Source organism: Paenibacillus sp. SAFN-054, from assembly GCF_051966755.1.
Lineage (GTDB): Bacteria > Bacillota > Bacilli > Paenibacillales > Paenibacillaceae > Paenibacillus_AQ.
Map to the genome: position 1 here is coordinate 829789 of NZ_JBQCKS010000002.1, position 100519 is coordinate 930307.

100 protein-coding genes, 15 tRNA genes and 1 rRNA gene (1 of these 116 cut by a window edge) are annotated in these 100519 nt (G+C 52.9%); 24 read left to right on the forward strand and 92 right to left on the reverse strand.

Going from position 1 to position 100519, the window contains the following annotated elements:
- The 3 genes from gltB to ACTHPM_RS15305 form a co-directional block, all read right to left on the reverse strand.
- On the reverse strand, positions 1-1948 hold the beginning of the coding sequence (gene gltB, locus ACTHPM_RS15295; RefSeq protein ID WP_440395512.1) for a glutamate synthase large subunit. Its footprint begins 2651 nt before the window's first position; 1948 of the gene's 4599 nt are visible here — the first part of the coding sequence; the start codon lies at positions 1946-1948; the stop codon falls past the left edge of the window.
- 656 nt (positions 1949-2604) lie between these two features.
- Positions 2605-4959 (reverse strand): YhgE/Pip family protein, encoded by a 2355-nt coding sequence (locus tag ACTHPM_RS15300; RefSeq protein WP_440395511.1) that lies wholly within the window; start codon positions 4957-4959, stop codon positions 2605-2607.
- A gap of 157 nt (positions 4960-5116) precedes the next feature.
- Positions 5117-5710 (reverse strand): TetR/AcrR family transcriptional regulator, encoded by a 594-nt coding sequence (locus tag ACTHPM_RS15305; protein WP_440395510.1) that lies wholly within the window; start codon positions 5708-5710, stop codon positions 5117-5119.
- Between the two features lie 251 nt (positions 5711-5961).
- Between ACTHPM_RS15305 and ACTHPM_RS15310 the strand changes: the two genes are divergently transcribed.
- Complete coding sequence (locus tag ACTHPM_RS15310; protein WP_440395509.1) at positions 5962-7119, forward strand: MGDG synthase family glycosyltransferase; 1158 nt, start codon at positions 5962-5964, stop codon at positions 7117-7119.
- 34 nt (positions 7120-7153) lie between these two features.
- Here ACTHPM_RS15310 and ACTHPM_RS15315 read toward each other — a convergent pair whose 3' ends face one another.
- The 5 genes from ACTHPM_RS15315 to ACTHPM_RS15335 form a co-directional block, all read right to left on the reverse strand.
- Entirely contained in the window at positions 7154-7642 is a 489-nt protein-coding gene (locus ACTHPM_RS15315; RefSeq protein WP_440395508.1) for a ferritin-like domain-containing protein, read from the reverse strand.
- Positions 7643-7726: 84 nt separating this feature from the next.
- On the reverse strand, positions 7727-8410 hold the full coding sequence (locus tag ACTHPM_RS15320) for a metal-dependent hydrolase (protein WP_440396228.1): 684 nt from the start codon (positions 8408-8410) through the stop codon (positions 7727-7729).
- 110 nt (positions 8411-8520) lie between these two features.
- Positions 8521-9390 (reverse strand): cell wall hydrolase, encoded by an 870-nt coding sequence (locus ACTHPM_RS15325; protein WP_440395507.1) that lies wholly within the window; start codon positions 9388-9390, stop codon positions 8521-8523.
- A 260-nt stretch (positions 9391-9650) separates the two neighbouring features.
- On the reverse strand, positions 9651-10253 hold the full coding sequence (gene thpR, locus ACTHPM_RS15330; RefSeq protein ID WP_440395506.1) for an RNA 2',3'-cyclic phosphodiesterase: 603 nt from the start codon (positions 10251-10253) through the stop codon (positions 9651-9653).
- 156 nt (positions 10254-10409) lie between these two features.
- Positions 10410-12122, reverse strand: a complete 1713-nt coding sequence (locus ACTHPM_RS15335; protein ID WP_440396227.1) for an ABC transporter ATP-binding protein — start codon at positions 12120-12122, stop codon at positions 10410-10412.
- Between the two features lie 262 nt (positions 12123-12384).
- On the opposite strand from ACTHPM_RS15335, the gene ACTHPM_RS15340 reads away from it, so the two are divergent.
- Positions 12385-13356 (forward strand): D-2-hydroxyacid dehydrogenase, encoded by a 972-nt coding sequence (locus ACTHPM_RS15340; RefSeq protein ID WP_440395505.1) that lies wholly within the window; start codon positions 12385-12387, stop codon positions 13354-13356.
- Between the two features lie 64 nt (positions 13357-13420).
- On the opposite strand, the gene ACTHPM_RS15345 is transcribed toward ACTHPM_RS15340, so the two are convergent.
- The 24 genes from ACTHPM_RS15345 to ACTHPM_RS15460 form a co-directional block, all read right to left on the reverse strand.
- The gene (locus ACTHPM_RS15345; RefSeq protein ID WP_440421596.1) at positions 13421-14380 is read right to left on the reverse strand and encodes a TRM11 family SAM-dependent methyltransferase; all 960 of its coding nucleotides are present in this window, start codon (positions 14378-14380) and stop codon (positions 13421-13423) included.
- A gap of 72 nt (positions 14381-14452) precedes the next feature.
- Complete coding sequence (locus ACTHPM_RS15350) at positions 14453-15391, reverse strand: MsnO8 family LLM class oxidoreductase (RefSeq protein WP_440395503.1); 939 nt, start codon at positions 15389-15391, stop codon at positions 14453-14455.
- A 71-nt stretch (positions 15392-15462) separates the two neighbouring features.
- Positions 15463-16872: a deoxyguanosinetriphosphate triphosphohydrolase family protein gene (locus ACTHPM_RS15355; protein ID WP_440395502.1), complete on the reverse strand. Its 1410-nt coding sequence runs from the start codon at positions 16870-16872 to the stop codon at positions 15463-15465.
- A 290-nt stretch (positions 16873-17162) separates the two neighbouring features.
- Positions 17163-18356, reverse strand: a complete 1194-nt coding sequence (locus ACTHPM_RS15360; RefSeq protein WP_440395501.1) for an anti sigma factor C-terminal domain-containing protein — start codon at positions 18354-18356, stop codon at positions 17163-17165.
- The gene (locus ACTHPM_RS15365) at positions 18346-18858 is read right to left on the reverse strand and encodes a sigma-70 family RNA polymerase sigma factor (protein ID WP_440395500.1); all 513 of its coding nucleotides are present in this window, start codon (positions 18856-18858) and stop codon (positions 18346-18348) included. The genes ACTHPM_RS15360 and ACTHPM_RS15365 overlap by 11 nt, the downstream gene beginning before the upstream one ends.
- Positions 18859-19104: 246 nt before the next feature.
- Positions 19105-20766, reverse strand: a complete 1662-nt coding sequence (locus tag ACTHPM_RS15370) for a glycerol-3-phosphate dehydrogenase/oxidase (RefSeq protein WP_440395499.1) — start codon at positions 20764-20766, stop codon at positions 19105-19107.
- 83 nt (positions 20767-20849) lie between these two features.
- Entirely contained in the window at positions 20850-22340 is a 1491-nt protein-coding gene (glpK, locus tag ACTHPM_RS15375; protein ID WP_440395498.1) for a glycerol kinase GlpK, read from the reverse strand.
- A gap of 539 nt (positions 22341-22879) precedes the next feature.
- A complete protein-coding gene (locus tag ACTHPM_RS15380) occupies positions 22880-23587 on the reverse strand; it encodes a glycoside hydrolase family 73 protein (RefSeq protein ID WP_440395497.1) in 708 nt (235 codons plus the stop codon).
- Between the two features lie 5 nt (positions 23588-23592).
- Positions 23593-23862, reverse strand: a complete 270-nt coding sequence (locus tag ACTHPM_RS15385; protein ID WP_440395496.1) for a phage holin family protein — start codon at positions 23860-23862, stop codon at positions 23593-23595.
- A 22-nt stretch (positions 23863-23884) separates the two neighbouring features.
- On the reverse strand, positions 23885-24181 hold the full coding sequence (locus ACTHPM_RS15390; protein ID WP_440395495.1) for a hemolysin XhlA family protein: 297 nt from the start codon (positions 24179-24181) through the stop codon (positions 23885-23887).
- A gap of 105 nt (positions 24182-24286) precedes the next feature.
- Complete coding sequence (locus ACTHPM_RS15395; RefSeq protein ID WP_440395494.1) at positions 24287-24544, reverse strand: hypothetical protein; 258 nt, start codon at positions 24542-24544, stop codon at positions 24287-24289.
- A 79-nt stretch (positions 24545-24623) separates the two neighbouring features.
- On the reverse strand, positions 24624-25682 hold the full coding sequence (locus tag ACTHPM_RS15400; protein ID WP_440395493.1) for a phage tail protein: 1059 nt from the start codon (positions 25680-25682) through the stop codon (positions 24624-24626).
- Positions 25683-25684: 2 nt separating this feature from the next.
- Positions 25685-26251, reverse strand: coding sequence for a YmfQ family protein (locus ACTHPM_RS15405; protein WP_440395492.1), 567 nt, complete (start codon positions 26249-26251; stop codon positions 25685-25687).
- A complete protein-coding gene (locus tag ACTHPM_RS15410; RefSeq protein ID WP_440395491.1) occupies positions 26244-27398 on the reverse strand; it encodes a baseplate J/gp47 family protein in 1155 nt (384 codons plus the stop codon). The genes ACTHPM_RS15405 and ACTHPM_RS15410 overlap by 8 nt, the downstream gene beginning before the upstream one ends.
- Positions 27398-27853: a DUF2634 domain-containing protein gene (locus tag ACTHPM_RS15415; protein WP_440395490.1), complete on the reverse strand. Its 456-nt coding sequence runs from the start codon at positions 27851-27853 to the stop codon at positions 27398-27400. Before ACTHPM_RS15415 ends, ACTHPM_RS15410 begins: the two co-directional genes overlap by 1 nt.
- Positions 27846-28247 carry a hypothetical protein gene (locus tag ACTHPM_RS15420; protein ID WP_440395489.1) on the reverse strand — a complete coding sequence of 134 codons (402 nt, stop codon included), beginning with the start codon at positions 28245-28247 and terminating at the stop codon, positions 27846-27848. The genes ACTHPM_RS15415 and ACTHPM_RS15420 overlap by 8 nt, the downstream gene beginning before the upstream one ends.
- Positions 28240-29217 carry an XkdQ/YqbQ family protein gene (locus tag ACTHPM_RS15425; protein WP_440395488.1) on the reverse strand — a complete coding sequence of 326 codons (978 nt, stop codon included), beginning with the start codon at positions 29215-29217 and terminating at the stop codon, positions 28240-28242. Before ACTHPM_RS15425 ends, ACTHPM_RS15420 begins: the two co-directional genes overlap by 8 nt.
- Positions 29214-29867 (reverse strand): LysM peptidoglycan-binding domain-containing protein, encoded by a 654-nt coding sequence (locus ACTHPM_RS15430; protein ID WP_440395487.1) that lies wholly within the window; start codon positions 29865-29867, stop codon positions 29214-29216. Before ACTHPM_RS15430 ends, ACTHPM_RS15425 begins: the two co-directional genes overlap by 4 nt.
- Positions 29868-29933: 66 nt before the next feature.
- Positions 29934-31610, reverse strand: coding sequence for a hypothetical protein (locus tag ACTHPM_RS15435; RefSeq protein WP_440395486.1), 1677 nt, complete (start codon positions 31608-31610; stop codon positions 29934-29936).
- Between the two features lie 178 nt (positions 31611-31788).
- Positions 31789-32223 (reverse strand): phage tail assembly chaperone, encoded by a 435-nt coding sequence (locus ACTHPM_RS15440; RefSeq protein ID WP_440395485.1) that lies wholly within the window; start codon positions 32221-32223, stop codon positions 31789-31791.
- A gap of 41 nt (positions 32224-32264) precedes the next feature.
- A complete protein-coding gene (locus tag ACTHPM_RS15445; protein WP_440395484.1) occupies positions 32265-32672 on the reverse strand; it encodes a phage tail tube protein in 408 nt (135 codons plus the stop codon).
- 53 nt (positions 32673-32725) lie between these two features.
- A complete protein-coding gene (locus ACTHPM_RS15450; protein WP_440395483.1) occupies positions 32726-34192 on the reverse strand; it encodes a phage tail sheath family protein in 1467 nt (488 codons plus the stop codon).
- Positions 34192-34410 carry a hypothetical protein gene (locus ACTHPM_RS15455; RefSeq protein WP_440395482.1) on the reverse strand — a complete coding sequence of 73 codons (219 nt, stop codon included), beginning with the start codon at positions 34408-34410 and terminating at the stop codon, positions 34192-34194. Before ACTHPM_RS15455 ends, ACTHPM_RS15450 begins: the two co-directional genes overlap by 1 nt.
- Positions 34411-34420: 10 nt before the next feature.
- A complete protein-coding gene (locus ACTHPM_RS15460) occupies positions 34421-35257 on the reverse strand; it encodes a hypothetical protein (protein WP_440395481.1) in 837 nt (278 codons plus the stop codon).
- Between the two features lie 512 nt (positions 35258-35769).
- On the opposite strand from ACTHPM_RS15460, the gene ACTHPM_RS15465 reads away from it, so the two are divergent.
- Positions 35770-36078 carry a hypothetical protein gene (locus tag ACTHPM_RS15465; protein WP_440395480.1) on the forward strand — a complete coding sequence of 103 codons (309 nt, stop codon included), beginning with the start codon at positions 35770-35772 and terminating at the stop codon, positions 36076-36078.
- Here the strand turns inward: ACTHPM_RS15465 and ACTHPM_RS15470 are convergent.
- The 3 genes from ACTHPM_RS15470 to ACTHPM_RS15480 all read right to left on the reverse strand — a co-directional run bounded on the left by ACTHPM_RS15470 (position 36071) and on the right by ACTHPM_RS15480 (position 37289).
- Positions 36071-36244 (reverse strand): hypothetical protein, encoded by a 174-nt coding sequence (locus ACTHPM_RS15470; protein WP_440395479.1) that lies wholly within the window; start codon positions 36242-36244, stop codon positions 36071-36073. The genes ACTHPM_RS15465 and ACTHPM_RS15470 overlap by 8 nt on opposite strands.
- A gap of 3 nt (positions 36245-36247) precedes the next feature.
- Complete coding sequence (locus tag ACTHPM_RS15475; RefSeq protein WP_440395478.1) at positions 36248-36622, reverse strand: hypothetical protein; 375 nt, start codon at positions 36620-36622, stop codon at positions 36248-36250.
- Between the two features lie 196 nt (positions 36623-36818).
- The gene (locus ACTHPM_RS15480) at positions 36819-37289 is read right to left on the reverse strand and encodes an ArpU family phage packaging/lysis transcriptional regulator (RefSeq protein ID WP_440395477.1); all 471 of its coding nucleotides are present in this window, start codon (positions 37287-37289) and stop codon (positions 36819-36821) included.
- Between the two features lie 256 nt (positions 37290-37545).
- Here ACTHPM_RS15480 and ACTHPM_RS15485 point away from each other — a divergent pair, with 256 nt between their 5' ends.
- From ACTHPM_RS15485 to ACTHPM_RS15495, 3 genes are all read left to right on the forward strand, one after another.
- Positions 37546-37989, forward strand: coding sequence for a helix-turn-helix domain-containing protein (locus ACTHPM_RS15485; RefSeq protein ID WP_440395476.1), 444 nt, complete (start codon positions 37546-37548; stop codon positions 37987-37989).
- Positions 37990-38041: 52 nt separating this feature from the next.
- A complete protein-coding gene (locus ACTHPM_RS15490; protein ID WP_440395475.1) occupies positions 38042-38455 on the forward strand; it encodes an ImmA/IrrE family metallo-endopeptidase in 414 nt (137 codons plus the stop codon).
- Between the two features lie 143 nt (positions 38456-38598).
- Positions 38599-40386, forward strand: a complete 1788-nt coding sequence (locus ACTHPM_RS15495; RefSeq protein ID WP_440395474.1) for a 5'-nucleotidase C-terminal domain-containing protein — start codon at positions 38599-38601, stop codon at positions 40384-40386.
- 83 nt (positions 40387-40469) lie between these two features.
- Here the strand turns inward: ACTHPM_RS15495 and ACTHPM_RS15500 are convergent, their stop codons facing one another.
- Both ACTHPM_RS15500 and ACTHPM_RS15505 read right to left on the reverse strand, forming a co-directional pair.
- Entirely contained in the window at positions 40470-41624 is a 1155-nt protein-coding gene (locus ACTHPM_RS15500; RefSeq protein ID WP_440395473.1) for a transglutaminase domain-containing protein, read from the reverse strand.
- A 42-nt stretch (positions 41625-41666) separates the two neighbouring features.
- Complete coding sequence (locus ACTHPM_RS15505; RefSeq protein ID WP_440395472.1) at positions 41667-42122, reverse strand: hypothetical protein; 456 nt, start codon at positions 42120-42122, stop codon at positions 41667-41669.
- 229 nt (positions 42123-42351) lie between these two features.
- On the opposite strand from ACTHPM_RS15505, the gene ACTHPM_RS15510 reads away from it, so the two are divergent.
- Positions 42352-43521 (forward strand): MFS transporter, encoded by a 1170-nt coding sequence (locus ACTHPM_RS15510; protein ID WP_440395471.1) that lies wholly within the window; start codon positions 42352-42354, stop codon positions 43519-43521.
- Positions 43522-44091: 570 nt separating this feature from the next.
- Positions 44092-44442, forward strand: coding sequence for a toprim domain-containing protein (locus tag ACTHPM_RS15515; protein WP_440395470.1), 351 nt, complete (start codon positions 44092-44094; stop codon positions 44440-44442).
- A gap of 93 nt (positions 44443-44535) precedes the next feature.
- Here ACTHPM_RS15515 and ACTHPM_RS15520 read toward each other — a convergent pair whose 3' ends face one another.
- Together ACTHPM_RS15520 and cyoE are read right to left on the reverse strand one after the other, a co-directional pair.
- On the reverse strand, positions 44536-45147 hold the full coding sequence (locus ACTHPM_RS15520) for an SCO family protein (protein WP_440395469.1): 612 nt from the start codon (positions 45145-45147) through the stop codon (positions 44536-44538).
- Positions 45148-45266: 119 nt separating this feature from the next.
- Entirely contained in the window at positions 45267-46202 is a 936-nt protein-coding gene (gene cyoE / locus ACTHPM_RS15525) for a heme o synthase (RefSeq protein ID WP_440395468.1), read from the reverse strand.
- Positions 46203-46510: 308 nt separating this feature from the next.
- On the opposite strand from cyoE, the gene ACTHPM_RS15530 reads away from it, so the two are divergent.
- The gene (locus ACTHPM_RS15530) at positions 46511-47494 is read left to right on the forward strand and encodes a metal-dependent hydrolase (RefSeq protein ID WP_440395467.1); all 984 of its coding nucleotides are present in this window, start codon (positions 46511-46513) and stop codon (positions 47492-47494) included.
- 174 nt (positions 47495-47668) lie between these two features.
- Here ACTHPM_RS15530 and ACTHPM_RS15535 read toward each other — a convergent pair whose 3' ends face one another.
- Positions 47669-47881 (reverse strand): small, acid-soluble spore protein, alpha/beta type, encoded by a 213-nt coding sequence (locus ACTHPM_RS15535; RefSeq protein WP_440395466.1) that lies wholly within the window; start codon positions 47879-47881, stop codon positions 47669-47671.
- Positions 47882-48000: 119 nt separating this feature from the next.
- Between ACTHPM_RS15535 and ACTHPM_RS15540 the strand changes: the two genes are divergently transcribed.
- Positions 48001-48186, forward strand: coding sequence for a hypothetical protein (locus tag ACTHPM_RS15540; protein ID WP_440395465.1), 186 nt, complete (start codon positions 48001-48003; stop codon positions 48184-48186).
- A gap of 18 nt (positions 48187-48204) precedes the next feature.
- Here the strand turns inward: ACTHPM_RS15540 and trpS are convergent, their stop codons facing one another.
- Positions 48205-49191 carry a tryptophan--tRNA ligase gene (gene trpS, locus ACTHPM_RS15545; protein WP_440395464.1) on the reverse strand — a complete coding sequence of 329 codons (987 nt, stop codon included), beginning with the start codon at positions 49189-49191 and terminating at the stop codon, positions 48205-48207.
- Between the two features lie 508 nt (positions 49192-49699).
- On the opposite strand from trpS, the gene ACTHPM_RS15550 reads away from it, so the two are divergent.
- Positions 49700-50677: an aldose 1-epimerase gene (locus ACTHPM_RS15550; RefSeq protein ID WP_440395463.1), complete on the forward strand. Its 978-nt coding sequence runs from the start codon at positions 49700-49702 to the stop codon at positions 50675-50677.
- A 163-nt stretch (positions 50678-50840) separates the two neighbouring features.
- Positions 50841-51080: a small, acid-soluble spore protein, alpha/beta type gene (locus ACTHPM_RS15555; RefSeq protein WP_440395462.1), complete on the forward strand. Its 240-nt coding sequence runs from the start codon at positions 50841-50843 to the stop codon at positions 51078-51080.
- A gap of 257 nt (positions 51081-51337) precedes the next feature.
- Here the strand turns inward: ACTHPM_RS15555 and ACTHPM_RS15560 are convergent, their stop codons facing one another.
- Both ACTHPM_RS15560 and ACTHPM_RS15565 read right to left on the reverse strand, forming a co-directional pair.
- Positions 51338-51745, reverse strand: coding sequence for an O-methyltransferase (locus ACTHPM_RS15560; protein ID WP_440395461.1), 408 nt, complete (start codon positions 51743-51745; stop codon positions 51338-51340).
- Positions 51746-52035: 290 nt separating this feature from the next.
- Positions 52036-53835, reverse strand: coding sequence for a M3 family oligoendopeptidase (locus tag ACTHPM_RS15565; RefSeq protein ID WP_440395460.1), 1800 nt, complete (start codon positions 53833-53835; stop codon positions 52036-52038).
- Positions 53836-54056: 221 nt separating this feature from the next.
- On the opposite strand from ACTHPM_RS15565, the gene ACTHPM_RS15570 reads away from it, so the two are divergent.
- Positions 54057-54227, forward strand: a complete 171-nt coding sequence (locus ACTHPM_RS15570; RefSeq protein ID WP_440395459.1) for a YycC family protein — start codon at positions 54057-54059, stop codon at positions 54225-54227.
- On the forward strand, positions 54224-54454 hold the full coding sequence (locus tag ACTHPM_RS15575; RefSeq protein ID WP_440395458.1) for a hypothetical protein: 231 nt from the start codon (positions 54224-54226) through the stop codon (positions 54452-54454). Before ACTHPM_RS15570 ends, ACTHPM_RS15575 begins: the two co-directional genes overlap by 4 nt.
- A 57-nt stretch (positions 54455-54511) precedes the next feature.
- Here the strand turns inward: ACTHPM_RS15575 and ACTHPM_RS15580 are convergent, their stop codons facing one another.
- Positions 54512-55213 carry a DUF2225 domain-containing protein gene (locus ACTHPM_RS15580; RefSeq protein WP_440395457.1) on the reverse strand — a complete coding sequence of 234 codons (702 nt, stop codon included), beginning with the start codon at positions 55211-55213 and terminating at the stop codon, positions 54512-54514.
- Positions 55214-55701: 488 nt separating this feature from the next.
- Between ACTHPM_RS15580 and ylbJ the strand changes: the two genes are divergently transcribed.
- Both ylbJ and ACTHPM_RS15590 read left to right on the forward strand, forming a co-directional pair.
- Positions 55702-56973, forward strand: a complete 1272-nt coding sequence (ylbJ, locus tag ACTHPM_RS15585; RefSeq protein WP_440395456.1) for a sporulation integral membrane protein YlbJ — start codon at positions 55702-55704, stop codon at positions 56971-56973.
- A gap of 65 nt (positions 56974-57038) precedes the next feature.
- Positions 57039-57842 (forward strand): NAD kinase, encoded by an 804-nt coding sequence (locus ACTHPM_RS15590; RefSeq protein WP_328281414.1) that lies wholly within the window; start codon positions 57039-57041, stop codon positions 57840-57842.
- 23 nt (positions 57843-57865) lie between these two features.
- Here the strand turns inward: ACTHPM_RS15590 and ACTHPM_RS15595 are convergent, their stop codons facing one another.
- A complete protein-coding gene (locus ACTHPM_RS15595) occupies positions 57866-58492 on the reverse strand; it encodes a YutD-like domain-containing protein (RefSeq protein ID WP_440395455.1) in 627 nt (208 codons plus the stop codon).
- Positions 58493-58530: 38 nt separating this feature from the next.
- Entirely contained in the window at positions 58531-59412 is an 882-nt protein-coding gene (lipA, locus tag ACTHPM_RS15600) for a lipoyl synthase (RefSeq protein WP_440395454.1), read from the reverse strand.
- A gap of 182 nt (positions 59413-59594) precedes the next feature.
- On the opposite strand from lipA, the gene ACTHPM_RS15605 reads away from it, so the two are divergent.
- A complete protein-coding gene (locus ACTHPM_RS15605; protein ID WP_440395453.1) occupies positions 59595-60686 on the forward strand; it encodes a M23 family metallopeptidase in 1092 nt (363 codons plus the stop codon).
- A gap of 94 nt (positions 60687-60780) precedes the next feature.
- On the opposite strand, the gene yunB is transcribed toward ACTHPM_RS15605, so the two are convergent.
- A complete protein-coding gene (gene yunB, locus ACTHPM_RS15610; RefSeq protein ID WP_440395452.1) occupies positions 60781-61647 on the reverse strand; it encodes a sporulation protein YunB in 867 nt (288 codons plus the stop codon).
- Positions 61648-61896: 249 nt separating this feature from the next.
- Here yunB and ACTHPM_RS15615 point away from each other — a divergent pair, with 249 nt between their 5' ends.
- Together ACTHPM_RS15615 and clpP are read left to right on the forward strand one after the other, a co-directional pair.
- On the forward strand, positions 61897-62577 hold the full coding sequence (locus ACTHPM_RS15615; protein ID WP_440395451.1) for an RNA polymerase sigma factor: 681 nt from the start codon (positions 61897-61899) through the stop codon (positions 62575-62577).
- Between the two features lie 33 nt (positions 62578-62610).
- Entirely contained in the window at positions 62611-63198 is a 588-nt protein-coding gene (gene clpP / locus ACTHPM_RS15620; RefSeq protein WP_440395450.1) for an ATP-dependent Clp endopeptidase proteolytic subunit ClpP, read from the forward strand.
- 86 nt (positions 63199-63284) lie between these two features.
- Here clpP and ACTHPM_RS15625 read toward each other — a convergent pair whose 3' ends face one another.
- From ACTHPM_RS15625 to ric, 15 genes are all read right to left on the reverse strand, one after another.
- Entirely contained in the window at positions 63285-64010 is a 726-nt protein-coding gene (locus ACTHPM_RS15625; protein WP_440395449.1) for a YwiC-like family protein, read from the reverse strand.
- Between the two features lie 56 nt (positions 64011-64066).
- Positions 64067-65077 (reverse strand): GTP 3',8-cyclase MoaA, encoded by a 1011-nt coding sequence (gene moaA / locus ACTHPM_RS15630; protein WP_440395448.1) that lies wholly within the window; start codon positions 65075-65077, stop codon positions 64067-64069.
- Positions 65078-65189: 112 nt separating this feature from the next.
- Complete coding sequence (locus ACTHPM_RS15635; protein WP_440395447.1) at positions 65190-66683, reverse strand: nitrate/nitrite transporter; 1494 nt, start codon at positions 66681-66683, stop codon at positions 65190-65192.
- Between the two features lie 166 nt (positions 66684-66849).
- Complete coding sequence (locus tag ACTHPM_RS15640) at positions 66850-67497, reverse strand: response regulator transcription factor (RefSeq protein ID WP_440395446.1); 648 nt, start codon at positions 67495-67497, stop codon at positions 66850-66852.
- The gene (locus ACTHPM_RS15645) at positions 67494-68564 is read right to left on the reverse strand and encodes a sensor histidine kinase (RefSeq protein ID WP_440396226.1); all 1071 of its coding nucleotides are present in this window, start codon (positions 68562-68564) and stop codon (positions 67494-67496) included. The genes ACTHPM_RS15640 and ACTHPM_RS15645 overlap by 4 nt, the downstream gene beginning before the upstream one ends.
- Positions 68565-68569: 5 nt before the next feature.
- Positions 68570-69034, reverse strand: a complete 465-nt coding sequence (locus tag ACTHPM_RS15650) for a GAF domain-containing protein (protein WP_440395445.1) — start codon at positions 69032-69034, stop codon at positions 68570-68572.
- Positions 69035-69082: 48 nt separating this feature from the next.
- The gene (gene narI / locus ACTHPM_RS15655) at positions 69083-69775 is read right to left on the reverse strand and encodes a respiratory nitrate reductase subunit gamma (RefSeq protein WP_440395444.1); all 693 of its coding nucleotides are present in this window, start codon (positions 69773-69775) and stop codon (positions 69083-69085) included.
- Positions 69762-70340: a nitrate reductase molybdenum cofactor assembly chaperone gene (gene narJ, locus ACTHPM_RS15660; RefSeq protein ID WP_440395443.1), complete on the reverse strand. Its 579-nt coding sequence runs from the start codon at positions 70338-70340 to the stop codon at positions 69762-69764. The genes narI and narJ overlap by 14 nt, the downstream gene beginning before the upstream one ends.
- The gene (gene narH / locus ACTHPM_RS15665) at positions 70333-71868 is read right to left on the reverse strand and encodes a nitrate reductase subunit beta (protein ID WP_440395442.1); all 1536 of its coding nucleotides are present in this window, start codon (positions 71866-71868) and stop codon (positions 70333-70335) included. Before narH ends, narJ begins: the two co-directional genes overlap by 8 nt.
- Positions 71858-75532, reverse strand: coding sequence for a nitrate reductase subunit alpha (locus ACTHPM_RS15670; RefSeq protein ID WP_440395441.1), 3675 nt, complete (start codon positions 75530-75532; stop codon positions 71858-71860). The genes narH and ACTHPM_RS15670 overlap by 11 nt, the downstream gene beginning before the upstream one ends.
- Before the next feature lie 413 nt (positions 75533-75945).
- Positions 75946-76695 (reverse strand): ABC transporter permease, encoded by a 750-nt coding sequence (locus ACTHPM_RS15675; protein ID WP_440395440.1) that lies wholly within the window; start codon positions 76693-76695, stop codon positions 75946-75948.
- Positions 76696-77457, reverse strand: a complete 762-nt coding sequence (locus ACTHPM_RS15680; protein ID WP_440395439.1) for an ABC transporter ATP-binding protein — start codon at positions 77455-77457, stop codon at positions 76696-76698.
- A gap of 212 nt (positions 77458-77669) precedes the next feature.
- A complete protein-coding gene (locus tag ACTHPM_RS15685; RefSeq protein WP_440395438.1) occupies positions 77670-78011 on the reverse strand; it encodes a DUF1048 domain-containing protein in 342 nt (113 codons plus the stop codon).
- Positions 78012-78083: 72 nt separating this feature from the next.
- Entirely contained in the window at positions 78084-78404 is a 321-nt protein-coding gene (locus tag ACTHPM_RS15690) for a PadR family transcriptional regulator (protein WP_440395437.1), read from the reverse strand.
- Between the two features lie 395 nt (positions 78405-78799).
- Positions 78800-79498 carry an iron-sulfur cluster repair di-iron protein gene (gene ric, locus ACTHPM_RS15695; protein ID WP_440395436.1) on the reverse strand — a complete coding sequence of 233 codons (699 nt, stop codon included), beginning with the start codon at positions 79496-79498 and terminating at the stop codon, positions 78800-78802.
- A gap of 262 nt (positions 79499-79760) precedes the next feature.
- On the opposite strand from ric, the gene ACTHPM_RS15700 reads away from it, so the two are divergent.
- The 3 genes from ACTHPM_RS15700 to ACTHPM_RS15710 are packed head-to-tail and all read left to right on the forward strand — an operon-like array spanning position 79761 to position 82387.
- Entirely contained in the window at positions 79761-80435 is a 675-nt protein-coding gene (locus ACTHPM_RS15700) for a GntR family transcriptional regulator (RefSeq protein ID WP_440396225.1), read from the forward strand.
- A 19-nt stretch (positions 80436-80454) separates the two neighbouring features.
- Positions 80455-81549, forward strand: a complete 1095-nt coding sequence (gene uxuA / locus ACTHPM_RS15705) for a mannonate dehydratase (protein ID WP_440395435.1) — start codon at positions 80455-80457, stop codon at positions 81547-81549.
- On the forward strand, positions 81533-82387 hold the full coding sequence (locus ACTHPM_RS15710; RefSeq protein ID WP_440395434.1) for an SDR family oxidoreductase: 855 nt from the start codon (positions 81533-81535) through the stop codon (positions 82385-82387). The genes uxuA and ACTHPM_RS15710 overlap by 17 nt, the downstream gene beginning before the upstream one ends.
- A 50-nt stretch (positions 82388-82437) precedes the next feature.
- On the opposite strand, the gene pulA is transcribed toward ACTHPM_RS15710, so the two are convergent.
- The 3 genes from pulA to ACTHPM_RS15725 all read right to left on the reverse strand — a co-directional run bounded on the left by pulA (position 82438) and on the right by ACTHPM_RS15725 (position 86243).
- A complete protein-coding gene (gene pulA / locus ACTHPM_RS15715; protein WP_440395433.1) occupies positions 82438-84393 on the reverse strand; it encodes a type I pullulanase in 1956 nt (651 codons plus the stop codon).
- Positions 84394-84728: 335 nt separating this feature from the next.
- Positions 84729-85529 (reverse strand): TrmH family RNA methyltransferase, encoded by an 801-nt coding sequence (locus ACTHPM_RS15720; protein ID WP_440395432.1) that lies wholly within the window; start codon positions 85527-85529, stop codon positions 84729-84731.
- Between the two features lie 51 nt (positions 85530-85580).
- Positions 85581-86243, reverse strand: coding sequence for a potassium channel family protein (locus ACTHPM_RS15725; RefSeq protein ID WP_440395431.1), 663 nt, complete (start codon positions 86241-86243; stop codon positions 85581-85583).
- A 130-nt stretch (positions 86244-86373) separates the two neighbouring features.
- Between ACTHPM_RS15725 and sspI the strand changes: the two genes are divergently transcribed.
- Positions 86374-86607, forward strand: coding sequence for a small acid-soluble spore protein SspI (gene sspI / locus ACTHPM_RS15730; RefSeq protein WP_440395430.1), 234 nt, complete (start codon positions 86374-86376; stop codon positions 86605-86607).
- Between the two features lie 61 nt (positions 86608-86668).
- On the opposite strand, the gene ACTHPM_RS15735 is transcribed toward sspI, so the two are convergent.
- The 3 genes from ACTHPM_RS15735 to ACTHPM_RS15745 all read right to left on the reverse strand — a co-directional run bounded on the left by ACTHPM_RS15735 (position 86669) and on the right by ACTHPM_RS15745 (position 90859).
- Positions 86669-88252 carry a peptide chain release factor 3 gene (locus ACTHPM_RS15735; protein WP_440395429.1) on the reverse strand — a complete coding sequence of 528 codons (1584 nt, stop codon included), beginning with the start codon at positions 88250-88252 and terminating at the stop codon, positions 86669-86671.
- Positions 88253-88358: 106 nt separating this feature from the next.
- A complete protein-coding gene (gene zwf / locus ACTHPM_RS15740; RefSeq protein ID WP_440395428.1) occupies positions 88359-89909 on the reverse strand; it encodes a glucose-6-phosphate dehydrogenase in 1551 nt (516 codons plus the stop codon).
- 194 nt (positions 89910-90103) lie between these two features.
- Positions 90104-90859 (reverse strand): YwmB family TATA-box binding protein, encoded by a 756-nt coding sequence (locus ACTHPM_RS15745; RefSeq protein WP_440395427.1) that lies wholly within the window; start codon positions 90857-90859, stop codon positions 90104-90106.
- A 171-nt stretch (positions 90860-91030) separates the two neighbouring features.
- Here ACTHPM_RS15745 and ACTHPM_RS15750 point away from each other — a divergent pair, with 171 nt between their 5' ends.
- Positions 91031-91384, forward strand: a complete 354-nt coding sequence (locus tag ACTHPM_RS15750) for a hypothetical protein (protein ID WP_440395426.1) — start codon at positions 91031-91033, stop codon at positions 91382-91384.
- A 95-nt stretch (positions 91385-91479) separates the two neighbouring features.
- Here ACTHPM_RS15750 and ACTHPM_RS15755 read toward each other — a convergent pair whose 3' ends face one another.
- The 24 genes from ACTHPM_RS15755 to ACTHPM_RS15870 all read right to left on the reverse strand — a co-directional run.
- Positions 91480-92136 (reverse strand): response regulator transcription factor, encoded by a 657-nt coding sequence (locus ACTHPM_RS15755; RefSeq protein WP_440395425.1) that lies wholly within the window; start codon positions 92134-92136, stop codon positions 91480-91482.
- Positions 92108-93193, reverse strand: a complete 1086-nt coding sequence (locus ACTHPM_RS15760) for a histidine kinase (protein ID WP_440395424.1) — start codon at positions 93191-93193, stop codon at positions 92108-92110. Before ACTHPM_RS15760 ends, ACTHPM_RS15755 begins: the two co-directional genes overlap by 29 nt.
- A gap of 17 nt (positions 93194-93210) precedes the next feature.
- Positions 93211-93858: a cell wall-active antibiotics response protein LiaF gene (gene liaF / locus ACTHPM_RS15765; RefSeq protein ID WP_440395423.1), complete on the reverse strand. Its 648-nt coding sequence runs from the start codon at positions 93856-93858 to the stop codon at positions 93211-93213.
- Positions 93859-94021: 163 nt separating this feature from the next.
- Complete coding sequence (locus ACTHPM_RS15770; protein WP_440395422.1) at positions 94022-94723, reverse strand: PspA/IM30 family protein; 702 nt, start codon at positions 94721-94723, stop codon at positions 94022-94024.
- A gap of 3 nt (positions 94724-94726) precedes the next feature.
- Positions 94727-95221, reverse strand: a complete 495-nt coding sequence (locus ACTHPM_RS15775) for a PspC domain-containing protein (RefSeq protein ID WP_440395421.1) — start codon at positions 95219-95221, stop codon at positions 94727-94729.
- 4 nt (positions 95222-95225) lie between these two features.
- Positions 95226-95903, reverse strand: a complete 678-nt coding sequence (locus tag ACTHPM_RS15780) for a PspA/IM30 family protein (RefSeq protein WP_440395420.1) — start codon at positions 95901-95903, stop codon at positions 95226-95228.
- Between the two features lie 51 nt (positions 95904-95954).
- Entirely contained in the window at positions 95955-96251 is a 297-nt protein-coding gene (locus tag ACTHPM_RS15785; RefSeq protein ID WP_440395419.1) for a LiaF transmembrane domain-containing protein, read from the reverse strand.
- A gap of 254 nt (positions 96252-96505) precedes the next feature.
- A complete protein-coding gene (locus ACTHPM_RS15790; RefSeq protein ID WP_440395418.1) occupies positions 96506-97708 on the reverse strand; it encodes an SLC45 family MFS transporter in 1203 nt (400 codons plus the stop codon).
- Between the two features lie 373 nt (positions 97709-98081).
- Positions 98082-98164: transfer RNA gene (locus tag ACTHPM_RS15795), tRNA-Leu, on the reverse strand.
- Positions 98165-98178: 14 nt separating this feature from the next.
- Positions 98179-98252, reverse strand: a tRNA-Arg gene (locus ACTHPM_RS15800).
- Positions 98253-98266: 14 nt separating this feature from the next.
- Positions 98267-98340 (reverse strand) — tRNA-Cys (locus ACTHPM_RS15805).
- Positions 98341-98350: 10 nt separating this feature from the next.
- A tRNA-Gly gene (locus ACTHPM_RS15810) sits at positions 98351-98425 on the reverse strand.
- A 5-nt stretch (positions 98426-98430) separates the two neighbouring features.
- A tRNA-Gln gene (locus ACTHPM_RS15815) sits at positions 98431-98505 on the reverse strand.
- A 20-nt stretch (positions 98506-98525) separates the two neighbouring features.
- Positions 98526-98601: transfer RNA gene (locus ACTHPM_RS15820), tRNA-His, on the reverse strand.
- Positions 98602-98635: 34 nt separating this feature from the next.
- Positions 98636-98709: transfer RNA gene (locus ACTHPM_RS15825), tRNA-Trp, on the reverse strand.
- A gap of 6 nt (positions 98710-98715) precedes the next feature.
- Positions 98716-98800, reverse strand: a tRNA-Tyr gene (locus ACTHPM_RS15830).
- Positions 98801-98804: 4 nt separating this feature from the next.
- Positions 98805-98880 (reverse strand) — tRNA-Thr (locus ACTHPM_RS15835).
- Positions 98881-99046: 166 nt separating this feature from the next.
- Positions 99047-99123, reverse strand: a tRNA-Asp gene (locus ACTHPM_RS15840).
- Positions 99124-99194: 71 nt separating this feature from the next.
- A tRNA-Met gene (locus tag ACTHPM_RS15845) sits at positions 99195-99268 on the reverse strand.
- Between the two features lie 83 nt (positions 99269-99351).
- A tRNA-Val gene (locus ACTHPM_RS15850) sits at positions 99352-99427 on the reverse strand.
- A 20-nt stretch (positions 99428-99447) separates the two neighbouring features.
- Positions 99448-99522, reverse strand: a tRNA-Glu gene (locus ACTHPM_RS15855).
- Between the two features lie 9 nt (positions 99523-99531).
- Positions 99532-99623, reverse strand: a tRNA-Ser gene (locus tag ACTHPM_RS15860).
- A 4-nt stretch (positions 99624-99627) separates the two neighbouring features.
- Positions 99628-99703 (reverse strand) — tRNA-Asn (locus tag ACTHPM_RS15865).
- Between the two features lie 136 nt (positions 99704-99839).
- Positions 99840-100519: ribosomal RNA gene (locus tag ACTHPM_RS15870) — 23S ribosomal RNA — on the reverse strand; the annotation flags it as partial.

A 100519-nucleotide genomic window follows, 5' to 3' on the forward strand; every position in this document is an offset into this window, starting at 1 on the left:
AGGATACCGCAAGCAGCGCCGGGATGGCCGCATTCTCGCGGTCGACGCCGCGGTCGGACAGAATCAGGATATTATGCCCTTTGCGGATGACCCGGTCGGCCGCTTCGCATAATCCGTTCAGCGCCTCGCGCAGGCCTTCCGCTCCGTCCGCAGCCGTAAAGAAGATCGGGATCGTCATGGACTTGAAGCCCGGACGGTGCACATGACGGATCTTCGCAAAATCTTCGTTGGAAAGGATCGGCGTATCCAGACGGATCTGGCGGCAGCTTTCCGGCTCGGGATGCAGCAAATTGCGCTCCGGTCCGATCGTGGTGCCCGTCGCCGTAATGATCTCCTCGCGGATCGCGTCAATCGGCGGGTTCGTCACCTGCGCGAACATCTGCTTGAAGTAGTTGTACAGCCGCTGCGGCTTGTCGGACAAGACGGCCAGCGGAGCATCATAGCCCATCGATGCGAGGGCTTCCATGCCCGTGGAGGCCATCGGCTCCAGCACCTTGCGCAGCTCCTCGAATGTGTAGCCGAACGCAAGCTGCAGCTGTGTCACGTTGTCATGCTTCGGATTCGGAAGCTCCGGCGCATCCGGCAATTCTTCCAGGTTGATCAGATGCTCGTCAAGCCATTCGCGGTAAGGCTCTTCCGAAGCGATCTGTGCTTTGACCTCCTCATCGGAAATAATGCGCCCTTCCTTCGTATCGACCAGCAGCATCCGGCCCGGACGCAGGCGGTCCTTGTACAGCACGTCCTCCGGAGCGATGTTGAGTACGCCCGCTTCGGAAGAAAGCACAATCAGGTCATCTTTGGTTACGTAGTAACGGGAAGGTCTGAGGCCGTTGCGGTCCAGAATCGCCCCGATCTGCACGCCATCCGTAAACGCCATGGCTGCCGGGCCGTCCCAAGGCTCCATCAGGGTGCTGTGATATTCGTAAAATGCTTTTTTCGTGTCTCCCATGCCTTCGTCGTTATTCCAAGGCTCCGGCACCATCATCATGGCCACATGAGGCAGGGAGCGGCCGCTCAGGTACAGAAATTCGAACGTATTGTCGAACATCGCCGTATCCGAACCGTCCGGGTTGATGACTGGCTTCACCTTGTCCAGGTCGCTGCCGAACACGTCGCTTTTGAAAAGGGATTGGCGGGCATGCATCCAGTTCACGTTGCCGCGCAGCGTGTTGATCTCGCCGTTATGAATCATGAAGCGGTATGGATGCGCGCGTTCCCAGCTCGGGAAGGTGTTCGTGCTGAACCGGGAATGGACGAGCGCGATTGCGGTTTCGACCCTTTCGTCCTGCAGGTCCAGATAGAATTGACCCACCTGCACGGTCGTCAGCATGCCTTTATATACGATTTTCCGGCAGGATAAGCTGGAAATGTAGAAGGAATCTCCTTCCGGCGTTCCACCGTAACGAATCGCGAGCTCCGCGCGTCTGCGGATAATGTACAGCTTACGCTCAAAATCCAGATCTTCTTTCAGGTCAGCGCTGCGCCCGATGAACACCTGACGGACGTATGGCTTGGCTGCCTTCGCTGATTTGCCCAGCATTTCATCAAAGGTCGGCACATCGCGGAAACCGAGGAAGGTCTGGCCCTCCTCCTTAATAATCTGAATCAGCCGGCTCTCATGAGCCTCACGAACGGCCTCATCATGGGAAAGAAACAGCATGCCAGCTCCGTACTGGCCTGCTTCGGGAAGTTCAAAACCAAGCCTTCCAGCCTCTTCCGCAAAAAAGCGGTGAGGAATCTGCAGCATAATGCCGGCTCCGTCACCGGAATTAGGCTCACTGCCCTGGCCGCCGCGATGCTCCATATTCTCCAGCATCGTCAGCGCCTGGCTAACAATCTCATGGGAAGCCCGGCCCTTAATATGAGCAACAAACCCCATGCCGCAAGCATCTTTTTCAAATTGCGGATCATAAAGTCCCTGTTTAGGGGGAAGTACCGTATGTCTCATGGAAAGCAACCTTTCTATCTTCAGAATGAATAATGACGTAAATCCGGGTACACCAAAACAACACCACGGGCGACAACATTGGCTACAAGGACAAAACAGTGACTATTAACTGGGGAATGGGGTAAACGTACAACAGCGGACAACCTTGTTGTATTGGGGAATGGTCATGCTAATATCGATATTTATTCAGCAAGAATTGGTTTTTTTATTTTAACACTGCCCTTTGGTCTGCGCAATTTAAAGTTTTTATGATGCTGATAAAGAATGCTTTGCATCGACGCATTAAAGTCCTCGCTAATTAAATAGCAGTATCGTGAATAATTATTCAGACTTTGGGTGAGTTTCCCTCTATTACATTTGATGTGAGATGCTCCACGTACGAATCATTCCTCCAATCGCTGTTGTTACCAAATTTATTTTATAATTATTATCGGTTTAAATTCGGTAACAAAGGCGACCGCTAACGCTTTTTCGGAATCGATTCGTCCGCTCCGCTGCTTCGAAGCAAAGCATTAAGTACCTAATCATCCTACTTGTGGATTTATTGACACGTTATCAAAGTCCCAAACCTGAAATCCGTTATGCAGCCTCCAAATCATAAAAAGGGTTACCCCAAAGCCTATATGGCCCGGGGCAACCCTTTTTCTTCCTATCCGTTATACCGTAGCGGAAGGTGTTTGCTGCTCTTCAAGAATACCTTTATGCGACTTCATGGAGAAGTACGCGAACGTCAGGCCCAAGAATACGATTCCCACAGCGCCGAGCACGGCGGCTTGCTGCCACATCAGCGTGTAATCGCCTGTCGAGACGACCGCCTTGAAGCCTTTGACGCTGTAGGTCATCGGCAGAAGTGGATTCAGCGCCTTCATCCAGTCCGGAATCAGCTCCAGCGGGAAGGTGCCTGCGCTCGTTGTCAGTTGGAAGATCAGGAGCACGATGACGACAAAGCGTCCCGGCTGATCCAGCCATGTGACGAATGCCTGAATCATAAACATGAACGACAAGCTGGTAATAAAGGTAAAGAGGTAGAACAGCGGTACGCTTTGCACGTCCAGCTTCAATCCATACAGCAGGATGAGGGCCGACAGCAAAGATTGCAGCACGCTCATCAGCACGAACGTGATGGTCCGGCTGATAAACCGGTTGAAGCCGGAAGCTCCAAGAACGGATGTATCGCGCATCGGAATCACGATTGTGGAAATCAGTGCGCCTACGAACAATCCCAGCGACAGGAAGTACGGCGCGAAGCCGGTTCCGTAGTTCGGCACTTTAGAGAACTTCTTCTCTTCGATCTGCACGGGCTCCGCGAACATTTTGAAGTTCTCGTCCCCCGCCTTCACTTCGCCGGTTTTCTCAGCTGCTTCATTCAGCTTGGAAGCCAGCTCCGTGGAACCGTCCTTCAGTTGGCCAAGACCCTCGGTCAATTGACCGGCGCCGTTGTCCAGCTGCTTCGAGCCGGAGGCAAGAGTCGTTACGCCGCTGCCAAGCTGGCTCATGCCGCCCTGCAGCTTGCCGCTGCCGTCGGCGATTTGGGCTGCGCCGCTCGCAAGCTGCTTGCTGCCGTTCGCCGCTTCGGCCAGCTTCGTGCCGAACAGCTTCATGCCTTCTTCAAGCTTGGATTCTCCTGCTTCAAGCTTGGTTGCACCCTGCACCAGCTGCTGCTGGCCCTGATGCAGCTGATCCACGCCGGCTGTCAGCTGCCCAGCACCCTCGCTGAGCTGTGCGGCTCCGCCGGACAGCTGCTGCAGGCCGTCATGCAGGCTGGAAGCCCCGCCGGACAGCTGCTGCTGCGATTGATGCAGCTGCGATGCGCCCTCGCTGAGCTGCTGCTGGCCTTGATGCAGCTGTGCGCTGCCTTGGGCTACCGCCTGGCTTGCCGCAATCAGCTTTTGCACAGCTGGATTTTGCGCGAGCTCAGGACTTGCCTGGGCTAGCTGCTGCAATCCCTGTGCCACGCTCTGGGCTCCCGATGCAACCTGTGCCCCGCCGGCTTCGGCGGCTTTCATGCTTTCAGCCAGCTTGGCGCTGCCAGCCTCGGACTGCTTCAGGCCATCCTGCAGCTTTCCGCTGCCATCCAGCGTTGCGCCGAGGCCCGCCTGCAGCTTCCCGCTGCCGTCCACCGCCGTTTGCAGCCCTGCTTTCAGCTTGGCGCTGCCCGCTTCGGACGCGGTTAATCCGTCCTTCAATTGCGTGGCGCCTTGGTGCGCTGACACAACGCCATCTTCAAGCTGCTTATGGGCCGAGCTCAGCTGATCCAATCCGCCGGCCAGCGTCTGCGAGCCTTCTTTCAGGCTCAAGGCACCTTTTTGCAAGTCACCGGCGCCGCTCGAAAGCGGCTCAATGCCCTCCTGCAGCTTCACGGTGCCTGCCACCATTTTGCCCAGGTTCTCCTTCAGCTTCGCAGCTCCCTCATCCAGCTTGACTGCACCGCCTGCAATGTCGGATGCCCCGTTACCTGCTTCGCCCAGACCGCTCGATACGGTCTTGATTTGCTCAAACAGCGTTTTGGAGTAGGCTTCCGTCACCTGTTCCGAAACCTTCGCCCGGATTTCCTTTACGGCTGTTCCGCCGATCTGGGAAGCCAGGAAGTTATAGCCCTCGTTCGGCTCAAACACGATTTCGGAAGGCTGAGGATGCTCATCCAGCACCGTTGCCGCTTTGGACGAAAAATCCTCCGGAATCACGATCGTCATATAATATTCGTTATCCTTCATGCCCTGCTCGGCTTCTTCCTTGCTTACGAACGTCCATTTAAAATCGTCGCTCTTCTTCAGCTCTTCCACGAGCTCCTCGCCAACCTGCAGCGACTGGTCTCCGTATACCGCGCCGGTATCCTTGTTCACAACCGCTACCGGCAGCTGATCCATCTTGCCGTACGGATCCCAAAAGGCGGTCAGAAATAATCCGGCATACATGACCGGAATACAGAGCACGGCCACCATGGAGATAAGCAGCTTCCGGTTGCGGACCGTCGCAGCCATATCCTTAACAAATACAGATAATGACCTCATGAAATGTTTCTCTCCTTATCATCTCTATTCAATCTTTCAGTACTACTTGACCATTTTAATCATTTGGTCAATTCGAGGCCGATAAAAACTTCCTTTTCCGGCGGCCGGTAATCGGCTGCACGTACTTGGAAGCATGATCTGCCTGCTATTCTAATGTTTAGGCTGCACCTTCGGGCAGATTCGCGAGTCCATCCGCCAAGAATAACCGGATATAATGATGGATTTCCTCTTTGCCGAGTGGCTCCCGGATCTGATTGAAATCCGAAGTCAACGCAATGTACAGCTTGAACATCACGAGGGCGACCACTTGCGGATCGCATGGCTTAATCTCGCCTTGGCCCAGCGCGTAGGCGATCTCCATCTCCAAATAATCCAAAATAACACGCTCGATTTTGGAAAGTCCCTCCCGGGCTTTCAGCGTTCCCACATCCCGCACTTCCTGGGACAGCTTGATGAACAGTTCATGCTCATCCCGGAACTCCAGCAGTGCATCCAGAACCCTGTACAGGTTCTCGAAAAAATGATGCTCCCGTTTGATTTTGCTCTCTGCCAATGCCTTCATTTCCACAATGACGCTGTACAGAATTTCATCGAAAAGCACTTCCTTATTCGTGAAAAACGTATAGATCGTCCCTTTGCCCACATTCGCAATTTTTGCCACCTGATCCATCGTCGTTGCCTTATATCCAAACAGGGCAAAAGATTGCGCTGCCGCTTGAAGGATTTGCTTTCGACGATCCACCGCAGGCATATCCTTCCCCTCCTTTCCTTCCGCATCCAAATCCCTTATACATGATATGACCGATTTCCCAATCCGGTCATATGGTCAATTCATACTTTATCACGTTCCTGTTTGGCTGGCAACCCCTCCCAGACGCTTTTTTCAGAATCTTTTCTTTTCATTTCATTTTACTTCTTATTTCGGCTTGGATCCCAAACATCCGCTGATGGATTTTTACCTACTCCTCCTGTAAGATAGAGGAAGGAAAAGTGGGTGAAAACATGCAGAAAAAAAGAGTGCTGCTGCTGTCCGAGGGTTTCGGCACCGGCCATACCCAAGCAGCATACGCACTGGCGGCCGGGATGAAGAGGCTCGACCCCCATCTGCAGTGCCGCGTCATCGAGCTCGGCAAATTTTTAAATCCGACGATGGGTCCCTTAATCCTGTCGGCATACCGCAAAACGGTTAGCAGCAGCCCCAAGCTGGTCGGTATGCTCTACCGCAAGCAGTACGATAAATCGCTTAACCGACTGGCCAAGCTCGCCCTGCACCGGATTTTTTACACGCAGGCGGCCCAAGTCGTTAAACAACTGAAACCGGATCTGATCGTATGTACGCATCCTTTTCCCAACGCCGTCATCTCCCGTCTGAAAAGGCAGGGAATTCAAGTCCCCCTGGTTACGCTCGTAACCGATTATGATGTCCATGCGACATGGGTCAATAAGGAAGTTAACCAATATCTCGTTTCAACACCGCGGGTCAAAGGCTTGCTGCTCCGCCGGAACGTGCCGGCTTCATCCATTCAGGTGACGGGTATTCCCGTTCATCCGAGCTTCTGGGAACAAGCCGACAAAGAGCTGCTCAGGGCGGAGCTTGGACTGAAACGCATGCCGACCATACTGATCATGAGCGGAGGCTGGGGCGTTTCCTTCAATAAAGAGATGATCCATCTGCTGATCTCCTGGGCGGATCAGATCCAGTTGGTCTTCTGTACCGGCAGCAACGAGAAGGTCCTGCAGAAGATGAACAACAGCCCGCTGTTCGCTCACCCGCATATACATCTGCTCGGCTATACGAAGGATATTCATAAATGGATGGACGTCTCAGACCTGCTCATTACGAAGCCCGGAGGCATGACCTGCACGGAAGGGCTCGCCAAAGGCATCCCCATGCTGTTTTATGAGGTAATTCCAGGCCAGGAAGAAGAGAACGGACAATATTTCGTAGGGCTTGGGAGCGCGGAAATGATTCATTCCCCTGCGGTTCTGCACCGCTGGCATCATCGTTTGGTTCATGAATACAGGCAAGTGGAAGACAGCAGGCTTAAGTCTGCAGCCGGGCGAGGGTCAGGTAAAGGTCCCTCATACTGCGCCCGGCAGGTGCTTGAACTGCTGTACCGGAACGATCCCCGTTCTTCAGCTTGGCATAATCCCTCGTGAAATCTATGACTCTTCACGTCAAAACAGCTTCCTCCTATACAGGGGGAAGCTGTTTTTTGATTACGCCGATAAGGCCTTTGCCCTGGGTGGTATTCCCATTCTCCAGCAGATAGCTGCTGTACAGAAACTGCTGCCGGGCTGCCCAGCGGTTCTCTCCATTCAAGGCATTCTGCAGAATCTGGCGAAGCGCGGGATCCTGCGTACCTTGGAGCAGCCCTGCATAAAGGTCGGCCGCATCGAGCGAATCCATGATGGATGCTTTAAGACCCGACACATAATCCCAAGGCGGCTCCACTTTGCTGAATACCGGATAACAGGCCGTCAAATGGTGATACTGGCGCGCCCAATTCGCGAGACGCTCCTTCTGCTTCACCTCTACCATTCTGACAAAGTGCAACCGATGCTCCGGGGGCGCCAGCTGCATGAGGCGCTGGGCATAGACCATGGAACGGTACTCCGCCTGAATGATGTGCTGAAGCTCATGAACCGCGATGGGAACGATGCCGCTATTCCGGTACTCCATCTTTGGCTCACACCTTTCCGTAGGCTTATTCCATACCCAATATATGCCCGGATAAGAAGGTGGTGAATGTCCGCCGCACGAACCTTAAATTTCGAAGCTTTCGCCTGGCTTCAGCGGGTACCCCTTAATGCCTTCCTGGCTAAGCCGCTCGCAGAATAGTTTCCCATCCTGGTGGATGCCAGGGAAAGTATCGTAATGTACCGGCAGAACCTTTTCCGCCCGCAGCCATTTTGCCGCCAGCAGCGCATCCTCTGGTCCCATGGTCAATGCATCGCCGATCGGAAGCGCAGCCGCATCGATCTGGTTCATTTCGCCAATCAGGCGCATGTCGCCGAACAATCCGGTATCTCCGGCATGGAAAAACGTCTGGTCTCCCATCGTCAGCAGAATGCCGCCGGGCTCGCCTCCATAAATCCAGGTGTCTCCAACGGAAATGGAGGAGCTATGGAAAGCCAGCGTGTATTTAACCTTGAAGCCGTCAAAAGACTGGCTGCCTCCGATGTTCATCCCGTACGTTTGAACGCCTTGGCTGCGGCAGTACTCCGCCAGCTCGTATACGGCTATGATCGGGCAGTCGTTGGCCTTGGCAATTTCAATGCAGTCTCCAAAATGATCGGCGTGTCCATGCGTCAACAGCACGGCATCCACATGAATATCCCCAGGTGAAATCCCTGAAGACGGATTCCCCGTCAGGAACGGATCGATAATAACGCTTCTGTCCCCTGCGGAAACCAGCACGCAAGAATGTCCATAATACGTAATTTTCATCATGAAGTACCTCCCTACAATAAATGAACCAAACATGAAATGAACCAAACATGACTCAGATGGATTCATGATTGCCGGAACAACCTGTTTCTATCCTATCGTATTGGCATTTATTTGTAAAAAGAGTGGTTTCCAATCCGCTTCTCGAATGTACGCGTGTGATGTACCGTCAGATCATCGGCCAGCTTCAGCGATAGAAAATAATACGTATCATCCGCCACTGCCTTTTTGCCGTTCAGCGCTTCATTGGCAGCATGAATACTATCCTGGTTCGGCTTTACGCGATCAAAGCGTCCATTAGCCACCGGACTGAACTGATATTTTTGATATATGACCTTTTTAATCGTATTGGGAAAATTGGCTGACCGCAGGCGGTTCAAGACAACATTCGCTACAGCGACTTTGCCTTGGTACGGTTCACCTTCTGCTTCTGCCATGACAATGCGCTGCAGCAGGAGCACATCCTCAGCGGAAACATTGTACTGCCAGGTCGATTGCGCCTGTTCCGATGGACTTAGCAGTTTGGTCCGGCTGAAGAATAATTTTTTAGGGGGAGTCAGCTGAGGATTCAGCACTTTCTGATGAGAAGCCTCCACTTTTGCCGCCTGTGGTTGTTTGGCATGCACTGATTCAACCGCAAGCTTCGTCTTGGCCTGGGACGATTTCTCAGGAAGACTTTCAATAAAGATAGACTTAGATTTATTCTTCCACGCATTCAAATTATTTACATTTTGAAGGCGCAAGGGCAATTTGAAATGAACGGGCTGCGACGACGCTGCCAGCTGTATATTTGTCTTTTTGACAGGTACAACCTCGGTGCTGCCAAGAGCAATGGAGTCGTAATGACTCAAATTCATGCTGCTTTTATTCTGCAATTTATGGGCCTGTTCATTTTGAAGAAGCAAACAAATCGCAGAGAAACACACTAGAAGAACTCCGATTAGCAAAGCCATCCAGCGGTTTTGTCGTAGAGTGTACATATTTCTCCTCCTATATTCCGGCACATTCCCTTCTTATGTAACCGAAAATAAAGGTTTTGAAAACCTAAACCCACATTTTCAGTGACTTGCTGCATCCGCGAATACGAGAAAACGGAAAAACATGAGTACTTTTTGACAACACCAAGCTTCGTAACGGCACAATTTTACGGTTCACAGGATACGGCTAAAGGGAAAAGCTTATTGTTTTATGTGCAGGAATGTAATATATGACTAAAATAAGGCTTGAATATTTCAATCTCTTAATCTCCCATCCGGAAGGTCTCTAGTATCTCATACATTGGAGAATCGTGCAAATGCGTGGAAAAAAGTACAAATTCGCTCACAGTCCATAAGTCCTCCCTGTTTTCTTGTGCTGAGGACGCTGTTTGCGGAAGAAGCGGCGGGATTCCGTTCAGCTGAAAAGCCTCTTTTCCCGCGTATTTCCGGGCGATTGTCACATGCGGGCGATACGGCCTTGACTCTTTCACAAATCCGAATTCCTCCATGGCTGTGGTCACGTTTTCCTGCAGTCTGGAGAGCATCTGATTTTGGTCAATTACTCCAGCCCAAAGTACCCTTGGGGAAGTCTCCGAGCCAAAAGTACCTGAATTTCCAAACTTCAGAACAAATGGGGGGAATTGGCGCGCTGTTTCCTGCAGCTTCTTCGCCAAGGAGGGCACCTGAGACGGAGACACATCACCCAAAAACTGGAGGGTTATATGATAATCTTCCTTGTGAGTCCATTTTTTGAAAAAAAGCTCATGCTGCTGCTCGTCCCTCCACATCGCCAGTCTTGTCTTCAAATGCGGGGGCAGCGGGATTGCAATGAACAGGCGCAGCTGCTCCTTTATTGGCATATTCATGTCCTTTGGGCTCCTTTCCAGAACTTTTCCTTCTATATAATACCGTCAATATATACCGTCATTTTATCATATCCCAAAATGGCCTTGCTCCTCCAAAAAACAATAAAAAAAGATCCCCCGGTCATTCCGGGGTATCCTTGAGGCTTGCTTCAAATATTATCCAAACTGAGCCTTGTGCAGCCTGGCATAGACGCCTCCGCTTTGCAGGAGGTCTTCATGACGCCCATGCTCGGCAATGCCTTCCTCCGTGACGACGACGATCCGGTCCGCATTGCGGATGGTAGCGAGCCGATGCGCGATGACAAGCGTGGTCCGGTTAACCGCCAACGTTTCCAGCGCTTCCTGGATGATGGCCTCCGTTTCGGTGTCGAGAGCGGAAGTCGCCTCGTCCAAAATCAAAATCGGCGGATTTTTGAGGAACATGCGCGCAATGGCCAGGCGCTGGCGCTGCCCGCCGGACAGCTTCAGCCCCCGCTCCCCGATAACGGTGTCCAGGCCCTCCGGCAGCGAAGCGACCAGCGATTCGAGGTGAGCCTTCCGCACCGCTTCCAGCAGCTCGGCTTCGCCCGCGTTCAAATCGCCGTAGGCGATGTTCTCGCGGATCGTCCCGCTGAAGAGAAAGACGTCCTGCTGCACCATCCCGATCTGTGAGCGCAGCGAATGCTGGGTCATCTCGCGGATATCGATGCCGTCGATCGTAATGCTGCCTTCCTCCACATCGTAAAAACGCGGAATCAGGCTGCACAGGGTCGATTTGCCCGCACCGGATGGGCCTACCAAGGCCACCGTTTCGCCGGCTTGGACGCTTAGACTGATATGCTCGAGAATCCGTCTATGGTTTTCGTAGCCGAACGATACATTACGGAATTCAATATCGCCCCGCAGCTGCTGCACTTCCACCGCATCCTGCTGATCCTTGATTTCCGGCTCGGTGTCCATCAGATCGCAAAAGCGCTTGAAGCCCGCCATCCCTTTCGGGTAGCTTTCTATTAACGCGTTGATTTTGTCGATCGGCTTCAGGAAAATGTTGACGTAGAGCAGGAACGCGACGAGCTCGCCGTAACTCAGCTTGTTTTGATACGCAAACCAGGCGCCGCAGATGAGCACGATGAGCGAAATCAGCCGCGTCAGCATGTACATGCCCGATACGCTGAACGACATCGCCAGATACGAGCGCAGCTTGGCCAAGCGGAAACCGGCATTGCTGACGCGGAAGCGTTCGATTTCGTATTCCTCGTTGCCGAAGGATTTTACCACACGGATGCCGGATACACTGTCTTCTACGCCTGCATTCAGCTCCGCGATGTTGCGGAACATTTCCGAGGAAGCGTGGTTCAGCTTCTGATTGAAAAAGACGATCAGCCACACGATAAACGGCATGATGACAAAGGTGATCAAGGCCAGCTGCCAATTGACCGTCCACATGATGCAGAACGCGCCGACAAAGGTCATGACGGCAATGAACATATCCTCCGGTCCGTGGTGGGCCATTTCCCCGATATCGAACAGATCATTGGTCATGCGCGACATCAGATGCCCGGTCTTCGTGTTGTCAAAATACTTGAATGACAGCTTCTGCACATGATTAAACGCCTGCTGGCGCATATCCGACTCGATATTGATGCCGAGCTTATGCCCCCAGTAGCTGACGATGAACTGCAGGCCCATACTGATCAAATAGAGTGCGAGCAGGCCGCAGCCTGCCGCGATGATCGTTCCCCAAGCCCCTTCCGGCAGCAGCCTGTCCACCACCCACTGCACGGCCACCGGGAAACCCAGCTCCAGCAATCCCGCGATGACCGCACAGCCGAAGTCGATCATAAACAGTTTCTTGTGCGGACGGTAGTATGCCATAAACCTTCGGATCAGACCCGGCTGACCCGGGGTCTTTCCTGATGCATTGTGTATCATACGCTTTTTAGTCCTCCAACAGATGTATAGTACCCTGATTATAGCGTATACCGCCGAGCTGGAGACAAGCCTTTTCCCAAAAAGAAACCCTAATATAGGCTGGGTTCAAGTGTATGGACCAAAGTCCATGATTCAGCTTCGTTTCACTCCGGGTTTGAATCTGGTATTCTAGTTTATAAAATGAAATAACAAATACATACCGAAGCGAGGAGGCTTAAGCATGAAACAAATCGTATGTCTTCATTCCTTGACGCCGGAACAGATCGAGCAAATCAAACAGGCTGCCCCCGGATTTGAACTCATCGTAAAAAATAAAAGGGAACTGACGGCCGAGCAGGTGAAGGCCGCCGATATCCTGATCGGATGGTCGAAAACGATCGCCGATGACGTGCTGCAGGGGGACAGCCATTTGAAGTGGCTGCAAACCTGGTCGGCGGGCGTAGACACGCTGCCCCTGGATCGACTGAAGGAGCGGGGCGTCCTGCTGACCAGCGCCAGCGGGGTGCATGCGGTTCCGATATCGGAAAGCATCTTTGCCATGATGCTCTCCTTCTCGCGCCAAATGCATATAGCCGTCCGCCATCAGCTGCAAAAGAAATGGGATTCCGACCTGAAGGCACCGGGGCACAGCACGCTTGGCGAGCTGAACGGCAAGACGCTCGCGATCGTCGGCGTCGGAGAAATCGGCAGGGAGACGGCAAGACTGGCCAAAGCCTTCGGCATGCAGGTGATCGGGGTCCGCCGTTCGGAGCAACCTGAACCGCATGTGGACCGTATGTACACGATGGAGGGGCTGCATGAAGCCCTCGGCCAGGCGGATTACATCGTGAACGTGCTGCCGCTGACGGACGAAACGCGCCACATGTTTGACGCCGCCGCCTGGAACGCGGCAAGGCAAGGCGCCTTCTTCATCAACGCCGGACGCGGGCCGACCGTCGATACCGCTTCGCTGATCGATGCGCTACGCAGCGGACACATCGGCGGCGCCGGCTTGGACGTATTTGAGCAGGAGCCGCTTCCGGCGGACAACCCGCTCTGGGAGATGGAGCAGGTCATTATTACCCCGCATGTCGCCGGAACCAACGAGCGCTATGCAGAGCGTGTCGTGGATATTTTCACGGAGAACGTCAAAGCATACGCCGAAGGAAATACGATGCCGCGCAATCTGGTCGATTATGAACGCATGTATTGATTCAGGAGATATATCAATGCCAAAACCCCGGCCTCTCTCAGGAGAAACCGGGGTTTTGACTATCCTATGTCGCTTCGCACAGCCACACATGCCGAACAAAGCTCCCTTTCCTTATTGTGCACTCGTCCGAGATACGGTAACCGGCAAGCCTAATTCGCTCCCGCACCTCTTCCTCCGTTGAAACGACCACGGCCCGCGGCGCCAGCCGGTACAGGCTGGATAACATGCGCTCCTGTTCCTCCGCGGGCAGTACCGAGCAAAGATTATAGGGCATGTCCACCATGGCCGCGTCAAAATGTCCTTGCAGCTCGTTCATGTCTCCCAGCGTCACCAGCTCGGCCTTATAGCCGTAATGCAGCAGATTCGTTCTGGCCCCGCGGATCGCGAGCGGGTTGATATCCCTTCCGCGGATGTCCAATCCCATCGACAAGGCTTCGATCAGCACATTGCCCATCCCGCAGCAGGGATCCACGGCCCGTACGCCGTGAACAACCGGTGCCATCACATTGACCAGCGCTCTGGCGGCCTTGGCACTCAGCCCGGTGGAGTAGTTTTGCGGTTTATGAATATGCGCATGCCATGCCCGCTCGGGGAAGCGGCAAATGCCGAGCATCCAGGTCCCTTGGACCGCTATCAGTCCGAGCGTCATGCCTGGCTTCTTCATCTCTCTCCGGCCCGGAATCCGGCTTCCGACCACACGTTCGAACGCCCGCTGCTCCTCATAGGTATACGAATCGCCGGACTTGATGAAGACAACCTTGAACGAATGCCCGCTTACGATTGCTTCCATGGTGCCAGCCTGATCCGCCAGTTCTTCCACGGAGCGCGCCACCATCCGGATATCCATGCGCAAGGTCATGAACGGACTCCGGTCCGGTTCGATCTGCCGGGAGCTGAGCAATAACGATTCCCTTTCGTACAGCACGCTTCCGCCAAACAACGCGCGCATTTCCATCCCGCAAAGCTCCGCTTCCGTTTCATGGCTGTTATACGAGTACAAGTAAACCTGCTTATGATCTGCCACACGTTGTACCATTTCCTCTATCATTCCTGGCTTGTTCCTTCCCTGGCGCGGTATAGCTCGCTGGATCTCATCTTATGCCAGACAGCGGGCGGCAAGCAGACGGTAAGAGTCCAGTCGCTTCTTATAATCCTGAATCGGCGTGAACACGAGAAACTCCGCGCTGCCGCAGTGCGCGGCAAGCTGCATCAGCCCGCTCAGCACCTGCTCCGGCGTACCGCATAACAGCCGGTTTTGGGCTTCGGCTGATTTCTGTTCCTGCCCGCTCCGCTCCGGCCCTGGCAGCTTCGCCTCCCGCAGCAGCTGCTTCGCTTCTTGCTCCGTTTCCGCGCAAATAACGCCGATCGCTACCACCGTACGCGGCCTGGAAGACAGACGGGAAGGCTGAAAGCCTTCCCTGTATGTTGCCAACACCTCGGCTCCGTCACGCTCGCTCATGAACTGACCAAACGCATATCCCGTCCCATACTCCGCCGCGAAGCCGGCGCTTTTGTTGTTCGTGCCCAGCATCCATACATCCGGCTCGGTTTCCGGGAAGGGCCTCGCCTGCACCCGCTGATCCTCGTATTCATAGCGGTCCTCCAGCAGCTTGATCAAGGCCCGCATCTTTTTCGGCATGTCGGCGACGTTCTGCAGGAAATTACCGCTCAGCGCCATGGAGGCGTGTGCCGATCCACCCGGCGCGCGGCCGATGCCGAGATCGATGCGCCCCGGATACAAAGCAGCCAGCAGGCGGAAGGTTTCCGCCACCTTCAGCGGGCTGTAGTGAGGCAGAAGCAGGGCGCCTGTCCCAAGCCGAATCCGCTCCGTTTTGGCGCCGATATGGGCGAGCAGCACCTCCGGCGAGGCGCAGGACAGATTCTCCAGATCATGATGCTCGGCCGCCCAGTAACGCTTGTATCCCCATTGTTCGGCCGACTGCGCAAGGATCGTCGCCTCTTGAAGTGCAGCTTCATAGGAAACCCCATCTAATTTGGGCACCAGATCCAGCACGCTTAAGCTGAGTCTCGTCATGCCTTAAAACCTCCCTTTTTCGCACGAGCGGCATTTTTAGTCTGAATATGAAAGGAACAGACCATGGGATGTTAATCCAGATCGTATATGGACCCCACCTTGAGTCCGTACAATTCATTATAAATCTTTTCGGCAAAGGCGTCCGTCATTCCCGCGATGTAGTCGATCACCATGTGCTCCCAGGTCCAGATCGGATGGCCGCTGGCCTGATCCCTTTCGAATCGCTGCAGCCAGTCGGACGGAATGATGGATTTGGAAGCGACGGGGTCCAAAAAGGCGTCCCATAGATGCTTGATCATCCATTCGCTCCGTTTTTGCAGGCGCTGTACCCGCAGATCGCGGATCATGGTGACCCAGGCGAAGCTTTTCAGTACGCTGACCGTGCGCAGCATATCGAGATCCTCTTCATTGTCGCGGATGAACGTTACCTTCTTCCAGTCGCCGTCCGGGATGACCCCGAGATTGCTCACGAACAGATTAACCCAGAAAGCCTTGACCTCACGGCGCGTGCGCGAATAATCGTGCTCGCAGGTAGGCAGTTTGTCATTCCAGACCTGCAGGAAGGCCGTCATCACGTCCTCCACCTTAAGCCGGATGCGGTCCGCATCCCAGCCTTGCCAGAAAGAATCCTCCAGCGTCATGATTTTCTCGATGATCAGGCGGATGATGTAAGGATCATGCAGAAAATGCTCATGGACCTCGATTTTGCCTGCCTTGATCCCATCCTCCAAGTCATGTGCGGAGTAGGCAATGTCATCGCACAGATCCATGAGCTGGGATTCCAGTGTCCGTTTGCCGTCCGGAATGCCCCAATCCTTCCGGATCTCCGATATATAGCTCCATTCATGCTGGTAGAGCCCCTTTTTATTCACCGTTCCCGGAAAAGGATACTTGTTGATCCCGAGCAGGATCGCTTCGGACAAATTGAGCCCGTCCACGTTTTCCCGCTTTTCCAGAAACATGATCAGCCGAAAATTATGCGCGTTCCCTTCGAAATGCTCATATTTATGGCGCATGCGGGTCCGAACCTCTTGAATCTGCTCAGAGTTCATATAGAGCCCCTCTACCGCTTCCCGCGTCTTGTCCTTGATCAGTCGGTCCAATATGCCGTCAAGCACCTCTTCCCCTTTATGCCCAAAGGGCGGGTGGCCAAAATCATGGGCGATCGCCGCGCATTCCACCACCTCGGGATCGATGACAAGTCCCGGATTATCCGCCATTTCCTCCGTCACCTCGGGATGGGTCCTCACCAGGCTTTTCGCCGCTTCGCGGGCAATTTGAGCCACTTCGAGCGAATGCGTCAGACGCGTGCGGTAGTAATCTCCGGTTCCTGCGCCAAAAACCTGCGATTTGCCCTGCAGGCGGCGAAAGGTCGGCGAATGGATCAGTCTCGAGTAGTCCCGTTCATACGTCGCTCTGGACGCGTCCTGTCTGGTTTGTTCGGGGTACTGCCGGTGTTCTCTTTTTTCCTTGATATGCATATACAGCACTCCTTAACTCCAGTTTTTTATCATTATAAGACATTTTAAGCTCCGGCTGTACTTGGTAATTTGGCGATCGCGTGGCGCCTCTGCTATCCATTCTTGCCAGTCTGTGCGCGAAACTTCCGCTAATGGGGAATTGCTGTCGTTCAGCCTAGATGCACCCCTTCACGATATTTCCCAAAAACATAAAAAAACCGCTTCACAAACGTTCGGCCTGTGAAACGGTATGAATCAAATTCCTGATAAATTCATTTCCTGATGAATCGAATATCAATCGTATGTCTGAATCACTGCTCATCCTCCAAATTCCATAAGGCAACCCTTCCCACATGAATCGCCGATACGCTTGGGTCCTGCCTCAGCTTCAAGACTTCCTTCGTCGGCCCCGTTACGACCGCTCCATAAATCTTGACGCCATTTTTCTCCACATATTCCAGCGTGGCTTCCATATCAACCGAGGGAATCAGTCTCTTAGCCGCCCGTTTGTGCTGGGCCAGAATGCGGAGGGTGTCGATGAAATTTTTGTCGCGAATCTCGCCATCACCATATACATTGACCGCTGGATATGAAATAACGGAGGTCGTTTGAGTAACAAGTCCCTTTTTCTTGGAGGTCTTCTTCTCCTCGCCATCCCTTCCGCGGTGCCACACCGGGAGGGACGGGAATCCGACCGGGTTCATGATCATCCCGCCATAACGTTTGTTTGTCCCGGCCCCGTTGTCCACGGCAAACCAAACCGGATCAATTCTTTTGCCTGAGAACATGCTCAGAAATTCGTCCGTTGTGTACAGCTTCTTGTACGAGACATAGGCTTCCGCCACCGTTCCTTCCGGCAGCTTTTCCAGCTTCCTCCACTGGGAATCGCTATTCGCAGCCTGAAAGCCGGGATAAAAGAACACGCCGCTTGGTGGCGTTTCGTTCGCCGACCAGGAAATGTCCGACAGGCGCATCCATCCGAACAAAAACGACGCCGTCACCTCCCCAACCTCGACGGGCTCATCGCCGACACGCTTCACCATTTTACCGCTGGCTTTCATATTGAAATACATCCCTGTGCTGCCGCTTAGATGAACACCGGTATTCGGATAGCCGACGGCAATAGCCGACTCCACCACATCCTTGTTGACCTCCGTAAGGTCAGGACTCCCCTTGGAAAAATAAACCGCGCTGCCGATGGCGGATATAAAAGTAAACCAAATGAACAGGCTAAGCAGCGTCATCAATGTTCCGAACCGGAGTTTCCACCGGCCTCTTCGCAGCAGCCTTTTTTCGTTTCGATGCACCTGTTCCGCCGGATCGGACGGATTTCCGAACATCGGCTGTTTGGAATGTTCCTCTTCCGCCTCGTTCTCCAGCATCTCATCCAGATAGGCTTGGTAGGTCTCCATTTTCGCCAGCTCCCGCTCCACCTCCGCCCGTTCTTCCCCGGAGAGCTTGCCGTCTTTGTACGCCATCAGCTTCCGTTTGAAATCATCGCTCATCCTGGTATTCCTCCTCCCGGTTCTTCCGCAGCTGCTGCCTCGCCCGAAACAGCAAAATTTTAAAATGCGAGAGCGTGATTCCCATAATATCCGCGCTCTCCTGGTACGTAAATTGATGAAGATCATATAAAACGACGGCCTGCTTTTGCAGCTCGGGCAGCCTTCGTATCCACGCCATCAGCGTATTATGGTCTTCCTTTTGCAGGATCACCTGTTCAGGCTCTCCGCGAACATCCGCGGGCAGCCGATCGAAAACGCCGTCCGGCGACACCACGCTCCGCTTTTCCTTCCGCTTCATATCGATAAAGGCATGATAGGCCACGCGAAAGAGCCACGGCTTCACCTTCTCGTCCTTGTAATTTTCCAGGTGCACATAGGCACGGTAAAAGGTTTCCTGCACCAGATCCTCCGCGGCCGCATCATCACCGCAAAGGGTCCGCAAATATCGGTATACATCCGGCATATATTTCCGGTACACGCTTTCAAGTGTGCTGCGCTTCATCATTTAATCCCCTCATAACAACCACGTTCCAAACCATGAATAGTTACAGGATTTTGGAAAAATATTAAAAACCCTTGGCAAGAAAGCAAAAAAAACGGCCACCACCTCATTACATGAGGTCATGACCGCTGCTTTGTACAGGTAACACTAAAAAACAAAAATGCAAAACACTAAGCCCGCCATGAGCCGTGTTTTGCATTTTATGATCAACTTCGTCTCATTTTGCTAAATTTCGCGATCTGCCTTTTACTCGCGCACCGGAACGACGGCATCTGCCAGCGCCTTCTCCATTTCCGCCATGCTGCGCGTTTGCGCCTGCGGCCCCCAGCCGAGACGGCTGGAGATCATGTCAATGACAGGCTGCTTTACTTGGCGTGCCAGCTCGATGTTAAACAGGGTGACCCCGGTCCGGCGAGTCAGGAAATCCACAGGCGTTGCCACCATTTCTTCGTCCAGTGCATAGGCGAGCTGCCCGTACAACCCGAGCGGCAGCTTGAAGCGCTTGGCCTCATCCTTCCCCTCCGCCACCCGCTGATACACCTTCGGGGCATTGGTGCCGTACATTTTCGCCAGCCGGACAGCCTCCTCTTGGGAAAGACCCGCTTGTACACCTGCCTGAGCGGTTCGCTGCACAAAAGCCTCAAAAGATTTGGAGCCACCCACATCTCCACCGGAAATCGGCAGATGCTTGGTTTGGCATGGCTTGAAGGAACGCTGCCGCGCCTGGTTCAGCTTTTGGGCAAGCACGTCGACAATCGTCTCCGCCATCTTGCGGTATCCCGTCAGCTTGCCGCCGGCAATAGTCAGAAGACCGCTGTCCGACTCCCAGATCTCATCCTTGCGGGAAATCTCCGAAGGGTCCTTCCCTTCCTCATAGATGAGCGGACGGACGCCGGCCCAGCTCGATTCGATGTCCTTGTCCGTGATCTTCACGTCCGGGAACATGAAATTGATCGCCTTGATGATGTAGTCCCGGTCGCTGATCGTCATTTGCGGATGCACCGGGTCCTGGTCATAGAACGTATCCGTCGTGCCGACATAGGCCTTGCCGTCGCGCGGAATGGCGAACACCATCCGTTTATCGGGCGTATCGAAATACACCGCTTGATGCAGCGGGAACCGGGACTGGTCGATGACGAGGTGGACGCCTTTGGTGAGCCTCAGCGTCTTTCCTTTTTTGGAGTCATCCATTTCCCGGATTCGGTCCACCCATGGACCCGTGGAATTGACGACCTTCTCAGCCTTGATCTCATACGCGTCCCCGGTCAGGAAATCGCGTACGCTGGCCCCCTTAACCTGCTTGCGATCATCATAGGTCAAGCTTTCCACTTTCGTATAATTCAGCACCGTTGCCCCGTGTGCCACGGCCGCCTTCATGACTTCGATCGTCAGGCGCGCATCATCAGTGCGGTACTCGACGTAATAGCCTCCGCCTTTGAGACCGTCCTTTTTGATGAGCGGCTCCTTCTCAAGCGTCTGTCGGACGGAAAGCATGGATCGCCGCTCCCCCTTTTTCACGCCGGCCAGAAAATCATACACCCGCAGCCCGATAGACGTGCTGAATTTGCCGAAGGTGCCGCCCTTGTGCATCGGCAGCAGCATCCATTCCGGCGTAGTCACATGCGGCCCGTTCTCGTACACGATCGCCCGTTCCTTGCCGACCTCGGCCACCATGCCGACCTCGAACTGCTTCAGGTAGCGGAGCCCGCCATGCACCAGCTTGGTCGAACGACTGGAGGTGCCTGCGGCAAAGTCCTGCATTTCCACCAGCGCCACCTTCATGCCGCGCGTGGCCGCGTCGAGCGCGATGCCCGCTCCCGTGATCCCGCCGCCGATGATCAGAACGTCGAACGTTTCCTTGCTCAGTGCGCTTCTAATCTGTTCCCGTTTCATATTCGTGAAAGACATCGAATGCCCATCTCCTCTGCATGCACAAAAGGCCTTCAGGTTGCGCATGTATTCTGTCCCTTCCGGGATGTTTTGCGAAGTTCTTATTTAAAAGCCATGGCGGCATGAACGGCTTTTTTCCAGCCGCCGTACAGCTGCTCGCGCACGTCCTCGCTCATGGCCGGCTCGAATTCATGCTGCCTCGCCCACAGCTCCGAAATTTCCTCCTGGCTCTTCCAATAGCCCACGGCGAGTCCCGCCAAATATGCAGCACCAAGTGCCGTCGTTTCGTTCACGACCGGTCTTTCCACCGGCACGCCCAGAATGTCGCTCTGGAACTGCATCAGGAAGTCGTTATGCACGGCCCCGCCGTCCACGCGCAGCGTTCGCAGCTCAATGCCGGAATCACCCTCCATAGCGGAGATGACGTCCCGGGTCTGGTACGCGAGCGATTCGAGCACCGCCCGGATGAAATGCTCCTTCGAGGTGCCGCGGGTCAGGCCGAAGACCGCTCCGCGCACATCGCTGTCCCAATAAGGCGTCCCGAGGCCCACGAACGCGGGCACTACATACACGCCGTCCGTGCTGCTGACTCTTGCCGCGTAATCCTCGCTCTCCTTGGAATGCTTGAGCATGCGAAGCCCGTCCCGAAGCCACTGAACCGCCGAGCCTGCCACGAAAATGCTGCCCTCCAAGGCGTATTCCACGCGGCCGTTAATACCCCAGGCGATCGTGGTCAGCAGGCCGTTCTCTGAGCGAACTGCGGTTTCCCCGGTGTTTTTCAGCATGAAGCAGCCGGTGCCGTAAGTATTCTTCGCCATACCCTCGTCAAAGCAGGCCTGACCGAACAATGCCGCCTGCTGATCGCCAGCCGCTCCGGCAATCGGAATTTCCTGGCCGAAAAAGTGATGCCTCACCGTATGTCCGTACACCTCGGAGGAAGGTCGCACCTCAGGCAGCATGGACGCCGGAACGCCAAGAATGTCCAGCAGTTCATCATCCCATTTCAGCTCATGAATGTTGTACATTAGCGTACGGGAGGCATTGGAGTAATCCGTGACATGGCGCTGCCCCCCGGTAAATTTCCAGATCAGCCAGGAATCGATCGTTCCGAATAGAAGCCGTCCCTGCTCGGCCTTTTCGCGGGCGCCATCCACGTTGTCGAGGATCCACTTTACCTTGGTTCCCGCAAAATACGGATCGATGAGCAGGCCCGTTTTTTCGCGGATGAGATCGTTGTAGCCCTTCGCTTTCAGTTCTTCGCATATGCCGCTCGTCTGCCGCGACTGCCACACGACCGCGTGGTACACGGGTTCTTCGGTCTCCTTGTCCCACACCACAGTCGTCTCCCGCTGGTTCGTGATGCCGATGCCCTCGATCTGCTCCGCCTTCACGCCCGATTCGGATAGGAGCGAAGCGATGACCGACAGGATTGAGCCCCAAATCTCGTTGGCGTTATGCTCGACCCAGCCCGGATTCGGGAAGTATTGGGTGATTTCTTTTTGCGCGGTATACACGATCTCTCCGGCTTTGTTGAACAGTATCGCGCGCGAGCTTGTCGTGCCTTGGTCCAAAGACAATATGTATTTTTCCATCGCTCTCCCCCGGTTTGCTTAGAATGATTGTTAAGACCATGTAAACGCTTTAGTAAATATTGATAAAAAGAGTTAAAGTGAATCAAATTGTCTGCTACCTCTTATGCTATTCGAAAACCTTTCATATTTGAAGAAGAAATTTGAAATAAAATTTTACTTTATGAAAAGTGAACACGAGCAAGGTGACCGCTACGGTGACGGATCGTTCTTCCGATCGCTGTTGTCTCCGAATTTCTTGATTAGACTTTATAAGGTAGAAATCCGGAGACAAAGGCGACCGCTGGCGCTTCTTCAGATCGATTCCGTCCCCTCCGCTACTTTTAGCTGTTTATTGCTTCCTTTTGATGACGACTAAATTAGTTCTATTTAACAACTCCAAAACTTTTCATAAAGAAATGATCCCACTACCTTAAGCATTTGATCTCACTACCTTTTAAGAACCCGGCTCCATATATTCCTTACACTCGATAATATGGAGCCAGGCTAATTACAGCTTATAGACACGATTTCCCTCCTGTCCCGTTCAAATGCTTCGAAACCTAGAGCAGCTTCAGACGCTGCAAAACCGCCAGCATCCGGTAGAAGTCGAAGCTCCCTTGGACAGGCGTATCAATCAACCCGGCGCTAACTGCCGATTGCACCGCGGATTCGGCCCATGCCGGTGTCTGCATTTGGTCTTTGGCTGTTAAACGGGACAACTGTCTTTCTAGTTCATCTACCCTTTTCTGCATCACTTGAAGCTGCTGCTGAAGCTCGGCAACCTGCATCGAATCTTCATCTCCCTTATCTTTGTCCGTGATATCGTACTGTGTCAGATTGTATGTCTCCATAATGGCAATCAGTTTGGCAGGATACTGCGGATCGGTGGCATAACCGCCCCTCCAGGCCTCTCTGGCTGCTGTCTGGTAATCTGCGCTCAGAACGCCATGGTAACGTGTCGGGTTATCGCGGGTACCTTTAAGCAGCAGCTCGGAGTGATCATTGATCGATTCCGTCCAAGAGTGGTATTTGCGAAAGGAAGCGTTGACCTTAACTGGCTTACCCTTCACGTACTCCGTCGTAGGCATGTCTACACTGCCCGCCGGTCCTCTGCCCTTGATGCCGAACAGATTGTTGGCCTGCTGCGCGAGCCCACTTGCTCCCCAGTTTGATTCGAGAATCGCTTGGGCGATTGTGAGCGAAGCGGGAATACCGGTTCTCTGCATGTCGGAGACGGCGCATGGGGCGATGGTGGAAATGAAGTTCATTTTGTTCAACTTGGCTCACCTGTTTTCTTGGTCTGTTTTAGCACCTGATTTCCGTATACAGCAAAAGCGCCTGATAGAATGCCTTGGATGATTGCTTCCGGGCCAAAACGCGTAAGCCAGATCGTGAGAAAAACGGCAGTGACGGTTACGATGTAAACGATTGTCCAGTCAGGGACTTTTGGTGTCTTTTTCAGCATGAATCCGATAATCCAGCATGCAGCTACGACGATGATTAGTTTTGGGTCGATCAATTGCCAAATGGTGTTCCAATCCATGGGTAAGTTCATCTCCTTATAGTTATTGTCCAGATAGCTTGATGGCCGTCGCAATAGCCGTCATAAAAATCGTAATCGTCGTACCGCTAAGGGTCCGCCACAGCCACTTTTGTCCCTCTTCAATTTTTTCTAAGCGCTCTAACGCGGCTTCCGCCTTCTGCAATGCTGCTTTCGAAGTGTCGCGAGCGAATTCCACATTCGTTGCTAAGGCCGGGACTGACTGTAGCGTTTGTTCAATGCGGGCCAATTGAATTTGAATATCGACAAGCAGTTTGGACTCAGTGTCTGCCATTTCATTCACCCTTTCCATATCGATCATGGGTAACCTCCTTTGGGACTTGAGTGTAAAAAGCCCTCGAAAGAGTTCGAGGGCTTTTTGGCCTGATTGTTATTAAGTTGTTGCGAATTATGGTCCGAATACTCGCTAAAACAGCGAAATTCCGGTATACCGGATCATGTATTCGGTTAGGCCATAATTTTGCATGATAGATTTTTTAATCATGTCCTTAACAATGTCCTCATAGGTTTTCCCAGCATCCAGACCCTGTTGGATCACATCATCGAACATGTTATTAACAAAAGGATTATACATGGTTGTGCAATACTCATCCCAGATTATCCATTCTCCTTGTTCGTTAAGTTCAACGTCAAAGTGTAATTTAACAAACTCATCAATCGACATTAGTAGTTTATACCTCCTCTTGATTGTATTTGCATAGGGATGGTGATGATTTCCTATTAAAAAATGAAATTGTTTGGTTTTACATCCCATTTACAGCATAGTAGATTAGGTACATAGCAAAGCTAGCTGAATTAGTGATCGAAGCGGTAGTATCACTTAGACCAGGGCTAAGATATGACCCATATGTTCCTGTCGTATTGGAGAGTATCGTACCGTTTACTCTCATTGCTACTGATCTGGTTCCATAGGTACCCTCGCTAAACATTAGTGCGTGTGGATTTGTGACAGCTCCTTTATTTAAGTTTACAGTTGAATTAGCAGGAAGTGTTACTGACCCCGAGAACTCATAATATTTTGGCGATGTAACCATGGCTTTAACCGTAATATTCTTATCATAAATCCCCGCCTGAAACGTTTGATCCATCGTTGTCGACGTCACCGTCAACGCCCCCCCGGAATCCCGTGTAACCAAAGCGCCGTTAACTAGTCCATTCTCCGTTCCAATGGTTTTAGTTGACCGCACATCTGCAGCGGTTGCTGTCCCATACTCCCCCCCTTCACCCTGTAAGATAAAAGCCGTTCCGTTGTATCGCAACGTGTAGATGCTATTGACTTTCAGATTTCCACTTTCCAATGCGTTCCCATTAGATTTGAGGATCGATTTCGCACCTAATCCATTAACATCAATCGTGACCGCGCCAGTATTTTGTACAGCGTTTTTAAAAGATACCGCCATACCTTCAACATAAGCCGTGGGCGCTGGAGATATTGAAACTGCCTTTGCATTTGCTGTACCAGTATCAGGACCATAATGCACATGTGACGTATTATCCGCCAAATGCGCAACAAGACTTGTTTGTGCGGCCGCTGCTGCATTCACCCCCTCACTCCCCCGCTCATACGCCGCCTTCACCGCCCTCTCCGTAGCCGCTACATCTTCCCTCTCACCATCCGTCGCATTCGACAGCTGCACAATCCCCTTCTGCGTCGTGCTGGCTTCCGGCACCTCGATATTTCCAACAGCCTCGTCGATCTTATCCCAGTTGTCATTCAGCATTGTTTGAATGTTAAAGGTCTCATTTCCGTCCATCGCGGGGTCTTTCTTCAACAGTCCCAGTTTGGGTGTATTACTCGCCATGCTCAGGCACCTCCTGCAAATTTGTTCAACGGTATTTGTTGCAGTTGATCCAGTGTGACCACCCCGTGAAGGTCGCGGATCAACAGATAGTTAAAGGCATAGTTCACCGCCAAGTGCGCCGGTTTGATTTCTTCCAATGCCGCTTTCAAATCTTCGAGATTCGGCGGAATTCCGACGGTATCGATAAATTTGACGGTGAAACCCCATGCCTCCGGCTGAAAAGATACCTCCACCTTTCCGCCGTCGTAGGCCTCAGCCACGTTTTGGACGAGGGCTCCGGAGAACTGGCCCGCTCCGCGCAGCTTCGACTCCACCACGGCACGCCGCTGCTCCAGCGGCTTTGCCGGATCGGTGGGTATACCAAGCTCAAACTCCCAACGGCTCAGCCCCCAGGTAGCAGTGCGCACATAAAATTGCGCGGCTGCAGCTTCGAGCGCCTGGTGCAGCAGATCCATTTCTCTGCCTTTGGCGTCCATGTCCGTCTGCATGACCCGGGAATTCTCGTAATACGCCGGCAGATAAGAAAACAGCTCGCGTCCCCGCAAGCTGCTCCAGTCGATTTTATTCACTGACGGTCACCGTCCCCAATACCGCCACCTGGCCGGAGCCGATTTCGATGTTTTGCTGCGCCGCATTTCCGTTGATGGTCAGATCGGTGTAGTCGACGATGATCGGAATATCAAGCAAAACGGCCGCGATCCTCGTATACCGGACTAAGGGGTCTTTTCGGTTAAAAGCAATCTGCTGCAAATAAGCCTGAATCCCCTCGGTAATCAGCATCCGGATCTCTTCGAGCGTCGATGGTTTTTCCTGCGTACGCTGGACTTTGACGGAGATGTCGATCCCCACCTCATCGGCAGGCATCGCAGTGACAATGGGACCTGCCGGTGCCAGCCCCTCGCCCTGCCCGTCTCGGGTCGGATCGATATGCAGCTGCACGGCCTCGACAATGTCGGCGCTTGCCGCACGTTTATCTGTATCCAAAAGATACAGCCCCACCGTTCCCGGCCCCTGCCACAGAGGCACCACTTCCACGCCGCCCACACCGGCGATTTCACTCGCCCACAGCATATACTGCGCCTTATTGCCGCTCGTACCCTGGCTGCGCACCTTAGCATAAAACCGCTCCAGCAGCGATTGGTCCGACTCGGTATCCGCGCCGCTTCGCGTCGGTTCCGGATTCGTGACGGACGTTATCCCGCTCACCGATGAGAACATGACCTGGATCACACCGGCTGGCACATTGCCGTTCTTCCCCGGCGTCTCTGCCCGGATGGCTGCCCATGCAGCCCCGTTATCGTCCAGCACGACCGCTTGGGTCGTGACGAACTCGACAGCCAGCTCGCCGGATACGTCATCCGCCGGGGTGGCGACAAACGTGCCTGCGGGCACCTTCGTGCCCGGCTTTCCCTTAAAAAGCACGCCTCCCGTCGACGCGACCGCTTCTCTTCTCGTGACTCCATGCTCGGTCGTCCGCAGATCCAGTTCAGCCGACCGGTAGCGGTCGTCTTCGCTGGCTGCCGTACTGGCGAACCCCCTGCGCAGCAGCTCCTGGGCCCAGATCGCCGCTTCGGACAGCATAAATGCCGCAGGTGCCTGCGCGTCCCAAATAAAAGAGCCCTCGGATTTATCGATATCCGCGGGCACTCTGCTCAGCATACGCTGCATAATCTCGTCTTCCGTTTGATCTTGCAGATAAAGCGGCAAATCCGCCATTATCCCACACTCCCTTCCAATAAAGCTTCTTCGTCGCGGATGCTGGTGATGCGGCAGCTGAAGCGGCAGGTTTCCCCATCCCAGTCAAAAGCAAACGGGTCCACGCTTTGCGTCCTTGCATCTGCAAGCAGCGCTTCCGTCACCATGCGCCGGATTTCGCTTTCCTGAAGCGCACGGCTGCCGCTGCCGATGAGATCCTCCAGCTCGCTTCCAAAATCGCGGGAGTATATAACATGGCGGTAACGCGGCGTGCGGATCGCTTTTTCACACCAGAGGACCCAGGCCTCCTTATCGTCCGCCGTCATCATTTTGCGTGTAGGCGACATCACGAACTCCCCCGCTTCAAAATCAAACCTCCAGCTTCGCCCAAAAACGGCATTGCTTTGTTCATAAGCCTCCGGCTCCGTCACGTCCGTCCAAGACACGTCATCCGACACCGGAAACAGATTAGCCATGCGCGTTCACCACCTTGCACAGCACGACCGCGTCATTGCCGCCGTTCACCTGTACCACGAGCACCCGATCCCCCGGAGAAAGCGCGAGTTTCAGGCTCATGTCTTCAATTTCGTTCTTTTCAAAATAAAAAGAGGTGTCCGGCTGCTTATTGCTCCAATTCGGCTGTTCGGCTTGAACTGCGGTTCCCTGAACCACATAGCGCGGCATCGAACATACACCCGGCAGCTCGGCTACCATATAGTCCTGCAGCTCATGCTTGAAATCATCCAGCTTCAAACCGGTTTCCGTGATGGTTCCCAGCACGGCTCCCACGCTGCCGAGCGCCTGCTTGGCATGCTTGCCGACAGAGGAATACAGCGCAGATGCCAGCTGCCCGTATGGATCCTTATTCAAGATAAAACCTCCTTTTCACGTCATCGTACGTGCCCAGCTCCAGCGACATGCTGCCCGGATTTCCCAGCTCCCGGCTGACCGAGATGACCAGCAGCTTCATGTTGCCCAGCATAACGGCATCCCCGGCCCGGATTGTGTTGATGTCTGGCGCATTGACGGTAATCGTCTCCGAGATGCCCCGCAGCCTGCTGGCAGCCAGCGCTTTGGCGGCCGCATTCGAGCTCACCTCGTCGTCCTGGATGATCGCCTGCAGCTGGCCGTATTGCTCGATGTCTTTTTCCACCATGGCCATGACCTTGGACGGGATCTCTTTTCCCGATTCGCTGGCCGTCGTCGCCAGCACCTTCACCTTGGTGGCGGCGCCTTCCAGCGTGCGCGACTGCGTCGTATCCGTAACGGTATCCAGGACATACACGTCTGGGTTCGTTCCCAGCTCATACAGCTCCAGTCCGGATGCGATCATGCGGGGATGATACAGCTTTCCGCCTGCTTTGGCGGTTGCCCGCAGATCCGCGAACATGCTTGCATAAATGGACTGCGTCCGATAGACCGAGCGTCCCAGTTGTTTGGCCGTATCCGGCAGTTTGGCAATGCTGAGGTTCCAGTCTGCCGCGTATTTCTTAAAGCGCTGCGTCGCCGTCTGCTTCGCCGGGAACAAATACTCCTCCTCGGATTTATCCAGGTAAATCGTGCGGTCATACACCGTCAGGGTCATCCGTTTGACCCCGTTATTGGAGCTCTCTGCTTCCCACACCACGCCCGGGTTCAGCAGCGGGACATCGCCCTTTTTGCCGTACGGGACGCCGCTGATCCGGATCGCCATGCCCGGGCTGATCGCCGGCATATCCGGCGTTACGACGAGATGGACCGTCCCCTGGTAGGCGACCTGCTCAAGGGAATCGCGCAGATTGATCGCTTCCACCAAGGGAGACACATCATACTTATCCTGCAAAATCACCTTGTAGCTCATGGCAGCACCAGCTTTTGTCCGGGCTTCAGGGCATTCGGATTGTTGCCGATGAGCTTTTTGTTCAATTGGTAGATCGATTGCCACCCGGAGCTGTTCCCCAGCTCCAGCTTGGCGATTTTGGATAGCGAATCACCGGGTTTGACGGTGTAGGTTTTGCTCTTTTGCTTCATGTCGACGCGCGGCTTCTTGTTGACGACGGATGAGGCTTGTCCGGTACCGCTGCCCGCCAATTTCGCCACTTTCATCTCTCTCCATGTCCGGAGCGAGAGGTCGAAATGCACATCCCCCGGCTCGCCGCCGCGAAACGTGGACTGATGCGAAGCGACAAACACCGGAACGTTCACCGCGGTCTCCGAGATGATGAACCGCAGCGGCGTTTTCAGCGTCAAAAATCCATTCAGCTTGTTCATCGCGGTCTGCGGGTCCGGCAAATCCCTCTCGTATCCGTGGCAGTAAGATTCGTCATATGTTTTTGGAAAAAAAGAAGCGAAGGAAATTTCCTTCACCTTGTCTCCTTGCGCAAAATCAAACTCGCCGTATGAAAGTATCGTCGTCGTGTCGTACCCTTTTTGCCGGGATATCGTGACTTCTTCGGGGTTGACGGGAAACGTGAACCGCTCTCCCTTCCCGTCGATCAGCACAAACTCCATACGCTTCAATCCCCCTCCTTATTCAGTCTGATCAGCAATAAAAGCCGGTATATCTGTTATCCCTCGTTACGCGTAGGCGACAGACATCGGCTTTTTGTTTTGCGCTGCTTTTTGGAATTCGGCTCGGAGCCGCTGGCCGATCTGCTGGATCAAGCCCTCGACGTCAATCGGATGCTCCTCGTGAACCGTCACCTGTACGGCTCCCGGAGGCAGGTTGTAGTTCACCGTCGTTTCTGTTTTAAAATCCTGCAACAAGCCCGAAAAGGCAGTCATCTGCTCAGGGCTGATTTGAATGATCTGCGGCATTTTTCCGCCTGACATCATGCCGTTATTCGTTACATTAGACTGCAGCCCAGGTCCAGTCCTGAACATATTTGGATTCGAATACTGCAGCTGGGGTCCCTGAATCAGTGGTGCAGTATGGATTGCTGGCGGTTTGTCCGGCATGTAGGGAGCGTTTTTGATTAATGGCTGCTTTTCCGGATTGTATGGTGCGGTAATGACATCAGGTTTCTTAGAGATGTCTTCTTTATCCTTAGGCTTGTCCTTTTTACCGGAAAAGGTTTTGGAGAACCACCCCTTCACGGAATTAAAGGAATCTTTAATTTTAGGAATCTGATCAGAAACCATCCCCCCTAACTTCCCGCCAATCAGATCACCCGCCATGCCGCCTAGCGTTGAACCGACAACGGATCCAATTCCCGGTAGAATCACGGTGCCGAGGGCGCCGCCCACCACGGAACCCAGTGTTCCGCCGGCAGCCGAGCCGATGGCTTGAGCGCGTTCCTTGCCTGGCTTGGCCTTCACGATATTAATGGCGTCTAAGGCATATCCCGCAACGGGAAACATCCTTTTCCCGCCAGCCTTCAGCAACTTGCCTGCGATGCCTGAGCCGCTCCCGGCTACCTCGCTTATGGACTCGGTGATGGCCTTTGAACTGCCTGAACTGCCTCCCGAGAAAAGACCCATAACGGAGTCGGCTACTCCTGTGCCGCCTTCAAGGGTTTCGGTTAATGTAGAAAATAGGTCAACAGAAGACTTGCCAAGATTCTTTTTATTTTTCCACATGTTTTTAGCCATGCTTGTTAATTTTTCACTTTTGGTGGTACTTCCTCCATCGGGCTTCATATGTTTCCAAACCTCTTTTGCCTTTTCAGGTGTATCAGTAATTCCCTTAACCGTCGCTGTCGCATTTTTAGCAAAAGACACTCCCGACTTAAACTTTTCCCACAACGACTTCGGCTTCTCTTCCTCTTTGGGACCAGAGCCGCCAACTTTAATGGAGTTTAGCGCATTGGCTAAATTGGCTAGGTAACCGGCGTTTGTAACTAACAGGCGAGAATTGAGCATCGATGCTACCGAGTTTGTGTTTACGGCTTGAATGATCGGCGAAAAATCCGGAAAGATTAGCACCATCTTTGGCGCTGGGGGGACCTTCATCGCATGCTTTTTTCCGCTCGACTGCTCTTTGGTCTGTTCTTGCCTGACTTTCAAAGTCACCGTCCCCGACGCCTGCACAATCTGCGACTTCACCTTGTTAATCCTGCCGAGGATTCCGTCCAGCCCCGCCGAAGCCCGGTCCTTCAGCACAATTTCCGGCGCCATGCGGGTACGGCCGATGCGCAGCACGCGTCCCTGGATTCTTTCGAAATAGCGCTCCATGGCGCGCAGCTCGCGGTTCGCTTTGACGATGTTCTTGGGCTCGACGACCAGGTTCATGCGGTAATTCAACGTTTCAGCCATTTTGGATTCACCTCCTTTTCGTTTTATGCTTTTTGGCCGGCCATGCGGCCGAGCTCCTCCTCCGCAAAAGCCAGCAGCAGCAGGCGCTCGCCGCGCGGCAGCCGCCAGAAATCTCCGGGACGGAGGTGATGCCGCACCCACAGATGGTACAGCATCGTCGTCATTCCCCCGGAGCCGATCAGTTTTTTAGGTCTTCAATTTCGACGCCGAAGCCGGACAGCTCCAGCACCTTGTCCCCGACCGCGTCCAGCTCGCCGGCCAGCAGCATGCGGCGCACTGCCTGTTCCCCGCCGGACAGCTTCATGCGGCTCGTAATGCGCGGATCGCCCCAGCCGCTCAGGCTCAGCCCCTTGACTTCCAGTTTACCGGTCGCCTCTGCGATCAGTAGCGCGTTGAACGTCTCGCCGTCGACCTTTTCCTCCACCGAGCCTTTCACGGTCCGGCGAACCATACAGCGCTCGCGGATGCTGTCCACCTTGCTGGAGGTCAGGCCGTGCAGCACGATCCGCATATCGAGGCGCTTGATGCATACGGTCTCCTCCGGCAAGGTCTCCGCAGCCTCGAACAGGCTGTCCAGAATTTGTTCCTCCGTCATGTGCTCATGCAAGCTCATTTATCATTCTCCTTTGACATGAATTTTTATAGTAGTGCACTTTAATCGCCGACGATCGGGTCTACCAGCTCATAGCCTTCAAAGGTAAACGTGGTCTCCTCCTGCACCTCTTCACCGGCAGTCCAGTTGGCGAGCTGGATCTTGTCCGGCATGCAGCGGATGAGGCGCACGCGCTCATGGCCGAAGGATTCGGGATCGTCCAGCTTGGAGATGATATCGAATTTGGTGAAGCCGCGCTGAATCATATCAGAGGTCACCTTGTAGCCGCTCATTGTGCCGCTGCCCTTTTTGATGCCGTTTTTGTGCACCTTCCAGTCGTTCCCGACGAGGTTCAGCTCCCGCTTTTCCAATTCCACGCTGGCTTCCAGCTTATTGATATGCGTCTGCCATACCCCGTCGATGTAGGCTTGTCCGTAGGTCCCCATAATGACTCGTGAAGCATCCAACATTGTTTGTTCCTCCTCGTATTTTGAATAATATTAGTCCGATTAACATTTAAGCTTTATTGCACGTAAAAGGTCCCGAACAGCTGCTCCATCACGTCGGTCAGCTTCACGTTCCACTGCAGGAACACCTGATCCGGCTCCGGCTGATTCACCGCCGCAGCGCCGTAGTACGCAGGGTCGAGAATGACGTCGTACCCGTCCGGCTCGATGACATTGCTCAGCGACAGCTGCGCCAAATACTCTTTGACCCCCCCGATGAGCGCCAATCGGCCTTCCTCGGTGTTGTTCACTTTGCCGATGTAGGTCTCTTCTGCCGCACGCTGCAGGTCGGCATTGATCGCGTCCATAACGCGGATCGAGCGGATCTTTTTCCAAGCGTTGTTCTGTCCTTCAGCCACTCCCGTCAAGCTGTTGATGCCGCGCAGCGCTTTGACTTGACGGCCGTCGAAAAAGAGCAGGAATACGCCGCTTTTCACCGCTTCCTCCTGCTCGGAACGGGTCCAGCGGCGGGTTACATCTTCGAATGGCGTCACCGCGTACGTTGCGGACTGGTTGAGCCGCTGGCCTGCAATCAGACCGGCTACATAGGCTGCTGCTTGAGCGGAGCTATAGTCCGTTCCGGCGAGCTTGACGCCTGTCCCCACGTTGACGATTCCTTCATGATTCAATGCGAGCGACCGGGCGGAAGCCAGCTTCACCGCATCCTTGGAAGCGTCATCCGCAGCAGAGCCGCCAAAGACGGCCATCACGCCCCGGCCTTCGCGGCGCAGACGCTTGATCCATGCCGCAAAGCTTTGCAGCAGGGCCATATCGGGCGCATAATCCAGCGCCAGCACGTCAAAGCTCTGGCCTTCCGCCGCCTCCTGCATGGCGATGTAATCCGCGTTCGTCAGGCTGCCGCTGCCGCTCACACCGCCCGCCAAGGCTGCGCCGCTGATATCGGCAGGAACGCCTCCTTGTTCGAGCGCTTTGGCCTCCAGCCATGCGTTGCCCGGATCCCCGTTGATCTGTGCCGCCAGGGATTCCGCGGTACCGTCCATGCCTCTGTAGGTGCCAAGCAGCTTGGTTCCTTCATAGAGGCGAAGCTCCTTGGCGTTCGGATCGTTCAGGGACGGCTGAACCGTCACGGTAAAACCGTTGCCGCGGCTGCCCGGATACTTGGCCTGCAGCTGCAGGACGTCTGCCGGGGAAGCATCCGCGTTCTGGAGCGTGACGCTGGCCGCCGCAGCCGTGCCGTCCGCCAAACGGTAGGCTAGCAGCTTCTTCGGACCGCCAAGCAGCGCCAAATAGAGCGATGGATAAGCCGTTGCGCCGTCCAGCGTATCGGCCGAGAACACCTGCGCAATCGCTGTCTCGCTGCCGATCTCCACAAACTCGCGCACGGGTCCCCAGTTGGCTTTCACCGGTACGACCACGGTGCCGCGGTCTCCCCCTTGGATCGCGGACGCTGCCGCCGCTTTGAAATTCATGTACAATCCCGGCAATACCGGTTTACTCGTGTTCTCCCATGTGCCGCCTGCCATCATTCATCCACCTTCGCTTTCATGAATTGTTCGATTTTTTGTTTTGCTTCGGATACCGTCCAACATGGATCCACCATGCCGTACAAAGCGCCCGCCATCACTTCCGCTTTCACGTCAAACAGATCTTCGGCATGCTCCACCAGCTCAGCAAGCGTATAGCGGTGTCCACCGTCCATATTTTCCGCTGCTTTGCTTGTATTCGTTTTTTTCGCTGCCATATCGGCCACCTCATTTCAAAATCGGATGAATATCCACCCTGCGGATCAATGCCGCCTCTTCCGCCGGACGCATCCGGCGCTGCACCACCGTCAGATGAAGCTGTCCTTCCAGAAATGCATCCGCCTGCAAATCCGCGGTAATCTCCGCCACCGACATGTATTTGCGCTGATCGGCATCGATAAGAAGCTGCACTTCCGCACCCAATCCTTCGATTAGGCTCACGGCAGCCAGCAGCTCGCTTGAGGCATCCGCTCCGGCGACATGTCCGGTAAACCGCTTGCGGACTTCATATAAGGAAGCCCCCGCCATTCGGGTCTCGCACCCGGCCAGCCGCCAAAGCACCGAACAATCGGCCCGCCCGGACGGCCACGCGGTATGGTAGACCGACCATTCGCCGCCAAGCTTGCGGCTTGTCCAATCCGCTAGAGCCTCCAGCCATCCGTCGGTACGGATATCCGGCTCCGCCTGCCTTTCCGGCCTGTAAACGCTGAAGCGCAGTACCCGATAGGCCGCGCCTGTGGCAGGCTCCAATCTTTCGGCCTCCCGTGCCCCGAGATAATAGAGCGTAAACGGAGGGCCCTCCTTACTCGCAACCCGTTTGTGATGAAGCCCGGCGATTAAAGCGTCCGCCCACGCATCCGCCTGCTCCAGCCCGGCAGCACCAGTGGAAAGCTTCAGCCGGATCACCTGCCGATACCCTGCCCAGGAGGATTTCCAGATTTCTTCTCCCAGAGCGATGATGCCGTACGGTTCACCCGCCTCTTCCGCCGGGGGCTGCACATCATACAGCCGGTCCGTCAACGGCGGAATGATGTCCGTGATCGCCTGTTTAACCGCTGCCCTCATAACGCGGACTTCCGATCCGCTGTCTCAATCATGAGTCTTTCTCCCCCTTTCCACCCGACATTCGCACCGAAAATGAATTACGACAGACCATTCCTGCCAAAAAAACCGGCCCCAGGTGGGCCGGCTTACTTATGACTGTTCGTGTCTTCAGGTTGTCCTCTTGTGTTCATTTCCGATGATACCATCTTACACCCGTGGATCGGATGCGCTGACGGTGAAACGGACGGTTTGCAGAGCTTGCTCGGATGAAAAACGTACGAATGTATGTTCGTATATTTTAATAGGCCGTTCGCATTAAAAAAGAAGTCCCCAAGCGGATATTGGAGGACTTCTTATGATTGTTCAGCGCGCGGTTATGCACAGGCTCGATAAAAAACCGCCCAAATATCGAAAAAAAACAGCCCTAACCCGAACATACGTTTGTTATGATTGAAGAGAGAGGAATGAACCCAAGACTGCCATCTTGGCATTCGAGCCTCATCTTCACAAAGGGGTTGATCCAATTGCAATCGATGTCGAAGTCCACCCAGGTTCTCACGGCGGCCAGCCTGGCTAAGCTCTTAAGCCAAATTCCCGGCAACGTCAGGCGTGCCGCTGTCGCGGTGATCAAAGCCGATTCCGCATCCCGTTTCCATTATAAGCTGTCCAAGGCGAGCGGCCAGATCCAGCTGTTCCTGATCGAAACGAATCTGCTTGAAGGCTATACCGTTTGCCACTGCTTTTCGGCAGATTTCAATGATCCGGATTACGCCTATGAGAGCATGCCCCTCTCCAGCATCCGGACGCTGTCCCGCATGGCGGACGAGTTGGCTTTTAATTAGATTTTGTATCGTCCTTCAGGTTTGTCACGCGCGCGTACTCTTCTTCAATCGTCCGGGAGAGCAGCTCCGTGGCGGTCATGTTCAACTTTTTCGCCGTCGCGGCCAGCTGCGCTTTGATATAGGCAGGAATATCATAATGGAATTTCACCTTATTTCCGTATGCCATGCCTTAGGCCTCCTCTCCAAATACGCTTTGGTACTTCCGCTCAATCAGCCGTATAAGCAGCTGAGTCGCGGACATATCCTGCAGCTCGGCTGCTTCGATCAATTTCTCCTTGATTTCGGGTTGGAACTCGTACGGCAGCTTCAGCTTGGGTTCGCTCAAGTGGCCGTTCATGCTTTTTTCCACCTCGATGGCATCCTGCACCAATGCTTCCAGGGTGTCGGTATCCTGCATATCACGTCCATATTTCACCAGCACCCGGCGCAAATACGCTTTTAAGGAAGCCTGGTCCTCCTCTGCAATTTCAATCCGCATGTTTCCATCCGTAAAGGCGAGTCCGCAGTCCACGGCATATCCGAACAAATTAAGGGTGTATTTCATGTCACGTCTCCTTTCTATTGCCTTCATTATAGTATGTAGCGTAATCATACGCAATATAACTCGACATGAATGATCTCCCCAACGCAACAAACTTCCGCACACAGAAAAACCGCCCCTTACAGCTGGTAAGACAGGCGGTTCGCATGAGCAGTTCCCTATTCTTTTAGCAATCACGCTCGGACCACTTTCTGTCAACTCACTTTCCCTTCTGCGGCTTTTGCAGCTCCTCCAGCCCCAGCAGTCCGCGGTCCGCGAATGCCAGCGCCATTTTGTAGAACGCTTTGGTCCGGATTTTCGTGTACGTATCCTTGCTGACCGGCGGGTCCAGAACATAGTTATAGATCTTATAGTCGAACACCTCGTCCTGCTTCATGTAACGTTCAAGGATGACCGTCCGCTCCCTTTCCGATAGGCGATCGACGATCGATTCGATCATTTCACAATAGGCTTTGCGCGCCGCAGGCACGTCCACGTTGTAAGCGGCAATTTGTGCGGTCTGATCGGAAGTCACGTTCGTCGGTCCATGAAAGCGCTCCGTGTAGGAGGCCGTCACGCTGGCTTCCCTTGCTTCAAAGGTGATCATTTTATAGATACGGTATTTTTCAAGCAATCCCTCAACAGCGGTTTGGGTTTTGCGGCGGTCAAGCTCAGGCAATCCTTTTACCATAGAAATACACTCCTTCATATCAAAAGTTTAAATTACAGGTAGCATGTTCGTATTTTTGTTCGTATAATGATGTTAACATACCACTATTTGGTTAATATCGTAAAACGGCAAATTTGAAGCTTTTCCAAGGATATTACGATGAATCCCCTTTCTTTTATGCCTTTTGGTATCAAAATCACCTATTTTCTTTACCTTTTGGCAACAAAGGGGTATAGTAGCCTATAAAGTATGGAAACTTGCTAGAAGGAGTTGGAGTATGGTGGAGAATGAATTCGGAAGCATGATGAAAAGTTTGCGGGAGCAAAAAGGGTACACGATTAACCAGCTGGCGGAAGCGGCAGGGATCAGCAATTCGCAGATATCCCGGATGGAGAACGGCGTGCGCGGCATTCCCAAAGCCCCCACCATCCGCAAGCTGGCCGATGCGCTGGGAGCTCCTTACAACGAGCTGATGAGCGCGGCCGGTTACTTCGAAGACGACGGTAACCTGAAAGCTGCCGAGCAGGCACCTGCATGGGCTACTTCCAAGGACAAGCGCGACTTCAAAAAGATGCTGGAGGAAGACGGTGAGCTGATGTTTGACGGCATCCCCTTGGATCAGGAGGACAAGCAGCGGATCAAAGATGTGCTGACGGGGCTGTTCTGGGAGGCCAAGCACATGAATAAGCGGAAGAAAAATCATCGCGGAAATGGACAATAATACGCCCCGCGCCCCCGCCTTTTGGCCACAACCGACAAAGCAGGTGAACACTGTGGATGATATCATTCGAAAGCTTACACGCAAACACAAAACCAGCTGTCCCTTCGAGCTTGCCGGCGCGCTGGGCATACATATCCGCTACACCGATCTCGGCAAATCCACCAAGGGGCTGTATTACCGCAAGCTGCGAAGGAGATTTATCGTGATCCACAACGGACTCTCTCCCGAGTGGCAGCGATTCGTCTGCGCGCATGAGCTTGGGCACGACCGGCTGCATAAGGGTATCAACCGATTCTTTCTGGAGGAGCACTCCTATTTCGCGCCGGGCAAACTCGAGCGGCAGGCCAACCGCTTTGCCATCCTGCTGCTGACAATGGGGACGAGCATCCGGCAGGAAGAGACCGTGCAGGATTACTTCAGGCGGAGCGGAATCCCGCCGGAGATGCAAACTTTTTTTCAACCATAGGATAATAAATGATTCGCAAGTCTTATTACACCTTTCCGATAGTCTATTAGAATATAGGTGTGTGATATGGAACAGGCTGGGAAGCAGCTTGGCTCCTTTCATGTGAAACAATATCTATTCACTATGGGAGGTCATGAAGCTACATGGTCAAAAGTAAATGGTTCACATCCCTTCTGCTGAGCACCGGGCTGCTGGTCGGTTCGATCGGAACGGCTGCGGCCGCGGAAGAACCCGCGAAGGACGCTGCTGCGGCAGCGCCAATCGGCAAGCACATTACGATCCTGCACACGAACGACATGCATGCGCGTGCCGTCGCCTCTTCACCCGAGATGGGATTCGCGAAGGTCAAAGGCATTTTCAACCAATACCGGAGCCAAAATCCGGACACCCTGACGCTGGATGCAGGAGATGCCGTTCACGGCACGCCTTTTGCCACGCTGGTTCGCGGTGAGAGCATCGTAAAGGTCATGAACGAAATGGGCTATGATGCGATGGCGCCCGGCAACCATGAGTTCAACTATGGCTGGAATCGTCTGGTCGAGCTTTCCCAGATGCTGAAATTCCCGATGCTGAGCTCCAATGTCAAAAAATCCGATGGAAACGATCTTTTCAAACCTTATACCATTAAAGAAATCGACGGCGTAAAAATCGGCATCATCGGCTTCAGCACGCCGGAAACGGCCTATAAGACCAGTCCGAAGAACGTGGAAGGCCTGAAGTTCGCCGACCCGGCAGCCGAAGCCAAGAAAATGGTGGACGAGCTCAAGGATAAAACCGATGTTATCGTTGCCGTCGGCCATTTGGGCGAAGACAAATCCACCACTGATACGAGCTTGAAGCTCGTCAAAGAAGTGCCCGGCATCGACGTGTTCATCGACGGACACAGCCATACCGTGCTCGAGCACGGGCTGAATGCCGATAACGGTACACTGATTGCCAGCGCGGGCGAATACACCAAATATGTCGGCGTCGTGGATTTGTGGGTAGACGGCGGCAAAATCGTGAAGAAGGAAGCGAAGCTCGTGGATGAGAAAGCAGCGGCTGACATTAAGCCAGATGACAAAGTCGCTTCCCTCGTCGCTTCCATCCAAAAGGAGCAGGAGCCGATTCTGAAAGAGAAAGTCGGCGAAACCCCGGTGAAGCTTGAAGGCTCCCGCGAGAAAGCTCGCACGAGTGAAACCAACCTCGGCGATCTCCTGGCCGATGCGATGCGCGATGTGAGCAAATCGGATATCGCCATGACCAACGGCGGCGGCATCCGCGCTTCCATCGAAGCCGGAACGATTACGAAAGGCGACATCGTCACCGTCCTCCCTTTTGGCAACCAGATCGTGCAGCTGAAAGTGACGGGCGAAGACATCGTGGCCGCTCTTGAGAACGGCGTATCGGATTATCCGGAATCCAAAGGCGGCTTCCCGCAGGTATCCGGCGTCAGCTTCCAAATCGACAAATCCAAGCCGAAGGGCAGCCGTGTCCACACGGTCAAGGTCGGCGATAAAGCGCTGGATCCCAAAGCAACCTATACGCTCGCTACCAACGACTTCATGTCGATCGGCGGCGACCAGTACACCATGTTCAGCAAGTATTCCCAAGCCGGCATGTACGGCGCACTGGATGAAGCGCTGATCTCTTACATCCAAAAGGGCGGCAAGGTACCTTCCGAGCCGCAAGGACGCATCACCGAAGGCGCGGCTCCAGCGGCACCTGCACCGCAGCCGGAGAAACCGACAGCACCTGTCGTGAAGCCGCAGCCTGAACCGGCCAAACCGGCTCCTGTTCCTGCAGCAAGCGTCTATATCGTGAAGAAAGGCGACTCGCTCTACTCCATTTCCCTGAAATACGGAACTACCTGGAGAGAGCTGCAGAAGCTGAACCATATCAAGAATGCCAGCCTGATCTATCCGGGGCAAAAAATCAAACTGCCGGCATAATGCCGCCATGAACAAAGGAGCTGTACCAGCATGCCCATCCTGGCATGCGGTACAGCTCCTTTTGTTTGGTCCCTGTTCCGTGATCACGTGAGAACGCCGTCCCGGATATGCGTTGCCGCAAAATTCGGCGGATTAAACCAGTCTCCGCTTTGGGCCCAGGTCGGGTCCAAAGGAACCCATTTGCCCTTTTCGCTTAAATACACTTCATTCCAGGCATGCGGCCCGTAGCCTCCCTGCCCGTTGTATCCTTGTCCGGTGACGACGTGAACCTGAAGTCCCTGCGATCTTGCCATCACCGCGTACAGGCGGGCATAATCTATGCAGACTCCCTTTTTCGTGTCGAACGTTTCCTGCGGGTTCTGTTCATGCCAGATTCCCTTCTGCTCATAGTCGTCGACCTTGCCGTAGTCGTACTGTACGCGCGAGCCGACCCAGTCGTACAGCCGCCGGGCCTTCTCCTCATCCGTTTTCGCCCCATGGACGATGTCGGCCGCAGCCGCATCGATATCGTCCGGAATGGCATGATCGATCACTTCGTACTTGCGCTGCATGATGCCGCTGAGCTCTTTTTCGACGGCTTTCGTGAATACCGGCAGCTTCTCCTTCACCAAATGGCCCGACAGCGGTTCAATGACCCGCTGTGCACCTTCCTGGTATATCGGCGAGGCTTCCACATAGCGGGTGAAAGTCGAATTCGGATACAATGAAGCATACACGAACAGCAGAGCCACGACGACGATACATCTTCCGGCTCCGATCAAGAGGCCGATCAGCGCCCCGGACAAGCGGCTGAATATCGACGAGGACTGGCGCGTGCCCGGTGCGAACATCGCTCCTTTCCCGCCGAACACAAGCACCGTCAACCAGCGCATCAGCAGGCGGATGATGCTGTAGCTGAGAATGAACAGCACCGCGAAACGCAGCAGCGGAAAATCAGCCATTGAAGACATAAATGTATAGTATATTTGCTCCCAGGTTTTCAAATCACGGGTTGGCATGGCGCAGGTGTGCTGCGTGAGCCACTCCTGCACTTTCGGCGACACCCAAAGCGTAAATGGAACGGACAGCACCAGCGCCACCAAAATAAAGACTCCCTCCCTCAGCAGGGAGAGGAGCCTTCCGGCCGATCGCGACGCCCCGCGGCGCCATCCCTGCAGCAGGGAGACGAGCATAATCAACAGCAGAAAAATCGAAATGATGTTCAATTCCTGCAGACTCTTCATCCATGATTCCAGCATTAGATGACCCCCTTCCACCATACGGCATGGAAAAAGCCTGCTTTATTGGCCTGACGTTACATTCGAGTTGTTCTTGGATTCGGCAATAAACGATTGGACGGTATCACTTATTTTCCACTGTCCGAGCGATACTCCCCGCAGTGATACCTCTACCTTGTCCTTGCCCTTTTGGCCCTTCATCTCCAGATTAGGCGTCGTAATCGTGAAGTTTCCGGCTGCATCCGCCGTATATTTGGCTTCCTTTGCTTCTTTCATCATGAGGTTCGTCGCTTCGCTTTTCAGATTGTCGACGGTCTCCGTTTTCACATCGTTCACGACGTCTTTGATCTTCTCAAGTGAGACCCCGCTGTATACCACGACTGCGATGACGATGATAATGACCAAAGCCCACTTCACCATCGTCTTGACAAGATTCAGGACCACGAACAGCACAATGAGAGCAATAACGATCACCAGCCAGTTTTGCTGTAAAAAGTCGGACCAAACCTGCGTATTCATTCCCCTTACCACTCCCATCAGCCACAAACTTGTTATCGGGCCCCATGCATGCGTGAGGTCCGCCTTTTAGATTATACATGATTCCCTTGCAGGCTGTCTCCCCGGCTTTAGACGGGGCAACCCGGCATCCGGCGGCTTTCCCCGGTCAAATAAACGGGTCTATTCGGAACGGTACAGGCGTACATCTATAGAGATTGCTTGTCTTTGGTACAAGAAAGGAGCTGCTCAAGTGAAAACCGCCATATGGCTGTACATGTTTTTGTTCCTGGCTTTCTTCGACCTTCATGCCCAGTACCCCATCCTAACTCCGTTCGCCGTATCTCTCGGGGCAGCACCTGTCTTTATCGGCTGGATGATGGGCATTTACGCCCTCACGCATTTGCCGGGCAATCTGATTGCGGGAACCGTGATCGACAGGCATGGCAGCCGCCGTTATATCATTTTCAGCCTCGTGTCAGCCGGCATCGTGCTGCTGCTGCAGTCCCAGGTTCATTATCCGTGGCAGCTGCTCGTGCTGCGTTCCATCAGCGGCTTTGTCCTGGCCTTCCTATCCCCTGCCTGCCTGACGCTGCTGGCTTCGCTCACCTCGGACAAAGTAACTCAAGGCAAATTCATGTCAGGCCATGGCGTCGTTCATACCCTCGCCTCTGTCGTATCGCCTGCAGCGGGTGCTTTCATTGTCGCCAAAGCCGGTTACTCGGCCACCTTCCAAAGCCTCGGCTGGCTGCTCATCGCGACCGGCATTATGGCTGTGTTCAGCGTGCCCGCCAAGCTTCCGCAAGCTGCACGATCCGAAGCCGCGCTACCGGACGGGAAGCAACCTGCAGCAGACACGAGGCTTCAGGTTCCTTGGCGCATATATATTCTGCCTTTCGTCATCTCCTGCTCGCAGGGAGTCCTGTTTTTTGAGCTTCCGCTTCGAGCGGCCGGCACGGACGGCATCATGTCGACCGGGATTTTATTCTCCATCATGAGCCTTGGCGCCTTGGTCACGCTAAGCATGCTGTTCGTGAACCGCTACTCTCCCTATAAACGGGTCATTGGCGGTATCTTCCTGCTTGCCGTTTGCTTTTACGGGTTGGCCGCCCTGCAATTCATCCCGCTGACTGCTACGCTCTTTGTCCTCGGGATGGCCAAAGGAATGATCTTCCCGGCCATGGCTTCGCTGTTCATTCAACTCAGCGGCGGCACCAAGCTAGGCAGGGTCTTCTCGCTGCAGTCCATCGCCATGTCGGTTGGCTCGTTTGTCGGCCCGATTGCCGCCGGACAGCTGCGCACCGTGGTGTCGCCTTATTTTATTGCTTTCGTCCTGCTGATGGTCGGCCTCATGCTCCTTCCGATCAGCCGCAAGCCAGGTTCCTTTCTGGCCCCTCAGGCAAACCAAACTCCGGCTGCCTAGCGCCTTGTAGTAGGTAAACACCTAAATCCATCCCCATAGGCCATTGCACAATACTTCAGCCCTCTACCCACATAGGATACATTGTGTCATCGACCAGTTTAGAGAGCGGGGTGATTAGATATGAGTCATTTAGGTCACTGCGGCTGCGGTCCTGTAGCACCGGTTGCGAATGTAGCACCAGTCGTTTCTCCAGTCGCTACGGGTTGCCACAGCAATGTCGGTATTGTGTTGGTACTCTTTATCTTGCTGGTGATTATTCTGCGCGCCTTCTGGTGCTAGTCTGATACCAACCTTGAGAAAAATGCCGATCGGCGCACCTGCTTAGGAATAGCGCCTTTCGGCATAATGGTGTCAAGCGATTATAGAAGAATGGTTCAGCTTATGGAAAGCATAGGATTTCTATAATACAAAGAGACGATCTTCCTTTGCCGGGGAAAGATCGTCTTGTTTTTTGCATGCCTTGCCGGAAAAGAGCTACACTAAGGAGGAACCGGCTCGAATGTTTTTCAACATTTCCCGGGGAATTTCGATAGGAGCATTCATGCTGCTCCCGTACCGAGGTGATTCTTCTTGTCTATATTCATCATTGTTGAAGGAAAAAACGACCGCAGCAAGCTCCGCCGCCTGCTTCAGGAGGACATCCGCATCCTTTGCACATTCGGCACGCTGAGCTCCGCCAAACTGGAGTCCCTCCGCAAAGAGATTCGGGAGGAAGAAGTGTATTTATTCATGGATAACGACAGCTCCGGCAAAAAAATACGCGGTGTTCTTCGGGATGCATTTCCCGATGCGGGGCATATATACACCCGGCGCGGTTACCCCGGCGTCGAAGGTACGCCAGATGAATATCTCGTTGCTCAGCTCGAAAAGGCAGGCTTGGAAGAATACATCATCTATCCGGCAGCCCCTTTCCAAGCGTAGAAGATGCATGCAAAAAAGCGCCTCTGCAGCAGTCTCTCGGTTCTGCATGCAGGGCGCTTCCGGATTTACTTCAACCCATTTGATTCAGCCGATTTACTCTTTGGCCAGGTCTTTAACGTCCTTGGCAAGCGATTCGGCGGTTACGTTGTCGGTATCATTCGCATTGTACAGCTTGCGCACCTTGTTGTCGCGGTCGACCAAAGCGATGATGTTCGAGTGGGCAAAGTTATCCTTGTTATCGCCCATGATGCCGATTTTAAATGATTTTTCGGCAAGATCCCTGATCTTCTGATCTTCGCCCCTCAGGAAATACCAACCGTTGTAATCCACGTAGAATTTATCTGCGAATTCCTTGATTTTCTCCCGGGTGTCCACCTTCGGATCGAAGGAGATCGAGACAAATTCGGCATCCTTGGCGAACGTACCGTCGTTGATCAGCTGCTTCTGTGTCTGGGAGAGCAGGAAGGTCGTTACGGGACATACATCCGGGCAGCTGGTATAAAAGAAGTAAAAGAGCCTTACTTTCCCCTTCGTATCATCCCGTGACACCGTCTTGCCATCTACATTCTCAAAGGAAAAATCCTCAACCTGTCCCAATACCGGCAGCTTGGATTTGCCAAGTCCCGTACTGGTGTAGATCAGAAAGCCCGCCATGACAATAATGACTGCCAGCAGGATCCACGTCCATTTATAACGTTTCAACATGTGTATAAATCTCCCTCTCTCCCATGCATTACGAGCCGCAGCACAGCTTTCCTATGCTGTTCATGCCTGTTTCCCAGAAAAAATCCCATGCATCCATGGGATTTGATCGCTATATATTGTTAATGCACCGTGTTCAGGATCATCACGATCAGGCTCAAGGTCAAGTAATTGATCGAGAAAATGAACAATTTCTTCGCCCAAGCGTCGTCGTCCTTCGCCGTCAGTCCCTTGATGCCGAGATACAGCCAGAAGAGTGACAGCAGCGTACCAATGATCATAAAGTAAATACCGGTATAACCGAACGTATACATCAAAATCGGAATCGGAACCAGCAGCACCAGATATGGAATAATCTGAATTTTCGTGCGCTTAATTCCTTTCACAACAGGCAGAAGCGGGTAACCGGCTGCTCTGTACTCCTCCACGCGGCGAATGCCCAGTGCCCAGAAATGCGGCGGCTGCCACAGAAACAGCAGAGCGAACAGCAGAATGGCTCCCATATCGACACGGTGTGTCACAGCCACGTAACCGATCAATGGAGGCATCGCGCCGGAGATGGCGCCAACCGATGTGCTCCATGTCGAAGACCGTTTCAGCCACATGGTGTATACAATGGCGTATACGAACATCCCGATCGCACCGAATATGCCGGCCAGAACGCCTGAAAAGATAAACAGATCAGCCAGTCCTATAACACCGAGTATGAAAGCATACCAAAGAACAACGGATGGCTTCAAGCGACCGGATGGAAGGGTGCGGTTCTTCGTACGTTCCATCTTGGTATCGAGTTCACGATCAAAATAATTGTTATATACACAGGCAGAAGCCATGACCAGCACGGTTCCCAGCAGAGTCAAAATCATTTTGCCAAACTGGATGTCCCATTGCGAAGCGACCCAGTAGCCTGCAAAAACAGCAATTAAGTTAGAACGGATAATCCCGGGTTTCGTGAGTGTGATGAAATCTTTCCACGTAGCCGATGAATCCGGCGGCGTCTGTTTGATGGAAAGCGTTGCGGAATCCGAAGGAGCCTGGTAACTTAAATGATTGTCCACGCCTTAAGAATCCTCCTTATTCTGTCATTGTGGAGGAAAGATGCCTCCGCTATAAAGTTTATCATATCAAAAGTTAAAAGTGTTTGACAATCCTCTCCAAAATCATTCACTATTTTGACAATTCGGTGACACATTTTAGTATGGTCAATCCCTTATATATTCATCCCAAAGTGGGTAGTAACTATAATAAGGAAAACTTGGAACAGCAGGATTTGCAGAATCCTCACATTCGCACCTAGCCGCGGCGGGATTTGCATTTCCGGATTTGTTACAATGAATGATAAGAACAACACGAAGGAGACATGGTAATGGATACAGCCACACATTTTGTGATGGGACTCAGTCTGGCCGGTCTCGCCTATGTTGATCCGGCGGTTGCTGCAAGCCCAGCGCTTGCCACTGCCGTACTGCTGGGTACGGTCATCGGTTCTCAGGCCCCGGATTTTGACGGGCTCCTGCGCTTTAAGAGCAATGCCCTATACGTAAAAAACCACCGGGGCATTACGCATTCGCTTCCCTTTCTCGTCATTTGGACTGCGCTGATCGGCAGCATACTGGCCCTTCTGTTTCGAACGGAGCCAGCGGGACACATCCTGCTATGGACAGGAATCGCCGTCTGCGTTCATGTATTCAGCGATTTGTTTAATACGTATGGAACCCAGGCCGCTCGCCCTTTCTCGGAGCGATGGATATCCTGGAATATCATTCACATTTTTGATCCGTTCATTTTTACGACTCATGCCGCAGCCGTTCTGCTGTGGAGCACCGGAGCGGCAAAGCCCGCGCCTTTATTTGCGGGACTGTACATTCTCACTGCCGTTTATTACGTCTGGCGCACGATTGCCCATTCCGTCAAAACCGCCGAGGTCAAGCGACTGGACGCCACTCGTCAGCCCGGCGAACGATACTATGTCATTCCAACCGTATCCTTTCACAAATGGCATATCGTCAAGGCACTGACGGACGGCAGCTACGAGATCGGCGTCATGAACGGCAGCGAACTGGAATGGAGAAAGCACGCGTACACTGAGCAGCATCCGGCTATCGAGCATTCCAAGCAGCATCCGGACGTGCAGGCATTTCTCTACTTTACCTCGTTCGCCGTCGCCGAAGTCGAGAATCTGCCATGGGGTTATATCGTCCGCTGGGCCGATGTGCGCTACCGCCACCGGAAGCAGTATCCGTTCGTGGCCGTGCTCGTCATGGATAAGCAATTTCAGCCGATCAATACGTATGTAGGATGGCTCAGCGCCAAGAAAATGGATAAGAGGCTGTCCATCAATTCAGGCTAAAAGCTTCATATTATAATACAGGCTGCTTCCCTCTGTCGGAAGCGGCCCTTTTTTATGCATTTCACTCGATTTTGAGCCTTGACGAAAATCGCCCGTTAGGAGAGAATCACCCTAGAGACACGCACAAGAAAAGCCCGGCACGCTAGAATGCGTGCCGGGCCCGAGATTTATCGATTATTGACGACCGGACATGGATTGTTCAGCCATTTGAACGAGACGCTTGGTAATATATCCGCCCAGGGAACCTGTTTCGCGGGAAGTCATGTTGCCATAGTATCCGTCTTGCGGAATTTGAACGCCCAGTTCCTGAGCAGCTTCCATTTTCATTTGTTGCAAAGCCGTTTTTGCTTGCGGTACTACCAGATTGTTTGAACGAGATTGAGCCATCGTAAAATCTCCCTTCCACTTCTGCGTGTGTGTTAGTAACAAGCTTGCAAGCTTAGTATGGCTCGGTCGCTAGGAGTTATGCAGAAAAGAATTCATATCTTGTCTGGAGGTTTTTTACAATGAGTAAAGGTTTATCCCTATGGTTCGCCTGTTCGTCCATCCTTCTTCTCGGAGCCGCAGCCGTTTGCATCAGCTACAACGGTTGGCTGGCGCTCCTGGTAGGCGTCTTGGCGATCTGTAATATCGGATGGGGCTTTGTAATCAAGGCCAAGCAAAACCGTCTGCACGGAGCGAAAACGGAATAGCGCATCCTTCCTGGCCGTTTATCTTGGCAGCAGGAAGCCCATCCGTTCCTTCACGTCAGTCAGCGTGCGCGAAGCGGTTTCCATGGCCCGATCGGCGCCTTTGGCCAAAATGTCGTAGAGCTGTCCGGATTCACGGATATCATAATATCTCTTTTGCAAAGGTTCAAGTACGCTGACAACGACTTCGGCCAGGTTTTTCTTGAAGCCGCCGTACATTTGTCCCTCATACTGGTTCTGAATTTCGGTCAGAGACATCCCGGAGCACTCCGAATAGATGCTCATGAGATTGCTGATTTCCGGCTTTTCGGCTGGGTCGTAACGTACTTCCTTTCCGGAGTCCGTTGTCGCCCGGCTGATTTTTTTGCGGATTTCGTCCGGCGTGTCAAGCAGCGTGATGTGGCTGCCGGGATTCGGATTACTCTTGCTCATTTTTTTCGACGCGTCGTCAAGTGACATAATCCGTGCGCCGACTTCAGGAATATACGGCTCCGGAATCGTGAAATATTCTCCGAAACGATGGTTGAAGCGTCCCGCCAAATCACGTGCAAGCTCCAGATGCTGCTTTTGGTCCTCGCCTACCGGTACCAGATCGGCATTATACACCAGGATATCTGCGGCCATGAGCGATGGGTACACGAACAGGCCCGCACCTACGGATTCTTTTCCCGCCGTCTTGTCTTTGAACTGTGTCATTCGCTCGAGTTCGCCCATGGACGTCAGCGTCGTCAGGATCCATCCGAGCTCCGCATGCGGAGGTACATGGGACTGCATGTACACATTGGCTTTCTCCGGATCGATTCCGGCCGCAATGAACAAGGCCGCTACCGCTTCAGACTGTTCCCTTAGAGCCTTCGGCTCCTGTGCTACTGTGATGGCATGCAGATCCACGACCATGAAATTACAAGCATAATCATTTTGAAGCTTCACGAAATTTTTCATGGCTCCAATATAGTTGCCCAGCGTAAGCTTGCCGCTCGGCTGAATTCCGGAAAGAACGGTTTTCATGAAAATCCCTCCATCTTGTTTTTGAATATACAAAAAGGCCCCACGCCCGCAAGGGACGTGAGACCGTGGTGCCACCCTTATTTGCAACCTGGTATCAGGCGCAGTACCGTACGTACTGGCATCGCTAAAAAAACCAGGCAGCCTTACATTCCTTAACGTGGAATTAGCCGGCCGGTCTACGCGGGAAGATCAATTCTTCCGTTCAACGCGGCACTCGAGGGTCCATTCGGCAAAATCGGCCCCACCGGTTCACATCAACCACCGGCTTTCTGAAGGTTATGCCGTCTTTGCTTACTTGTCCCTGTCATCGTGTTCCATAATCATTGAAAGCCTTTATGCAATGCTTATGATATCGCTGAAGTCACCAAATTGTCAAACCTCTTTTTGCAGGCTCCATATTTTGGCGTCTAAGCAATCCATCCAGGGATAATTCGTTTTTTACCTCCCGCCGCGAAATCTGTTATGATATATGAAATGAACTAAAGTTAGTGGGAAAAGGAGCATCGATATGAAACAAGTGACCAAGGGGCAATGGAATGGTTACGACACGTACATCCTTCATAGTCGCGAGCTTGAAGTCACGCTGCTGCCGTGGCTGGGGAACAATGTGATTTCCATCCGGGACAACATCCAGAACAGACAAGTCGTACGAAGACCCGACGAAAACGATTTGGCATTTTATATGCAAAAACCCTATCATTTCGGTATGCCGATGCTCATTCCGCCGGGCAGAATCCGCGGAGGCCACTTTGAATATGAAGGCCGCGAGTACCAATTTGACCGCAATACCGCAGGCGATAACCATATTCACGGGCTGCATCGTACCCAGCCCTGGAGAGTCAGCGACATTGAAGAAGATGAGGATGGCTGCGCCGTTACGACTGAATTTTTGACTGCGGATGATCCGCATTGGATGGAGCAGTTCTCTGCCCCCCTGAAGCTTGAAATGACATTGCGGCTCCAGGGCGACCGGTTGACCCAGCGTTTGAAGGTGACTCATATGGGCGACCACCCCGTCCCTTTCGGAATCGGTTATCATACTTGGTTTCTCTTGGATGGACAACCAGGCGAATGGACCCTTCAGCTGCCTGTAGACGCCATTTACGGGCTGGACCAAGACCTGCTAACGACAGGCGACGTACTGCCGTTAGGGCCTTTGGAATCATTAAATGAGGGACTGAACCTGCAAGGAACGAATTTCGACACGCTTTTTAGGATCGGAAAGGGCCAGCCTGCGGTGGCTACTCTGCTGCGCAGTGACGGCTACGGTCTCAAATACTCGGCAGATCCTAAATTCTATAAGCACTGGGTGCTTTACACCAAAGGTGAAGCGGGCGACTTTCTGTGCATTGAGCCATATACCTGGCTGCCGAATGCTCCCAATCTTCCGGCAGGGCCCGATGTTACCGGATTGATTCGCCTCGAACCCAAGCAGACCATTGAAATGGACTTGCATTTGGATATGATTTACCCTCCCGAGTCCTAAAATAATATATCAAAGTAAAGGGCGGTTTTTCGATGAATGTCGGAAAATCGCCTTTTTGTCGTAGATTTCTATAAATTTCCATTCACTTTCGTCCTCTGTTGCTGTATGTTTTCAAATCTTTAAAACCATAATAACTTCAACAAGTTCAAAGGAGGTGACAAACATGGGTCAAGCAGGACAAAACCAAGGACGCGGTAGCCGCTCCAACAATCTGGTCGTACCTCAAGCAAACTCCGCACTTCAACAAATGAAGTTTGAAGCTGCTCAAGAGCTGGGCGTTCAAATTCCAGCCGACGGTTATTATGGCAATATGACTTCCCGTGAGACTGGTTCTTTGGGAGGCTATATTACAAAACGTCTGGTACAAATGGCTGAACAACAGCTTTCCGGTCGTCAACAATAATCGTGCTTTTAAGGGGCATTTGTAATTGTGATATCATGTCGATCCGCGGCAAGGCGTGAGCTTCCTGCGGATCTTGCGGTAATTCCGCAGGAAAAGGCAGCCTTTGTAAAAAGGTTGCCTTTTTTCGCGTTATTTCGTATGGCTTACTTCTTATTATGTCGCCCTTGCTCATTTCAAGCTATTCACTTTAAATAAAGCGATATGGTTTTAGGTATGGCTATGGAATAAATCATGATAAATATAATGAGTTCATTGGATCAGAAAATTTCCGTAAGAGCATCTGGATATGTATGTCTCGGATAGCGAATCATCAAATTAGCCATATTGTAGTTGGATTCAAGAATCGCGTCGACCACGATCATGCCCTGCCGAACGGCAAACTCATAACTAATTTCACCGTGGGTCCAGTGCCGTTTATGCTTCAGGCTCTCCAGCGCCATGATCCGGAAAGAAGCGTATTGGACCGCCGTCAATCCCGGATCTTCCACACGAAGCTCCCCGTTTCGACCCTCCAGCGGATTATGACGAATCCCGAACTTGCCGATCGTATTATTGCGTATTTGCACAAACACTGTTCCGGAGGATAGGCCGGATAGCTCTTCTTCAAGCTCTTTGAACACCATATCAAGCTGTCTTGCTAGGGATAACTGCTCACTTTTTATCATATATTTCCTCCTCTCTTCAACTTTCGCCAAAAATACTTAGGGCTTATGACTCATTATAAGACAGGGTAGCGAAACAGACAACAATATAAAACATAATTGGGTATTTATTACTATTATTTTCGCTTTTTCGATTTAATTTCCGCTAATAATCTGCTATTATTCTTGCTATTACGACAAAATACTCAATAATCCTACCGCATTCTGGCGGACAACTAAAAAACGGGAAGACACCATCTAAACGTGGGTCTTCCCGTTTGTATTTTGATACGTATTCCGGGTGCTCGTAAGTCCTAAGCCAGGTTTTCCGTCATGCTCAAGAATTCCTCAATATCTCGCGTAAGCAGATCCGATGCGCTCTGCCAGAAATCACGTCCGGTCAGATCGGCGTTCAAGTGCTTTTTCGCAAGCTCTTCTACCGTCATCGCGCCGGTATCTTGAAGCAGCGCGTCGTATTTATCGGCAAAGCTGCTGCCCTGCTGGAGGGCCTGTGCATAAATACCGGTGCTGAACATGTAGCCAAACGTGTATGGGAAGTTATAGAAAGGAACGCCCGTGATGTAAAAGTGAAGCTTGGAGCACCAGAACGTCGGCTCGTAAGCAGAGAGCGCGTCACAGTATGCTTCCTTCTGCGCTTCTTCCATCAAATCATTCAGCTCCTGAACGCTCAAGAGACCTTTTTTGCGTTTTTCGTAGAAGCGGGTTTCGAATAGGAAGCGGGCATGAATATTCATGTAGAACGCCACGCTGCGCTGGATTTTGTCCTCCAGCAGCGCCAGCTTCTCCTGCTCGTCCTTCGCTTTTTTTACCATGGCATCAGCCACGATCATCTCGGCAAGCGTCGAAGCCGTCTCCGCCACGTTCATGGCATAGTTCTGGTTAAACACCGGCAAATCGTCCATGACATGCTGATGGTAACCGTGGCCGAGCTCATGCGCAAGCGTGGACACATTGGATGCCGTACCGCTGTAGGTCATGAAGATACGGGTGGCCTTGCTGACCGGAAGCGATGTGCAGAAGCCGCCTGGACGCTTTCCGGGGCGGTCTTCCGCTTCGATCCAGGATTTGTCGAAGGCCATTTCGGCAAAGTCGGCCATTTTCGGGCTGAACTTGCGGAACTGCTCTACGATGGTTTCGGCTGCTTCCTGGTAAGATACTTTCGAGGACACTTTCCCGATCGGGGCGTCGACATCCACCCAGCTCAGCTGATCGACTCCAAGCAGCTTGGCTTTGCGCTCCATGTATTTTAACAGCTTCGGCTTGTTGTCCTGAATGACGCCCCACATGGCGTCCAGGGTAGCATTGGACATCCGGTTGATGGCGAGCGGCTCCTTCAATACTTCATCCCATCCGCGGCGCTCGTACAGCTTCAGACGGAATCCGCCCAGATGATTCAGTGTATCACCGCAGTAGTCCGCCTTATCGGCCCAAGCTTCCTTCCATTTCACGAACATGGCGTCCCTGACTTCCTTGTCCGCATCATACAGCTTGTTATGAGCTTGACCTGCGGACAGCAGCACCGTTTCCCCGTCCACTTCGAACGGAATTTTGACATGGCTTACCACGGTATCGTAGTGGTCGCTCCAGCCATGGTAGCCGTCAACGGCCAAATCCAAGGCAAGGCTCTCCAGCTCGGGGCTCAGCTTCTCACGTGCCTGGTCTCTGCTCTCGTTCATGACAAAAGCAATCGGCTGAACCTCCTCGCGATTCATCCAGGCCTTCCAAGTCTCATCATCCGTGCGGCCGAGGATATCGTCGAACTGGGTCATGATCGTATTCAGCAGCGCATGCAGATTGGTGATCCGTCCGGACAGTTGAACGGCCTTTTTGTCCCCTGTATCCTGCGCCTGCAGGCAGCTCACGAATGCACCGCCCTCGGATATGCGGGCAATGCAGCTGCCCATGCTGTCAATGATTGCGTCAAAGGCTCGGGTGTCTTCAAGGCTCGTAGGAGCGGACGCAGACTTCACGTCTTCTTTCAGCTTCTGAAGATCCTTTTCCAGCGTGTCGAGATAGGTTTGATATTCGGCCGAAGCGGAACCGCCCGGAAAAATGGTTTCCAGATCCCATGTCAGTTTCAAATTGTTATTCATTGCTAATCACCATTCCTTTGCTTAGGGATTTCACTTGATTGGTTTTCATGATAAGGTGTATAACTATATAAAATGAACTAAGTTCAATTTATACAAGAATCATTTCATCGTAAACAGACAGCACATGGCGCCAAGCGGCTTACGGATCAAGATTTCATACCTTTCAGCCGCACTCACTGAAGCCATGGAGCTTTCATACATCCATTGGAGGGATGCTCGACATGAGACCACTGCAAATATCACCGGAAACAGCCGTCAAGCTGTCAGAAAAATTGGGAGTTCCGCTGGAACATCTCATGCACATGCCGCAGCATATTCTGCTGCAAAAAATCGCTGAGCTTGGCAAAGAACATCCAGGTGAGGATCAAGCGGACAAGAAGGACGATCAATGATCCCCTTCGCCAATACCTGGCCTTACGATAAGCAAATGGGTGACATTTATGTGCATGAATGCCCTTTTTGCGGAGCGGGAAACGTGAGGCTGAACCTCAAGCCCAGCGAGCTCAAAACGATCAATGAGGGCAGAAAAAAGCTTGTGGTTTTTCCCTGCTGCAGCAGCCGGCTCAACGTTCTTGAGACCGATAACGACTATCTGCGGTTCGATCAGCCAGTCCGTTAATCGCCGCCCTTATGCAAAACACGCATGATACATGCGTGTTTTGCTGTTATATAGCCTTCAGTTCTGCTTCATCTCTTCCGGGAGGTCCAGCTTCCGGGCAAGCATTTGTTCTCGGAGGACGCCCCATTGCTCTCTGGAAGCACGGATCATGGCCGCATCCATAATGTTCTTATCGTTGATGACCCTCGAGAACCATTTGACCGCCTGCCCGAATTCGCCGATGCGGCGATTCATCTCCCCGATCAAATAGAGCAGGCGGGCGTTGTTTGCCCCCACCCCTTCGAGTTCATAGACCTTTATGTAAGAATTCAGCGAGTATTTCAGGAAACGCTGTTCCTGCTCCTCGTCCCCCTTATAACGATAAAGCCAGGCAATATGGTGAAGCAGGCTGGCGATGATCCGCTCCTTCTCCCCGATCGTCTGCGCGACGAGCAGTGCCAGCTTGTACGTCTCCAGTGCAGCTTCCCATTCCCGGTGACCGCTGAAATCCCGCGCAATCCACCGGCTGCTGATTTTGTCTGCAAAACGCTGTTTCTGCGAATCGTTTAACCGCTCCGTCGAATTTTCCGTTGAAGCGAATCCGCATTTCGGACATACTCTGACAACGTAATAGTCCGGATTCTCATCCTTGTAATAGGCGCAAAAATCGGAATCCGTGCGTATGGCCTTCTTAAAGCTGGGACGCACGCGCGACGTATTGAATTCATGCTCGCAGTAATAACAGGTCACTTTAATGGAGTATAGAGGTTCTAAAGTCACATCCCCACGTTCCTTTCATGTCTTTCGTCTAGATCTCCCACGATCCAAGGTGCATATTGCAAAAAATGACAAGCAGGACCCGAAAGCCAAGGAGAGGCATTATGGCTCCATTATTGGCAAGTAAAAATTATTTCCATTATATCAAAAAACAAAAAAAGGCGCTAAACGTTTGTTTAGCACCTTAGCGTTATTCAGTAGCTGCTCCAATCCTCTTCGCCGGAATGGACCAGTGAGGCGCGAATGACATACACGAAAGCGCAGACAAGAACACCGGCGACAATACTCATGATCTCATCACTCCATCCATTTATTGAAATTTGATTATTGAATAGTATTTGGTTTGTATATTTTAACATACATTCGTCAAAAAAACATTATTTTTTGTAAACGCTTTCTATGTTTTTTTGTACTGTTTGTCCGATGCTTTTCATAAATTTAGGTATATGGTGTGAATCGAATGACCTATACATATGCAGGAAGGTGTGACTATGACCATTAAAAAGCTGGGTATGCCCCTGATGCTGACCTCCCTCGCCAGCTTAATGCTGCTTATGACCGTTTTTCCCGGGGCCTATCTTGAATCTGCCCTGCGTGGTCTGGCGATTTGGTGGGATGTCCTCTTCCCCTCCCTGTTTCCGTTTTTCATTATTTCGGAGATGATGCTTGGCTTCGGCGTTGTGCATTTATTCGGAACACTCCTCGACCCGCTGATGAAGCCGCTGTTTCGCATCCCGGGCAGCGGAGGCTTCGTGGCAGCCATGGGATACGTTTCCGGATATCCGATCGGAGCCAAACTGACGGCCAAGCTGTGGGAGCAAAATATGGTGACCCGCGACGAAGGCGAACGGCTGGTAGCTTTTACGACGTCTTCGGATCCGATCTTTCTGATCGGTGCCGTATCGGTCGGCTTCTTCCATGATCCGAAAATGGCTGTCATTCTGGCTACGGCCCATTACGGCGGCGGCTTTCTCATCGGACTGCTCATGCGATTTCACGGCAAACGGAGCGCTGCGGGTGCAGGGGATGTCCCCCAGGGCCCTTCCAACAAGCTGCCGGGCCATGCGCAGCCGGGGCCAAAGAGCGGACGCATCCAGAGAGCCTTTGCGGCCATGCATCAAGCGAGAATGCAGGATGGTCGGAGCATAGGCGAAATGCTGCGGCAGGCTGTTGAATCCTCTTTAAAGCTTATTATTGTCGTAGGGGGCCTTGTCGTATTCTTCTCCGTGTTTCTGGAGCTCCTCACGCAGGCCGGCGTCATGAGAAGCCTCTACTTTATTCTTGACCGGTTGCTTGCCGTCCTCGGCTTTCCGCCTTCATTATCGGAATCGCTGGTCGGAGGCTTGTTCGAGGTTACGCTCGGTGCGCGTTCTGCCGGGGAAGCTGCTTCCTCCGTGCCTCTCCCCTTTAAAGCGGCCGCTGCGGCCTTTATCCTGTCATGGGGCGGACTTTCCGTGCATGCCCAAATCGCAAGCATTCTGCATGCGACGAATCTGCGTTACCTTCCTTTCATGATTGCACGGCTGATCCACGCCGTCCTGGCTGCGGCTCTCGTGCTGCTGCTCTGGGAACCGTTGATGGGATCCGCCTCACCGGCTTTAAGCATGCCCGCTGAAGTCCCCGGCATTCGGCTTGAAGCAGGCTGGTTTGCGGACCGGATCGCCTATTTCTGCCTCCTCATTGTGTTCATGACCGCTGCTTCGGCGATAGGCTGCTGGATTCGGGCGATATGGCGCCGGGGAGACGGCAGAGCTTCCAAATGAACGTTGTGTTATGCTCCGATATTGTTTATGATCGTTATATAACCCAATAAAGGAGCTTAACTCTCTTGAGATATTATGTCCTGGATCGCGGTGATCAGTTGTCCGTAGATTTGAGCGAGCAGTTCCATAAGCTAGCCGCGCAGCGCGGATTTCGTCTGGATGCCGAATCTCCCGAAATTGTCATTTCGATTGGCGGAGACGGTACGATGCTTCATGCCTTTCATACGTTTATTGACCACATTCCCGATATTGCCTTCGTCGGCGTTCATACGGGCCATCTCGGATTTTATGCAGACTGGCAGGCAGACGAGCTGCCCCAGCTGATCGATTTGATGAGCTCGGCCAGCAAGTCCGGCTCCATTCGTCCGCGGATCGTCAGATACCCGCTGCTGGAGCTTGAAATCCATCGCAAATCGGGCAATGCTTCCTATATCGCATTAAATGAATTCACGCTTAAAGGCGTAGACGGGACGGTCGTAGCCCAAGTGGATATCAACGACCAGACCTTTGAAATGTTCCGGGGGGATGGGATTTGTATCTCGACGCCATCCGGAAGCACGGCTTATAACAAAAGTCTCGGCGGTGCCATGGTCCATCCGACGATCGAGGCGCTGCAAATCGCCGAGATTGCCTCCATCAACAACCGGGTTTTCCGAACGATGGGGTCACCGCTCCTGCTGCCCAAGCATCATCATACCGACATTTTTTCGCGAAAAGAACAGCGGCTGCTGCTTACGATCGACCACGTCAACATTCAGGTGGACGACCTCATCTCTGTACGCTGCCAGGTTGCGAAGGACAAGGTAAGCTTTGCCCGGTACCGGCCGTTTCCGTTCTGGAACCGCGTCAGAGAAGCCTTCCTTGGTTAGATATCAATGTAAAAAAGCGGTCCCTATTGGGGACCGCTTTTTGGTTTCTCGGATTTTTCCTGTCTTTCAGGTCTTTCCTGTCTTTCAGTTCTTTCCTGTTTTTCAGGTTTCTCAGGTCTTTCTTGTCTTTCCTGTCTATCCGCTTTGTCAGGTCTGTCCGACTTTTCCGGCTTTCCCGTCTTTTCCTGCTGCTTATCCGGTCTCTCGGCTCTTTCCTGCTTTTCAGGTCGTTCAGGCCGTTCATTTCTTTCTGGTTTATCCTGTTTCTCCTGTTTATCCTGTCTCTCCGGCCGTTCCTGCTTCTCCGTCTTCTCTGCTCTTTCCGGTTTCTCTGTTCTTTCCTGCTTCTCCGGCTTTTCCTTATCTTTCGGCTGGTTATCCCGGTTCTTTTGCAGGACGAAGTAAGCGCATCCGAAATTGCAATATTCATTGATGTAATCCACCATACCGGAGAAGGCCGAGTCCCTAGTGGATTTAGGATGCTTATCCCGGTAGAATCCCTTTAACCGCAGCTGGTTGTATCCCCAGTCTCCGACAATGTAATCGTAGCGGTCCAGCACTTCGCTGTACCGGTCGCGAAAGGCTTCAGGGTTCCATCCGTTTTTATGGTCTTTCAGCAGCTCGTAGCTTTTTCCGCCAATCAGGATCAATGATGCTCCCCCTGCCTTTCATTAAAAAATCATATCTATTATTTCTGTCCAGCCGCCGACTTCACCTGCTCATGAGCGTGATAGGAGCTGCGTACGAGCGGGCCCGATTCCACGTGGCTGAATCCTCTGCTCATGCCCTCTTCCTTGAGCTTGGCAAACTCGTCCGGATGATAATATTTAACGACATTCAAGTGCTGCGGAGACGGCTGCAAATACTGTCCGATCGTCATGATATTGCAATCGACCGCACGCAAATCGTCCATGGACTGCAAAATTTCGTCCCATTCTTCCCCTACACCAAGCATGATGCTCGATTTGGTCGGAATATTAGGCTGCATGTCCTTTGCTCTTTTCAACAGCTCCAGGGAACGGTCGTATTTCGCTTTGGCGCGAACCCGGTTCGACATGCGTTCAACCGTTTCGATGTTGTGATTCAAAATATCCGGCTTGGCATCCATGACCACCTTCAAAGCATCCCAGTTCCCCATGAAGTCGGGAATGAGGACCTCCACGCTGCACAGCGGCAGGCGTTTGCGGACAGCCTTGACGGTTTCTGCGAAAATCATTGCTCCTCCATCGGAAAGGTCGTCCCTTGCAACGCTAGTAATGACGCAGTGGTTAAGCCCCATGTTCTCGGCAGCCTCTGCCACGCGTTCCGGCTCCTGCAGATCAAGTTCGGTAGGTCTTCCGGTATTGACTGCGCAAAAACGGCACGCACGCGTACAAATGTCACCCAGGATCATAAAAGTCGCTGTACGGTTCGCCCAGCATTCGTATATGTTAGGGCAACGCGCTTCTTCACACACGGTATGTAGTGTCTTCGAGCGCATCATGCTCTTGATTTCCTGATAGTTGTCACCGGTCGTCAGTTTAATGCGAATCCAGTCCGGTTTTGGTTCCTTGACGGTTTCTTTAGGCAATGATCTGACCTTCTTTCGCTCATGATTAACTGCTGCACGCCCCATATTATATCATGAAATACCCCAAAATACTTCCATTTCCCATGCTGAAGCAATCGATGGATAAAATGGCTTCTCTTGTACCAATCTAAGGTATGCCCATCCCGTCCGGAATAAGAAAAAGCTGCCAGCAGGAGGTTACAATGAAAAGATCCGCTTCAAAGCCAAGCAAAATATCACGCATACTGATTAGCGTTGCAGCCGCAGCCATTGTCCTCGCCGAAGCGGCCACTCCTGCATGGGGAGTACCTCAAGCCCCTCAGGCGCCCGCCCCCACCGCGGAATCGCTGGACAAGCTGAGCCGGGAGGATATTCTGGCCTCGAGGAAAAAGCTTTATGATCAAGTGTCGGCCGCTACGCGCATTCCGTGGTACCGCCTTGCGGCGATTGACCAGTATGAGCATACGCTCACCAAGGTTCATCCAAAAGATCGCGCGCATCCGAAGCGCTTAACGGGCATTTTCATGAACGAACCGGTTTGGGCCGGGATGTTCAATCCCGACCAGAGCGACAATAATCCCCGTTCCATCGGTATTTTTAACGGGTATGGCAAAGACGGATCCGGTGACGGAACCGCAGACTTGAACAATGATATCGATGTGCTCTACAGTATGGGCTCCTACCTGCTCCGCTATGGAAAGTCTGAGGACGACTTCGGCATCGCGCTGTGGGAGTATTACCATAACAGCCGCTCCGTGCAGCGCATTCGGCAGTTTGCCAAGCTCTATGAAAAGTTTCAGACGCTGGATTTATCCGGCCATGCTTTTCCTCTGCCGATCTCCGACGCCTATTCCTACCGGGATACCTGGGGAACCGGACGCAGCTGGGGCGGGTACCGGATTCATGAAGGGACGGATATTTTTGCTCCCTACGGCATCCCTGTGCGCAGCACCTGCTACGGCATCGTGGAGCTTAAAGGATGGAACCCGTTTGGCGGTTGGCGGATCGGCATTCGCGATTTGGATAACCGGTATCATTATTATGCACATCTGCAGGGCTTTGAGAAGAGCCTGAACCAGGGAGATATCGTCTCACCCGGCCAGACCATCGGCTGGGTCGGCAGCTCCGGATACGGAAAGCCCGGTACGCAGGGAAAATTCCCGCCGCATCTCCACTATGGCATCTACCGGGATAGCGGACTGGCCGAGTGGTCTTTCGACCCCTATCCCCTGTTGCGCCACTGGGAAACCGAGGAACGGCAGGCGATCAAGAAGAAGAGAAAAGGCTCTTCCTGATTGGAATGGACCCGAATCCCGCATGAATACATCGAAGAAAAAGAGCCTGATTCCCCGGTAAAGGGATCAGGCTCTTTGGCATGCATGCTGCGGATTAAGGATGGGTATCTGAGGTCTCCGACTTCCCGCCTTCGTCAGTCTCTTCGGTTTGCCGGCTCGATATGCCCGGAATCGCAGCATTTTCTTTGCCTTGGCTGCCGTTCTGTCCGTTTTTTTCGGTTTGCGGCTGCGTGGAAGCTGCATTTCCGGTGATCCCCGGCAAAGCAATGTTCGGCGCGTTCGCTCCGCCGCCTACCGGCTGTCCCTGGCTGTTGTAGTAATACATCGGCACATCGCCGACCACCATCAGATAAGACACCGGAATTTCTGTGTCGATCACTTCGGGCTCCATATCAAACGGAACCACAACCGCCACCTCGACGGTCACATGAATGAATACCTCAACCAGCACCATGTTGATCCCGGCGTCTTTTTCCCTCGTATTCAGATCGACCTTCACGGCTCCCTGCGGCTCGATCCGGATGGGGACGTTCGGGCCGAAGGACGCGAGGAGCGGGCTGCCGAGCGCCTGGCCGAGAGGAATGCTTTCCGACAGCATATGCTTGTTCTGCAGGGTCGTCTGCACGACCTTGAACGTGTCCGACGTAATCTTCATATGTTCGGCATAATTCAACATGAATCCGGACACTTTGCCGGAGGAATCCATTTTCCAGTCGATCAGCTGCTCCGCATTTTCCCCCTGCGCCACCTGGGAAGCCACGGCTTCATTGATGGCATCCGTGCCGATCTGCTTCATGCGGATTTTGGCCAGATGCATGATCGGGGGCTTCATATGATTCTCCACGTAGGCAAAAAACTGCAGGAGAAGAATCAGGAACACGAGCGTGCCGATCAGCCACACCTTGCGCCGGCTTTTCGGCCTGCTCCCGCCCCTGCTGCGCCATCTTGCTCTTCTTTTCATGCCCGGCGATCCCTCCTTGGAAGAAGAGGTGCTTACCTTAACAGCATATGTCCCTGTCCCTGAAAAAAGACGAGCAAAGCCTGTATCCATGCACTCACTCAGACAGATTGCAGGGGTTATCCGCATCTTCTTTTTGATATAATGGGAAAAACAGGATGAAACTGCAAAAAGAAATTTCAACCCGGCCGTATCCTTTTGACGACCGCCAAACGTTCTATATATAGAGGCCTCGCAAGGAGAGTGATTAACATGTTAATCCACAAGGAAATGGAAGAGATGTACCCGAAGCTGAAAGGCTTCTGCCTGAACGTGACCGGAAATTCTTGGGACGCCGAGGATCTGGCACATGATTCGATGCTCAAAGCCATGAAATTTTGCCAAAAGGATCCTTCCGGCAAACGGAAAGCCAGCTTTCCCCTGCTCGTAACGATCGCCCGCAATCACTGGATCGACCAGCTCCGCAAAAAAAGCCGGGAAACCATCGGCCAAACGGCCGATGAGCCGTCGCATGACAAATCGACCGACCAGGTGATAAGCGGACTCGATGCGCTGATGGAGCGAATGACGCCGAAGCAGCTGCTGGTGTTTGTCCTGAAGGACATTTTCGAATACAGGCTGTCCGACATTGCGCATATGCTCGATATGAATGAGACAGCCGTCAAATCGCTGCTGCACAGGGCACGCCGTAAATTGGATGAGAAGCGGGATCAGAATGAGCCTGAGGATATTCCGGCAGCAAGCCAGGAATGGCAGCCGGTCGATGCAGACTGGTTCCAGCGCCAGCTGCTGGTAGCGATCCGGATGGAGCAGCCCGAGCTGCTGCAGCGGCTTGCCCTCTCCCTGCGGACGCCAAACCAGGGGCCACAGGCTCCAGCGCGGCTATCGCGTCCTTCCGGCTCGCCTTCCGCTCTCCTTTTACGCGCGGCATAGCCCTTTTGCTTCATATGAGAAGGAGGCTATCCCATGAATATGATTCCTTACGTTGTGGAGCAGACCCGCCTAGGCGAGCGCTCTTACGATATCTACTCCAGGCTGCTCAAGGACCGGATTATTTTTCTCGGCTCCGAGGTCAATGACCAGGTCGCGAACAGCATCATCGCCCAGCTGCTTTTCCTGTCTGCCGACGATCCGGACAAAGAAATCTCGCTGTACATCAACAGTCCCGGAGGCTCGATATCCGCCGGATTTGCGATCCTCGACACGATGGACTACATCAAGCCGCAGGTGAGCACGATCTGTATGGGCATCGCGGCCTCCATGGGCGCTTTCCTGTTCCTTGGGGGCGCCAAAGGCAAGCGGTACGCGCTGCCGAACAGCGAGTTCATGCTGCATCAGCCGCTCGGAGGCGCCCAGGGGCAGGCCAGCGATATTGAAATATCCGCGCGCCGGATATTGAGAACGCGCGAGAAGGTGAATCAGTTCATCGCCGACAAGACCGGGCAGCCGCTCGACAAGATTTACCGTGATGCGGACCGCGATTTCTATCTCACGGCCCAGGAAGCCCTCGAGTATGGCATGGTAGACCGCATCATCACGCAGCCTTTGGTGTAACGCCGCAGGCCCCTGAAACGCCCAAAAAAGCTGTCCGACTTCGGACAGCTTTTTTGTTCTATGACTAATTCGAATGAAAGTCCCGGTTACAGGAAGATCAGGGAGAAAACCAGAAATTGCACCGAGCCGATAATTTCCATGATTCCGACCTTCATCGGCTTCATCTGTTTGCCTGCGTACAGAAGCGTCTTGATCAGCGGGTAGAGAAAGGGCAGGCACATCCATGGATGAAGCGTAAACAGCGGCACGGCCAGCGCGAGTGTATGGTAGACGACGGCATAGACGCTCCAGCGTTTATTTTTCCGTTCGCGGAAGACGGACTTCACGAAAAACACGGTACCCATAAAATAGATGAAATTGAACAGCAGAACCTCGACCAGCTCCCGGCCCCATGTTCCTCCCCCCAACATGAATGCTGCGGCCCCGCCGGTGCAAAACAGCAGAATGGCGCAAATATCATTCAGCAGCGCCCGTTCGGACTTACGCCGCACATGCCAGATATTCACCGCGATCAATAACATCAGAACGGGCGCATACCAGAACAGCCAGGGCTCCTTCATGAGCACCGGAATCAGACACAGGACGGCCACGAATGCATAACCGGCCCCCCAGGCGAGCCACATGTTCCGTTTGGCCGTCTTTTTCAAAGATTGCAGCAGCGGATAAGAGGCTAAGTATAAGAAGAACCAGGCCAGGAACAGCGGGAGATGCAGAAAAACAGGCTGCGAAGCCATCATGGCTATGATAAAGGGCATGCTGACCATGGCCCAGCCTCCATGCTCCCTTGGAATGACAATGCTTGTCTTCTTCATCTCTTCAAGCTCCTTTGCCCATCATGGGCCGTTCTTCAATCCTGAATCGAAACCGCTCAACCGCCAATATAGGACATTCCGATCTTTTTCCGTCCTACGGCCGATTGCTCCGTCCGCTCTTCCGAGTAACGGTCCGTTCTTCTCTCCCATACGCCGCGGATGGCTGCGAGGAGCTCTTCATCCGTCGCTCCGCTGCGGAGCAGACTGCGAAGGTCGAACCCGCGGGAGGCGAAAAGACAGGTGTAGATGCTGCCGTCCGAGGATAAACGAATCCGCGAGCAGGTCGAACAGAAGGCTTCGGATACGGAGGAGATGAATCCGACCTCGGCTTCCCCGTCCCTGTAACGGTAGCGTTTGGACACTTCCCCCGGGTAACGCGGCGATACCGGCACAAGCTTGGCATCCCCGCCCAGCATTTCGTAGATCTCCCGCTTCGTCACGACCCGCTTCAGGCTCCAGCCGTTGTCATTGCCGACATCCATAAATTCGATGAAGCAGAGCGTGACGCCGAGCTGTTTGAAGTAGGCCGCCATCGGAATGATTTCCTGATCGTTCACGCCTTTCTGAACCACCATGTTAACCTTGACCTGAAGACCGGCTTGTCGGGCCTGTTCAATACTTTTCAGAATGGCGGACGACGAAATACCGCGGCCATTGATGCGGCCGAAGAGCTCCGGATCCAGCGCGTCGAGGCTGACGTTCACCCGCCGGAGCCCGGCAGCATAGAGACTCTGGGCCTGCAGTCCAAGCAAAAGGCCATTTGTCGTCAGGCCGATGTCCTCGATCCCCTCAATCTCCTTCAACCTACAGATGAGTTCGGGAAGTCCGCGCCGCAACAAGGGCTCGCCGCCGGTCAGGCGGATTTTACGCACCCCCAGCGAGGCGTACAGTTTGGCGACGCGGGCGATTTCGTCCCATGACAGCAGCTGCTCCTTCGGCATGAACGCATAATCGTCGCCGAAGATCTCCTTCGGCATGCAGTACGTGCAGCGGAAATTGCAGCGGTCCGTTACGGAGATCCGCAGGTCGCGCATCGGTCTAGCCAGCTGATCCATCATGGGATTCATCGCCTTTCCCCCTTCTCCTCTTCTCTATTCAGAATCACAAAGCCGCTGCGGCGCTTTTATCCCTGCAGCTGCGGGCTCGGCTTGATCTGTTGGCTCCCTTTGCTGGAGCGGCTTATGGGTTTCCCGTAATATCGCTAAATGTGCCGACATATTGGATCACGTCGCCGGAATCGTCTTTTACCGCATTAATCGTTAACAGCTCTAAATATTCCTCGCCGTTCTTTCTGCGGTTCCAGATCTCTCCCTGCCAGCTTCCCTGAGCCTTGATTTCCGCCCACATGTTGCCGTAAAATTCGCCCGATTGGCGACCGGATTTCAGTACGCTCGGATTTTTGCCGACGACTTCTTCCTCTGTATAGCCTGTAAGCTTCGTAAAGGCAGGATTCACGGCATTAATCTTTCCGTTTATGTCGGTCACGAGAATGCCTTGGCCGGTCGAGTTGAACACTTCGGAAGAAACGGCCAGTTTATCCTGAAAATACATCCATACGACGATCACGAGACTGGCCAGCGCCACTTGGGAAAGCGCCATGAAGCCGATTGAATACTGTCCTGTAACCGAATGGATGAAGGAAAGCATCAGCGGCGGGAAGAAACCGCCCAGGCCGCCCATCATGGATACGATCCCGTTGACAATCCCCGCTTGCTTGTTGAAATAAAAAGGAACGAGTTTGAAAATGATCCCGTTGCCGAGTCCCGCCCCGACCGCAATCGTCAGACAGCCGACCGTGTAAAGACCGATGGACGGCGAGAAAGCCAGGATAATGGCGGCGATCGTCAGACCGACGAATACGCCCATGAGCAGAAACAGCGGTTTGAACTTATCCGCAAGCCATCCGCCGACCGGACGCAGGAAGGTTGCCACCACGATGAAGCCGGCGGTCCGCATTCCCGCATCCACCTTGGCCAGCTCAAAGTTCGTGACCAGGAAGTTGGGCAGATATACGGTAAAGGCAACGAACGAACCGAAGGTAATAAAATAAAACAGAGAGAAGAACCACAGCTTTTCGTTTTTATAGACGCCCTTGATTTGTTCCACCAGCGGCGTTTTGACCTTTGTTTCTTTGCGGTCGCCCAGGAAGACGTTCAATACCGCGAATACGAGCAGCAGAATCAGGTACAGCTGGACGGTTCGGGACCATCCGATTTGCGTTGCGATGACAGGCGCGGCGAAGGTCGTGATTGCCGTACCGATATTGCCCATGCCATAAATTCCGTTTACCAGTCCCAGCTTCTCTTTCGAATAATATTTAGGAAGCGAGGTTACGCCGACGGAGAATACGGCTCCGCCGATCCCGAGAAACAATCCGCCGATGACAAGATGCGTGAAGGACGAGGCGGCACTGATAAAATAGACCGGAAACAGCAGCAAAATGAAGCTGGCGATAAAAACAATTCGTGCGCCAACGATGTTGGCGTAATATCCCAGCGGCAACCGCAGGATGGAACCCAGCACCACCGGAATCGCGGTCAGGATCGCCAGCCGGTCCGCCGGGATGGAAATATCCTCCCTGATAAACGGCAGCAGCGCGGAGATGATGACCCATACCATAAACCCTAGCACCAAATTCATTGTTTGCAGCGGCAGCTGCACTTTTTTGATCATTTCCAATCACCTTTTCTGAACGTAATGAATGGCTGCTTTCATTGATCCCCACGTCTCATTGTACGTGACATCATTCACAAAGATAATAGGGAAGTTCCCTGAAACTCATCAGGGAACTTCCCTATATCACGCGTTAGAAACATCCGATATCCCTATCCATACCCTATTAAAAGTCCAGCAGCTTTTTCTTGAGCGCATACTCCACCAGCTCCGGACGGCTTTTCAAATTCAGCTTCTCCATAATTTTGGACTTGTGGGCCTCCACCGTTTTCACGGATACATACAGCTTTTCGGCAATTTCTTTGTTGCCGTATCCTTTGGCGATGAGGGGCAATATCTCGATCTCCCGTTTGGACAGGCTGTTGAACGGATCGTTGTCCGCGCTCTCGCTGTCCTTCTTAATGAATTCCCGGACCAGCGAGGTAGCCATCTGCGGATGAATATAGGTACCTCCCTTATATACCATCCGGATGGCCGAAATCAGTTCTTCATCGGGCGCATTCTTCAGCACGTAGCCGGAAGCGCCGTTCTTCAGCACGTGGAACAGATAATCGTCGTCGTCGTACATGGTTAGTATTAAAATCTTCGTATTCGGAAAATCGCCGCTGATCTTGCCTGTCGCAATCAGCCCGCTCTCGCCCGGTGGCATGCTGAGATCCATCAGGAGCACATCCGGCTGATGCTTGGCCACCATCGCGTAGGCTTCCATGCCATCTGCAGCAGTCGCGACGACCTCCATATCCTCCTGGTAGTTCAGGATCATGGAAAAGCCGCTTCGGACCACCGCATGATCATCCGCTATGACAATTTTCACCGCATCTCGGCCTCCCTCTTGTTATCCTGTGTTAATGGAATTCGCAGTTCCACCTTTGTTCCCCCGCCGGGAACGGAGTGAAGCATAAACTGCCCTTCGACAAGCTCGGCGCGCTCGCGCATGCCGTACAAGCCGAGGCCAGTCCCCTTGGCTTCGTTCATATTCATGTTAAAGCCGGCGCCGTCATCCATCACGGTCAGCTGCAGGCTGCCGTTCTCCTCACATAAACGGACATGCACTTCGTCCGTGCCTGCGTATTTCAGCGCATTCAGAACGGCTTCCTGACATATGCGATATACGACCGTCTCAATCTCGCTGCTGTAGCGGGCCGCAGACAATTCTGCCGAGAAATCGACGAGCAGGCCATAATTTTTCTCGATCCATTTGAAATGCGAGCGGAATGCCGCCTCAAGACCCAAGTCATCGAGCGAAGCCGGACGCAGCTCCACCGACAAGTGGCGAATATCGTCCAAGAGGCGCGTCAGCGACACCTCGGTCTGCTGCAGCTTCTGCAGCACATCCTCGCCTACATCCATATATTTGACCACGCGCAGGTCCACAAGCGAGCTCAGCAGCTCCTGGGCGACGCTGTCATGCAGCTCCCTGGATATGCGTTTGCGTTCGTCTTCCTGTGCTTTGATGACGTATTTCAGCAAATTCGAGCGCTGGAGCATCTCCTGCGTCTTTTGCTGTTTGGTCAGATCCAAGAGCATGAGCACGCGGATCCCCCGCTCTTCGTCGATGGTATGGTAGCTGGCCGCATAAGGAACCACGCCTTCACCCCTCGTTTTAAGATACACCTGGAACGAAGAAAAATCCCCTTTTGGAAAATCCAAGTAGCATTTGGAGCAGGAAATCTGATCCTTTTCATCCGTATAGCCTTTGCAGGTCTGACAGAAAGAGTCATCGACGCCGGAATGCATCCGCTCGATCACGTCGACATCCAGAATATTCTCCGCTGCCGGATTCATGGCAACCACGCTGCCCTTTTCATCGATAAAAAAGATCGCTTCCATGCTGTTCGCGTACATCTTCTTCAGCAGGTCGCTTAAATGCCCGTCCGTCATCTGAATCAAGACTGCGTCACCTCCTTCGCATGAAAAGCGCCGAACTCCATTCCAAGCCCTTCCTGAAACCGCTCGAAAGCGGCTTGGTCCAGCCGGTTTTCATTGCGGTAGCCCACAAGCAAAACGCCTTTGACCCGGCATCCTTCCCACAGGGGAATGGCCCCCAGGCTTTTAAGCTGCTCCGCCACGATAATCGGATAATTGAACAAATCCCTCGATTCGATATCGGCGCTGACGTTCTGAATCAGCATCGGCTTGCCGGTTTTGAACACCATGCCCGCAATGCCTTTGCCGGAATGAAGCACAATCCGCTTATAGCGCTCGTTAATGTTGCCTGAAGCGTACTGCCAGGTTAATACGAATCGGTCCTCAGCCGGCTGCACCAGAGCCATGGACACGAAGTCGAATTGAAACCGGTCCCGGAGCTTGTCGATTTCCTCTTGGTAATGATAAATCGGCTGATTCTTCATAACGATAACTCCTCTGATGTAGAAAAGAAGGCTCTTCGCCTTCTTTGTCTACGATTCATATTTGCGGTGCTTTCTATAAAGGATATATCTTCTGCCGGCATAATTCAACGGAACACTCCACACATGCACGAGCCGGGTAAACGGCCACAGGGCAAAAATCCCGAATCCGGCCAGCATATGAATCTTGAAGGACAGCGGCACATTCGCCATCAACGCCGCATCCGGCCGGAGCATGAAGAGGTCCCGGAACCAGATCGAAATGCTTTCACGGTAATTGAACTCAGGCTGAACGGCGTTCGTGACGAGCGTGCTGTACATTCCCATGAACACGATAAACAGCAGCAGTACATTCACGATCATGTCCGAGGCTGAACTGAGCTGGCGGACGTTCTTGATCGTGAAGCGGCGCGAAGTCAGCAGAATCATGCCCCCCAAAGTCAGGAAGCCGAAGACACTGCCGATATACACGGCTCCGATGTGGTACATATGATTGCTGATCCCCATCGCCTCCATCCAGGACTGGGGAATAGCGAGGCCGGCCACATGGCCGCCAATCACCGGAATGATGCCCAGATGGAACATTAGGCTGCCCAGCTTCAGCTTCTTTTTCTCGATGAATTCGCTGGATTTGGCCGTCCAGTTGAACTGGTCGGTGCGGTAACGGTAAATATGCCCGACAACAAACACGGCAAGGCAGATATAAGGAAAAATAACCCATAAAAATTGGTTAATCATGCTCATGAGCCTCCGCCTCCTGATCGATGCATGCTTTGAACGTCTCCCGCAGCCCTTGGACGAGATGGAAATAAGGGCTTCCCGACGCCTCCAGCGCCTTCAGCAGATGGAAGGTGCCGTCCTCCATGACCGCGAGCATGAGATCCAGGCTTTCTGCCGCTTCCTTCTCATGCCCCTGCCAGTTTGCAGCATAAATAAACTCGCACATAAGCGGGAGGTAATCAGACAACTCGGAGCTGTCGATATCCAGACCAAACAGCGGATACGTTTCTTTGAGCTTCGCGAGCATTTGACCCCGGTCCCGGCTGTCTTCGAACTTATGGTAAGTCATGTATAACGTCGTCTTCTTCTGAAAATCGAACGTCTGAACGTACAGCTCCTCAATTTGCTCCATGCTGTATTCATGCATGAGGTTCCAGAAGGTCCGGACTGATGTATAGGCCGGATGGGAGGAGTCCAGCGACTCCTCCAGCACGTTAGGATGAAAATCCAGCTTCTCCGGGTAGGTCAGCATCTGCGCGAAAAAGCCGAACACATTTTTATATTCATGCAGCTTTCCGAGATTAATCACGCCAGATCCCCCCATAGAAGTTTTCCTCGTACAGTTCCTTGCCGGTTTTGCCCTGCGGGCTTGCCGGTCCGCAGCCGCTGCAGCCCGAGCTGAAGCCTTCCAAGCCCTGGGAGCGGTACACGTCCATATGGCTTTCTTTGTGCGACGTCGGTACCACGAAGCGGTCATCGTACTTGGCAATCGCAAGCAGGCGGTACATCTGTTTCATTTGGTGGGCTGTAAGGCCAACCCGCTCAAGCCGCGATTCGTCAAACTCGGCGCCGGAAGACTGAGCCCGCATGTAAGAACGCATCATCGCCATCTTTTGCAGGGCTTCCTTCACCGTTACGGTGTCTCCTGCCGTCAGCAGGTTCGCGAGGTATTGGATCGGCGTGCGCATCTCTTCGATCGCCGGGAAAATCATGTCCGGATTCTCGATCGAGTCCCGTCCTTCAAAATAGTTCATGATCGGGCTGAGCGGCGGCACGTACCATACCATCGGCAGCGTCCGGTACTCCGGATGGAGCGGGAAGGCGAGCTTGTATTCAATTGCAAGCTTATAGACCGGCGAGTTTTGGGCTGCCTCGATCCATTCCTCCGTCAATCCGTCTTTGCGCGCTTGCTCGATGACCGCCGGATCGTGCGGATCGAGGAACAAGCTGCACTGTGCCTCGTACAGATCCTTCTCATCCGGCGTAGAGGCCGCTTCTTGGACGCGGTCCGCGTCATAGAGCATGACGCCCAGATACCGGATGCGGCCGGTGCAGGTTTCGGAGCATACCGTCGGCAAGCCTGCTTCAATTCTTGGGAAACAGAAGGTGCATTTCTCCGCCTTGTTCGTTTTCCAGTTGAAGTACACCTTTTTGTAAGGACAGCCGGTCATGCAGTAACGCCAGCCGCGGCAGGCTTCCTGATCCACCAGCACGATGCCGTCCTCGTCCCGCTTGTACATCGCGCCGGATGGGCAGGATGCGACGCAGCTTGGGTTCAGGCAGTGCTCGCACAGGCGTGGCAAGTACATCATGAATGCCTGTTCGAAGTTGAATTTGATCTCTTCCTCGATCTTTTCGATATTCGGATCCTTCGGCCCCGTCACATGGGCACCCGCCAGATCGTCTTCCCAGTTCGGTCCCCATTCCAGGTTCATCGTTTCGCCGGTCACCGCGGATTTCGGGCGGGCCACCGGCTGGTGCTTTTTCTCCCCGGAATTGGTCAGATGTTCGTAGTTGTATGTCCATGGCTCATAGTAATCTTTCATTTCCGGCATATCGGGATTGTAGAAAATTTTCCCGAGCGCGATTTTGGACAGCTTGCTGCCGGATTTCAGCTGCAGCTTTCCCTTTTTCAGCGTCCAGCCTCCCTTGTATTTCTCCTGGTCTTCCCAGCGGATCGGATAGCCAACGCCCGGCTTCGTCTCTACGTTGTTGAACCACATGTATTCCGCACCCGGACGGTTCGTCCAGGTGCTCTTGCAGGTGACGCTGCACGTATGGCAGCCGATGCATTTATCCAGATTCATTACCATGGCGACTTGCGCTTTAATCTTCAAGCCAATCCACCTCTTTCATTTTGCGGACAGCCACGTATACATCCCGCTGGTTGCCGATCGGTCCGTAGTAGTTAAATCCATAGCTGAGTTGGGCATAGCCCCCGACCATCTGGGTCGGCTTCACATGTATTCTCGTCGGCGCATTGTGGCTGCCGCCGCGATCCTTCGTAATTTCCGAGCCCGGCACGTTGATGTGCTTATCCTGCGCGTGATACATGTACATCGTGCCTTTCGGCATCCGGTGGCTGACGACGGCGCGGGCGGTGACGACACCGTTGCGGTTGTATACCTCGAGCCAGTCGTTGTCCTGGATATCGTTCGCAGCCGCGTCCTCGTTGTTGATCCATACCGTCGGGCCGCCGCGGAACAACGTCAGCATGTGCAGGTTATCCTGATATGTGCTGTGGATGTTCCATTTGCCGTGCGGCGTCAGATAACGGAGCACGAGCGTATCCTTGCCCCCGGTAATCTGCTTGTCGCGCGGTCCGAATACCATCGGAGGTAGCGTCGGTTTATACACCGGCAGCGCTTCGCCAAACTGCAGGAAGATCTCATGATCGATGTAGAAATGCTGTCTGCCGGTCAGCGTCCGGAACGGCACGAGCCGCTCGATGTTCGTCGTGAACGGCGAATATCTTCTGCCCATTTTGTTCGAGCCGCTGAACACCGGCGTCGGGATGACTTCCCGCGGCTGGGCCGTGATGCTCTGGAACGTGATGCGCTCCGCCGCGCGGTCCGCGGAAATGTCCTTCAGGCTTACGCCCGTGTCCTTCTCCGCCGACTCCCAGGCGCGCTGCGACACTTTGCCGTTCGTCGCCGAAGAGATATGGAGCACGGCGTCCGCCGCGTTTCTGGCCGTATGGAGCTTCGGCAGGCCGTTTTTGATCGTGTCGTCATAATAGGTGCCATTCATGCGTTTCAGCTCATCGTACTCTTCAGCTACCGAGAAGCTGACGCCATGCGCTCCGACTTTGCCTGTCGCCAGGTTCGGGCCGAGCGTCACGAATTTATCGTAAATTTTCGTATAGTCGCGTTCGATCACCGTCAGGTTCGGCATCGTTTTGCCCGGAATCGCTTCGATCTCGCCTTTGCGCCAATCCAGCACTTTGCCGTAAGGCTGGGCAATCTCGCTGATCGAGTCATGGGCCAGCGGGCTTGTCACAAGATCCTTGTATACGCCCGGAAGATGCGTTTTGGCCATCTCCGAGAAGGTTTGCGCGATCGTTCTGTAAATATCCCAGTCCGAACGAGATTCCCACAAAGGATCCACCGCCGGATTAAACGGATGGACGAATGGATGCATATCGGTCGAAGACAAGTCGGTCTTCTCATACCAGGTCGCCGCCGGAAGCACCACGTCGGCATACATCGGCGTCGAGGTCATCCGGAAGTCCAGCGCGACCAAGAGGTCCAGCTTGCCTTCTACGTCTTCGCGCCACACCATTTCCTCCGGTTTATCCTCGTCGTTCGGCGTCGAGAGCAGGCTGTCGGAAGCGCCGAGCAGATGCTTCATAAAGTACTCCTGTCCTTTCGCGGAACTTGAAATCAGGTTCGAACGCCATACGAACAGCGATCTCGGGAAATTCTCAGGCGCATCGGGGTCTTCGGCCGCAAACTTGGTGTCTCCGGAGACGATTTGCCCCAGCGCATGGTTCACGATGTCTTCATTGCTCGTTTTGCCTTGGCCGGCCGCTTCCTCCGCGAACGTCAGGCTGTTCTTGTTGAACTGCGGATAAGATGGAAGCCAGCCAAGTCTGGCGGCAAGCACGTTATAATCTGCGGGATGCTGATAGCGGATATCCCCGCCCGTAGGCGATTTCAGGGAATCGGCCCCCATCTCCTCGTATTTCCATTGGTCGGTTGCAAAGTAAAAGAATGATGTCGCATTTTGCTGCCGCGGCTGTCCCTGCCAGTCTTTGGCGAAGGCGACCGTGGACCAGCCCTCAATCGGACGGCATTTCTCCTGACCGACATAATGCGCCCAGCCGCCGCCGTTCACGCCTTGGGAGGCCGTCAGGATGACCAGGTTCAGAATGGAACGGTAGATCGTGTCGCTGTTGAACCAGTGGTTGATGCCTGCGCCCATGATGATCATGGAGCGGCCGCCGGTATCCAGCGAGTTCTGCGCGAATTCTCTTGCGACCTGAACGACGACCGAAGCCTTCACGCCGGTGATTTTCTCTTGCCAGGCCGGAGTGTAGAAGCAGTCCGCATCCTCATATCGATCTGCATGCTGCTCGCTGCCTGCGCGTTCAATGCCGTACTGGCTGAGCATCAGATCGTATACCGTAGCCACCAGGCGTTCGCTTCCGTCGGCCAGTTGAATTTTCTTCGCCGGTATTTGGCGTTCGAAGGTGCCGTTGGCGTTGTTATCAAAGAACGGGAAGCTAATCGTCTGCATCTCCGCCCCTTGGGATTCCACCGATAGGGCCGGCGCAATGAGCGAGCCATCCTCGCGTTCCAGAATCAGGTTCCATTTCTTGTCCTGTTCCCAGCGCTGTCCCATCGTACCGTTCGGAACCGTGATCTCATTTCTGTTTTCGTCGATAATCACCGGCTTCCACTCGGCATGCTGCGAGGCGTCGCCCAAATCGCTTGCCCGCAGGAAGCGTCCTGCCTTATAACCGCCCTCATGCTCATCCAATAGCAGCAGGAACGGCATATCCGTATATTGCTTCGCGTAATTCAGGAACATCGGCTCCTGACGCTTGTGATAAAATTCGCTTAGAATAACATGCGTCATGGCCTGGGCGACTGCCGCGTCCGTTCCGGGATTCGGTGCCAGCCAGTTATCGGCGAACTTGACGTTCTCCGCATAGTCCGGAGCCACGGACACCACCTTGGTGCCTTTGTAGCGGACCTCCGTCATGAAGTGGGCGTCCGGTGTGCGCGTTAACGGCACGTTCGAGCCCCACATGATCAGGTAGCCTGCATTATACCAATCGCTGGATTCCGGCACGTCGGTCTGCTCGCCCCAGATTTGCGGGGAAGCCGGCGGCAAATCGGCATACCAGTCGTAGAAGCTCAGCATTTCGCCGCCGAGCAGGGAAATGAATCTCGCGCCCGAAGCGTAGCTGATCATCGACATCGCCGGGATCGGGGTGAAGCCGGCGATGCGGTCCGGGCCGTATTTGCGAATCGTATAGATTAACTGCGCGGAAATCAGCTTGGTCGCATCCGGCCAGGTTACGCGTACATGGCCGCCTTTACCGCGCGCTTGTTTATAGGATTTGGATTTCTCAGGGTCTTCCACGATGCTTGCCCAGGCAGCGACCGGGTCGCTGTGCTGGCTCAAGGCTTCATTCCACATGTGCCACAGCTTGCCGCGCATATAAGGGTATTTCACGCGGAGCGGGCTGTATTCATACCAGGAGAACGAAGCTCCCCGCGGACAGCCGCGAGGTTCGAATTCCGGCATATCGGGCCCGCAGGACGGGTAATCGATCTGTTGATTTTCCCAAGTGATGATGCCGTTTTTCACGAACACCTTCCAACTGCACGAGCCCGTGCAGTTTACGCCATGCGTCGTGCGCACGACTTTGTCATGGGACCAGCGCTTGCGGTACATATCCTCCCAGTCCCGGCTTTTCTCTTCAAGAACGGACCAGTTGTCCGAGTAGCTCTCCAATCGTTTGAAAAACTTTAGTCCTTGCTTCCGTTTCATAGGACGCTTCAACTCCTTCTGTGAATGACCATGATCGGGGAATCAATGTGTCGTCCATTCGTATGCCTTTATTATGAGCGTCCTGATTCGCGGTTCCTATTAGGGAAACTCCTATATCCCGGCGAGAAATCCCTTGATTGGCGGGATGAGGCATGAAACGTTCTTCAAATAAGATGCGAGAACCTCTGGAGTGAGAGCAGCCTTTTGCGCCAAAAAAAGACACAAGAAACGATCAGGGCCTCACCCCACAAGGAGATGAAGCCCTGAATCGTTCTTCTGTCTGATTTAAGCATCTAATGGTGGATAGCACATGTTCGTTGTCAGCTGAAAGATGGGCTTGCGGCCTTCGTTTGCTCCCAAATTCATTCATCGCAGCGGGAACCTTGAGATGGTTATCTCCCACGGGTAGTGTCTTACCCTAACTGGCGTTTAAATGCTCTATTCGCGAAAAAGTAAGCAATGATCATGATGCCGACGCACCAGGCCAGCGCAATCCAGATCCCGCTGCCAACCGATCCATCATAAAGAAGAGCACGGATCGCATTTACGATCGAGGTCACGGGCTGATTTTCGGCAAATGCGCGGACAATTTTGGGCATCGTTTCGGTGGGAACAAAGGCCGAGCTGATGAACGGCAGGAAAATCAACGGGTACGAGTAGGCCGTGGCTCCTTCCATAGATCCCGCTGTCAATCCGGGAATGACGGCCAGCCATGTCAGCGCCAGCGTAAACAGCCCGAGTATCCCGGCTACCGCAAGCCAATCCAGAATATCAGCGCTGGAGCGGAAGCCCATCAAGAGGGCAATGAGAAATACGACCACGACCGTTAGCGCATTGGAAACAAGTGAAGTCAGCACGTGAGCCCACAGTACAGACGAACGCTTGATGGGCATCGTAACAAAACGCGACATCAGCCCGCTTTTTACATCCGTAAACAGCCGCAGGGAAGTATAAGCGACACCGGAGGCGATAGCCATCAGCAAGATTCCCGGCAATAAATAATTGACGTAGTTGTCCGTACCTGTCTCTATGGCGCCGCCAAATACGTAGACAAACAACAACATCATCATAATCGGCGTAATGGCTACCGTAATAATCGTATCCGGGCTGCGCAAGATGTTGCGCATTAAACGACCCAGCAATACCCCTGTTTTACTTTTCATTTATTTCTCCCCCTTTTTGCCGATGACAGCGAGGAAGATTTCCTCCAGCGTCGGCTGCTTCTCAATGTATTCCACTTTCGCCGGCGGGAACATTTCCTTGAGTTCGGCAAGGGTACCCGTCGTGATGATTTTTCCGCCATGCAGGATGGCGATGCGATCTGCCAGTTGTTCGGCTTCCTCCAGGTACTGGGTCGTCAGCAAAATGGTCGTACCGCTGTCTGCAAGCTTCTTGACCGTATCCCAGACTTCAATCCGGGCTTCGGGATCAAGCCCTGTGGTTGGTTCGTCGAGAAAAATGACGGCCGGCGTCCCGATCAGGCTCATGGCGATGTCAATTCTGCGCTTCATTCCGCCGGAATATTTGTCTGCCCGGCGACCCGCCGCCTCGGTCAGGCTGAATCTTGCAAGCAGATCGTCGGCGACTTGAGCGGGATTCGACACACCCCGCAGTTTGGCAATCATCATCAGGTTCTCACGTCCGGTGAGCATGCCGTCTATAGCCGCGAACTGCCCTGTCAGGCTAATGTTCTGGCGAACGTGCTCCGATTGACGCTGGACGTCAAAACCGCAAATCCCCACTTCTCCTTGATCAGGCTTCATGAGCGTCGAGAGGATATTGACCGTCGTCGTCTTGCCCGCTCCATTAGAGCCCAGCAGCGCGAATATTTCGCCACGCCGCACCTGAAAATCCACTCCCTTTAAGACTTCCTTGCCCTTAAAAGATTTTTGTAGCCCTTTTACTGAAATCGCTGCATGATTCATACTATTTTCCTCCTTATTTAAAGCGCGGCAAGTCTGCTTGAGAGCTCTGATGTACGGCAATCGCCTGCGGCGCCAGTGGGTTGCAATGCTCTACTATTTAGTCATACAGATAATACGTTATACATAGTACCGGGGTAAAAATATAACTGAATAGCGAAGGCGGCAATTCACATTAGCAACCAGCTAATCAGTCGTGGATCTAAGGATGGGTTTTATTTTTTTCCAAACCGCTTCTGGATACTTTGATTCAAATCTTCACCATACTTGGCCGTGTAGGTTTTGGCATTTGCGATGAGTTCGTCGGCAAAGGACGCTACGTCCTGCCCGGTGATCTCCAGCACTTGTCTGCCTTCCGCCGCACCGCTTTCGAACAGCTCGATCAATTCATACTGGATGTGCAGCATATCCATCCCGTTGCCGCTCGCGAAATTCCACATATAGTTCTGGATATTTTTAAATACAAACTGGTAGTCCTCCGGCAGGGCTTCGACCCTTGCCATCATCATCTTGTATTCTTTTTTATCGCCAATCAACTTTTTGATTATTTCCAACATGTTATTATTCCTCCTTTTATAAATAAAGCTGAACAGATACTGCAAAAGATCGGTGCGAAACATTTTATGATGCTACATGGACTTCAAGACGTTGATTTTAGAGGATAGGAAATCCCACTTTTTCCAAAACAATTCGAGTTCCTGCCTTCCAGCCTCATTAAGGGAATAGAACTTGCGGGGCGGTCCCATATCTGACGGTTTCTTCTCGATGTTCACCAGTTTCTTCTTTTCCAACCGGACGAGAATGGTGTAGACCGTCCCTTCCACGACTTCAGCAAACCCAAGCTCGTTCAGTCGGCGGGTAATTTCGTAGCCATAGGTTTCACGGCGGCTGATGATTTCCAATACGCAGCCTTCCAGCGACCCCTTCAACATTTCAGTCAAATTTTCCATATGCAGAGCCTCCTGATTTCGTTCCTCCCTATTTAGTATAGCTTATATTCAGTATAACTTAGTACTGACTTAAACTTTAACTCAATAGCTTTTGGGAAGAATGCTATTAAGTATTACTTATTACAGGTAAATTGTATCACTGAGTAGAAAGAGTGTCAACTCCTTTTGCCAAAAACTTTTTGGAGCCTCATAATGCAGGTTCTCAAGAAGTAGGTATTCAGTAGTGCTGGTATTCAGTATTACTTTCTACAGGTAGATCGTAACACATAGTAGATCCGTTTTCAACTGCATTTACTAATTTTTTTTGAATCCAGCAAATTTCAACCAAGCTCAAAATAAAAGGCCCCTCTTCACCTCGTGAAGAAAGGGCCTCTAACCTCGGTACTCCTTATCGGCTACACCGCGGTGCGAATTCGTTCGAACAGAACGTTATTTTCCAGATGAATATGCTCGAAGGTATCCTTTTCAAGCAGTGCAAGACGCTGGTATACAAGCCGGTACGTGCCGCAGGCATCCGCTGGCAGTGCAAAATCGCTCGTGATTTCCCGCAGCTCCTTCAGCAAGTCCCCCGCCTGCTCATGCTCCTGCTCCAGCTCGGATACATGCGGCTTCAGCTGGGCCGAGGCCTCGGCATCGGGCTGTGCAACAAATTTTAATATCTTTGGAAATACGTTTTGATCCTCATCCTCGGTATGCTCAAGCAGCTCATTTTTCAGATCCGTAAAAATTTCCTGTACCCGCAGCAGCTCCGGATGACGTTCTCCATGCACGCGGGCCAGCTTCGTCACATAAGGGGTCAGCGCGGGAAGCTCTTCACGCAGGAAGGCATGGTGCTTGTTCTGGATGTAATCGATCAGCTCGGGCTCGGTCAGGTCTCCCGGCCGGCTCTCGTGGTACTCCGCCATTTTTGTCTCCAGTGTCTTTACCTGTTCCAGCACTGCGCCTGTATCCAGCTTCCGTTTGGCGGCTGCCTCCTCCAGAGGGATTTTGCCGCCGCAGCAAAAATCGATGCGCAGCGCGCGGAACAGATCTGCGGATTGGGGAATGGCGGTGACAATATCGGAAACTTGCGTTTGCAGCGTAATTTGGCTCATAGGAATAACCTCCAGTGAATTGTAGAATGAGACGTTTCGGATGATCTGAGCGAAGCATTCGGCGGTAACTCTCCCGCACCATCGCTTGCTATAGGTCCAGTATAAAGTTCGGCCGCCAGTGTCCTTGTGATTGCGGTCATACGAATAATCAACGATTTGTGAATTCCAATATAACGGGTGGATCTCAGCAATATTTACCAAAAAAATGATTCTCACTGCCATACTTGTATGGTAGTATGGTGAAAACAGGAGGTGACTCCCCATCGATACTTCGAAGTATACCGCTGCCTCTGCAGGCAGTATCGTTTACAATCGGCTGAAGCAGCAGATTGTCAGTCTGGAGCTCCCGCCCGGTACTCCGCTTTCCGAAAAGGAGGTCTCGCTGACCTTTGAGGTCAGCCGGACGCCTGTGCGCGAGAGCTTTGTCAGACTGGCCCAGGAGGGGCTGGTCATCGTGCTCCCGCAGCGGGGAACCCGTGTCAGCCTGATCGACTCCGAGCTGGTTGAAGAGGCCCGCTTCATGCGTGAGCAGCTGGAGAAGGCCGTGATTCGGCTCGCCTGCGAGCATTTTCAGGACGACATGCTGATCCGCCTTGAGAACAATGTATCCCAGCAGCAGGAGAGCATGGCACACCATGACGGCAAGCGCATGTTTGAGCTCGACGAAGAGTTTCACCGCATATTGTTCGAAGGGGTTCGCAAGCAAGGAACCTGGAACGTTATCCAGCAAATGAACGCGCACCTGAACCGCAGCCGCATCCTTTGGCTGTCCACAGACCCCCATTGGGGCGTGCTGTGCGAGCAGCACCAGGACATGGTTCACGCCATCCGCGGCCATGACGCGGACCGTGCCGAGCAGCTCATGAAGGAGCACTTGAGCTTAAGCATATCCAATTTGGCAACGCTGAAAGACCAGTATCCGGACTATTTTAAATAACACAAAGGCGGTGGGGACAATGCGTATGGTTTTCCGCTGGTTCGGCGAAGGCAATGACACCGTATCGCTGGATCACATCAAGCAAATCCCGGGCGTGGAGGGAATCGTGTGGTCGCTGCACGACGTTCCTGCAGGCGAAGAATGGCCAATGGACAAGATTGAGGAGGTTCGCCGGCAGGCTGACACATACGGCTTTCATCTGAATGTCGTCGAAAGCGTGAACGTCCATGAGGATATTAAGCTGGGGCTGCCCAGCCGTGATCTCTACATCCGCAATTACATCCGGACGATCGAGAAGCTCGCAACCGTTGGGGTCAAGGTGATTTGCTACAACTTCATGCCCGTGTTCGACTGGGTCCGGACCGATCTGCACAAGCGGATGGATGACGGCTCCACAGCACTCTTCTTCGAAAAGGCAAAAATACACGGCATCGATCCGTTCGAGCTTGTGCAAACCATTAATCAGAACAGCATGCTGACGATGCCCGGCTGGGAACCGGAGCGACTGGCCCATCTGACATCGCTGTTTGAAGCTTATCGGAACGTAACAGAGGAAGATCTGTGGGATCATCTCTCCTACTTTTTGGAGGCCATTATTCCGGCAGCCGAGCGCTGCGGCATTCAAATGGCCATTCATCCGGATGATCCGCCATGGCCCATTTTCGGACTCCCGCGAATCATGACGAGCCAGGATAATCTGCGCAGATTGTTATCGATCGTAGACAGTCCGGCGAACGGGATCACCTTATGCAGCGGTTCGCTCGGCGCGAATCCAGGCAACGACATCCCCGCGATGATCCGCGAGTTTGGAAGCCGCATCCCGTTTGCCCATATCCGCAACGTCCGCGTATACGACAACGGAGATTTTATCGAGACCTCCCACCGGACACAGGACGGCACGGTCGATATCGCAGCCATCGTCAAAGCTTACCATGACATTGGCTTTGAAGGTTACTGCCGGCCGGACCATGGACGCCATCTATGGGATGAAGAATGCCGTCCCGGCTACGGACTTTACGACCGGGCACTCGGTATCATGTATCTTTGGGGACTGTGGGATGCATACGACAACATCCATGCGAAAGAGAGGGGTTCCCATGCAGGCATGGCCTGATCATCCGTCGCTGAGAGGCAAAACAGCAGTCATTACGGGCGGAGCCGGCGTGCTCTGCCGGGCAATGGCTTGCGAACTCGGTCGGCAGGGGGCCCGGGTCGCCATCCTGAACCGCACACCCGGCAAAGGAGAAACCATTGCCGAGCAGATACGAAACGCCGGCGGCGAAGCCATTGCGATTACCTGCGATGTCACGGTCAAGGACAGCGTGCAGGCTGCAGAGCAAGCCGTGCTTGCAGCTTTCGGCCCTTGCGACATTCTCATTAATGGAGCAGGCGGCAATCACCCGAGCGCCAATACAACACATGAGACCTTTCGCATGGAGGACTTGGACCCGGTGGACATCACCAGTTTTTTCGACTTAAGCATCCCGGGCTTTCGGCAGGTGCTGGATCTGAATTTCGTAGGCACGCTGATTCCGACGCAGGTTTTCGCCCGCGGCATGCTGGGCCGTTCCGGTGCGGTCGTGCTGAATATCTCCTCCATGAGCGCCCCGTCTCCGATGACGAAAGTGCCCGCCTACAGCGCGGCCAAGGCAGCCGTCAACAACTTTACCCAGTGGCTTGCCGTGCATCTGGCAGAATCGGGCATTCGCGTGAATGCGATAGCCCCCGGTTTTTTCCTGACGGAGCAGAACCGGAAGCTGCTGCTGGATGAGAATGGATCACTTACCGAGCGTTCGCTTAAAATCATTGCCCACACGCCTATGCGCCGCTTCGGCGTCCCCGAGGATCTGCTCGGAACGCTGCTGTGGCTCGTCGACGAGACCACTTCGGGATTCGTGACGGGTGCGGTGATCCCGGTGGATGGCGGATTTATGGCCTATTCCGGCGTATAGTTTAAAGGGAGCTGTCCCTCGGGTCCATTGACCGGGCAGCTCCCTTTCTCCTATTCAATCATGAGCACAACCATACCGATGCCGGCAACAGTCAATTGCTCTGCTCTTAATTCCTGAACCTGTTCTTCCCCGAACCGTGGGCTCCAGGACCCCAGGGCAGGCAGCTCGACCTGCGTTTCTCCTGCCTTCGCGTGATAAAGCACGTATAGATGCTTGGCGGAATCGCCACCGGCATGCTCACGCAGCGTATAAGCTACGCTGCCTGCAGGCGACTCTTCGAAATGAAGATGCTCCCGGATCTGGGCAGCACTCCGCAGCCGGAAAGCCGGATGCTCCTTGCGGAGCCGGATAAGCTGCTGCATGTATTTTACGTCACCGAGATGCGCCGCACAGCGCTCCCAATCCAGCCAGTTGATTTCGTCCGGCGATTTATAGCTGTTCTCCACGCCCTGCTTGGTCCGCATAAATTCCTGGCCGGCATGGATGAACGGAACACCTTGGCTCGTCAGAATCAAGGCCGATGCCAAACGATGCATGTTCACGCGCTCTTCCTCGCTTACTCCTTCCGTAGACAGAACAAGCTTGTCCCACAACGTATGGTTATCATGGCATTCCACGTAATTGACGCATTGGATCGGCTCTTCCGCATACTGTCTCAGCCTTCCGTTATATTCGATTCCGCCTACAATTCCTTTGCGGATATCATTCTCAAAGCCGCTGGCCCCGCTAACAAATCCCTTATTCTCATGCATGAAGATGCTGCCCTTGATGGCATCGCGGAACCCGTCATTGAAATGTCCGATTCGCGGGAGCAGCCGGGCATTGGACTGGTTCGCCCGTTTCTCGGCCGGAAGTACGGTGTCCATATTCCAGCCTTCGCCGATCACGATGATGGAAGGATCGATTTCATCCAGTCTGCGGCGAATTTCATTCATCGTGTCTACATCGAGCAGCCCCATCAGATCAAAACGGAAGCCGTCGATATGGTATTCACGCACCCAATGAAGAATGGACTCGACGATAAACTTGCGGACCATTTTCCGCTCAGATCCGAATTCATTGCCGCAGGATGCTCCGTCCGAGAGCGTACCATCGCTTTGATAACGCAAATAGTAGCCCGGAACGAGCTTCGTAAAATTGATCAGATACCAGTCATACACATGGTTGTACACCACATCCATGATTACGCGCAGGCCTTTGTCATGCAGCGTTTGAATCATCTGCTTCATTTCGATAATCCGCACCGCAGGCTCATATGGATCCGTGGAATAAGAGCCCTCGGGCGCATTATAGTTTTTCGGATCGTAGCCCCAGTTGTACTGCGGCTGGTCCAGCTTTGACTCGTCGACGCTTTCGGTAGCATAATCATATACGGGCAGGAGCTGCACATGCGTCACCCCAAGACTTCGAATATGATCCAGTCCGGTCGGGATGTTTTTCGGTCCGCGGGTGCCTTCCTCGGCAAGTCCGAGATATTTGCCGGCATGGGTAATGCCGCTGCTCGGGTGAATCGATAAGTCGCGCAGATGAAGCTCGTAAATGACCGCATCTGTAGGCGAATCCAGTGGAGGCTTATCTTCCGTCCAGCGATTGGGATTCGCCGCTTGAATATCTATGATCGCTCCCCGGTCCCCGTTAATACCGACGGCCGCAGCATAAGGATCCACCGCTTCATTCCACTGCTCGCCGACCTTCACCTTGTACCTGTAACCGATTCCCTTGTAGTCTCCCTCCAGCCGGAGCGTCCACGTCCCCTGTACGTCCCTTGTCATCTCCATCTCTTCCGCAAACATGAAGTCCCATACCGGGTATAACAGCACCTTCGCCTCGGAAGCGGTAGGAGCCCAGAGCCGAAATTTTGTTTCTTCAGGCGTATAGCGTACGCCAAGATCATCGCCGTCGTAGGCGAAAAGCTCGTCGAATCGTGCATCGAAGACGGAAACGCCGTTCGTAACCGCCGGGTCGCCGTAATCCACAACGACATGATGTTCCTTTTGTACCGACACTTCAGCCACTCTCCATTATTTTGTAGTTATGCCAATATGCATGCCAGGCGGGGGTTGTGCCATGGCAGATCGTCGGTAAGCCGCCAGTTCTTTAAAAGTCTGTCCATGCTTGGTGAACACAACCCCTATGTTATTAACCATATGAGTCCCTCCCAACACCGTAAACGCTTGCATGAAGACTGATTCAGGATGTCCACCCTAGCCTACATGATTATGTTGGAAAAAAAATCCGCCAAACGAACCAGAAACCCTTGCAAACCCAAAAAAAGAAAGCCATTCACACCGCGAATAGCTTTCTGTCGTTTATTTATAAAACAAATGCTGCTTTCTTTCGTTCAATTGATTTCGTTAAAATCCCGCTGCCGCATCGCCTCGAACAGCATGACTGTCGAAGCCATCGCCACGTTCAGCGATTCCGCCTGTCCCTTCATCGGGATGATCAGCGCATCATCCACCAGCTGCTGCGCAGCAGCGGATACGCCTTTCGCTTCATTGCCGACGAGCAGCCACGAGGCCTTCGTAAAATCGTACCCGTAGCAGGTCGACGTTGCCTGCAGGCTCGTACTTACGATGCGCACGCCGCCAGCCTTGGCTTCTGGCAGAAGCTCCATCAGATCCCCTTCCACAACAGGCAGATGAAATATCGAACCCATGGTGGAACGGATCGTTTTCGGGTTATATATATCCGCCGAGCCCCGGCCGACGATCACGCCGTCCGCACCTGCCGCGTCCGCCGTACGGATAATCGTGCCGACGTTGCCGGGGTCCTGGACGCCGTCCAGAACGATGACCAGACTGTTATTCCGCTTCAAAAGCATGCCCAGATCCGCCGACTGCTTCCGGACAACCGCGAATACCGGCTGCGGCGTTTTCGTATCCGAGCACTTGGCGATGACGGCAGCGGAAACACCTATCCATTCCACTTCCGTGCCCGTTCCCGCGAGGGGCGACAGCTCCGATGGAATGCCCTGCTCGACGTCAAAGGCGACGCACTCCAGGTCGGCACCCGACCGGAGCGCCTCATGCACCAAATGAATGCCCTCGATAATGTACTTATGCTGCTTGTCCCTGTGCTTCTTCTCGAGCAGCTGCGCCCACTCTTTCACGCGGAGATTCTGCGTTGATAAAATATCCATGAATACCGTCCTTCTCAAGCCATGCGGATGAACTTAAGTTGCCCCGCGGGCTCACTTTGGATACGCAAGCTCCAGCTTCGTCAAATCACGTTTTTCGCCGACGATGACAAGAATGTCGCCTTCTTCGAGCCGATCATCCGCGTACGGCGAAATGTTCATTTTATTTCCCCTCTTGATCGCCATAACGTTGCAGCCGAAACGGGCGCGCACATCAAGCTCCTTGAGGTTTTTCCCTACCATATCTTGTGAAGCCTTCATTTCGAGAATGCTGTAATCGTCGGAAATTTCGATGTAGTCCAAAATATTCGGGGAGGTGAGATGATGCGCAACCCGCATGCCCATGTCCCGCTCCGGATAAATGACCTTGTCCGCGCCGATTTTGTTCAGTACCTTGCCGTGCAGCTCATTTTGCGCTTTGACGATGATCGTCTCCACACCGATATCCTTCAGAATAAGCGTCGTCAAGATGCTGGATTGGATATCTTCGCCGATCGCGACGACCACGACGTCGAAATTGCGGATTCCAAGCGCCCGCAGCGCTTCTTCGTCCGTGGAATCCGCCGATACGGCATGCGTTACAATATTGGAAACCGCCTGGGTTCGCTGTTCATCCGAATCAATGGCCAAAACGTCAAAGCCCATCTCGCTAAGTGCATTGGCTACACTAAATCCGAAGCGCCCCATTCCTATGACGGCGTACTGCTTCTTCGCCATTTGTTAACCCCCCGGGTTATAGAAGTCTATCCTGATTATTATATCACAGAGCACGAAAAACTTGAATTTTGGCGTGATCCCCGGGGAACATTATGAAGGCATCATGACTTTGCGAATGGAGGGAAAACAATTGCCGATAACACTTGATTTGCGCCAGGCCATCATTCATAAGGTGCATGGCAGCAATGATGCGGATCTCCGCGGGATGATCGAGGGCTCGGTCGACGGACCGGAGCAGGCTTTGCCTGGACTGGGCGTCATTTTCGAAATGATCTGGAAGAACATAGATAAGTCAAAACAGGATGAACTGGTCCAAATCGTGCAGGAGCATTTGAAGACCGTGACTCCGGGTCCGCTGACCTAGAATCCTAAAGCGCAAAACCAAAAACCCTCCGCGAAGGCCGCGGGGGGTTTTTGACGATCTATTAAGGAGCCGTATCCAGGAACTTGGCATTCGGGAACTTCTCCATGGCTGTACGCATCGCGTATTCATTTTCGAACAGGACGACGTAATTGCCCTTCTTATCCGTCACCAGCGTCGAGTTGATGCGGAATTTGCTTGCATCGATATCCTTGTCGACGATCCAGCGTGCGAATTGGTAAGGCATCCGCTGCAGCTGCACATCGACGCCGTACTCGCCCTTCATCCGGTATTCGAACACTTCGAACTGGAGCTGGCCGACGACGCCAAGAATGGTATCCTCGAAGCTGACGGTGCGGAACACCTGAATGGTGCCCTCCTCGGTCAACTGGTCGATCCCCTTCTGGTACTGTTTATGCTTCAGGGCGTTCTTCACCGTGACTTTAGCAAAAATCTCCGGCGAGAATGTCGGCAGTTCATCGAATACCACTTCGCTGCCTTGGCTGAGCGAATCCCCGATCCGGAAAATTCCCGGGTCAAAGAGACCGATAATGTCGCCCGGATACGCTTCTTCGACGATATCCCGGTCCTGTGCCAGAAACTGCTGCGGCTGCGACAGCTTGATGTCCTTGCCCACACGTATGTGCTTCACGCTCATGCCGCGCTGGAATTTGCCCGATACGATCCGCATGAAAGCGATCCGGTCGCGGTGGGCAGGATTCATGTTTGCCTGAATTTTGAAAATGTACCCGGCAAACTTTTCGTCCGAAGGCTCGATCTGCCCGGCCGTGCTGCTGCGCGGCTGCGGCTTCGGAGCCAGCTGCAGGAAGTTCTCCAGGAAGGTCTGCACGCCAAAGTTGTTGATGGCACTGCCGAAGAATACCGGCGTCAATTCGCCTTTCAGCACCTTCTCCATGTCAAACGGATCGCCGGCAACGTCCAACAGCTCCAAATCCTGGCACAACTGGTCATGAAGATAATCGCCAGCCATCTCGCGAATGATCGGATCGTTGTAGTCTTCTACCTTCTGCACTTGGATGGTGGAGTGGTCATTGCCTTGGAACAGCTCCACCTGATTTTTCATCCGGTCATATACGCCGCACAGATCGCGTCCGGTGCCGATCGGCCAGTTCATCGGTACAGAGCGGATGCCGAGCACCTGCTCAAGCTCTTCCATCAGCTCGAAGGGGTTGCGCCCTTCGCGGTCCAATTTGTTGATGAACGTGAAGATCGGAATTCCACGCTTCGCGCACACCTGAAAAAGCTTGATGGTCTGCGCTTCGACGCCTTTGGCCACGTCAATCAGCATGACGGCGCTATCCGCGGCGGTCAATGTGCGGTAGGTGTCTTCACTGAAGTCTTGGTGACCCGGTGTATCCAGAATGTTGATACGGTGTCCCATATAATCAAACTGCATCACGGAAGACGTTACCGAAATCCCCCGCTGTTTTTCAATCTCCATCCAGTCACTGGTTGCATGCTTGCTGGCTTTACGGGCTTTGACGGTACCGGCTAACCGGATGGCGCCCCCGAACAGCAGCAGCTTTTCCGTCAATGTCGTTTTACCCGCATCCGGGTGGGAAATGATGGCGAAGGTTCTTCGCTTATCGACTTCCTGCTGCAAGGCTTGATCTATCGCTTTGCTCATTTCACTATTCCCTTCATCACTAAAGTCATGTCTATTATTGTACCACATTCCCTACGCAAATCACCCCCATGCATAAGCTGCATGAGGATGATTATTTTCAATGTATTTATTTGTTAACCTGCCAAACGACGTTATCCTCGTCCTGACCGTTGACGGGCCACCAGTGGAAGCCGTCTTCCGCAAGCAGCTGATCCGCTTCTTTCGGTCCCCATGAGCCTGCCGGATATTGGCAAGGGCCTTCTGCGTCTTGCTTCCAGGCTTCTGCGATGCGGTCAACGAAGGACCATGCGGACGCAACCTCGTCCCAACGGGTGAAATAGGTCGAATCCCCGCGCGCTGCGTCATGCAGCAGGCGTTCGTAAGCTTCCGGCGAGTTGATGCCCACCATGCAGCTTTGGCAGAAATCCATCGCCAGCGGTTCGATCTCCGATTCCGAGCCCGGCTTCTTGGCATTGATTTTGACATAGATGCCTTCCATCGGATTGACCCGGATGACGAGCAGATTCGGTTCCAGCTTATGCTTCTGACCCAGGTAGACGTTGTTCGGCATCCCTTTGAATTCCACCACGATCTCGGTCGTTTTCACCGGGAGCCGCTTGCCTGTCCGGATATAGAAAGGAACTCCGGCCCAGCGGAAGTTATCCACGAATACGCGGGCCATGAAGTAAGTCTCGGTATTGGACTCTGGATCAACTTTATCTTCATCGCGGTAAGCAGGTAAATCGCGACCGCGCGAGCTTCCCTGAACGTACTGGCCGCGAACGACATTCTTCTTCACTTCATCATCGTTAGCGTACGGACGAAGCGAGCGAAGGACTTTCACCTTCTCGTCCCGGATATCCTCCGGAAGCAAGCGGCTTGGCGGTTCCATGGCGACCATCGTGAGCATTTGTAGCATATGGTTCTGACCCATGTCGCGCAGCGCTCCGGCATGATCGTAATAGCCGCCGCGTTCTTCGACGCCGACGGTCTCGCCGAGTGTGATCTGAATGTTCGAGATATGCTTATTGTTCCAGAGCGGTTCAAAGAAAGCATTGGCGAAACGGATCACTTCGATGTTCTGAACCATTTCCTTGCCGAGATAATGGTCAATCCGGTAAATTTCTTCTTCCTTGAACACCTGGCGGATTTGTTCATTCAGCTCTTCGGCCGATTTCAGGTCGTAGCCGAAAGGCTTCTCGATCACGAGACGCTGCCAGCCGGCACCGTCCAGCATGCCTCCCTTTTTCAGGTTGAAGGACACGCTTCCGAACAGCTCAGGCGCAAGCGCCAGATAGAAGATGCGATTGCCCGGGATACGGAAACGTTCTTCCAAAGCGATCGTCTGTTCATTCAGCTCGCGGAATCCGTCCACATTGTTGATATCCAGGGACTTAAATTCGAAATGCTGGGCAAAGGACTTGAAATCCTCGTTGTTCTCAGCCTTATAACGGCAAAATTCCTGGATGGAGTTGTAAATGTCCTCACGGAATTCTTCCTGCGTACGCGGACGCCGCGCAACACCGATGACGGCGAAGTCTTCGGCTAACTTTCCTTCACGGTATAAACTATAAATTGCCGGAAACAGCTTGCGTTTTGCCAAGTCTCCGGTTGCTCCAAAAATAAAAAATACAGCGCCTGGTGTCTGCAACGTTTCTAAATTTTGATTTTCAGCCATGGCCCTCATTCTTTCCTATGTAGTATAGTGTATTTTTTTATACAAAAAAGGAATGCCTGCACTCCTACAGGCTTTTCAAGACAGGTTAAAAATGATGTTACGTCATTTTAGCATATTCATGAAAATGATGCCATCCGTTTTCTTACAAAATCACTCCGATATTATAGCCATCCTTTGACGGGAGTATCCGGGGTTCAATATTCAATCGTAATGACGGGAAGCCCAATCGTAACGCGGTTTTCTCCGCTTGTCTCGTCCTCGTGGACAGCCACCTGCATGTTCAGCCACGTATTCCCGCTTCGTACGCGTGAGCTCAGCGAAGGCACCTGGTACGCATTACTTACCGTCGTCTCGTCTTCATAGGTTTCCATCGGTACGGCATCAAGACTGCGAGCCAAGCTTCCTTCGATCCGGTTCATCGTGTCGGCCGCGTTCCCTTCTTTATTACCCGTTCCCTGCAAAGATGCATTCCATTTTGCGTCAATGCCTGCATTCCGCATTTTTTCGCCGAATTCCTGCTGCAAGTCCGTTAGATCATCCCACCCTTTAGCCGCCTCAGCCTCCAGCTGGATGATAATGTAGCTTTGATCCGGGTTTATTTCCTGCCAATTGAAGCGTATATTAACGTTATTTTTCTCGTCCAGCACGCGATAAGTTTTGTGACCGTCTTCCATTAATTCGGCTACGGGCGGCAGTTCAAGCGATTGACTCAGGTTCCGGGCTGCGGCTTTCGTATTCTTTTGCCCGCTTGCGTCCCATTCTCCCTGCCATTTGATGACGACGCGCTGCGGCTGGTCTATCATGTCCTGACCAAGGTCCAGCAGCGTTTGCAGCTCAGTGGCCTCCCTAGCTTCCGCCTGTGTTACGCCGTTCCAAAAGTCCCCCCATGCGAATCCCATAACGGCTGCACAGATCAGGCCCATCCCGATCAGCTTGGCAGTTGCCTTCATCGTCACCATCCCCTTCATTCATAAACTATGAATCTACTAAAAAGGATGTCCGATTTCCGAGACTTTTATACTCCTCTACGCACACGGATAAATGGGTGAATAACCATGGCGCCAACGCCTAAGCTTGAATACATTGTTAACAAAAATAGAAGAGGGAGGATTGACCCTTACATGATCCCTATTTACCCCCTTACGTCTGAAAACATCAGTCAGCATCGCGGTAAAATGGTTCTTGCGTGCCTTCATGACGGAAGAACTTACGTTGGAAGATTAACGCATTGTAAAGATGGTCACATCATATTGAACGGTGAGGAAGAGTCAACTCTTCATGCTGCCAACCTTAAATCGAGCAAAAAGCGGCCTGCAGCCACCAAAAAGCATGGCCCCGTCGTCAACCCCAAAGCCCAGGTTAAAGCATTTTACCCGCCATATGGGTATGGGTATGGCTTCGGTTATCCAGGCTATGGTTACGGCGCTGGTCTCGCCCTGGGCCTGACTACGCTGGCTCTGCTCTTCCTGATCTAAACCTACAAAAATGCACCCATGTGCGATTCTTCAGGCACCTGTAAAAGGGTACCCCAAGTCGCATGGGTGCTTTTTTCGAATCCATTTCTATGGTTTTATTCGGCAAGCCCATTTTTGTAAGCATAGATCGCGGCCTGCGTCCGGTCATCCACGCCCAGCTTGGCAAGAATGTTCGTGACATGGAACTTGACCGTCTTAATGCCGATAATTAAATCATCGGCGATTTCCTGATTCGATTTGCCCTGCGCCAGCAGCCGCAGTACATCCATTTCCCGCTCGGTCAACTCTTTGTGGGCCGGGGCCTCCGACTCCGCATGACGGAAACGGTTCATCATTTTGGACGCCACCTGGGATTCCAATACCGATTGTCCGCGCGCCGCTGCGCGTATGGCTTCGGCAATCTCGCTCGCTCTGGACGTTTTCAGCAGGTAGCTGAACGCTCCTGCCTCAATAACCGGATACATCTTCTCATCGTCTAGGTAGCTGGTCAGCACGATGACCTTGCAATCCGGATACAGCTTGAGCAGCTGCCTTGTCGCTTCGATGCCGTCCATGCCGTCCATGACCAGATCCATGAGGACCACATCGGGCTTATATTCGCGCGCCAGGCGGATGCCCTCCTCGCCGCTTCCAGCCTCGCCTACGACTTCAATTCCGTCTTCCGTGCCGAGCACTGCCGCGAGGCCGATGCGCACCATCTCGTGATCATCCACGAGCAGCACCTTAATTTCCGGCTTTTCCAACTCCTCCATGTTCGTCATCCCCTCCCTTGTCTTCATTTACGATCGGAATCGTAATTTCGATTCGCGTTCCTTTGCCGGGAGCGGTGATGAATTGAATGGAGCCGCCGATTTCATTCACTCGTTCCTGCATATTGGAAAGGCCATAAGAGGCCTGTTTTTTCTCATCCAGCTCGAAACCCTGGCCATCGTCACGCAGCATCACCCAGACGGTATCCTGCTTTTGATGAATCCGGATTTCCATTTTTTCCGCCTTGGCATGCCGCAGCGTATTGGACATCGCTTCCTGAATGATCCGGAACAGATGGTTCTCGATCCCTTTCAGCAGATGAATGCCTGTATCCATCTCAAACACGATATCCATCGGTACCTTAACCTTAAGCTCTTTCACGAGTTCTTTCAAGCCCTGCTCAAGCGGCTTGCCTTCCAGGTACACCGGCCGCAGATGAAGCAGAAGCGCCCTCATCTCCGACTGCGCTACCGCAGCCATCTCTTCGATCAGAGCTACCTGGCGCTGCGCTTTGTCAAAATCCTTCGCGAGCGTCCGCCCCACCGCCGTTGCCGTCATCGAAATCGCGAACAGCTGCTGCGACACTGCATCATGCAGCTCGCGCGCAAGGCGCTGGCGTTCTTCCACAATGGCGGACACCCTTGCCTGCTCGGCAAGCTGCGCATTATTGGTGGACAGGCGCTGCAGCGAGGTGACCTGCTCCTCCCATTTTTTGCTGATCCGTCCAAGCTGCTCCCCAAGACGTCCCACCTCATCCAAGCCAAGCTCCGGAACATCCCGGGTCAAATTTCCCTTTTCCCAGGAGAGCAGCGTATCCCGCAGCATTTCCAATCTTCGTTTCGTACGATAGCTTTGGTAAAAGCCGTATACCGCCCCGATTCCTATCGGAACGAGAATCAGCGTTGTCACCGCCTGCACCACTCTTGTCCAAGAATCGAATGGAGCCAAATAACCGTATGTATACATCACGTACAAAATAATCAGCAGCAGTACAAAAGAAAGAAGGGCCCCCTCGCCCATGCTCCGGGAGACCATATTGACCGGCTTCTTTGATTTCATGCGGGGTACCCCCTTTTTTAGGATATGTGAATGTCCAAATCTCCAACGAGATATGAAACGATAAACTTCACTTTTTGATCGCTGGTATCGTAGTTAGGCGATTTCCAGTTCAGCCGGTTCATCATGCCGTTATCCCGATGTCCGCGGAAATCGATGGAACCAAACAGCACGAACGCCTCGATCTCTACGCCATAATACTCGGGAACATGAAGATCCATGTCGCCCATAATGCCCTGAAACATCATCACGGTTTCCTTGTCTTCCGGCATGGCCAGCGACAGGTCGAGATCCGCCTCTCCAAGCACATGCCAAACGCTCATGCTGCGCATGACCCAAGGCTGCTGGTCCCAGTCGAAATGCGACGAAAAATTCTGTTTTTGAACGAAACCTTCCTTCGGCTGCACCTTCTTCGCTTTGACAAAAAAGAATCCCAAGGATAAGAGCGCGATGCCAAGCACCATCATTAAATGATCCAGCAGCAGCAAAATAGCGCCGACCGCCAGCAAGCGATAGCCTCTTTTCACCTTACCGCCGCGAATCGTATAGATTCCCATGAGCAAGAACAGGAGTGCGACGATGGTAAAGAACCCGACCCACTTGCCGACCAGCATGAGAAGGCCAACGCCGATGAGTATAACCGCAATCACGCGATTTCTATTGTCCATGCCGCACCTCCTTGTGATGTCTGCTTATAGCTATAGTAAAGTTTGAAAAGCCATATGGTGCAGGCTATCACACCAATATGGCTCTCCTCTTTTGAATCGAACAAAAGAATTTGCTCATTATTCACTTTTCATAGCATATCATACTGCCCTATATTGTGAATACTTATTCTTTCGTTGTTTTGGATGTGCTGCTTGAAGGGTTCATCTTGCTCTTCAACGCGTTCAGCTGCTCTTCCACCTTCAACTGCTTTTCGGCATCCTCAGGACTCGTGAATGTGCTTGCTGCCGGACGGTAAGGGGCACGCATGACATCGGCTTCCGCTTCCAGCTGCATGATTTTTTCTTCCATGCGGTGGAATCCAAGGGATGCACTGCCGCTTTCGATCGTATGCAGGCTGTTGATTTGGGACATTTGCTTTTTGGCCTTCGCCATTTGTGCACGTGTCACCAATTCGTTGCGTTTGTTGCGCATTTTGTAGAATTCGTCTTTCATGTCATGCAGCTGCTGTACCAGCTCTTTGGCTTGAGTTTCGGACTGCGCATGCAGATCGCGGTATTCGCCGATCTTTTGATCGAAGTAGATTTTTTCTTCCAAAAGCTTGCGTGCAACTTCCTCCTGACCATTCTTGAGGGCAAGCTCGGCTTGCGACTCACGCTGCACGGACATTTTCTCGGCTTCCTCCACGCGCTGCTTCATGCGGCGTTCGTTAGCCATTTGCTTCGCAACCGTCACCTCAGCCTCGTGAATTTCAGCCTCCATATCGCGGAGATATTGGTTCAGCATAACGATTGGATCCTCTACTTTATCCAGCAATTCATTGACCGACGCCTTTGTCATATCTTTCAATCTTTTAAATACTCCCATGTTTTACACTTCTCCCTTCTCGTATTTGGACAATTTTTTCTTCAGTTCTTCCAGCTCTTTCTTCATAGCCTTTTTCTCAATGTCTTCCATCATGGCATCCAGATTGGATGCTTGGGAAGAGAAGCTTCCGGCAGGTCTGCTGCCAAAAGACGGATCATTATATTTGCTTCTTGGGTCGAAGGATGGGCCGCCGTAGCCACCGTTACCTCCGTAACCGCCATTTCCTCCGAAGTAACCGTTATTTCCGGGCTGGCCGCCATAATAGCCGCCTGCTCCGGGACCCGGGCCTGGTCCATACGGATTGTATGGAGGCACCGGCTCTTTCGGCACAACCAAGGAAGCGATGAAATAAATGAACAGCGTAGTTCCACCCGTGAAGAAAATCGAGATGATGAACAGAATCCGCAGCAGCGTGGAATCGATGCCGATCGTCTCCGACAGTCCGCCGCAAAGTCCCGTGACCATCTTATCCCGCGTCGAACGGTAGAGTTTGCTCATGATGTTACTCCTTTCCGCTGTTGTTCAGCTTTTGTTTCAACCGGGCCAGTTCCTTTTCCAAAATGCCGGATACTGTTTCGCTGGCCTGATCTAAGTACTGTTGACCCATACGGCGCAGATCGCGAAGGCTTTGTGCTTCAAGCTCCCAATCGGAGATCCGGTCTTCGAGGCGGTTGAACATCTTTGGAACGTCCTGCCCGCCGCCGTAGCCGTCCATCCGCTGGTTCATGCGCTGCTGGAGCCGTAACGTCTCCATGCGGGCTGCATAATATTGGCGTTTGTTGTATACAGTTTGATACTCCATTTTGAGGTCGTTCAGCTGGCTTTCCAGATCGATCAGAGACCGTTTCGTGGTATCCAGCAGTTCGCTGTATTGCTCCAGCTTTTCTTCGTAAATGATCTTTTCCTGCAGAGCCAGCTTGGCGAGATGATCCTCCCCGGCCTTCAAGGCCAGTAGCGCCTGCTCTTCACGCTTGTTCTTCATCGACTCCGCTTGGTCCACCTGCTGCTTCAGTTGTCTCATATGTGCCGTAGACTGCTGTACCAGCTTCTCTGCTTCGACAATGTCTTCCCGCGTAGTTGCCAGAAACTGATCGATCAGCCGAACCGGATCCTGACTTTGTTCCAAACGTTCATTTAAATTAGCTGCGGTGATATCCCGCACCCGGCGAAAAACACTCATCTTGTGTAGCCCCTCCTTATTCGTTTTTTTCCTCGTCGAAGTTTATTTATGTTAGTAGGAATTTCTTTTTCCCTTCAGAAGGGAGATTCCGAAGATCACCAGCGCGATGCCGAGCAGCGGTCCGATGAACCAGGACAGTTTCGCCAGCAGGGACAGGATACCGAACCCGAGGATGATGGTACCGATCACCACTCTGCCTCTGCGGATACCGTAATAACCAAGCACGATCATCAGGATCGGGAAGAGCAGGCCAATCAGTTTACCAAACAGAGGTGCGAACAATCCGAGGAGCATCAGGGCCCCGATGACGATTAATACGATTGCTGTTCCGTTGTTGCGGTTTTTCATGCATTTCTCACTTCCTTTCATTGCATCAACCTTATGTCTTTATTTTAGGTGGTTCGGCCGTTTTCCAAAACAGACTGCAGACGGTTTTTCGTACTGGACCTTAGACGGGGAACGTTTCAGACCTAAGGCTATCCGGTATCGCATCTCAATGAACCTCTCCCCGGCAAAATGCCCTCAAACGCAAAAGGAGCGCTGGATTGGATCCAACGCCCCTTAGGCGACGAAGTTAGGTATGTTTGCTCTAACACCAGCGTTTAGATATTCGCCTGCACCGCTTCCTTCGGTACCTCTGCGCTTTTCCCGTGATGCTTTACGAGCGTAATGAACAAAAGCGCGACCAGCATGCCACAGGAAGCATAGATGAATAAGGAGCCATAGCCGAACTGATCGATGAACCAGCCCAGTAGCGGTGGCGAAGCAATGGCCGCGAGCGAAGATACCAGATAGTACAGTCCCGTCCGCGTCCCGATGCTTGTTTCGCTCCCGATCGATACGACGAATGGATAGGAGTTGATGTTGATCAAGGCCCAGCACATGCCGCCCAAGGCAAGAAGGAGCCTGAGCAGAAGGAGCGTCTTCGCCAGCGGAATGGCGGCAAACACGAGGAACAAGCCGATGACGCCTGAGATAATGATTTTCCTTTTGCCATACCGGTTTCCGAGCCATCCGCTTGGAATCGCGAACAATACGAAGAACAAGGAAAAGAACGTGAGCGAGAATCCCGCCGCTTTTTCGGATAATCCCATATGATGCTTACCATATAGGGTAAACATCGCCTCGACCCCCTGATAAGACACGAACCAGAAAAAGATCGCAATAAGCAGCAGCACGGTCGTGCGGTCCAGTTCGCCCTTCAGTTTAATTCTAGGCTGCTTCTCCACAGGCAGCGATACGATGACGTCCCTCTTCTCTTTAATGAAACGAACCAATATGAATAAACAGATTAAGGTAATGATCGCTGCCGCCACAAATGGGAAAGCAGGATTCGCTCCATACAATATCGATCCGGCACCGAAAGCCAAAATGCCGCCAAAGCCACCCATGAAGTTAATGATCCCGTTTGCTTTCGTGCGCTGATGATCCGGCGTGATATCCGGCATTAAGGCGACCGTAGGCGATCGGTACACACTCATGGAGAGGTTCATCAGCATCATGAATAGAACAAGTGTAATCAAGCTCGTATGTAAGGGAATGAGTATTACAAACACCGCTGCGAGCGGCATTCCGATCATCATAAACGGCATGCGCTTGCCGAAGCGGGTATTCGTCTTATCGCTAAGGTTACCAATCCAGGGCTGCAGGAACAGGGCGAAATAATTGTCGATCGTCATCATAAAACCAATCAATGCTGCACTCTTCAGATAAGGATCGAGAAAGAAAGGAACAAAGGCATTGTACAATGCCCAGGTGATGCTGATGCTAAAAAATCCGAATCCCAGCAGCCACGTCCTTTTCATGCAGAATCACCCTCCACTCCGGGACAATTCATCATTACATGTGGTGCATCCATTGTCACATCATGTATACTCATTGTTAGTTGCATTTGAAGCGCTTCCATATTGTATTGCCCTGAAAATCGACCCACACTCCAGCTGCAGGCTGCTGCGTAATGAACGTTCAATCGGCTGTCCCCCATTCGGCATTTTGGTTTTCTATATTATACAATAAGTTTACTTACTGATTGTTCATAAATTTTATAGGAGCAGGCTTGGAAAAAAATAAAATATTCATAACAGCTTGTGCAAAAATTGTGGACATCCTTTACTACCCAATTCTTGCACAAAAAAACCTTCATCTGATTATTCAGATGAAGGTTTTTCGATTCATCAATGCTGGTGAAGGGACTTGAACCCCCACTCCGTCGCCGGAAGCGGATTTTGAGTCCGCCGCGTCTGCCATTCCGCCACACCAGCAAGTGAAGATAATACGCGCCCTAAGAGATTCGAACTCCTGACCTTTTGATTCGTAGTCAAACGCTCTATCCAGCTGAGCTAAGGGCGCATGTGAAGTTGTAATGGAGGCGCCACCCAGATTCGAACTGGGGATAAAGCTTTTGCAGAGCTGTGCCTTACCACTTGGCTATGGCGCCATATAATAATTGGAGCGGACGACGGGAATCGAACCCGCGACCCTCGCCTTGGCAAGGCGATGCTCTACCGCTGAGCCACGTCCGCATAACTGGCTGGGGATATAGGATTCGAACCTATGCATGACGGAGTCAAAGTCCGTTGCCTTACCGCTTGGCTAATCCCCAACAGTTGATTTGAAAATAAATGGGGCGATCGAGGGGACTTGAACCCCCGAATGCCGGAGCCACAATCCGGTGCGTTAACCCCTTCGCCACGACCGCCATATCAAACCTATATACTTCACTAAAAACAATGTGGCAGGGGCAGCAGGAATTGAACCCACACTAACGGTTTTGGAGACCGCTGTTCTACCTTTAAACTATGCCCCTAAATACTGGTGGAGGCTGATGGATTCGAACCACCGAACTCGTAGAGAGCAGATTTACAGTCTGCCGTGTTTAGCCACTTCACTAAGCCTCCATAATGGTGCCGGCGAGAGGACTTGAACCCCCAACCTACTGATTACAAGTCAGTTGCTCTACCAATTGAGCTACACCGGCACAGTGTAATAATTATGAACGGGATTCTCATCCCTGGAGCTTTGTTATGAATGGCGGAACCGACGGGATACTCTCTCTTCGTTCGAGACTGCGAAGCAGCGCTAACGAAGCTGATGCTCCGACGAACCCGATATTCGGATTCTCATCCCTGGAGCTTTGTTATGAATGGCGGAACCGACGGGATTCGAACCCGCGATCTCCTGCGTGACAGGCAGGCATGTTAGGCCTCTACACCACGGTTCCACGGCCTTATGACATCCCCGGAAAGTATTCGGAATATGCTATGAAGCATTTCTTCACTTTTTGGAGATTAATTGCGGGGGCAGGATTTGAACCTGCGACCTTCGGGTTATGAGCCCGACGAGCTACCGGGCTGCTCCACCCCGCGTCAGTAATAATGTATTTAGTTCTTGGGCCCCTAAAGTATTCGGAATAAGCTGCAAAGCTTTAACTTCACTTTTTGGGGTATAGTGGTGGAGGCTGAGGGGATCGAACCCCCGACCCTCTGCTTGTAAGGCAGATGCTCTCCCAGCTGAGCTAAGCCTCCGAAAAGATCTTTAATATAAATGGTGACCCGTAGGGGATTCGAACCCCTGTTACCTCCGTGAAAGGGAGGTGTCTTAACCCCTTGACCAACGGGCCAAACTATAATGGCGGAGAGAGAGGGATTCGAACCCTCGAGACGCTTTTGGCGCCTACACGATTTCCAATCGTGCTCCTTCGGCCAACTCGGACACCTCTCCATAATGGCTCCCCGAACAGGACTCGAACCTGTGACAACTCGATTAACAGTCGAGTGCTCTACCAACTGAGCTATCAGGGAACAATATTTAATTCAGGTTTTGATCACCTGAAAACTAGATACGAAACGAATTTACATTTTAGAAATTGTCTCCGTAGCTCTTACTCCGATGCAAAGCGTAACGCTTCCGAAGCAAGTTTCCCTACGGAAAACTTTTTAGGATAAGCCCTCGACCGATTAGTATTGGTCAGCTCCATGCATTGCTGCACTTCCACCTCCAACCTATCTACCTCGTCGTCTTCAAGGGGTCTTACATACTGGGAAATCTCATCTTGAGGGGGGCTTCACGCTTAGATGCTTTCAGCGCTTATCCCGTCCGTACGTAGCTACCCAGCCATGCTCCTGGCGGAACAACTGGTGCACCAGCGGTACGTCCATCCCGGTCCTCTCGTACTAAGGACAGCTCCTCTCAAATTTCCTACGCCCACGACAGATAGGGACCGAACTGTCTCACGACGTTCTGAACCCAGCTCGCGTACCGCTTTAATGGGCGAACAGCCCAACCCTTGGGACCTACTTCAGCCCCAGGATGCGATGAGCCGACATCGAGGTGCCAAACCTCCCCGTCGATGTGGACTCTTGGGGGAGATAAGCCTGTTATCCCCAGGGTAGCTTTTATCCGTTGAGCGATGGCCCTTCCATGCGGTACCACCGGATCACTAAGCCCGACTTTCGTCCCTGCTCGACTTGTAGGTCTCGCAGTCAAGCTCCCTTCTGCCTTTGCACTCTTCGAATGATTTCCAACCATTCTGAGGGAACCTTGGGGCGCCTCCGTTACTCTTTAGGAGGCGACCGCCCCAGTCAAACTGCCCACCTGACACTGTCCCCATACCGGTT

Excerpts from the sequence above, each read along its gene's own strand:
- ACTHPM_RS15300 (WP_440395511.1), bottom strand. The coding sequence starts at position 4,959 with ATGAGGTCATTATCTGTATTTGTTAAGGATATGGCTGCGACGGTCCGC.
- ACTHPM_RS15305 (WP_440395510.1), bottom strand. The coding sequence starts at position 5,710 with ATGCCTGCGGTGGATCGTCGAAAGCAAATCCTTCAAGCGGCAGCGCAA.
- ACTHPM_RS15310 (WP_440395509.1), top strand. The coding sequence starts at position 5,962 with ATGCAGAAAAAAAGAGTGCTGCTGCTGTCCGAGGGTTTCGGCACCGGC.
- ACTHPM_RS15315 (WP_440395508.1), bottom strand. The coding sequence starts at position 7,642 with ATGGAGTACCGGAATAGCGGCATCGTTCCCATCGCGGTTCATGAGCTT.
- ACTHPM_RS15320 (WP_440396228.1), bottom strand. The coding sequence starts at position 8,410 with ATGAAAATTACGTATTATGGACATTCTTGCGTGCTGGTTTCCGCAGGG.
- ACTHPM_RS15325 (WP_440395507.1), bottom strand. The coding sequence starts at position 9,390 with ATGTACACTCTACGACAAAACCGCTGGATGGCTTTGCTAATCGGAGTT.
- thpR (WP_440395506.1), bottom strand. The coding sequence starts at position 10,253 with ATGAATATGCCAATAAAGGAGCAGCTGCGCCTGTTCATTGCAATCCCG.
- ACTHPM_RS15340 (WP_440395505.1), top strand. The coding sequence starts at position 12,385 with ATGAAACAAATCGTATGTCTTCATTCCTTGACGCCGGAACAGATCGAG.
- ACTHPM_RS15350 (WP_440395503.1), bottom strand. The coding sequence starts at position 15,391 with ATGACGAGACTCAGCTTAAGCGTGCTGGATCTGGTGCCCAAATTAGAT.
- ACTHPM_RS15355 (WP_440395502.1), bottom strand. The coding sequence starts at position 16,872 with ATGCATATCAAGGAAAAAAGAGAACACCGGCAGTACCCCGAACAAACC.
- ACTHPM_RS15360 (WP_440395501.1), bottom strand. The coding sequence starts at position 18,356 with ATGAGCGATGATTTCAAACGGAAGCTGATGGCGTACAAAGACGGCAAG.
- ACTHPM_RS15365 (WP_440395500.1), bottom strand. The coding sequence starts at position 18,858 with ATGAAGCGCAGCACACTTGAAAGCGTGTACCGGAAATATATGCCGGAT.
- ACTHPM_RS15370 (WP_440395499.1), bottom strand. The coding sequence starts at position 20,766 with ATGTCTTTCACGAATATGAAACGGGAACAGATTAGAAGCGCACTGAGC.
- glpK (WP_440395498.1), bottom strand. The coding sequence starts at position 22,340 with ATGGAAAAATACATATTGTCTTTGGACCAAGGCACGACAAGCTCGCGC.
- ACTHPM_RS15380 (WP_440395497.1), bottom strand. The coding sequence starts at position 23,587 with ATGAACTTCATTTCCACCATCGCCCCATGCGCCGTCTCCGACATGCAG.
- ACTHPM_RS15385 (WP_440395496.1), bottom strand. The coding sequence starts at position 23,862 with ATGGATTGGAACACCATTTGGCAATTGATCGACCCAAAACTAATCATC.
- ACTHPM_RS15390 (WP_440395495.1), bottom strand. The coding sequence starts at position 24,181 with ATGATCGATATGGAAAGGGTGAATGAAATGGCAGACACTGAGTCCAAA.
- ACTHPM_RS15395 (WP_440395494.1), bottom strand. The coding sequence starts at position 24,544 with ATGTCGATTGATGAGTTTGTTAAATTACACTTTGACGTTGAACTTAAC.
- ACTHPM_RS15400 (WP_440395493.1), bottom strand. The coding sequence starts at position 25,682 with ATGGCGAGTAATACACCCAAACTGGGACTGTTGAAGAAAGACCCCGCG.
- ACTHPM_RS15410 (WP_440395491.1), bottom strand. The coding sequence starts at position 27,398 with ATGGCGGATTTGCCGCTTTATCTGCAAGATCAAACGGAAGACGAGATT.
- ACTHPM_RS15415 (WP_440395490.1), bottom strand. The coding sequence starts at position 27,853 with ATGGCTAATCTGTTTCCGGTGTCGGATGACGTGTCTTGGACGGACGTG.
- ACTHPM_RS15425 (WP_440395488.1), bottom strand. The coding sequence starts at position 29,217 with ATGAGCTACAAGGTGATTTTGCAGGATAAGTATGATGTGTCTCCCTTG.
- ACTHPM_RS15430 (WP_440395487.1), bottom strand. The coding sequence starts at position 29,867 with ATGGAGTTTGTGCTGATCGACGGGAAGGGAGAGCGGTTCACGTTTCCC.
- ACTHPM_RS15435 (WP_440395486.1), bottom strand. The coding sequence starts at position 31,610 with ATGGCTGAAACGTTGAATTACCGCATGAACCTGGTCGTCGAGCCCAAG.
- ACTHPM_RS15440 (WP_440395485.1), bottom strand. The coding sequence starts at position 32,223 with ATGAGCTTGCATGAGCACATGACGGAGGAACAAATTCTGGACAGCCTG.
- ACTHPM_RS15445 (WP_440395484.1), bottom strand. The coding sequence starts at position 32,672 with ATGTTGGATGCTTCACGAGTCATTATGGGGACCTACGGACAAGCCTAC.
- ACTHPM_RS15450 (WP_440395483.1), bottom strand. The coding sequence starts at position 34,192 with ATGGCAGGCGGCACATGGGAGAACACGAGTAAACCGGTATTGCCGGGA.
- ACTHPM_RS15455 (WP_440395482.1), bottom strand. The coding sequence starts at position 34,410 with ATGGCAGCGAAAAAAACGAATACAAGCAAAGCAGCGGAAAATATGGAC.
- ACTHPM_RS15460 (WP_440395481.1), bottom strand. The coding sequence starts at position 35,257 with ATGAGGGCAGCGGTTAAACAGGCGATCACGGACATCATTCCGCCGTTG.
- ACTHPM_RS15465 (WP_440395480.1), top strand. The coding sequence starts at position 35,770 with ATGTCGAAGTCCACCCAGGTTCTCACGGCGGCCAGCCTGGCTAAGCTC.
- ACTHPM_RS15470 (WP_440395479.1), bottom strand. The coding sequence starts at position 36,244 with ATGGCATACGGAAATAAGGTGAAATTCCATTATGATATTCCTGCCTAT.
- ACTHPM_RS15475 (WP_440395478.1), bottom strand. The coding sequence starts at position 36,622 with ATGAAATACACCCTTAATTTGTTCGGATATGCCGTGGACTGCGGACTC.
- ACTHPM_RS15480 (WP_440395477.1), bottom strand. The coding sequence starts at position 37,289 with ATGGTAAAAGGATTGCCTGAGCTTGACCGCCGCAAAACCCAAACCGCT.
- ACTHPM_RS15485 (WP_440395476.1), top strand. The coding sequence starts at position 37,546 with ATGGTGGAGAATGAATTCGGAAGCATGATGAAAAGTTTGCGGGAGCAA.
- ACTHPM_RS15495 (WP_440395474.1), top strand. The coding sequence starts at position 38,599 with ATGGTCAAAAGTAAATGGTTCACATCCCTTCTGCTGAGCACCGGGCTG.
- ACTHPM_RS15500 (WP_440395473.1), bottom strand. The coding sequence starts at position 41,624 with ATGCTGGAATCATGGATGAAGAGTCTGCAGGAATTGAACATCATTTCG.
- ACTHPM_RS15505 (WP_440395472.1), bottom strand. The coding sequence starts at position 42,122 with ATGAATACGCAGGTTTGGTCCGACTTTTTACAGCAAAACTGGCTGGTG.
- ACTHPM_RS15520 (WP_440395469.1), bottom strand. The coding sequence starts at position 45,147 with ATGTTGAAACGTTATAAATGGACGTGGATCCTGCTGGCAGTCATTATT.
- ACTHPM_RS15530 (WP_440395467.1), top strand. The coding sequence starts at position 46,511 with ATGGATACAGCCACACATTTTGTGATGGGACTCAGTCTGGCCGGTCTC.
- ACTHPM_RS15535 (WP_440395466.1), bottom strand. The coding sequence starts at position 47,881 with ATGGCTCAATCTCGTTCAAACAATCTGGTAGTACCGCAAGCAAAAACG.
- ACTHPM_RS15540 (WP_440395465.1), top strand. The coding sequence starts at position 48,001 with ATGAGTAAAGGTTTATCCCTATGGTTCGCCTGTTCGTCCATCCTTCTT.
- trpS (WP_440395464.1), bottom strand. The coding sequence starts at position 49,191 with ATGAAAACCGTTCTTTCCGGAATTCAGCCGAGCGGCAAGCTTACGCTG.
- ACTHPM_RS15550 (WP_440395463.1), top strand. The coding sequence starts at position 49,700 with ATGAAACAAGTGACCAAGGGGCAATGGAATGGTTACGACACGTACATC.
- ACTHPM_RS15555 (WP_440395462.1), top strand. The coding sequence starts at position 50,841 with ATGGGTCAAGCAGGACAAAACCAAGGACGCGGTAGCCGCTCCAACAAT.
- ACTHPM_RS15560 (WP_440395461.1), bottom strand. The coding sequence starts at position 51,745 with ATGATAAAAAGTGAGCAGTTATCCCTAGCAAGACAGCTTGATATGGTG.
- ACTHPM_RS15565 (WP_440395460.1), bottom strand. The coding sequence starts at position 53,835 with ATGAATAACAATTTGAAACTGACATGGGATCTGGAAACCATTTTTCCG.
- ACTHPM_RS15570 (WP_440395459.1), top strand. The coding sequence starts at position 54,057 with ATGAGACCACTGCAAATATCACCGGAAACAGCCGTCAAGCTGTCAGAA.
- ACTHPM_RS15575 (WP_440395458.1), top strand. The coding sequence starts at position 54,224 with ATGATCCCCTTCGCCAATACCTGGCCTTACGATAAGCAAATGGGTGAC.
- ylbJ (WP_440395456.1), top strand. The coding sequence starts at position 55,702 with ATGACCATTAAAAAGCTGGGTATGCCCCTGATGCTGACCTCCCTCGCC.
- ACTHPM_RS15605 (WP_440395453.1), top strand. The coding sequence starts at position 59,595 with ATGAAAAGATCCGCTTCAAAGCCAAGCAAAATATCACGCATACTGATT.
- yunB (WP_440395452.1), bottom strand. The coding sequence starts at position 61,647 with ATGAAAAGAAGAGCAAGATGGCGCAGCAGGGGCGGGAGCAGGCCGAAA.
- ACTHPM_RS15615 (WP_440395451.1), top strand. The coding sequence starts at position 61,897 with ATGTTAATCCACAAGGAAATGGAAGAGATGTACCCGAAGCTGAAAGGC.
- clpP (WP_440395450.1), top strand. The coding sequence starts at position 62,611 with ATGAATATGATTCCTTACGTTGTGGAGCAGACCCGCCTAGGCGAGCGC.
- ACTHPM_RS15625 (WP_440395449.1), bottom strand. The coding sequence starts at position 64,010 with ATGAAGAAGACAAGCATTGTCATTCCAAGGGAGCATGGAGGCTGGGCC.
- moaA (WP_440395448.1), bottom strand. The coding sequence starts at position 65,077 with ATGAATCCCATGATGGATCAGCTGGCTAGACCGATGCGCGACCTGCGG.
- ACTHPM_RS15635 (WP_440395447.1), bottom strand. The coding sequence starts at position 66,683 with ATGATCAAAAAAGTGCAGCTGCCGCTGCAAACAATGAATTTGGTGCTA.
- ACTHPM_RS15645 (WP_440396226.1), bottom strand. The coding sequence starts at position 68,564 with ATGACGGACGGGCATTTAAGCGACCTGCTGAAGAAGATGTACGCGAAC.
- ACTHPM_RS15650 (WP_440395445.1), bottom strand. The coding sequence starts at position 69,034 with ATGAAGAATCAGCCGATTTATCATTACCAAGAGGAAATCGACAAGCTC.
- narI (WP_440395444.1), bottom strand. The coding sequence starts at position 69,775 with ATGAGCATGATTAACCAATTTTTATGGGTTATTTTTCCTTATATCTGC.
- ACTHPM_RS15670 (WP_440395441.1), bottom strand. The coding sequence starts at position 75,532 with ATGAAACGGAAGCAAGGACTAAAGTTTTTCAAACGATTGGAGAGCTAC.
- ACTHPM_RS15675 (WP_440395440.1), bottom strand. The coding sequence starts at position 76,695 with ATGAAAAGTAAAACAGGGGTATTGCTGGGTCGTTTAATGCGCAACATC.
- ACTHPM_RS15680 (WP_440395439.1), bottom strand. The coding sequence starts at position 77,457 with ATGAATCATGCAGCGATTTCAGTAAAAGGGCTACAAAAATCTTTTAAG.
- ACTHPM_RS15685 (WP_440395438.1), bottom strand. The coding sequence starts at position 78,011 with ATGTTGGAAATAATCAAAAAGTTGATTGGCGATAAAAAAGAATACAAG.
- ACTHPM_RS15690 (WP_440395437.1), bottom strand. The coding sequence starts at position 78,404 with ATGGAAAATTTGACTGAAATGTTGAAGGGGTCGCTGGAAGGCTGCGTA.
- ric (WP_440395436.1), bottom strand. The coding sequence starts at position 79,498 with ATGAGCCAAATTACGCTGCAAACGCAAGTTTCCGATATTGTCACCGCC.
- uxuA (WP_440395435.1), top strand. The coding sequence starts at position 80,455 with ATGCGTATGGTTTTCCGCTGGTTCGGCGAAGGCAATGACACCGTATCG.
- ACTHPM_RS15710 (WP_440395434.1), top strand. The coding sequence starts at position 81,533 with ATGCAGGCATGGCCTGATCATCCGTCGCTGAGAGGCAAAACAGCAGTC.
- ACTHPM_RS15720 (WP_440395432.1), bottom strand. The coding sequence starts at position 85,529 with ATGGATATTTTATCAACGCAGAATCTCCGCGTGAAAGAGTGGGCGCAG.
- ACTHPM_RS15725 (WP_440395431.1), bottom strand. The coding sequence starts at position 86,243 with ATGGCGAAGAAGCAGTACGCCGTCATAGGAATGGGGCGCTTCGGATTT.
- ACTHPM_RS15735 (WP_440395429.1), bottom strand. The coding sequence starts at position 88,252 with ATGAGCAAAGCGATAGATCAAGCCTTGCAGCAGGAAGTCGATAAGCGA.
- zwf (WP_440395428.1), bottom strand. The coding sequence starts at position 89,909 with ATGGCTGAAAATCAAAATTTAGAAACGTTGCAGACACCAGGCGCTGTA.
- ACTHPM_RS15745 (WP_440395427.1), bottom strand. The coding sequence starts at position 90,859 with ATGAAGGCAACTGCCAAGCTGATCGGGATGGGCCTGATCTGTGCAGCC.
- ACTHPM_RS15750 (WP_440395426.1), top strand. The coding sequence starts at position 91,031 with ATGATCCCTATTTACCCCCTTACGTCTGAAAACATCAGTCAGCATCGC.
- ACTHPM_RS15755 (WP_440395425.1), bottom strand. The coding sequence starts at position 92,136 with ATGGAGGAGTTGGAAAAGCCGGAAATTAAGGTGCTGCTCGTGGATGAT.
- ACTHPM_RS15760 (WP_440395424.1), bottom strand. The coding sequence starts at position 93,193 with ATGAAATCAAAGAAGCCGGTCAATATGGTCTCCCGGAGCATGGGCGAG.
- liaF (WP_440395423.1), bottom strand. The coding sequence starts at position 93,858 with ATGGACAATAGAAATCGCGTGATTGCGGTTATACTCATCGGCGTTGGC.
- ACTHPM_RS15770 (WP_440395422.1), bottom strand. The coding sequence starts at position 94,723 with ATGGGAGTATTTAAAAGATTGAAAGATATGACAAAGGCGTCGGTCAAT.
- ACTHPM_RS15775 (WP_440395421.1), bottom strand. The coding sequence starts at position 95,221 with ATGAGCAAACTCTACCGTTCGACGCGGGATAAGATGGTCACGGGACTT.
- ACTHPM_RS15780 (WP_440395420.1), bottom strand. The coding sequence starts at position 95,903 with ATGAGTGTTTTTCGCCGGGTGCGGGATATCACCGCAGCTAATTTAAAT.
- ACTHPM_RS15785 (WP_440395419.1), bottom strand. The coding sequence starts at position 96,251 with ATGAAAAACCGCAACAACGGAACAGCAATCGTATTAATCGTCATCGGG.
- ACTHPM_RS15790 (WP_440395418.1), bottom strand. The coding sequence starts at position 97,708 with ATGAAAAGGACGTGGCTGCTGGGATTCGGATTTTTTAGCATCAGCATC.